110 protein-coding genes and 1 pseudogene (1 of these 111 only partly in view) are annotated in these 114,041 nt (G+C 58.8%); 66 read left to right on the top strand and 45 right to left on the bottom strand.

The window, feature by feature from the left end:
- Positions 1–593: the 5' portion of a sensor histidine kinase gene (locus BLR72_RS02670; protein WP_091944826.1), read on the bottom strand. It extends 1,258 nt beyond the left edge of the window; only the first 593 of its 1,851 coding nucleotides appear in the window; the start codon lies at positions 591–593; the stop codon falls past the left edge of the window.
- A 233-nt stretch (positions 594–826) separates the two neighbouring features.
- Between BLR72_RS02670 and BLR72_RS02665 the strand changes: the two genes are divergently transcribed.
- The gene (locus tag BLR72_RS02665) at positions 827–2,167 is read left to right on the top strand and encodes a dicarboxylate/amino acid:cation symporter (protein WP_348271818.1); all 1,341 of its coding nucleotides are present in this window, start codon (positions 827–829) and stop codon (positions 2,165–2,167) included.
- Positions 2,168–2,213: 46 nt separating this feature from the next.
- On the opposite strand, the gene BLR72_RS02660 is transcribed toward BLR72_RS02665, so the two are convergent.
- From BLR72_RS02660 to BLR72_RS02630, 7 genes are all read right to left on the bottom strand, one after another.
- A complete protein-coding gene (locus BLR72_RS02660) occupies positions 2,214–3,581 on the bottom strand; it encodes an FGGY-family carbohydrate kinase (protein WP_091944821.1) in 1,368 nt (455 codons plus the stop codon).
- Positions 3,578–3,901 (bottom strand): L-rhamnose mutarotase, encoded by a 324-nt coding sequence (gene rhaM / locus BLR72_RS02655; protein WP_027233151.1) that lies wholly within the window; start codon positions 3,899–3,901, stop codon positions 3,578–3,580. The genes BLR72_RS02660 and rhaM overlap by 4 nt, the downstream gene beginning before the upstream one ends.
- Positions 3,898–4,899 (bottom strand): ABC transporter permease, encoded by a 1,002-nt coding sequence (locus BLR72_RS02650; protein ID WP_091944818.1) that lies wholly within the window; start codon positions 4,897–4,899, stop codon positions 3,898–3,900. The genes rhaM and BLR72_RS02650 overlap by 4 nt, the downstream gene beginning before the upstream one ends.
- The gene (locus BLR72_RS02645; protein WP_091946511.1) at positions 4,896–5,894 is read right to left on the bottom strand and encodes an ABC transporter permease; all 999 of its coding nucleotides are present in this window, start codon (positions 5,892–5,894) and stop codon (positions 4,896–4,898) included. Before BLR72_RS02645 ends, BLR72_RS02650 begins: the two co-directional genes overlap by 4 nt.
- Before the next feature lie 4 nt (positions 5,895–5,898).
- Positions 5,899–7,419 (bottom strand): sugar ABC transporter ATP-binding protein, encoded by a 1,521-nt coding sequence (locus tag BLR72_RS02640; RefSeq protein WP_091944815.1) that lies wholly within the window; start codon positions 7,417–7,419, stop codon positions 5,899–5,901.
- A 65-nt stretch (positions 7,420–7,484) separates the two neighbouring features.
- A complete protein-coding gene (gene rhaS / locus BLR72_RS02635) occupies positions 7,485–8,483 on the bottom strand; it encodes a rhamnose ABC transporter substrate-binding protein (protein ID WP_027233147.1) in 999 nt (332 codons plus the stop codon).
- Between the two features lie 52 nt (positions 8,484–8,535).
- Complete coding sequence (locus BLR72_RS02630; RefSeq protein WP_091944812.1) at positions 8,536–9,345, bottom strand: DeoR/GlpR family DNA-binding transcription regulator; 810 nt, start codon at positions 9,343–9,345, stop codon at positions 8,536–8,538.
- A gap of 217 nt (positions 9,346–9,562) precedes the next feature.
- Between BLR72_RS02630 and BLR72_RS02625 the strand changes: the two genes are divergently transcribed.
- From BLR72_RS02625 to BLR72_RS02595, 7 genes are all read left to right on the top strand, one after another.
- Positions 9,563–11,659: a bifunctional rhamnulose-1-phosphate aldolase/short-chain dehydrogenase gene (locus tag BLR72_RS02625; protein ID WP_091944809.1), complete on the top strand. Its 2,097-nt coding sequence runs from the start codon at positions 9,563–9,565 to the stop codon at positions 11,657–11,659.
- Positions 11,660–11,679: 20 nt separating this feature from the next.
- Positions 11,680–12,972, top strand: coding sequence for an L-rhamnose catabolism isomerase (gene rhaI, locus BLR72_RS02620; protein ID WP_091944806.1), 1,293 nt, complete (start codon positions 11,680–11,682; stop codon positions 12,970–12,972).
- A gap of 140 nt (positions 12,973–13,112) precedes the next feature.
- The gene (locus BLR72_RS02615) at positions 13,113–14,642 is read left to right on the top strand and encodes an ABC transporter substrate-binding protein (protein ID WP_091944802.1); all 1,530 of its coding nucleotides are present in this window, start codon (positions 13,113–13,115) and stop codon (positions 14,640–14,642) included.
- Between the two features lie 81 nt (positions 14,643–14,723).
- A complete protein-coding gene (locus tag BLR72_RS02610; protein WP_027233142.1) occupies positions 14,724–15,665 on the top strand; it encodes an ABC transporter permease in 942 nt (313 codons plus the stop codon).
- Positions 15,665–16,534: an ABC transporter permease gene (locus BLR72_RS02605; protein ID WP_027233141.1), complete on the top strand. Its 870-nt coding sequence runs from the start codon at positions 15,665–15,667 to the stop codon at positions 16,532–16,534. The genes BLR72_RS02610 and BLR72_RS02605 overlap by 1 nt, the downstream gene beginning before the upstream one ends.
- Positions 16,535–16,536: 2 nt before the next feature.
- A complete protein-coding gene (locus tag BLR72_RS02600; RefSeq protein WP_091944799.1) occupies positions 16,537–17,748 on the top strand; it encodes an amidohydrolase/deacetylase family metallohydrolase in 1,212 nt (403 codons plus the stop codon).
- Between the two features lie 10 nt (positions 17,749–17,758).
- The gene (locus BLR72_RS02595) at positions 17,759–18,256 is read left to right on the top strand and encodes a RidA family protein (protein ID WP_091944797.1); all 498 of its coding nucleotides are present in this window, start codon (positions 17,759–17,761) and stop codon (positions 18,254–18,256) included.
- An 11-nt stretch (positions 18,257–18,267) separates the two neighbouring features.
- Here BLR72_RS02595 and BLR72_RS02590 read toward each other — a convergent pair whose 3' ends face one another.
- Entirely contained in the window at positions 18,268–19,074 is an 807-nt protein-coding gene (locus BLR72_RS02590; RefSeq protein WP_036815185.1) for an IclR family transcriptional regulator, read from the bottom strand.
- A gap of 126 nt (positions 19,075–19,200) precedes the next feature.
- Between BLR72_RS02590 and BLR72_RS02585 the strand changes: the two genes are divergently transcribed.
- Both BLR72_RS02585 and BLR72_RS02580 read left to right on the top strand, forming a co-directional pair.
- Positions 19,201–20,412 (top strand): aminotransferase class V-fold PLP-dependent enzyme, encoded by a 1,212-nt coding sequence (locus BLR72_RS02585; RefSeq protein ID WP_091944795.1) that lies wholly within the window; start codon positions 19,201–19,203, stop codon positions 20,410–20,412.
- A gap of 15 nt (positions 20,413–20,427) precedes the next feature.
- A complete protein-coding gene (locus BLR72_RS02580; RefSeq protein WP_091944791.1) occupies positions 20,428–22,242 on the top strand; it encodes an ABC transporter ATP-binding protein in 1,815 nt (604 codons plus the stop codon).
- A gap of 43 nt (positions 22,243–22,285) precedes the next feature.
- On the opposite strand, the gene BLR72_RS02575 is transcribed toward BLR72_RS02580, so the two are convergent.
- The 3 genes from BLR72_RS02575 to BLR72_RS02565 are packed head-to-tail and all read right to left on the bottom strand — an operon-like array spanning position 22,286 to position 25,281.
- Complete coding sequence (locus BLR72_RS02575; protein ID WP_091944788.1) at positions 22,286–23,485, bottom strand: extracellular solute-binding protein; 1,200 nt, start codon at positions 23,483–23,485, stop codon at positions 22,286–22,288.
- Between the two features lie 27 nt (positions 23,486–23,512).
- On the bottom strand, positions 23,513–24,532 hold the full coding sequence (locus tag BLR72_RS02570; RefSeq protein WP_091944785.1) for an amidohydrolase family protein: 1,020 nt from the start codon (positions 24,530–24,532) through the stop codon (positions 23,513–23,515).
- On the bottom strand, positions 24,529–25,281 hold the full coding sequence (locus BLR72_RS02565; RefSeq protein ID WP_244506604.1) for a glucosamine-6-phosphate deaminase: 753 nt from the start codon (positions 25,279–25,281) through the stop codon (positions 24,529–24,531). The genes BLR72_RS02570 and BLR72_RS02565 overlap by 4 nt, the downstream gene beginning before the upstream one ends.
- Before the next feature lie 106 nt (positions 25,282–25,387).
- Between BLR72_RS02565 and BLR72_RS02560 the strand changes: the two genes are divergently transcribed.
- The 11 genes from BLR72_RS02560 to BLR72_RS02510 all read left to right on the top strand — a co-directional run bounded on the left by BLR72_RS02560 (position 25,388) and on the right by BLR72_RS02510 (position 34,532).
- Entirely contained in the window at positions 25,388–26,566 is a 1,179-nt protein-coding gene (locus tag BLR72_RS02560) for an ROK family protein (protein WP_091944779.1), read from the top strand.
- A gap of 45 nt (positions 26,567–26,611) precedes the next feature.
- Positions 26,612–27,802 carry a glycine C-acetyltransferase gene (locus BLR72_RS02555; RefSeq protein WP_091944777.1) on the top strand — a complete coding sequence of 397 codons (1,191 nt, stop codon included), beginning with the start codon at positions 26,612–26,614 and terminating at the stop codon, positions 27,800–27,802.
- A gap of 9 nt (positions 27,803–27,811) precedes the next feature.
- Positions 27,812–28,849, top strand: a complete 1,038-nt coding sequence (gene tdh / locus BLR72_RS02550; protein ID WP_091944775.1) for an L-threonine 3-dehydrogenase — start codon at positions 27,812–27,814, stop codon at positions 28,847–28,849.
- A 240-nt stretch (positions 28,850–29,089) separates the two neighbouring features.
- Positions 29,090–30,664, top strand: a complete 1,575-nt coding sequence (locus tag BLR72_RS02545; protein WP_091944772.1) for an alpha/beta fold hydrolase — start codon at positions 29,090–29,092, stop codon at positions 30,662–30,664.
- Between the two features lie 83 nt (positions 30,665–30,747).
- Complete coding sequence (locus tag BLR72_RS02540) at positions 30,748–31,284, top strand: DedA family protein (protein ID WP_091944768.1); 537 nt, start codon at positions 30,748–30,750, stop codon at positions 31,282–31,284.
- A gap of 53 nt (positions 31,285–31,337) precedes the next feature.
- Entirely contained in the window at positions 31,338–31,592 is a 255-nt protein-coding gene (locus BLR72_RS02535) for a type II toxin-antitoxin system Phd/YefM family antitoxin (protein WP_228020220.1), read from the top strand.
- Positions 31,592–32,026, top strand: a complete 435-nt coding sequence (locus BLR72_RS02530) for a type II toxin-antitoxin system VapC family toxin (protein WP_091944763.1) — start codon at positions 31,592–31,594, stop codon at positions 32,024–32,026. Before BLR72_RS02535 ends, BLR72_RS02530 begins: the two co-directional genes overlap by 1 nt.
- Positions 32,027–32,120: 94 nt before the next feature.
- Entirely contained in the window at positions 32,121–32,387 is a 267-nt protein-coding gene (locus BLR72_RS02525) for a DUF2277 domain-containing protein (protein ID WP_027233125.1), read from the top strand.
- Between the two features lie 39 nt (positions 32,388–32,426).
- The gene (locus tag BLR72_RS02520) at positions 32,427–32,891 is read left to right on the top strand and encodes a hypothetical protein (protein ID WP_091944760.1); all 465 of its coding nucleotides are present in this window, start codon (positions 32,427–32,429) and stop codon (positions 32,889–32,891) included.
- Positions 32,892–32,930: 39 nt separating this feature from the next.
- Positions 32,931–33,599, top strand: a complete 669-nt coding sequence (locus BLR72_RS02515) for a class I SAM-dependent methyltransferase (protein ID WP_244506603.1) — start codon at positions 32,931–32,933, stop codon at positions 33,597–33,599.
- Positions 33,600–33,638: 39 nt separating this feature from the next.
- Complete coding sequence (locus tag BLR72_RS02510) at positions 33,639–34,532, top strand: alpha/beta hydrolase (RefSeq protein ID WP_091944757.1); 894 nt, start codon at positions 33,639–33,641, stop codon at positions 34,530–34,532.
- Between the two features lie 604 nt (positions 34,533–35,136).
- Here BLR72_RS02510 and BLR72_RS02505 read toward each other — a convergent pair.
- A complete protein-coding gene (locus BLR72_RS02505) occupies positions 35,137–36,048 on the bottom strand; it encodes a LysR substrate-binding domain-containing protein (RefSeq protein WP_091944755.1) in 912 nt (303 codons plus the stop codon).
- 585 nt (positions 36,049–36,633) lie between these two features.
- Here BLR72_RS02505 and wrbA point away from each other — a divergent pair.
- From wrbA to BLR72_RS02470, 6 genes are all read left to right on the top strand, one after another.
- Entirely contained in the window at positions 36,634–37,263 is a 630-nt protein-coding gene (gene wrbA, locus BLR72_RS02495) for an NAD(P)H:quinone oxidoreductase (protein WP_091944749.1), read from the top strand.
- Between the two features lie 282 nt (positions 37,264–37,545).
- A complete protein-coding gene (locus tag BLR72_RS02490) occupies positions 37,546–39,717 on the top strand; it encodes a TonB-dependent siderophore receptor (RefSeq protein ID WP_175492260.1) in 2,172 nt (723 codons plus the stop codon).
- Positions 39,717–40,505 (top strand): ATP-binding cassette domain-containing protein, encoded by a 789-nt coding sequence (locus BLR72_RS02485; RefSeq protein ID WP_091944744.1) that lies wholly within the window; start codon positions 39,717–39,719, stop codon positions 40,503–40,505. Before BLR72_RS02490 ends, BLR72_RS02485 begins: the two co-directional genes overlap by 1 nt.
- Positions 40,506–40,507: 2 nt before the next feature.
- Positions 40,508–41,368 carry an ABC transporter substrate-binding protein gene (locus tag BLR72_RS02480; RefSeq protein ID WP_091944742.1) on the top strand — a complete coding sequence of 287 codons (861 nt, stop codon included), beginning with the start codon at positions 40,508–40,510 and terminating at the stop codon, positions 41,366–41,368.
- A complete protein-coding gene (gene fhuB, locus BLR72_RS02475; RefSeq protein ID WP_091944739.1) occupies positions 41,365–43,359 on the top strand; it encodes a Fe(3+)-hydroxamate ABC transporter permease FhuB in 1,995 nt (664 codons plus the stop codon). The genes BLR72_RS02480 and fhuB overlap by 4 nt, the downstream gene beginning before the upstream one ends.
- 133 nt (positions 43,360–43,492) lie before the next feature.
- On the top strand, positions 43,493–43,975 hold the full coding sequence (locus BLR72_RS02470) for a class I SAM-dependent methyltransferase (RefSeq protein WP_091944737.1): 483 nt from the start codon (positions 43,493–43,495) through the stop codon (positions 43,973–43,975).
- Here the strand turns inward: BLR72_RS02470 and BLR72_RS02465 are convergent.
- Both BLR72_RS02465 and BLR72_RS02460 read right to left on the bottom strand, forming a co-directional pair.
- Complete coding sequence (locus tag BLR72_RS02465) at positions 43,928–44,764, bottom strand: FkbM family methyltransferase (protein ID WP_244506602.1); 837 nt, start codon at positions 44,762–44,764, stop codon at positions 43,928–43,930. The genes BLR72_RS02470 and BLR72_RS02465 overlap by 48 nt on opposite strands.
- Positions 44,765–44,841: 77 nt before the next feature.
- Positions 44,842–46,545 (bottom strand): adenylate/guanylate cyclase domain-containing protein, encoded by a 1,704-nt coding sequence (locus BLR72_RS02460; RefSeq protein WP_244506601.1) that lies wholly within the window; start codon positions 46,543–46,545, stop codon positions 44,842–44,844.
- A gap of 237 nt (positions 46,546–46,782) precedes the next feature.
- Between BLR72_RS02460 and BLR72_RS02455 the strand changes: the two genes are divergently transcribed.
- On the top strand, positions 46,783–47,877 hold the full coding sequence (locus tag BLR72_RS02455) for a glycosyltransferase family 4 protein (protein ID WP_091946500.1): 1,095 nt from the start codon (positions 46,783–46,785) through the stop codon (positions 47,875–47,877).
- Positions 47,867–48,628: a polysaccharide deacetylase family protein gene (locus BLR72_RS02450; protein ID WP_091944731.1), complete on the top strand. Its 762-nt coding sequence runs from the start codon at positions 47,867–47,869 to the stop codon at positions 48,626–48,628. Before BLR72_RS02455 ends, BLR72_RS02450 begins: the two co-directional genes overlap by 11 nt.
- A 1-nt stretch (position 48,629) precedes the next feature.
- Here the strand turns inward: BLR72_RS02450 and BLR72_RS02445 are convergent, their stop codons facing one another.
- Complete coding sequence (locus tag BLR72_RS02445) at positions 48,630–49,460, bottom strand: MBL fold metallo-hydrolase (protein ID WP_091946498.1); 831 nt, start codon at positions 49,458–49,460, stop codon at positions 48,630–48,632.
- Positions 49,461–49,674: 214 nt separating this feature from the next.
- Here BLR72_RS02445 and BLR72_RS02440 point away from each other — a divergent pair, with 214 nt between their 5' ends.
- Entirely contained in the window at positions 49,675–51,447 is a 1,773-nt protein-coding gene (locus tag BLR72_RS02440) for a metallophosphoesterase family protein (RefSeq protein ID WP_091944729.1), read from the top strand.
- Positions 51,448–51,462: 15 nt separating this feature from the next.
- Here the strand turns inward: BLR72_RS02440 and BLR72_RS02435 are convergent, their stop codons facing one another.
- The 9 genes from BLR72_RS02435 to BLR72_RS02395 all read right to left on the bottom strand — a co-directional run bounded on the left by BLR72_RS02435 (position 51,463) and on the right by BLR72_RS02395 (position 64,482).
- Positions 51,463–51,927 (bottom strand): cyclic nucleotide-binding domain-containing protein, encoded by a 465-nt coding sequence (locus BLR72_RS02435; protein ID WP_091925037.1) that lies wholly within the window; start codon positions 51,925–51,927, stop codon positions 51,463–51,465.
- Positions 51,928–51,984: 57 nt separating this feature from the next.
- Complete coding sequence (locus BLR72_RS02430; RefSeq protein ID WP_027233113.1) at positions 51,985–54,699, bottom strand: ABC transporter transmembrane domain-containing protein; 2,715 nt, start codon at positions 54,697–54,699, stop codon at positions 51,985–51,987.
- 144 nt (positions 54,700–54,843) lie between these two features.
- Positions 54,844–55,989 carry a glycosyltransferase family protein gene (locus BLR72_RS02425; RefSeq protein ID WP_091944726.1) on the bottom strand — a complete coding sequence of 382 codons (1,146 nt, stop codon included), beginning with the start codon at positions 55,987–55,989 and terminating at the stop codon, positions 54,844–54,846.
- Positions 55,986–57,239, bottom strand: a complete 1,254-nt coding sequence (locus tag BLR72_RS02420) for a glycosyltransferase family 4 protein (protein WP_091944723.1) — start codon at positions 57,237–57,239, stop codon at positions 55,986–55,988. The genes BLR72_RS02425 and BLR72_RS02420 overlap by 4 nt, the downstream gene beginning before the upstream one ends.
- Positions 57,240–57,245: 6 nt before the next feature.
- Entirely contained in the window at positions 57,246–58,451 is a 1,206-nt protein-coding gene (locus tag BLR72_RS02415; RefSeq protein ID WP_091944720.1) for a glycosyltransferase family protein, read from the bottom strand.
- 59 nt (positions 58,452–58,510) lie between these two features.
- Positions 58,511–59,686 (bottom strand): ABC transporter permease, encoded by a 1,176-nt coding sequence (locus BLR72_RS02410; protein ID WP_027233109.1) that lies wholly within the window; start codon positions 59,684–59,686, stop codon positions 58,511–58,513.
- Complete coding sequence (locus BLR72_RS02405; RefSeq protein ID WP_027233108.1) at positions 59,683–60,681, bottom strand: ABC transporter permease; 999 nt, start codon at positions 60,679–60,681, stop codon at positions 59,683–59,685. The genes BLR72_RS02410 and BLR72_RS02405 overlap by 4 nt, the downstream gene beginning before the upstream one ends.
- Position 60,682: 1 nt before the next feature.
- Positions 60,683–62,599 (bottom strand): ABC transporter substrate-binding protein, encoded by a 1,917-nt coding sequence (locus tag BLR72_RS02400; protein ID WP_091944717.1) that lies wholly within the window; start codon positions 62,597–62,599, stop codon positions 60,683–60,685.
- Entirely contained in the window at positions 62,593–64,482 is a 1,890-nt protein-coding gene (locus BLR72_RS02395; protein ID WP_091944714.1) for an ABC transporter ATP-binding protein, read from the bottom strand. The genes BLR72_RS02400 and BLR72_RS02395 overlap by 7 nt, the downstream gene beginning before the upstream one ends.
- Positions 64,483–64,670: 188 nt before the next feature.
- On the opposite strand from BLR72_RS02395, the gene BLR72_RS02390 reads away from it, so the two are divergent.
- The gene (locus BLR72_RS02390) at positions 64,671–64,952 is read left to right on the top strand and encodes an AbrB/MazE/SpoVT family DNA-binding domain-containing protein (protein WP_091944711.1); all 282 of its coding nucleotides are present in this window, start codon (positions 64,671–64,673) and stop codon (positions 64,950–64,952) included.
- Positions 64,953–65,119: 167 nt separating this feature from the next.
- Here BLR72_RS02390 and BLR72_RS02385 read toward each other — a convergent pair whose 3' ends face one another.
- Both BLR72_RS02385 and BLR72_RS02380 read right to left on the bottom strand, forming a co-directional pair.
- Complete coding sequence (locus BLR72_RS02385; RefSeq protein WP_244506600.1) at positions 65,120–66,076, bottom strand: polysaccharide lyase; 957 nt, start codon at positions 66,074–66,076, stop codon at positions 65,120–65,122.
- Positions 66,073–67,410: an adenylate/guanylate cyclase domain-containing protein gene (locus tag BLR72_RS02380; RefSeq protein WP_027233103.1), complete on the bottom strand. Its 1,338-nt coding sequence runs from the start codon at positions 67,408–67,410 to the stop codon at positions 66,073–66,075. The genes BLR72_RS02385 and BLR72_RS02380 overlap by 4 nt, the downstream gene beginning before the upstream one ends.
- Before the next feature lie 359 nt (positions 67,411–67,769).
- On the opposite strand from BLR72_RS02380, the gene BLR72_RS02375 reads away from it, so the two are divergent.
- On the top strand, positions 67,770–69,107 hold the full coding sequence (locus tag BLR72_RS02375; protein WP_091944708.1) for a nucleotide sugar dehydrogenase: 1,338 nt from the start codon (positions 67,770–67,772) through the stop codon (positions 69,105–69,107).
- Between the two features lie 5 nt (positions 69,108–69,112).
- On the opposite strand, the gene BLR72_RS02370 is transcribed toward BLR72_RS02375, so the two are convergent.
- Positions 69,113–70,267, bottom strand: coding sequence for a DUF3095 domain-containing protein (locus tag BLR72_RS02370; RefSeq protein WP_091944706.1), 1,155 nt, complete (start codon positions 70,265–70,267; stop codon positions 69,113–69,115).
- A gap of 331 nt (positions 70,268–70,598) precedes the next feature.
- Here BLR72_RS02370 and BLR72_RS02365 point away from each other — a divergent pair, with 331 nt between their 5' ends.
- Positions 70,599–71,390 carry a helix-turn-helix transcriptional regulator gene (locus BLR72_RS02365; protein ID WP_091944703.1) on the top strand — a complete coding sequence of 264 codons (792 nt, stop codon included), beginning with the start codon at positions 70,599–70,601 and terminating at the stop codon, positions 71,388–71,390.
- Here BLR72_RS02365 and BLR72_RS02360 read toward each other — a convergent pair.
- From BLR72_RS02360 to motA, 7 genes are read right to left on the bottom strand one after another with little or no spacing between them, the layout of a single operon-like run.
- Positions 71,387–71,827 (bottom strand): hypothetical protein, encoded by a 441-nt coding sequence (locus tag BLR72_RS02360; RefSeq protein ID WP_091944700.1) that lies wholly within the window; start codon positions 71,825–71,827, stop codon positions 71,387–71,389. The genes BLR72_RS02365 and BLR72_RS02360 overlap by 4 nt on opposite strands.
- Before the next feature lie 27 nt (positions 71,828–71,854).
- Positions 71,855–72,919, bottom strand: a complete 1,065-nt coding sequence (flhB, locus tag BLR72_RS02355) for a flagellar biosynthesis protein FlhB (protein ID WP_091944697.1) — start codon at positions 72,917–72,919, stop codon at positions 71,855–71,857.
- Positions 72,920–72,933: 14 nt separating this feature from the next.
- A complete protein-coding gene (locus BLR72_RS02350) occupies positions 72,934–73,962 on the bottom strand; it encodes a flagellar motor switch protein FliG (protein WP_091944694.1) in 1,029 nt (342 codons plus the stop codon).
- 5 nt (positions 73,963–73,967) lie between these two features.
- On the bottom strand, positions 73,968–74,318 hold the full coding sequence (gene fliN, locus BLR72_RS02345) for a flagellar motor switch protein FliN (RefSeq protein WP_036815168.1): 351 nt from the start codon (positions 74,316–74,318) through the stop codon (positions 73,968–73,970).
- Between the two features lie 22 nt (positions 74,319–74,340).
- A complete protein-coding gene (locus BLR72_RS02340) occupies positions 74,341–74,793 on the bottom strand; it encodes a BAB2_0123 family type IV secretion system effector (protein ID WP_091944691.1) in 453 nt (150 codons plus the stop codon).
- Entirely contained in the window at positions 74,774–75,712 is a 939-nt protein-coding gene (locus BLR72_RS02335) for a FliM/FliN family flagellar motor switch protein (RefSeq protein ID WP_175492259.1), read from the bottom strand. The genes BLR72_RS02340 and BLR72_RS02335 overlap by 20 nt, the downstream gene beginning before the upstream one ends.
- Before the next feature lie 7 nt (positions 75,713–75,719).
- Positions 75,720–76,592, bottom strand: a complete 873-nt coding sequence (motA, locus tag BLR72_RS02330; protein ID WP_027233093.1) for a flagellar motor stator protein MotA — start codon at positions 76,590–76,592, stop codon at positions 75,720–75,722.
- Between the two features lie 142 nt (positions 76,593–76,734).
- Here motA and BLR72_RS02325 point away from each other — a divergent pair, with 142 nt between their 5' ends.
- From BLR72_RS02325 to BLR72_RS02255, 15 genes are all read left to right on the top strand, one after another.
- Entirely contained in the window at positions 76,735–77,517 is a 783-nt protein-coding gene (locus BLR72_RS02325) for a DUF1217 domain-containing protein (RefSeq protein ID WP_091946492.1), read from the top strand.
- Positions 77,514–78,239 (top strand): flagellar basal-body rod protein FlgF, encoded by a 726-nt coding sequence (gene flgF / locus BLR72_RS02320; protein WP_091944685.1) that lies wholly within the window; start codon positions 77,514–77,516, stop codon positions 78,237–78,239. The genes BLR72_RS02325 and flgF overlap by 4 nt, the downstream gene beginning before the upstream one ends.
- 30 nt (positions 78,240–78,269) lie before the next feature.
- Positions 78,270–79,643 carry a flagellar protein export ATPase FliI gene (fliI, locus tag BLR72_RS02315; RefSeq protein ID WP_091944682.1) on the top strand — a complete coding sequence of 458 codons (1,374 nt, stop codon included), beginning with the start codon at positions 78,270–78,272 and terminating at the stop codon, positions 79,641–79,643.
- Positions 79,640–80,215, top strand: coding sequence for a hypothetical protein (locus BLR72_RS02310; RefSeq protein ID WP_091944679.1), 576 nt, complete (start codon positions 79,640–79,642; stop codon positions 80,213–80,215). The genes fliI and BLR72_RS02310 overlap by 4 nt, the downstream gene beginning before the upstream one ends.
- Before the next feature lie 108 nt (positions 80,216–80,323).
- Positions 80,324–80,704, top strand: coding sequence for a flagellar basal body rod protein FlgB (gene flgB, locus BLR72_RS02305; protein ID WP_091944676.1), 381 nt, complete (start codon positions 80,324–80,326; stop codon positions 80,702–80,704).
- 4 nt (positions 80,705–80,708) lie between these two features.
- Entirely contained in the window at positions 80,709–81,128 is a 420-nt protein-coding gene (gene flgC / locus BLR72_RS02300; protein WP_091944674.1) for a flagellar basal body rod protein FlgC, read from the top strand.
- Entirely contained in the window at positions 81,128–81,460 is a 333-nt protein-coding gene (locus tag BLR72_RS02295) for a flagellar hook-basal body complex protein FliE (protein ID WP_027233086.1), read from the top strand. Before flgC ends, BLR72_RS02295 begins: the two co-directional genes overlap by 1 nt.
- Before the next feature lie 50 nt (positions 81,461–81,510).
- Entirely contained in the window at positions 81,511–82,302 is a 792-nt protein-coding gene (gene flgG / locus BLR72_RS02290) for a flagellar basal-body rod protein FlgG (RefSeq protein ID WP_027233085.1), read from the top strand.
- A gap of 71 nt (positions 82,303–82,373) precedes the next feature.
- A complete protein-coding gene (gene flgA / locus BLR72_RS02285; protein ID WP_244506634.1) occupies positions 82,374–82,793 on the top strand; it encodes a flagellar basal body P-ring formation chaperone FlgA in 420 nt (139 codons plus the stop codon).
- On the top strand, positions 82,793–84,007 hold the full coding sequence (locus tag BLR72_RS02280) for a flagellar basal body P-ring protein FlgI (protein ID WP_091944669.1): 1,215 nt from the start codon (positions 82,793–82,795) through the stop codon (positions 84,005–84,007). Before flgA ends, BLR72_RS02280 begins: the two co-directional genes overlap by 1 nt.
- Positions 84,004–84,531: a MotE family protein gene (locus tag BLR72_RS02275; RefSeq protein WP_343051287.1), complete on the top strand. Its 528-nt coding sequence runs from the start codon at positions 84,004–84,006 to the stop codon at positions 84,529–84,531. The genes BLR72_RS02280 and BLR72_RS02275 overlap by 4 nt, the downstream gene beginning before the upstream one ends.
- A complete protein-coding gene (gene flgH, locus BLR72_RS02270) occupies positions 84,528–85,241 on the top strand; it encodes a flagellar basal body L-ring protein FlgH (protein WP_027233082.1) in 714 nt (237 codons plus the stop codon). Before BLR72_RS02275 ends, flgH begins: the two co-directional genes overlap by 4 nt.
- A gap of 12 nt (positions 85,242–85,253) precedes the next feature.
- The gene (locus BLR72_RS02265) at positions 85,254–85,742 is read left to right on the top strand and encodes a flagellar basal body-associated FliL family protein (RefSeq protein ID WP_091944666.1); all 489 of its coding nucleotides are present in this window, start codon (positions 85,254–85,256) and stop codon (positions 85,740–85,742) included.
- The gene (gene fliP / locus BLR72_RS02260) at positions 85,739–86,476 is read left to right on the top strand and encodes a flagellar type III secretion system pore protein FliP (protein ID WP_091925092.1); all 738 of its coding nucleotides are present in this window, start codon (positions 85,739–85,741) and stop codon (positions 86,474–86,476) included. The genes BLR72_RS02265 and fliP overlap by 4 nt, the downstream gene beginning before the upstream one ends.
- Positions 86,477–86,688: 212 nt before the next feature.
- Positions 86,689–87,471 (top strand): flagellin N-terminal helical domain-containing protein, encoded by a 783-nt coding sequence (locus BLR72_RS02255; protein ID WP_027233079.1) that lies wholly within the window; start codon positions 86,689–86,691, stop codon positions 87,469–87,471.
- 71 nt (positions 87,472–87,542) lie between these two features.
- Here BLR72_RS02255 and BLR72_RS02250 read toward each other — a convergent pair whose 3' ends face one another.
- Together BLR72_RS02250 and BLR72_RS02245 are read right to left on the bottom strand one after the other, a co-directional pair.
- Positions 87,543–87,893, bottom strand: a complete 351-nt coding sequence (locus tag BLR72_RS02250; RefSeq protein ID WP_027233078.1) for a ribbon-helix-helix domain-containing protein — start codon at positions 87,891–87,893, stop codon at positions 87,543–87,545.
- Between the two features lie 43 nt (positions 87,894–87,936).
- The gene (locus tag BLR72_RS02245; protein WP_027233077.1) at positions 87,937–88,506 is read right to left on the bottom strand and encodes a DJ-1/PfpI family protein; all 570 of its coding nucleotides are present in this window, start codon (positions 88,504–88,506) and stop codon (positions 87,937–87,939) included.
- A gap of 169 nt (positions 88,507–88,675) precedes the next feature.
- Here BLR72_RS02245 and fliF point away from each other — a divergent pair, with 169 nt between their 5' ends.
- The 14 genes from fliF (at position 88,676) to BLR72_RS02175 (ending at position 101,538) form a co-directional block, all read left to right on the top strand.
- A complete protein-coding gene (gene fliF, locus BLR72_RS02240; protein ID WP_027233076.1) occupies positions 88,676–90,322 on the top strand; it encodes a flagellar basal-body MS-ring/collar protein FliF in 1,647 nt (548 codons plus the stop codon).
- Between the two features lies 1 nt (position 90,323).
- A complete protein-coding gene (locus tag BLR72_RS02235; RefSeq protein ID WP_091944663.1) occupies positions 90,324–90,980 on the top strand; it encodes a hypothetical protein in 657 nt (218 codons plus the stop codon).
- Complete coding sequence (locus BLR72_RS02230; RefSeq protein ID WP_091944661.1) at positions 90,977–92,218, top strand: MotB family protein; 1,242 nt, start codon at positions 90,977–90,979, stop codon at positions 92,216–92,218. The genes BLR72_RS02235 and BLR72_RS02230 overlap by 4 nt, the downstream gene beginning before the upstream one ends.
- Positions 92,215–93,438: a chemotaxis protein MotC gene (locus BLR72_RS02225; RefSeq protein WP_244506599.1), complete on the top strand. Its 1,224-nt coding sequence runs from the start codon at positions 92,215–92,217 to the stop codon at positions 93,436–93,438. The genes BLR72_RS02230 and BLR72_RS02225 overlap by 4 nt, the downstream gene beginning before the upstream one ends.
- A complete protein-coding gene (locus BLR72_RS02220; RefSeq protein WP_091944658.1) occupies positions 93,435–94,658 on the top strand; it encodes a flagellar hook-length control protein FliK in 1,224 nt (407 codons plus the stop codon). Before BLR72_RS02225 ends, BLR72_RS02220 begins: the two co-directional genes overlap by 4 nt.
- A complete protein-coding gene (locus tag BLR72_RS02215) occupies positions 94,591–95,190 on the top strand; it encodes a transglycosylase SLT domain-containing protein (protein WP_091944655.1) in 600 nt (199 codons plus the stop codon). Before BLR72_RS02220 ends, BLR72_RS02215 begins: the two co-directional genes overlap by 68 nt.
- 231 nt (positions 95,191–95,421) lie before the next feature.
- On the top strand, positions 95,422–96,093 hold the full coding sequence (locus BLR72_RS02210) for a flagellar transcriptional regulator FtcR (RefSeq protein ID WP_027233072.1): 672 nt from the start codon (positions 95,422–95,424) through the stop codon (positions 96,091–96,093).
- Positions 96,094–96,218: 125 nt separating this feature from the next.
- Complete coding sequence (locus BLR72_RS02205; RefSeq protein WP_027233071.1) at positions 96,219–97,481, top strand: flagellar hook protein FlgE; 1,263 nt, start codon at positions 96,219–96,221, stop codon at positions 97,479–97,481.
- Positions 97,482–97,512: 31 nt separating this feature from the next.
- On the top strand, positions 97,513–98,985 hold the full coding sequence (gene flgK, locus BLR72_RS02200) for a flagellar hook-associated protein FlgK (RefSeq protein WP_091944652.1): 1,473 nt from the start codon (positions 97,513–97,515) through the stop codon (positions 98,983–98,985).
- A gap of 2 nt (positions 98,986–98,987) precedes the next feature.
- Positions 98,988–100,037: a flagellar hook-associated family protein gene (locus tag BLR72_RS02195; protein WP_091944649.1), complete on the top strand. Its 1,050-nt coding sequence runs from the start codon at positions 98,988–98,990 to the stop codon at positions 100,035–100,037.
- Positions 100,038–100,080: 43 nt separating this feature from the next.
- Positions 100,081–100,425: a flagellar biosynthesis regulator FlaF gene (flaF, locus tag BLR72_RS02190; RefSeq protein ID WP_027233068.1), complete on the top strand. Its 345-nt coding sequence runs from the start codon at positions 100,081–100,083 to the stop codon at positions 100,423–100,425.
- 2 nt (positions 100,426–100,427) lie between these two features.
- On the top strand, positions 100,428–100,868 hold the full coding sequence (gene flbT, locus BLR72_RS02185) for a flagellar biosynthesis repressor FlbT (protein ID WP_091944646.1): 441 nt from the start codon (positions 100,428–100,430) through the stop codon (positions 100,866–100,868).
- Complete coding sequence (gene flgD, locus BLR72_RS02180; RefSeq protein WP_091925119.1) at positions 100,865–101,266, top strand: flagellar hook assembly protein FlgD; 402 nt, start codon at positions 100,865–100,867, stop codon at positions 101,264–101,266. The genes flbT and flgD overlap by 4 nt, the downstream gene beginning before the upstream one ends.
- Positions 101,267–101,268: 2 nt before the next feature.
- A complete protein-coding gene (locus tag BLR72_RS02175; RefSeq protein WP_027233065.1) occupies positions 101,269–101,538 on the top strand; it encodes a flagellar biosynthetic protein FliQ in 270 nt (89 codons plus the stop codon).
- A 200-nt stretch (positions 101,539–101,738) separates the two neighbouring features.
- Here the strand turns inward: BLR72_RS02175 and BLR72_RS02170 are convergent, their stop codons facing one another.
- The 3 genes from BLR72_RS02170 to BLR72_RS02160 all read right to left on the bottom strand — a co-directional run bounded on the left by BLR72_RS02170 (position 101,739) and on the right by BLR72_RS02160 (position 105,551).
- A complete protein-coding gene (locus BLR72_RS02170; RefSeq protein ID WP_091944643.1) occupies positions 101,739–102,944 on the bottom strand; it encodes an NAD/NADP octopine/nopaline dehydrogenase family protein in 1,206 nt (401 codons plus the stop codon).
- 126 nt (positions 102,945–103,070) lie between these two features.
- Positions 103,071–104,183, bottom strand: coding sequence for a threonine aldolase family protein (locus BLR72_RS02165; protein WP_091944639.1), 1,113 nt, complete (start codon positions 104,181–104,183; stop codon positions 103,071–103,073).
- Positions 104,184–104,276: 93 nt separating this feature from the next.
- On the bottom strand, positions 104,277–105,551 hold the full coding sequence (locus BLR72_RS02160; protein WP_244506598.1) for an MFS transporter: 1,275 nt from the start codon (positions 105,549–105,551) through the stop codon (positions 104,277–104,279).
- Between the two features lie 195 nt (positions 105,552–105,746).
- Here BLR72_RS02160 and BLR72_RS02155 point away from each other — a divergent pair, with 195 nt between their 5' ends.
- The 3 genes from BLR72_RS02155 to BLR72_RS02145 are packed head-to-tail and all read left to right on the top strand — an operon-like array spanning position 105,747 to position 108,701.
- Positions 105,747–106,877, top strand: a complete 1,131-nt coding sequence (locus BLR72_RS02155; protein ID WP_091944636.1) for an ABC transporter substrate-binding protein — start codon at positions 105,747–105,749, stop codon at positions 106,875–106,877.
- Positions 106,878–106,884: 7 nt separating this feature from the next.
- Entirely contained in the window at positions 106,885–107,955 is a 1,071-nt protein-coding gene (locus BLR72_RS02150) for a FecCD family ABC transporter permease (RefSeq protein ID WP_091944633.1), read from the top strand.
- Entirely contained in the window at positions 107,949–108,701 is a 753-nt protein-coding gene (locus BLR72_RS02145) for an ABC transporter ATP-binding protein (RefSeq protein ID WP_091944630.1), read from the top strand. Before BLR72_RS02150 ends, BLR72_RS02145 begins: the two co-directional genes overlap by 7 nt.
- A gap of 168 nt (positions 108,702–108,869) precedes the next feature.
- Here BLR72_RS02145 and BLR72_RS02140 read toward each other — a convergent pair.
- Positions 108,870–109,271 (bottom strand): annotated as a pseudogene (locus tag BLR72_RS02140) (helix-turn-helix domain-containing protein); the annotation flags it as partial.
- A 572-nt stretch (positions 109,272–109,843) separates the two neighbouring features.
- On the opposite strand from BLR72_RS02140, the gene BLR72_RS22165 reads away from it, so the two are divergent.
- Positions 109,844–110,245: a hypothetical protein gene (locus tag BLR72_RS22165; RefSeq protein ID WP_139202486.1), complete on the top strand. Its 402-nt coding sequence runs from the start codon at positions 109,844–109,846 to the stop codon at positions 110,243–110,245.
- A 322-nt stretch (positions 110,246–110,567) separates the two neighbouring features.
- Here the strand turns inward: BLR72_RS22165 and BLR72_RS02135 are convergent, their stop codons facing one another.
- The 4 genes from BLR72_RS02135 to BLR72_RS02120 all read right to left on the bottom strand — a co-directional run bounded on the left by BLR72_RS02135 (position 110,568) and on the right by BLR72_RS02120 (position 114,021).
- On the bottom strand, positions 110,568–111,851 hold the full coding sequence (locus BLR72_RS02135) for an NAD(P)/FAD-dependent oxidoreductase (RefSeq protein WP_091944627.1): 1,284 nt from the start codon (positions 111,849–111,851) through the stop codon (positions 110,568–110,570).
- Positions 111,852–111,915: 64 nt separating this feature from the next.
- On the bottom strand, positions 111,916–112,644 hold the full coding sequence (locus tag BLR72_RS02130; RefSeq protein WP_091944624.1) for an amino acid ABC transporter ATP-binding protein: 729 nt from the start codon (positions 112,642–112,644) through the stop codon (positions 111,916–111,918).
- A 28-nt stretch (positions 112,645–112,672) separates the two neighbouring features.
- A complete protein-coding gene (locus tag BLR72_RS02125; protein WP_091944621.1) occupies positions 112,673–113,347 on the bottom strand; it encodes an amino acid ABC transporter permease in 675 nt (224 codons plus the stop codon).
- The gene (locus BLR72_RS02120) at positions 113,344–114,021 is read right to left on the bottom strand and encodes an amino acid ABC transporter permease (protein WP_027232810.1); all 678 of its coding nucleotides are present in this window, start codon (positions 114,019–114,021) and stop codon (positions 113,344–113,346) included. Before BLR72_RS02120 ends, BLR72_RS02125 begins: the two co-directional genes overlap by 4 nt.
- Between the last annotated feature and the right edge of the window lie 20 nt (positions 114,022–114,041).

Genomic DNA, 114,041 nt, shown 5'->3' with positions numbered 1-114,041 from the left:
TCCAGTTCATCGAACTCGACCTTCACAACAATCACCCCGAGGAGACCGGAAGGACCGTCGATCCGCTTGGAAATATAAAGGCCAGGACGCTTGCTTATGGTTCCAAGTGCGTAGTGCTCGGCGCTACCATTTTCCACCGCCCGCGTATAATAGGGACGGAAGCTGTAATCGATGCCGACGAAACTGGTGGGTTCACGCCAATTGCTCGCGGCAACCGCAAGGCCATTGGCATTGAGAAGGTAAATGACAGCCGCCCGGGTTCCGGGAACGAGGCTTTCGAGCCTGCCGTTAATCAGCTTGAACATGCTCTCACTGCCCGACGACAGGGCGCTGAGAACGTCACGGTCTTGCGAAAGCACCAGCGGCAGGGACCGCTGCTTTTCAAGCACCGTCCGCAAGAGGACGGCGTTAAGCTCGGCGCTGCTTTGTGCGCGAGCCCGCAGCGAGTCATAGGCGCGTTCGCGACCATAGCGCGCCGCGCCCAAAAGGCATGCGCCGATCAGGATTGCCGCAACGACGGCGAAAACATATTTCGCCACAGGCTTTGACTTGCCATAGGCGTCGACAGGACCGATTTCTGAAGCGTGCTCCATTAATCCACCTGTGCATAAATCCGCACAAATAACAATAATATCGTGCGAAACTTCGCACGGATACACAGCAACCCATTCTTATGTGCAAATAATATCATTTGTTTTCAATGGTTTATTAAGTTGCACGAAACTGGCACGACGCTTGCAAAACCAAATCTCAAGGCATGGACCATTCCAGCCCTAACCGAGCCTCGGGAGGCTGACAGGCGTTTCTGCCAGACGCGGCTCATACCATGGAGGAAGTCATGAGTCCTGTGACAATCAACACAGCGCCGCAGCCATCGCGCGGCAAGACACCAATTTACGCCCATCTCTATTTCCAGGTCATCGTTGCGATTACCATCGGCATTCTGCTCGGCCATTTCTATCCGGAAATCGGCACGAGCATGAAGCCGCTCGGCGATGCTTTCATCAAGCTCGTCAAGATGATCATCGCCCCCGTCATTTTCCTGACGGTCTCCACCGGCATTGCCGGGATGAGCGACCTGAAGAAAGTCGGCCGCGTCGCCGGCAAGGCAATGATCTATTTCCTTACCTTCTCGACCCTTGCGCTCATCGTCGGCCTTATCGTTGCCAATCTCGTTCAGCCCGGCGCGGGCATGAATATCGATCCGGCATCGCTCGATGCAAAGGCAGTGGCAACCTATACGCAGCAGGCGCATGAACAGAGCGTCGTCGGGTTCCTCACCAATATCATCCCGACAACGATCGTCGGTGCGTTTGCCTCCGGCGACATCCTGCAGGTCTTGTTCTTCTCGGTTCTCTTCGGCGTGTCGCTGGCAATGGTCGGCGAAAGGGCAGAGCCGATCACCAACTTCCTGCAGGCTCTTGCCGCCCCGATCTTCAAGCTGGTTGCGATCCTGATGAAAGCCGCCCCAATCGGCGCTTTCGGCGCGATGGCCTTTACAATCGGCAAATACGGTATCGGCTCGGTCGCCAATCTGATCATGCTGATCGGAACCTTCTATCTGACCTCGCTGCTCTTCGTGTTCTTCGTCCTTGGCGCCGTCGCCTGGTATAACGGCTTCTCCATTCTCGCGCTGATCCGCTATATCAAGGAAGAACTGCTTCTGGTCCTCGGTACGAGTTCGTCGGAAGCGGCATTGCCGACACTGATGGCCAAGATGGAGAAGGCGGGCTGCAAGAAATCCGTCGTCGGCCTGGTCATTCCCACCGGCTATTCCTTCAATCTTGACGGCACCAACATCTATATGACCCTGGCGGCCCTGTTCATCGCCCAGGCGACCAACACACCGCTGACGCTTACCGACCAGGTGCTCCTGCTGCTCGTTGCAATGTTGAGTTCGAAAGGCGCTGCCGGCATTACCGGGGCGGGCTTCATCACCCTTGCTGCCACCCTGTCGGTCGTTCCCGCGGTCCCCGTTGCCGGTATGGCACTCATCCTCGGCATCGATCGCTTCATGTCCGAATGCCGCGCCCTCACCAATCTCGTCGGCAATGCAGTTGCCACGATCGTAGTTGCCCGCTGGGAAGGCGAGTTCGACAAGAACCAGTTTGATCTCGCCCTCAACGGAGGCTTCAGCGAAGACGAGGCACTCGTCCCCGCGGAATAATACTCCAGCGTCTCGAAGCGAAGGCGGGCTCAAGAGCCCGCCTTATTCATTTGTCGGACAGTCGCTCATGCCATTTCGCGGCATAGGCCAGAAATTCTTCGTCAAGGGGCTCAACCATAACGCTCGACTGTTGAAGATCACATGTGGCGCCAGCGAGCAAAGCGGCTCCGAGGCTTGTACCCGTCGAGCCTGGCAACGCAATGATCTCGCGGCTGGTAAGAGAGCGCAGCGCCGAGAGGTAAACGCCGTTGCGCGAAAACGGACCCTCCACAACAGTCGGCCCCGAAGCGCCGATCAGTCCAAGGCAGGTGTGCGTCATCAAGGCGGCATAGAGCGAAGCTGCGGAATTTCGCTCCATTGCATCCGAAGGTTCCCCGTTCGGCCAAACGGCTTTACGCTGCGGGAAGGGGCCGGACCCATTGACGACGCCCGGCAAAATCATCAGCCGTCTGTCCACAACATCGCGCAGCGTACCGGCATCGGGTTCGCGCTTGTCGCCTGCGGTGAGAATGTCGAATTCACGCCCGCCCATGAACCGAGCCGAAGGCACGGCATGGCCGTTGGCATCGACATTCGCGAGCGTGTCCCGGTCAGGATCAAGGCGGTCGAGCTGCCCGCCGACGGCAAATGAAACGACCCAGGTTCCGGTCGATACGACCGCGAAGGGCGATTTTCGGGTCATAAGGTGGGGAAGCAGCGAAGCGTTGGAATCATGAAGGCCGCAATAGACCGGGATAGCCCTATCGCCGCCGATCTTACCTGCGACAGCGGGCGTCAAATTGCCGATCCGCTCAAAGGCGGAGCGAATTGGCGCCATCAGATCACGAATACCCAAGGTATCGACGAGGCTCGAATAGGCATTTGCCTGCGGATTCCACAGATCCGTGTGACAGCCGAGCGAGGTAACCTCGTTGGCGGCAATTCCCGTCAACCGCCACACCCAATATTGAGCATAGGTTAGGATCGTGCGCACCTTGGCGAAGGCTTCAGGAAACTCGGTCTTCTGAAAATGTATCTGCGCACCGACATTCAATCCTCCGGAAAGAAGCGGTGAACTTGTCTCCGCAAAGGGCGGGCGCAGCTTCCTGTAAGCGGAGCGCACGGTTTCCGGGTATTCATATTCGTAATCGATCACCTGCATTGCCAGCGCATCATCGCCGAGCAGCGCCGCCGCCGCCCCGTGTGCTGTAACGGAAATCGCATCGACACCCGGCGCTATGACGAAACTTGCCAGTGCGCCGACAACAAAATCCCAGAGCGCATCTACATCGTAATGCGGATAGGGGCCCTCGCGGATGACGGTGTTAGCAACGCTGCGCGCGGCAATCTCGGTTCCAGTCGCGGCATCGACGACCACCACTTTGGCATTGGTCTTGCCTATATCGAGGACGGCTATGTTGTGGCGCGACGTCATGGCATATGGAACAGGCAGACAAGTTCGCTCTGCACCGGCGAGTTGTCCTCATTGGTCGCCATGATGTCCGCCATATGCGCCCACCATTTCTTCATGACCGGATGATCGGGCAGACCTTGCATTCCGTGATCACTCGGGCGCGTCAAGACACCAAAGAGCGTGTTGGTTTCGCGGTCTAGATGAATCGAATAGTCGCTGACGCCCGCATCATGGAGAAGACTGACGAGTTCCGGCCAGATCGCATCGTGGCGGCGTCGATACTCGGCTTCCATGCCAGGATTGAGGTGCATCTTGAAAGCGTATTTTTCAAGCTCGCTCATGCTGGCTTCCTGCGTCCCAACCGGCGGATGACGATCGGCAGGGTAATCGTTGTGATCAGCAGCAACCCGATGAAGATCGACATTACAATGCCGGGCACATTGAGGAGCCCTAGTCCGAACGTCACGAGCCCCATGACGAAGGCTGCGATAACGACGCCGCCAATCGTTCCCGAGCCGCCGAGGATCGAGACGCCGCCAAGAACGACCATGGTGACGATCTCGAGTTCCCAGCCTTGCGCGATCGAGGGGCGTGTCGATCCAAGACGCGAGGTCAGGCAAACGGAAGCAATTCCCGCCATGAGACCCGTCAAAAGGAACAGGGTGAATTTGATGCGCTCGACATGGATGCCGGAGAAACGCGCCGCGAACTCGTTGTTGCCGATCGCATAGATGCGGCGACCGAAATTGGTCGCGTGCAGGACGACTGCGAAAATCACGGCAAGCACGCCAAAAAGAAAAAACTCGAAGGAAATGACCCAGAACACATAGCCCTGGCCGAAATAGGCGAACGAAGGTGGATAGCCGCCATAGGCCTGATCGCCAAGCACAATGTAGGCGATGCCGCGAAACAGGCTCATCGTGCCAATGGTCACGACAATGGACGGCAACCGCAGTCCTGCCACGAGAATACCATTGATGAGGCCGCAGCCGAGGCCAACGCCAATGCCGATGAGGACGAGTCCGGGGGTGCCGATGCCTGCCTGCGCCGCCGCGCCCATGGCGGTAGAGGCGAGGGCGATAATTGCGGCCACCGAAAGGTCGATCTCGCCGGAAATGATCAGCAGCGCCATGGCAAAGGCGACCATGGCCTTTTCGGTGAAGTTGAACGTCGCGTCCGATAGATTCCATGCGTTGAGGAAGTAGGGCGAGGCGAAGGCGTTGGCGATGAAGATCAGTACCGCCACCATGAATAGGAGCGCTTCCCAACTCGCGAACAGCCGCGTCGTGGATGTGCCGAGGCGATCGGGAATCTGTCGTCTTTCGGAAACCGCGCTCATGCTGCCACCCCTATCTCTTCTGATGCACCGCGATCGCGCAGGATGATGCGGCCCCGGCGGCGTTCCTGGCGCGCGTTGAATATGACGGCGGCAATAATCACCGAACCCGAAATCGCCATCTGGGCGAAGGGCGATATGTCGATGACCGGCAGCGCATTCTTGATGACACCGAGAAACAGAGCTCCGAGCACCGCGCCCGCTACGGTTCCGATTCCGCCAAGGGTCGAGATTCCGCCGATGACGCAAGCTGCGACGGTATCGAGTTCGAAACCGGCAGCGATATCGACATAGGCCACCGCATAGCGCGATACCCAAAGATAGGCGCAGAGCCCGGCAAGCGTGCCGGAGATCACGAAAGCATAGAACCGCGTCCGCCCGACATCGATGCCTGCATAGACTGCTGCCGTGGGGTTACCACCGGAAGCATAGATAGCGCGTCCGAGGAACGTGCGCGACATGATGAGATACATGATACCGACGATAACGATTGCCGTCCAACCGAGAAGCGGCAAGCCGAGAAAGAGCTGCCGCGGCGTCTGCAAGAAGGGCTCGGTCATCTGGTGAGCGTTAACCCAGGCGCCCCCGGAAAGAACGAACGCCATGCCGCGATAAATCGTCAGGGTTCCGAGCGTGACGACGATCGAGGGGATGCCCAGCTTCCAGACGAACAGACCGTTGATTGCACCAAGGACAGCGCCTATGCCGAGAGTCACAAGCACGATGGCGGCGAGCGGCAAATCGGGATGAGCCGCATTCAACATCCCCACCGCCATGCCGGTAAATGCCACGTTGGCGGCGACGGAAAGGTCGATAGACTTCGTCAGGATCACCGTCATCTGGCCGAGCGCGAGAATAATCAGGATCGACGTATCGTTAAAGATGTTCGCAAGATTGGCAGGGCGGGCAAAGCCGGGTGAGCGCGTGGAAAATGCTGCGACGAGAATGGCGATGACCACCACCAGCAGCATTTCGCGATATTTGAACAACTGTCTGATCATTTCACGCATTCCCGGTTGCGGCTCGAACCAGCGTCTCGGCATTGAGGTGGTTTCGCTCGTAAATGCCCGCTGAAAGCCCTTCGCGCATGACGAGCACACGGTCGGACATGCCGAGAATTTCCGGCAGCTCAGAGGAAACCATGATGATGCTAAGGCCTTCGCCGGCGAGCTCGCTGATGAATGCGTGAACGGCCGCCTTCGACCCGATGTCGATACCTTTGGTCGGCTCATCAAGGATGAGGATCTTCGGCTGTGTCGCCAGCCATTTGCCGATGACGACCTTCTGTTGGTTGCCGCCCGAGAGCGTTCCGACAGGAACAGAAAGCGCCGCGGCGCGAAGATCGAACCGTTCGGAGTATTTCCTGGCAAGCGCGAACTCCGCGGCCGCGCGCAAAAAGCCGGAGCGCGACGTGCGCGTCAGCGAAGGCAGCGATATGTTCTGGTAGATCGGCAGTTCCAAAACCGCGCCGTGACGGCCGCGCTCTTCCGGAACGTAGACGATACCAGCCTTGATCGCCTCGCCGGGAGAGCCGATCGTGATTTCTTCGCCATGAAGCCGCAGTTTGCCGCCAGACGGCCTGGTCACGCCAAACAGGGATTGGCAGATCTCCGAACGACCGGCACCCACCAGGCCATAGATGCCGAAAATCTCCCCTTTCCTCAGCGTGAAGGTGATATCGCGAAATTCCGTCGGATGCGTGTAGTTCTCGACGGACAGCACCGCTTCACCGAGCGGAATCTCGACCTTGGGGAAGGCATGCTCGATGGAACGGCCAACCATAAGCCGCACGATCTCGTCCTGCCCGGTGCCGGCGAGCACGCCGCTGCCGACAGCCTTGCCGTCGCGGAACACCGCATAGTTGTCGGCGATCTCATAAACTTCGTCGAACTTGTGGCTGATGAAAAGAACCGCCTTGCCCTGTCCCTTCAGCCGCCGAACGATCTGAAACAGATCATCGACCTCCTTGCGCGACAGTGCCGCTGTCGGCTCGTCCATGATGACGATGCGAGCGTCGACGGAGAGCGCCCGCGCAATCGCCACGAGGTGGCGCTGTGCGATCGAAAGATTTTTCAGGCGGGTGCGTGGATCGATATTGCTTTCAAGGGAATGCAACAGCGCAAGAGCCCGCGCATTGACGGCTTTCCAGTTGACGAAACCGAGCCTGGTCTTCGGCGCGTGGCCGAGAAAGATGTTTTCGGCCACCGACAATTCGTCGAAGAGCACCGTCTCCTGATGGATCGCCGTAACGCCGAAATCGATGGCGTCCTGCGCATTGGTAAAGCTGACGGCATCGCCATCGACGCGGATCTCGCCTTCATCAGAATGGTAAATCCCGGTCAGAATCTTCACCAGGGTCGACTTGCCCGCGCCATTCTCGCCGATCAGCGCCGTCACCTTCCCCGCATAGAGGGCAATGTTGACGTCGTTGAGTGCCTTGACGCCGGGAAACGACTTGGAGATTCCGCGCATTTCGAGAAGCGGCGTCCCCAGGCGTTGATCTGACATGGCAATCTGGTTCATCGAACATTCCGAGAGTGAAGGAATGCCCGGCAGACGTGCTGCCGGGCGGGGGGCAGTGTCGAAAATCAGAAGATTTTCGAGAACTGGTCGATGTTCGTTGCGTTGTAGACGAATGGATCGGCCATGGCGGCTTCGCCGTTCTCGCCCACTTTGATCTTGCCCATGCGGCCGGCATCGATCTCGCTGCCCGGCGCGCCGTCCGTCTCGCCCTTGACGAGGCGATAAGCGATTTCGGTGGCTGAGTAGCCAAGGTCGATCGGGTTCCAGATGGCGAATTCCTTGGTAACGCCCGACTTGATAGCGCCGGCCATCTCCGAAGGCAGGCCGAGGCCTGTGACATAGACATCGCCGATCTTCTTGGCATCAGCGACGGCCTGCGAGGCCGCAAGGACACCGACCGTCGTCGGCGCGACGATGACCTTCACGTTCGGCTGGGAGGTGAGGATGCCCTGTGCTTCGCGGTAACTCTTGTCGGAAAGGTCATCGCCATAGACGGTGGTAACGAGGTTGAGGCCCGGGAAGTTCGGCAACTGCTTTTTCATCTCGGCAATCCAGGTGTTCTGGTTGGTCGAGGTGGTGGTTGCCGAGAGAATGGCGAAATCACCCTTGCCGTCCTTCAGATGGTTGGCGGCGAGTTGCAGGCACATCTTGCCAATGAGTTCGTTGGATGACGGATTGAGGTGCATGATGCGGCCATCCTTGCCGACAGCCGAGTCCCAGGAAATAACCTTGATGCCGCGGGCCATGGCCTTCTTCAGTGCCGGCACAAGCGCATCGGGATCGTTAGCCGAGACAGCGATGGCGTTCACATTCTGCGCGATCAAAGCGTTGATCACCTCGATCTGGCCTTCCGCCGTGGTCGAGGTCGGACCGGTATAGATGACTTCGACGCCGCCGAGTTCCTTGGCAGCTTCCTGCGCGCCCTTGTTGGCAGCTTCGAAGAAGCCATTGCCCAGCGATTTGACGACCAGCCCGATCTTTACCGTATCAGCGGCCTGCGCCTGCGTTGCGAGCATGGCAACGGCGAATGCCGATCCCAGTATGAGTTTCTTCAATAGTTTCATTGTCTGTCCTCCCAGAGTTTGAACCATGCGTTGGATAGTGACCGCTACGCCCTCAAGCGACCGAAGCGGAATTTCGTGACTTGTCCTGATTGACCTTGGCGACGATCAGCTGAATGCCAGCATCCTCCACCATTTTCCGGTCAGCATCGGTAATGCCGTCATCGGTGATGATGGTCGCCACCCGTTGCAACGGACACAGGATCAGGCTGGAACGGCGCGAAAACTTCGTCGAATCGACCAACAGCACCAGATCGTCGGCCTGGTTGATCAGCTTCTGCTCGCCCTGGATGATAAGCGCATCGGATTCCATGACGCCGAACGGACCAACGCCCTGCGCGCCCATGAACATGCGTTTTCCGTAGAAGTTGCGGGTCACGTCATTGTCGAAAGGCGACAGGATGATGCTCTGCTCGCGGTAGATGGCGCCGCCCGGGACGATCACGGAACTTTTGGAGTTCTTCACCAGATGTTCGGCAATGGCAAAAGAATTGGTCATGACCTGCAGCCGTCGCGACGCGAGGAAATGCACCATCTGGAAAGTAGTGGTGCCACCATTGATTATGATGGCGTCCCCTTCCTCGCACAGTGCCACGGCCTCCCTGGCAATGGCGCGTTTCTTGTCCGCGTTTTCGGATTCTGAAACATGGAAGTGTCTGCCTGCGAGCGGCGTCAGTTGCGGCGGATGGACGGCTTCGGCGCCGCCACGCACACGGCGCAGCTTGCCCTTGACGTGAAGCGAAGCGATGTCACGGCGGATCGTTGCCTCTGACGCTTCCGTCAGATCGGCGATGTCCTGAATGGTGATGACCGGCTTTTCCTGAACAGCGCTCAAGATGATGCGGTGGCGCTCACGCTCGTGCATTCGTCGTCTCCTCCTGCCAAGATTTATTGCGCAAAGTTGTGATCAGTGTCAATCAACTTCAATCAAATAATTTCATATTGCACTGCACAATGATGCTAATATGATTGGATTTGATTGTTTATGATTGACAATAAAACCGGTTGTGCTCCATAGCTAAAGGAAATCGCGGCGCTGGCAAATCGAGCCAGACCGGCAATTGACCTATCGGGAGGCGAATATGGCAGACAGGGTCCAACTTCTGGAAAACCGCTGGGACGATGCAAAAGCAGCCGGGCTCGATGAGCCTGGCAAATTGCTCTATCGCTCCAATCTGCTCGGCGCCGACAAGCGCATTACCAATTACGGCGGTGGCAATACCTCGGCTAAAGTCAGCGAAACCGATCCGCTGACGGGCGCGACCGTTGAAGTCCTGTGGGTCAAAGGTTCGGGCGGGGATGTCGGCACCATCAAGCTCGATGGCTTCGCGACGCTGTATATGGACAAGCTGGAATCGCTGAAGTCGATCTACAGGGGCGTCGAGGATGAAGACCGCATGGTGGGGTTCCTACCACACTGCACATTCAACCTGAACAGCCGCGTCGCATCGATCGACACTCCCTTGCATGGTTTTGTGCCATTCAAGCACGTCGACCATATGCATCCCGATGCGATCATCGCCATTGCCGCCTCGAAGAATTCGCGCGAACTGACGCAGGAAGTGTTCGGCGACGAGATCGGCTGGCTGCCCTGGCGCCGTCCCGGCTTCCAGCTCGGTCTCGATCTTGGTGCCTATGTTGCCGCCCACCCCAATTCCAAGGGTGTCGTGCTCGAAAGCCACGGGCTTTTCACCTGGGCCGATGATGCAAGAGAATGCTACGAACTCACGCTCGATATCATCAATAAGGCAATCGTCTGGCTTGACGCAAAGTCGACCGGACGCGAGGCTTTCGGCGGGGAAGCCGTCGCGAGCCTCGATGAGCCAGTCCGACGCGCGATTGCCGCGCGCCTGATGCCGGAGATACGCGGTAAGATTGGTGCTTCGGAGCGCAAGCTCGGCCACTTCGACGACCAGCCTGCTGTTCTCGAATTCGTCAATTCGCACGATTTGCGCCCGCTTGCGGCGCTTGGAACAAGTTGCCCGGACCATTTTTTGCGCACGAAAATCCGTCCGCTGGTGCTCCAGTTCGATCCCGCCAATCCGGATGCGGATGCTGTCGTTGCCTCGCTTGACCAGGCGCTCGAAGACTACCGCACGAACTATGCGCGCTATTACAACGCCTGCAAGCATGCAAACTCGCCCGCCATGCGCGATCCCAATCCGGTGATATTTCTTATTCCCGGCGTCGGCATGCTGTCCTTTGCCAAGGACAAGGCGACAGCACGCATCGCGGGCGAATTCTATGTCAATGCGATCAACGTGATGCGGGGCGCATCTTCTGTGTCCGAGTACCAGGGGCTTTCCGAACAGGAGGCCTTCGACATCGAATACTGGCTGCTCGAGGAAGCAAAGTTGCAGCGGATGCCCAAGCCAAAATCACTCGCCGGTCGCGTCGCCTTCGTTACCGGAGGCGCCGGCGGCATCGGTCGTGCGACGGCTGAACGCCTGCTCGGGGAGGGCGCCTGCGTGGTGCTCGCGGATATCGATCAGGAGGCGTTGAAGCTCGCCCATGACGATTTTGCCAAGCGCTATTCATCTGATGCCGTGCGCAGCGTTCCCTTGAATGTGACTGACGAGGCCGGTGTCATCGCCAGCTATGCGGAAGCGGCCGTGGAATTCGGTGGTGTCGATATCCTGGTCTCGAATGCTGGCATCGCCTCCTCGGCTCCGATTGAGACGACCGAACTTTCGATGTGGAACCGCAACATCGACATTCTGGCGACGGGTTATTTCCTTGTCTCGCGCGAAGCTTTCAGGCTGTTCCGGCGGCAGAAGCTCGGCGGCAATGTCGTGTTCGTTGCCTCGAAGAACGGTCTTGCGGCTTCGCCGAACGCCAGTGCCTACTGCGCCGCGAAAGCCGCCGAGATACACCTTGCGCGCTGCCTGGCGCTTGAAGGCGCGGAGGCAGGAATCCGGGTCAATACCGTCAATCCCGATGCCGTGCTGCGTGGCTCGAAAATCTGGAACGGGGAATGGCGCGAGCAGCGGGCAGCTTCCTCGAACCTTCCGGTGGACGAACTCGAAGAGCACTATCGCAAGCGCTCGCTGTTGAAGCTCAACGTGCTGCCGGAGGATATTGCCGAGGCCGTATACTTCCTTGCCTCGGACGCGGCAGCCAAATCGACGGGCAATATCATCAACGTTGATGCCGGCAACGCTCAGAGCTTTACGCGTTAAGACTGTCTCGGGAGGACATGATGGCTGAACAGAAGATATCCGGCGACCTGATCGCATCCGAGAACGAGCGGCTGCGTGCCGACCACGAGAGCGACTACGAGGCGCTTGGCGCTCATCTGGCGCGGCGCAACATCGACATCGGCGCAGTCACGAAAGAGGTAGCGCAGTTCTTCGTTGCGGTGCCCTCATGGGGTGTCGGAACCGGCGGAACCCGCTTTGCGCGCTTTCCCGGCAAGGGTGAGCCTAGGGGCATTTTCGACAAGCTCGACGATTGCGCCGTCATTCAGCAACTTACGCGCGCGACCCCGACCGTGTCGCTGCATATTCCCTGGGACAAGGCTGATCCTGCGGAACTCAAGGCGCATGCCGACGCGCTCGGTCTCGGCTTCGACGCAATGAACTCGAACACGTTTTCGGATGCACCGGGACAGACGAATTCCTACAAATACGGCTCGCTCAGCCATGTCGACGCCGCCACCCGCGCGCAAGCCATCGACCACAACATCGAGTGCATCGAGATCGGCAAGGCAATCGGTTCCAAGGCGCTCACGGTTTGGATCGGAGACGGATCGAATTTCCCGGGCCAGACAAATTTCGCGCAGTCCTTCGAGCGCTATCTCGCTGCCATGCAGGAGGTCTACAAGGCGTTGCCCGATGACTGGCGCATCTTCTCCGAGCACAAAATGTACGAGCCCGCCTTCTATTCCACGGTCGTGCAGGATTGGGGCACCAACTACCTGATCGCACAGACGCTCGGACCGAAGGCGTTCTGCCTCGTCGATCTCGGCCATCATGCGCCCAACACCAATATCGAGATGATCGTTTCTCGTCTCATCCAGTTCAAGAAGCTCGGCGGCTTCCATTTCAACGATTCCAAATATGGCGATGACGATCTGGATGCCGGGTCCATCGATCCATACCGCCTCTTTCTCGTCTTCAACGAGTTGGTCGATGCCGATCATCGCGGCGTGACGGATTTCCATCCTGCGCACATGATCGACCAGTCGCACAATGTGACCGATCCGATCGAAAGCCTGATATCGAGCGCCAACGAGATCCGCCGTGCCTATGCCCAGGCCTTGCTCGTCGATCGGGAAGCTCTTGCCGGCTATCAGGACGACAACGATGCGCTCATGGCGTCCGATACGCTGAAGCGCGCCTATCGCACCGATGTGGAGCCAATTCTCGCGGAAGCGCGCCTGCGCGCGGGTGGGGCCATCGATCCGATCGCCGCCTATCGCCATAGCGGCTATCGGCAATTTGTAAGCGACAAGCGTCCCGCAAGCGTCGCGGGAAGCGGCGGCATCGTCTAGTCGATTTCCACTCTTGAGAATTACCGAGCAGCGCCCCGGCGCTGCTTTTTCTTTTTTGAATTGACAGCCTTCTACACATTTGGTCTTATTCTACTATAAAGCATTATAATCCATTATAGTGGAATATGAAGGGAACTGTCATGAAGTCACTGAAGCTTGCGCTCCTTCTAGGGTCGGCACTTGTTGCTCTAAGCCCGTCGGCTTTCGCCCAGTCCAAGGGCGGCGTTATCAATGTTGCCACCATCGGCGAACCACCAACGCTCGATGCTATGGCCTCGACGGCCGATCTTGTCGGCATCGTCTCGCAGCACATTTTTGAAACGCTCTATACATTCGACAAGGCCTGGAACGTCACGCCGCTTCTTGCCGCGAGCCTTCCGGAAGTTTCGGCTGACGGCAAGGTCTATACGATCAAGCTGCGCACGGGCGTTAAGTTCCACGATGGGACGGATATGGATTCGGCCGACGTCGTTGCATCGCTGCAGCGCTGGACGCAGATTGCGTCGCGCGGCAAGCAGACCGCCTCCATGATCACCTCGATCGAAGCTGTCGATCCCGCGACGGTCAAGATCACGCTGAATACGCCTTACGCGCCGCTGGTCTCGCTGCTCGCGTTCAACAATGCAGCTGCGATTATCCTTCCAAGCGAAAAGCAGCAGAACCCGATGACCGAACCGGTCGGCACCGGACCCTATATGCTGAAAGAGCGCAAGCCCGACCAGTATATCCAGCTGACCCGCTTTGACGGCTACAAGTCGCCCGAAGGCGACGAGAACGGCTATGGCGGTGCGCGTCATCAATATCTTGATGAAATTCGCTTCGTTCCCGTACCGGACGCGAACACGCGCGTGCAGGGCGCTCTCTCCGGTCAGTTTGACTATGTCGACAGCCTGCCGGTCGAATCCTACGAACAGTTGAAAGGCCAGAAAACGACCGAGGCGGTCCTCCTCAAGCCTTTTGGCTGGCCGGTCTTCGTGATGAACACAAGTCAGGGCATCACCAAGAATCAGGATCTGCGCCTCGCTGTCCGTGATGCGCTCAGCGAAGAAGACATGTTGGCTGCCGCCTTCGGCAGCACGGACTTCTATGCGCTCAATCCGTCCATGTATCCTGATGGCTACAACTGGAAGACTGAAGCCGGAACCGAAGGCGCCTATAATGTCGCCGATCCGGAGAAGGCTGCCGAGGAGTTGAAGAAGGCTGGCTACAATGGCGAGCCGCTGCGCATTCTCACCAGCCGCCAGTATGAATTCCACTACAAGATGGCGCAGGTTGCGGCGGAATATCTGAAGGCTGCCGGACTTACCGTCGATCTTCAGGTCGTCGATTGGGCGACGCTGACGCAGCGCCGTGCCGATCCCAAGCTCTGGGATATCTATATCAGCCACAGCCCGTTCCTGCCCGAACCGGCGCTGATCGGTGCCATGTCGACGAGCGCACCGGGCAATTGGGACACGCCGGCGCGCAAGGCCGCCGTCGATGCGTTCAACTCCGAGGTCGATCCGCAAAAGCGCATCGCCCTGTGGGCCGAGGTGCAGAAGGTGATCTATGCCGAAGTACCGATCATCAAGATCGGCGATTTCAATGCGCTTTCGGCGAAGTCACCGAAGCTCGAAGGTTTCACGCCTGCACCGTGGCCATATTTCTGGAACGTATCGCTCAAGCAGTAGTGCTTTGCCGGGTGCGGTAGGCGACGTGCCAACTGCGCCCGGCTGCCCAGTCCTCGTCAATTTGGGATCGATTGGCCACAGATGCTCCGTTACATTATTCAACGCTTTATCGGCATGATTGTCGTGATGTTTCTGGTGGTGACGATTGTCTTCGTCATCGTCCGCGTCACGCCGGGTGATCCCGCCGCTGTCATGCTCGGGCCTGAAGCGACCGCCGCCGATATTGCCGAGCTGCGCCAGCGCCTCGGTCTCGACCAGTCGATACCGGTGCAATATGTGTTTTTCATCGGCAACCTTCTCAAAGGCGATCTCGGCCAGTCGATCTTTCTCAACCAACCGGTATTGCAGGCGCTCGCCCAACGGGCCGAGCCCACTTTCTTCCTCACCATCTTCTCGCTGCTGATCGCCAGCGTGATTGCCATTCCGATCGGCGTCTACGCAGCCTATCGGCGAGGTTCGCTGTTCGACCAGGCGGCAACGGCCCTTGCCATGCTGGCTGCCAGTATTCCGAGTTTCTGGCTCGGCCTCATTCTTATGCAGGTTTTTGCCGTGCGCTTCGGACTGTTCCCGGTCTCCGGCTATGGCGGCCCGGGAACCTCACTTGGCGAACGCCTGTCTTATCTGGTCCTCCCGGCCTTCGCGCTCGGCATCGTATCTTCCGCGTTGATCATGCGCTTCACCCGCGCCTCGATGCTTGACGTGCTCGGCGACGATTACATTCGAACCGCTCGAGCCAAGGGCGTCGGCGAGGCCAGCGTCGTCCTGAAACACGCTTTCAAGAATGCCCTCATTCCGATCCTTACCGTTCTCGGCCTCACCGCCGCGGTGCTGATTTCGGGCGCGGTCGTGACCGAAACGGTGTTCGGACTTCCCGGCGTCGGCAGCCTCGTCGTTTCGGCAGTGCTACGCCGCGATTACCCGGTGATCCAGGGCGCATTGCTGATTATCGCCGCGCTCTACGTTCTCATCAATTTCGCCATCGACATGCTCTATCTCGTCGTTGATCCAAGGGTGCGCTACTGATGACCGAAATCGTGTCCACCGCGCCCGTCAGCGAGCGCTCCAAATTCTTCCGCGTTCTGATCCGGCGCAAGACTGTGCTGTTCGGCATGATCGTGCTGGCCATCTTCGTGCTGCTCGCCGTTTTTGCACCGCTTATCACGCCGTTCTCACCAAGCAAGCTTTCGATCGTCAACCGGTTGAAGCCGCCGGACATGAAGTTCCTCTTCGGAACCGACGAGTTTGGTCGCGACGTCTTCTCGCGCACGATCTACTCGGCGCGCCTCTCGCTTCTTGTCGGTTTCGCAGTGGTCGTCCTTGCTTCGCTTATCGGCGTCACGCTCGGCCTGCTCGCCGGCTTCTTCCAGAAGCTCGACGCGCCGATCACGCGTCTCATCGATGCGATGATGGCGTTCCCGGATATTCTCCTCGCCATCGCGCTCGTTGCTGCGCTTGGGCCATCGCTCACGACCGTGATCGTGGCGCTCAGTATCGTCTATGCGCCGCGCCTTGCCCGCATCGTGCGGGCCTCAACACTTGTCATTCGTGAACTCCCCTATGTGGAAGCGGCGACATCGCTCGGGATTTCCACACGCCACATCATGACCCGGCACGTATTGCGCAATCTTCTTTCTCCCATTCTCGTGCAGGGCACATTCCTCTTTGCCAGCGCCATGCTGGCCGAAGCCGGACTTTCATTCCTCGGCCTTGGTGTCAGCCCGGAAGTACCCACCTGGGGGACGATGATTGCATCAGGTCGCCAATATATCGGCAAGGCCGACTGGATGACCCTCTTCCCCGGTATCGCGATCGTGCTCGCCGTTCTGTCGCTGCAGATGGTCGGCGACGGCTTCCGCGATCTTCTTGACCCCCGCCTCAGAAAGGATCTCTGATCATGTCTGCCTCCCCCGCAACCGATGGTCGCCTGCTTGTGACCAACGTAAAGCCGGTTGCCTTCGGACCCGGTATGCCGTCGTCCCGCATTGACATTCTTGTCGATGCCGATGGCAAGATCGCTGCATTCGGCCCCTCGCTGAATGTTCAGGACGACATTCGCCGTATCGACGGCAACGGCGCCTGGATTTCCCCAGGCTGGGTGGATCTGCATACACATATCTGGCATGGCGGCACCGACATTTCTGTGCGTCCACAACTGTGCGGCGCCGAGCGCGGCGTTACGACGATCGTCGATGCGGGATCGGCCGGAGAGGCCAATTTTCACGGCTTTCGCGAATATATCATCGATCCGGCGCGCGAGCGCATCAAGGCCTTCCTGAACCTCGGCTCCATCGGCCTCGTTGCCTGCAACCGCGTCAGCGAGCTTAGCGATATCCGTTCGATCGACATCGACCGTACCGTCGCCTGCGTCAACGAAAACCGCGACCATATTGTCGGCCTCAAGGTCCGCGCCAGCCACGTAATCACCGGCTCATGGGGCGTTACGCCCGTCAAGGTCGGCAAGAAGATCGCCAAGATCCTCAAGATACCGATGATGGTGCATGTGGGCGAACCGCCCGCTCTCTATGATGAAGTACTCGAGATTCTTGGACCCGGCGATATCATCACCCATTGCTTCAACGGAAAGGTCGGCAGCAGCATCATCGAGGATGAAGACCTGTTCGAACTCGCGGCGCGTTGCGCCGGGGAGGGCATCCGCCTCGACATCGGCCATGGCGGCGCATCCTTCTCGTTCCGCGTCGCGGAAGTGGCGATCCAGCGCGGTCTTCTGCCCTTCTCGATCTCGACGGACATACACCTGCGCAGCCTCAACTTTGCCGTCTGGGATCTGGCGACGACCATGTCCAAGCTTTTGAACGTCGGCATGCCCTTCGACAAGGTCGTCGAGGCCGTGACCCTTTCGCCTGCCTCGGCCATTGGACTGCCTACCGAAAACCTGCTTTCCGTCGGCACCCGCGCCGATTTCACCATCTTCGAGCTCGACGACTCCGATCTCACTGTCATCGACTCCATGGGCTACGAAGCGAGGCTCGAAAAGCTCTTCGAACCGCGCTGGGCGGTGCTCGGCAACGAATTGGTCAAGGCAGGTCGTTACCAGCCGGCCCAACCTGAAACTTCGGGTGCGATAGCGCCCTATTCTTACCGCTGAGGAACACGTCTTGAGCACAACACCCAGCCCGGCGGTCAGCGCCGCCAAATCACCCTACGATCGTTTAAAGGCGCTCGGGCTGACCCTGCCGCCGGCGCCAAGCCCGATCGCCAATTTCGTCACCCATATCCAGGAGGGCAACATGCTCTACCTGTCCGGGCAGGGGCCGCGCGAGAACGATGGCTATCTTCACACCGGCAAGGTCGGCGGCAATGTTTCGGTCGAGGAGGCATACGAGCATGCCCGCCTCACCGGCATCAATCTCCTTGCGGTGATGCATTCGGCGCTGGGTGATCTTGGCAGGGTGAAGCGAGTCGTAAAGCTGCTGGGGATGGTCAATGCCGTTCCCGACTTCGCCGATCATCCCTCGGTCATCAACGGCTGCTCGGACCTTTTCATCAATGTCTTCGGTGAAGCGGGCAACCATGCGCGCTCGGCAGTGGGCTTCGGCTCGCTCCCGGGCAATATAACCGTCGAGATCGAGGCGATCGTCGCACTCAAAAACTGAACGCCAGGAACCTACGTATGACTGCGCCAGCCCATTACCGTTTCGATCCGCTCCGCCGAGGCCTTCACCTCGTTGGTATAGCGTTCGGGGTTGTCGCTGACCTTCTGTTCCGGCAGAACGATGGAAATCGTGGCGATGCATGCGCCCTTGTCGTCGCAGATCGGCGCGGCAACGCAGGCAACGGCATAATCGGACTCTCCGGCCTGAATGGAAAGCCGCGCATCAAGCGCCTGCCTGGCGGACGCCGAAAGTACGGCGGGGTCAATGACGGCGCGGCCCGTCGGCGACGACTTGGCGCAATGCTCGAAAAGGTCGAGGCGCTCGGCTTCCGGCAGATGCCCTACGAGCAGGCGTCCCGACGCCGTCCAGTTGAGTGGAACGCGCGTGCCGACGCGGGACGTCACCTGAAAATGGCCCGGCCCGTCCGCCATGGCAAGAACCAGCATATGGTCGCCATCGCGTCCGCACACCTGCACCGTCTCGCCGGATATGCGGCTGAGATTGTGCATTTCGTGGTTGGCGACGTTGAGAAAATCCAGCGAGCGAGCATAGGCAAGACCGTAGTGATAAAGCCGCGCGCCAAGCCATACCGAACTGTCGCTGTTGCGCGACAGCATGTTCTTTTCGACAAGGTCATCGACGATCACATAGACCGTGGAGAGCGGTGCTCCAATTGCCTTGGCGATCGCGTAGACACCCGCCGGGCTGCCGGTCTCGTAAAGATAATCGATGACTTGCAAGGCACGGTCGATGCCGCTCACACGCGAGCGGCGCGCCTTCGCGCTGTCTTCCTTCGCGATGCCGCCGGTGCTCTCCATGTCTGAAATCTTTGCGTCCACGCCACACTCCGCACCGTTCGAGTCATTCAACGAATTATTACATTATAAAGGCATAGCTGCCAAGCCGATGGAATACTTGCCGGCCGGCACCTCAAGGGGAAGACCATGACAGACCAACAAACACCGTCCGATATACGCGAATCCCTCGGGCTTCGCCGCGTCATCAACGTATCCGGCACGATGACCTCGCTTGGCGCTTCGATCGTCGTACCGCAAGCAATCGCGGCCATGAGTTCCATACTGCCGCAATTCGTCGAAATCAACGACCTGCACCGCATGGCAAGTCCCGTCATTGCCCGTCTGACAGGCGGCGAGGCCGGTTTCGTTACGGCGTCCTGTTCCGCCGGCATTACCCTGGCGATTGCCGCGACAATGACCGGACCTGATCTCGCCGCGATCGAGCGCCTGCCTGATGCAACCGGACTCAAGAATGAGGTCCTTATTCAGACCGGCCATGTGGTAAGTTACGGGGCTCCAGTCGATCAGGCGATCAAGCTTGCCGGCGCCAAGGCCGTACTGGTCGGCCAGGCTACGTCCTGCTACCCCTATCATCTGGAAGGGGCAATCAATGAGCGTACGGCTGCAGCCGTCTTTGTTGTCTCGCACCATACCGTTCAGTACGGCCTCGTTGCGCTGAAGAAATTCGCTGAAATATGCCACGCCCGCGGGGTGCCGGTGATTGTTGATGCGGCATCGGAATATGACCTCAGGATTTTCCTCGCCGAGGGCGCCGACATAGCGATCTATTCCTCGCACAAGTTTCTCGGCGGCCCCACGGGAGGCATTGTTTCCGGGCGCAAGGATCTCGTGCGCAGTGCGTTCCTCCAGAACATGGGCGTCGGACGGGGCATGAAGCTTGGCAAGGAGAGCATCCTCGGCACGATCGCAGCGCTCGAAGCCTGGGAGAAGCGTGACCATGCCGGCATTCGCGAGAAGGAAACCGGCTACCTCCACCTCTGGAAGCAGACCCTGACCGGAAAGCCGGGCGTTACCGCAGAGATCGAAGCTGATCCGACCCATAACCCTCTGGATCGGCTGCGGGTTACCATCGATCCGCGCGAGGCGCATATCACCGCCTGGGACTTCGCCGACGCATTGGCGAAAGGCGAGCGGCCGATCATCGTCCGCGATCACGAGGCCGAGCATGGGTACTTCTACATGGATCCGTGCAACCTCCATCCGGGCGAAGAAAGGATCGTCGCCGGCCGCCTCGAAGAGGAACTTCGCAAAGCGAGAGCGTCCAACGAGATCATCGCAACTCCGTTCGAAGAGCGCTACGCCCGTCGTATCGCCGGCCTCATGCGCTGGCCGGATTGATTGAGAGGACCGCTTATGGAAAAGCCCATCGCCCCCGTTCTTTCCGTCTCGAACCTCACCACGTCCTTCCTTGGTGATGGCCAGTGGCGACCGGTCGTGCGCAATGTCTCCTTCGACGTCGCGCCGGGGGAGACGGTGGCGATTGTCGGCGAATCCGGCTCCGGCAAGAGCGTTACGTCGCTCTCGATCATGCGGCTTCTGCAAAAAGACAAAAGCCGCATTGAAGGCAAGATCATGCTGGGTGGCAAGGACATTCTCGCCTTGCCGGAGAGGCAGATGCGGTCTGTGCGCGGCAATGACGTTGCCATGATCTTCCAGGAGCCGATGACCAGCCTCAACCCGCTTTTCACGGTAGGAGGCCAGATCAGCGAGGCCTTGCTGTGTCATCGCGATATCTCGCGGGCAGAGGCAAGGGCCGAAACGATCCGGCTTTTGGAAAAGGTTCGCATACCCGCGGCTGCTTCGCGCTTCGACGAATATCCGCATCGCTTTTCGGGCGGCATGAGACAGCGCGTGATGATCGCGATGGCACTCGCCAGCAAACCGAAACTGCTGATTGCCGATGAGCCGACGACGGCACTCGACGTGACGATCCAGGGACAGATCCTCGATCTCATCAAACTTCTGCAGGAGGAGGAGGGCACTTCCGTCCTCTTCATCACCCACGACATGGGTGTCGTGGCGGAAATCGCTGACCGCACGGTGGTCATGTATAATGGCGAGGCCGTCGAAACCGGCAACACCGACGAAATCTTCGCGAACCCGCAGCATCCCTATACGCGCTCACTGCTTTCCGCCGTGCCGGTTCTTGGCTCGATGAAAGGGCACGAGCGGCCGCTGCGCTTCCCGGTGGTCGATCGCGCGACTGGCACATCGGATACGCCAGTCGAGACCGCCGATACGGTGCAGGCCGACAAGCCCCCGCTGCTTGAGGTCCGCAACCTGACGACGCGCTTCAACATTCACTCCGGCATGTTCGGCCAACTGGAGGGGCGGGTCCACGCGGTTGAAAACCTCTCCTTTACCCTCCAGCCTGGAGAAACGCTCTCGCTTGTCGGCGAGTCTGGCTGCGGCAAATCAACGACCGGCCGCTCGATCATGCGCCTCGTTCAGCCGCAGAGCGGCGAGGTGCTGCTCAACGGTCAGGACGTCCTCGGCATGGATCCGAAGCAGATGCGAGACATGCGCCGCACCATGCAGATGATCTTCCAGGATCCCTTCGCCAGCCTTAATCCACGCATGACCGTCGGCGCCGCCATTGCCGAACCCTATCTCGAGCACAGGCTTGGAACCCGCACACAGGCCCGCGACCGCGTCGCCGATCTCCTCGAACGTGTCGGGCTCAAAACGGATATGGCCGGACGCTATCCGCATGAGTTCTCCGGCGGTCAACGCCAGCGCGTATGCATTGCCCGTGCGTTGGCACTCGATCCGAAGCTTATCGTTGCGGACGAATCCGTTTCGGCCCTCGACGTTTCCATCAAGGCGCAGGTCATCAACCTGCTCCTCGACCTGCAGGCCAGCCTCAACCTCGCCTATCTCTTTATTTCGCATGACATCGCGGTTGTCGAGCGCGTCAGCCATCGCATCGCTGTGATGTATCTCGGGGAAATCGTGGAGATCGGGCCGCGGGCCGCGATATTCGAGAATCCGCAACATCCCTATACGAAGAAGCTGATTTCGGCCGTTCCGGTGCCTGATCCCGCGCGTCGCGGCGTCAGGCGCCCGGTTTCCAACGACGAAATCAAAAGCCCGGTGCGCGCCCCGGACTTCGTCGTTCCGTCGCGCCAATATGCGGAAGTCTCAAGCGGACACCTAGTGCAGATGTAGGAGAGGCCGCGGCAGGTTCGCCGCGGCTACCCAACCTCTATGCTTATTGTGCTTTCTTCTGGGACCCGACGAGTTCGTCCCACTTGCGGAACGCCAAGACCATCTGGTCCGGCTTCAGCGGCAGTTCGATGGGGTTGTTGGCAATGAGGTCGGCATATTCAGGCCTGCCGAACTCCTTGATGACATCCTGGCTGTGCTGCGGCGCCATGCTGATCGGCACGTTCTTTACGGCCGGGCCCGGATAGAGATAGCCTTCATCATAGGCATAGGCCTGCGCCTTGGGGGTGAGCAGAAAGGCCATCAAATCAAGCACGACAGCGACCTTGTCGTTCGCGATACCGTTCGGCATGCACATGAAGAACGCATCCGACACCCAATGGAAGCCCTTCAGCGTACCGATCTTCGCCGTCTCGGGCACAATGCCGAGGGCACGGGGATTGATGTCCCATCCAGTCGTGCTGATGATGATGTCGCGCGAACCCTCGCCGAATTCCTTCATGGTCGCGCCGGTACCCGCCGGATAATAATCGATATACTGGCCGATCTCGGTAAGATAGGCCCAGGTCTTTTCCCAGCCATTGACCGGATCGTGCGGATCCTTGTCGCCGAGGAGATAGGGCAGGCCCATCATGAAGGTCCGGCCCGGTCCGGAATTGGTCGGACGCGCATACATGAAGCGGCCAGGGTTGGCCTTGGCATAGGCGAGGAGTTCCTCGGCGGTCGTCGGCACCTGCTTGACGCGCTCGGGATCGTATTCGATCAGTGGCCCCGACGGGTAGTAATTGACGACCACACCGAAACCCTGGCCTTGCGCCTTGTGCAGGGCGAGCGCCGCCGGTTCGTAGTTCTCTTCGAGGCCGGGGAGCTTGTCGGCGAAATCCGGCAGGATCTTCATCCAGGTTTCGTTGGCGAGGCCTGCCGCCAACCCATCGCTGCCAGTCAGCACAATGTCGATGTCAACGCTCTTTGCCGCCTGCTGCGCCTTCAGCTTGCCGGCAAGTTCCGTTACCGGCGCCTTGGTAAAGACGATGCGGGAGACCCGTTCGGGATAGGTCTTGGCATATTCCTCGAAGGCCGGCTGCATCAGGGCGAGTGCGCCGCCGACATCCATGACGGTGATCAGGACAGGAGCGGCGGGCAGTGCAGGCGCCGCCGCCCATGCGCCTGTGATGCCGCCTACTGCGGACACGGCGATACCGCCGAGTACCGTACGGCGGTTGATGCGAGTAAAATTATTTGTCATGTCAAATTCCCCTGTGTTTTATCGCGTTCACTTGAATGTCCGTTCTTCGCTGCCGATCCGGACGCGGCGTATGTTCATCGCGTCCGTCCATTCGATTTCCGCGGCAGGCAAGGTGATTCCCCGCGCGCTGAGAACAGGCGCCAGCGCATCGACAAGCCGGCGGGATGCCATTTCCACGGCCTGCTCGAAGGTGGTGATGTTCCAGTGAACAAGGTTGCGCACCGCATCGTCGAGGCGAAGCGCCGATCCGGCAAGCCCGGCGAGCCCGGCCAGTCCGACGCTGCCGTCGGCCGAGCGGCGGATGCGCATGCCGGCAAAGTCATAGTCGCCGGGTTCGGCAGCGGCAGCTGCCGTCGCGTCGGTCACCAACGCCGACCGCGCGAAACCCTTGGCGCGGATGAGCGCCTTCAGCGCCGGCGGCGGAACGTGAATGCCATCGGCGATGAATGTTGCGAGCAGCCGATCGTCGGCAAGCTGCGCGAAGAGCGGATTGGCAAGCTTTGGCAGTACCTGCGGCAGGCCGTTGCCGAGATGGGTGGAAAGGCCCGCGCCGGCAGCGACCGCTGCATCGACACCTTCAAAATCGAGCGCGGAATGGCCAATCGACACAAGCCTGTCCTGGCCAACCATGGCTTCGATAAATCCGATCCCATTGCTCACTTCCGGAGCGACAGTGACGAGCAAAATCGGCCGTTTCAACTTTTTCTCAAGGTCGAGGACGAGCGCCGGATCAGCTGCGGTCATGGCGCTCGCCGGATGGCACCCCGAAAATCCGTCAGCGGGGTTGAGAAAGGGCCCCTCCAGATGGTAGCCCGGACACATCAGCGGACCGAGCCAGCTTTCTGCAACGCTCCGGTCCAGGGCGGCGAAGCGGGCGTCGAGTTCCGCCGGGGTGGCTGTAATGATCGTCGGAAGGCAGGTCGTCACACCGCTCGCCAGCATCGCTTCGAGCGCTCGGTCCAAGGCTTCTGCGGTCAGGCCAGCGTCGTTGAAATCGACACCGGCAAAGCCATTGACCTGGATATCGACGAGGCCGGCCGTGATCATGCGAGCAGCGACGCCGAGGTGGGATCGAGCAAGAGCACGACATTGGTATGTTCCTGCACGATCGAGGCGGGATGGCGCGGATCCACCTCTCCTTCGATCGCATCCTTTACCGCCTGCGCCTTGCGCGCATCGGGCACCGAGAGGACTATGAACTTGCTCTTCATGATCTGCCGGATGCTCATTGAAACCGCCTGCTCGGGAACCGCAGCGAGATCGGGAAACCAGCCTTCGCCGAGCTGCTGCTTGCGGCAGGCTTCATCAAGGGTCACGACGATATAGGGCTCTTCGGTTTCGAAATCGGCCGGAGGATCGTTGAACGCGAGATGACAGTTTTCGCCGATCCCGGCAAAGCATACATCTATCTCGTGCCCGCTGATAAGCTTACTGATCCGCTCGGCTTCCGCGTGCGCATCACTCTCCGCGTCGATCGGATAAAACGTCACCTTGCCTGCAAGCGGTTCGACAAAGCGTTCGTTCAGATATTTGCGGAAACTTGCCGGATGGCCGATGTCCATGCCGACATATTCATCAAGGTGAAAAGCCGTCACTTTCGACCAGTCTATGTCCTTGGCCGCAACGAGATTGCGCAGGACCTCGAACTGGCTCGCGCCCGTAGCAACGATAATCGACGCCTTGCCTTTCTCCGCGATCGCCCGTCGAATGGCTTCAGCGCCAAGATCGGCAGCAGCAGCGCCCAGCGCCTCCTTGTCGTTCAAAATGCGTATATCCACCATCAATTTTCCGTTCATCTGCTTGTGCTTTATCGGGCTGCGGGCAATGTAACCACAGCTGCCCCTGGCATCGCAAGCATTTTCGAATAATATTATTCAAAAATAAGGATTAGGTTTTTCCGGCATGATTTTGACGATTGACGAGACCCGCTATGAGGATGCCCACCAACGCGATTGCGCGCGGGTTGCGGCCTTGCTTTCAGATGGAGAATCGCATTCACGTCCGAATGTGAGCGAAGCGTTGCAAATGACGTCGACGACGACATCGCGTGTCGTCGCGGATCTGCTGGAGCGCGGCCTCGTCATCGGGGAAGCAGGCGAAAAGAGCGGACGCGGCCGGCCTGCGATCCAGATCGCCCTGAACCATTCACGGCTGGGCGCGACGGTCGTTCTCATGAGCAGCCGTTCGCTGCTCGGCGTATTGGTCGATCTGAGTGGCCGCGTGATCGGACGCTGCACTGCCGACGTGCCCGAAAGCGCCGACAATGAGACCATGGCTGCGCGGATGCGCGGTCTTATAAACTCTCTACTGACGGATTTGCCGGCGGGCATGAGCCACATGGGAACCTCGGTGTCGGTCTCCGGTGTCGTGAACGAGCGTGACCGCAAATGGCTGATCACATCACGCTGGCCCCATGTCCGCGATCTTGACCTCGCTGCCGCTCTAGCGCCGGTTACGCCTGTCGTCTTCGTCTGCCGTCATCTCGATGCCGAATTGACGGCGCGGACCATGCAGGACGGTGCGCAGGGCCGGGACAGCACGCTCCTCTTGCACTGGGGCTGGGGTATAGGACTTGCGTACAGCGTCGAAGGCGAGCCTTTCATGTCGGCGAGCAATCCCTTTGGCGAAATCGGCCACTGGCGCTTCAATATGCTCGATCAGCGACAATGCGGCTGCGGCAACCATGGCTGCCTCGAAACGGCTGCGGCGCTCTGGGCCCTATTGCCTCAGCTGCGAGCAAGCTGGCCGGAGCTTTCGGAGGACGAGGAACGGGTTGCCGGGCAATTGACCAGCCTTGATATCGCTGAAAGACCGGAGATTGCGACGGCAATCCACCTCATGGCTCGATCGCTTGGCAATGTTTGCCGCCTGCTGTTCCCGAAGAGAGTTATTGTCACCGGTCCCTTTGTCGGCAATACCGCACTCTGGCAAGCGTTTTCAGATGCATTCCAGGCGGAAGGAATCATGAGCGGCCTGGCGCTTCCCGTTCTAGTTGCCGACCGGTCCAGCGAGGAATACGCTATCCTCGGTGCGGTTCGACCTTTGCTCAATCTTGGGCTTGAGACATTCATCCGATCGTGAGATGAGAACCGCCATAACGGATGTACGCATGAAGCGGGAATAATCATGACCAAGCCATTTATCGACCATTTGTCACACGAACTCGCCCAGCTGAAGGAGACCGGCCTCTACAAGAGCGAGCGCGTCATCGTCTCCAAGCAGGCAGGCGAAATCGAGATTTCGACGGGCGCAAAAGTCTTGAACTTCTGCGCCAATAACTATCTCGGCCTTGCCGACAATGAGGAACTCGCCTCTGCCGCAAAATCGGCACTCGACCGCTACGGCTACGGCATGGCGTCAGTGCGCTTCATCTGCGGCACACAGGAAGAGCACAAGCAGCTTGAAGCGCGCATCTCCTCTTTCCTCGGCCTTGAGGATACGATCCTCTATTCCAGCTGCTTCGATGCCAATGGCGGACTGTTCGAAACCCTGCTTGGCGAAGAAGACGCGATCATTTCCGATGCGCTCAATCATGCTTCGATCATCGATGGGGTGCGTCTTTCCAAGGCCAAGCGCTTCCGTTACGCCAATAACGACATGGCCGCGCTCGAAGAAGAATTGAGGAAGGCCGAAGGCAGCCGTTTCAAGCTCATTGCCACCGACGGCGTGTTTTCGATGGACGGCATCATTGCCAACCTGCAGGGTGTTTGCGATCTTGCAGAAAAACATGGCGCTATGGTCATGGTCGATGACAGCCATGCGGTCGGCTTTGTCGGCAAAAATGGCCGCGGTTCGGCCGAGCATTGCGGTGTAGAGGGACGCGTCGACATCATTACCGGCACGCTCGGCAAGGCGCTCGGCGGCGCGTCGGGCGGCTATACGTCCGCCAAGGCGGAAGTAGTCGACTGGCTGCGCCAACGCTCGCGTCCGTACCTTTTCTCCAACACGCTGGCGCCGGTCATCGCGGCTGCCTCGCTCAAGGTTTTCGACCTCATCGACAATGGCGCGGACCTTCGCGCCCGGCTGATAGCCAACGCGCAACATTTCCGCCGCGACATGTCGAAGCTCGGCTTCACCCTCGCCGGTGCCGATCACCCGATCATTCCGGTGATGCTGGGCGAAGCGACGCTCGCGCAGGAAATGGCGGCGCGGATGCTGGAGAAGGGCGTTTATGTCATCGGCTTCGCCTTCCCGGTGGTACCGCGCGGCCAGGCTCGCATCAGGACGCAGATGTCTGCCGCCCACACCACGCAAGACGTCGCCCGGGCGATCGAGGTTTTCGCCGAAGTCGGGCGTGATCTCGGCATCATCAAATAGGAAAACACTATGTCGAACATGATGAGGGCACTGGTCAAGGCGAAGGCGGAGCCTGGCATCTGGATGGAACGCGTGCCTGTTCCGGAACCCGGACCGAACGACGTGCTCATCAAGGTCAGGAAGTCGGCCATCTGCGGAACCGATGTGCATATCTACAATTGGGATAAGTGGGCGCAGGCGACGATCCCCGTTCCCATGGTCGTCGGACACGAATTCAGCGGCGAGATCGCCGAGATCGGCTCGGCCGTGACCAAATACACGGTTGGCCAGCGCGTTTCCGGCGAAGGTCATATCGTGTGCGGAACGTGCCGCAACTGCCGTGCGGGCAGGGGACACCTTTGCCGCAACACGCTCGGCGTCGGTGTTCACCGTCCGGGATCGTTCGGCGAGTATCTCTGCATTCCCGAGGCCAATGTCGTGCCGATACCGGACGACGTACCCGACGAAATTGCGGCGATCTTCGATCCGTTCGGCAATGCCGTTCACACCGCGCTATCCTTCGACCTCGTCGGTGAAGACGTGCTGGTGACGGGGGCCGGCCCGATCGGCATCATGGGCGCGCTGGTGGCAAAGCGATCCGGTGCCCGCAAGGTGGTGATCACCGATATCAATCCATCGCGCCTCGCACTGGCAAAGAAGCTCGGCATCGATTACGTTGTCGATGCCTCCAAGCAGAACCTGGCGGACGTCATGCGCGAAATCGGCATGACCGAAGGATTTGATGTCGGCCTCGAAATGTCGGGAGCGGCACCCGCCTTCCGCGACATGATCGACAAGATGAACAATGGCGGCAAGATCGCAATTCTCGGCATTGCTCCGACAGGGTTCGAGATCGATTGGAACAAGGTGATCTTCAAGATGCTCAATCTGAAGGGCATCTATGGCCGCGAAATGTTCGAGACCTGGTACAAGATGATAGCCTTTGTGCAGGGCGGCCTCGACCTTTCGCCCATCATCACGCATCGCCTGCCGATCGACGATTTCCAGGAAGGCTTCGACGCCATGCGATCCGGGAGCTCCGGCAAGGTTGTGCTGGACTGGCAATAACCAATTTGCATGCACTCTTTTCAACAATGATGGGACGCTGACGGGCGTCCCAACATTCATTCTCATGGCCAGAGGACAATCCCTCGATAAAATCATCGAGTTACTTTTCGTACATCAAAGCAGCGAACGGAATTAACCCGCCGGGGTGATGCCCTCGGAGGCCAAAAACAGGTATTTTGTTGGCAATGCTGTGGGGCACTTTCGCGAAAGCAGCCCACGCGGCAATGGGGACCAACGAACATGGCTGCGACCAAATACAGATTTCATCTGGATTCGCCAGCATTGTGCCTGATGCTGTTTGCAACCCTGCTATTGCTTGTCGCAATGCTTCCAGCAGCACCAGCCTTGGCTGCAGCGCCCGAGTTCCGGGAAACGCCGTGCTGGTTTGCCTTGCCCAAGGACCGGGACATGCGCTGCGGGCATCTGCTGGTCCCGGAAAACCGCAGCAAGGCCGATAGCGCCACCATAGAACTTGCAGTGGTGATCTTTGAACCGGACCGCGTTCGCCATGAGCCGGTCGTTTATCTCAATGGCGGGCCCGGACAGGCTGCACGCATCGAGACGCGCGAGGAGATCGACGATTGGTGGAGCTTCATCGACAACGGCGACTGGCTGCGCGGGCGGCGGCTTGTCGTAGTGGACCAACGCGGCGTCGGTCTTTCGAAGCCGTCGCTGAGTTGTGCAGAACATTACAGCCCGAAAGTCTGGGGCGGCATCATGTCCCGCCCGGAGGAGATTGTCGATTTCGACGGTGCGCAGAAGAACGAGGTCAAGGCCTGCCGCGACGCGCTGCAGGCCAGGCACATCGACCTTTCCGCCTATAACACCGCGGAGAACGCAGCCGATATCCATGACTTGCGCAGCGCTCTCAATATCGACAAATGGGTCGTCTTCGGCATTTCCTACGGTACAAAACTTGCTTTGCAGGTTCTGGAAGATCATCCGGAGAACCTCGTTGCAGTGGTCCTCGATTCCACGCTGCCGCTTGACGTCGACTATGTCGACCAGGACGCCGCCAACTTTGACGGGGTCCTGAAAAAGCTTGAGAAGGACTGCGCGGCGCGCCAGGAATGCGGTTCTGACGGCACAAGCCTTAGAACGATGATCACCGAAATCGTGCAGCAACTCGATGCCCAGCCCGTGCTTCTGCGCCTCAAGGCGGCGGGCGAACCCAGCGCATTCACGCGCGTATCGGGCAACGACTTCCTCGAGGTCCTGTTCAACCAGTTCTATGATCGCGACTCGATCGAACTCCTGCCGCAGTTGATCAAGGACACGGCCAACCAGAACTATGGTCCGCTGGCGGAAATGATAGGCCTGAGCGGTGACGACGGCGACGCCTTTGCTGACGGCATGCATCTTTCCATCGTTTGCAATGACGGTGTCTCGGCGGCGGCGTCCTTTGCGGCGTTTCCGCTTCTCGACCGCTGGGCGCAGAACAATTTCTACAGCTGGGCCTGCCCTCTATGGCCCACCGCCACGCCGAAGAGAGCTTATAAATCACTGGCCCAGAACAGGGTGCCGGTCTTGCTGCTCGCCGGCGATTACGATCCCGCGACCCCGACAAGCTGGGCAGAGCGCGTCATCAGGACGACCGGCCATAGTCAACTGGTGCTCTTCCGCGGTGTCGGCCATGATGTGCTTGATACGACCGAATGCGGCGGGGAGGTGGTTGCCGACTTCCTCGACAATCCCAATGCGAAAGTCAGTACACCCTGTATCGGCGATATGACCGAACCGCAATTCGGGCCGCCCGACGATAAGCCCTCGGTGCTGCTGACCGGATCGGCCCAGCCTGCGATGTTGCACAGATAACGGCATTGGCCAGCCATCTTTCCATTCGCATCCCGAATGTCTAGGCTGTTTTTTACAGACACGCTGGACAGGGACGCGGCCGCTTGCAATTTCTCACCGATGGAACAGCCTTCCTCGAACCCTACATCCGGCAATATGGCCTCTACGCCATCTTCGTCATCATTTATCTGGAATCGTTCGGCGCGCCACTTCCAGGCGAGAGTGCGCTGGTGGCTGCTGCGCTTCTCGCAACGCGCGGCGACTTTGCCATAATTGATCTCTTCCTGGCCGTGTGGGTCGCTGCCGTTATCGGCGACAGTACCGGATATGCCATTGGTCATTTTGGCGGTCGTCCCTTGCTCCGTCGCTATGGCTGGATCGTGCGTCTCACGCCAGAGCGGCAACGATCCCTGGAAGAGCTTTTTGAAAAGCGCGGTCCGATTATTGTTTTCGGCGCCCGCTTCGTCGTCATCCTGCGCCAGTTGAACGGGCTTGTGGCCGGTTCGGTCGGCATGCATTTCGGACGCTTTCTAATCGCCAATGCGCTTGGCGGCCTGCTTTGGGCGAGCGTGTGGACCTTCGGACCTTATTTTCTCGGCGATGCCTTCATGCAATGGCGCCATTGGGTCGGTTGGGCTTGAAGCGCCGGCAAAAGTAGTATATTTATAGAAAAATATACTAGATGGAGAATGCCGTGCGTGTTACCTATATGACAAGCGCTTCCTTCAATCAGAATCCAAGTCGGGCCAAGAAGGAAGCCAATGAGAGGCCCGTGGTCATAACAGACCATGGGGAGGCGAGCTATGTGCTCTTGCGCTACAGCGAATTCGAAGCAAACTGGAACAAGCCCAGGACCCTCTACGAGGCGCTTCGCGATCCTGATGCTCCTAAGACCAAGGAATTCGATCCGGAACGGATAGAATTCGATCGCAGGACGCCCAAGTTCTGATGGCACTGCTGCTCGATACCAATGTGATTTCTGCAGCAAGGCGGCCGGAGAAGCAAGACCGTGCTTTCCAGCAATTCCTGCAGGAATTCGACGTTGCAACTGCGTACCTTTCTGCGATCACGATCATGGAGATCAAATTCGGCATTGAACGGGAGAAGCGGAACGACCCGGCCTTTGCCGCCGATCTCGAGCGCTGGCTGGATGGGATCGTATTGCCAAGCTTCGCAGGCCGCATCCTGCCGTTCGACCTCGATGTCGCCATGCGCGCAGGCACGCTTGCAACCGCGGAAAAACGCCCGTCAGCGGATGCAATGATTGCTGCGACGGCCCTCGAACATGGACTGCGGATTGCCACCCGCAATATTGCGGACTTCACGCCATTCGAGGTCGCATGCTTCGATCCATGGAAGCACGAAGCATCCAAGGCACCCTGAGCGTCAATAGCGCCCTTGCTTTCCCTCTGACAGCCATTCGTGCTATTTCATTTGGTCAGGCCGACTATTTTGTTGTCAGAACAGGAAGCAAGCCATGTGCCGCAACATCAAGACACTTTTCAATTTCGATCCTCCGGCAACACAGGACGAAATCGATGCATCCGCACTGCAATTCGTGCGCAAGCTCTCCGGCTTCAACAAGCCGTCGCAGGCGAATGCCGAAGCATTTGACCGCGCAGTGGCGGAGGTATCCGCTTCCGCGCGCCGTTTGCTGGCGTCACTCCATACGCACGCGCCGGCACGTGACCGGGAGGTCGAGGCCGAAAAATTGCGCGAACGTTCGCGTGCTCGATTCGCCTAGGGAAAGCCGCCGACCGCACTCAAAATGGGAGGGACCGGTATGCACAAGTGGACTCTTGTTTCAGCGGTTCTCGCCCTTGGTGCGTTCAGTGCGGGGCCGGTGCTGGCACAAACCTGCGAGCGGGCGACGGCTACCTATGAGGCTGCAGTCGACGACTACCTGGGCGCAAAGTTCGCTCTCGACAGGGCGACCCAGCTTCTCGCTTCTGCGCGTTATGCAAGCATCGTCGGGAAAATGAAGATCAACATCGCATTGCAGGAGACCGATGTTGCGCGCGCACTGCCTGGCTACATTGCATCGCTCGGCCCGGCCTACGCGGCGATCGATTCCATCGATGCGGCATGTTCCACCGACGTGCTTGCCACACAGCATCGGCTGCCCGCGCAATTCAAGCAGAGGATCGATGACGACCTCGCTTCGTTACTGCAAGGCGGCGTCGACAAGCTCGCAAACGATCAGATGGCGGATACCAAGAGCATGTTCGATAGTACGAACAAGAAATAGGCTCTCGCTACCACCGCCCTCATTAAGGATTCGCAGCATTTGCGCAGGATAGCCTCAGACGTCCGGGTGGACGTCAAATCGTTCATCATCGCGAACATGGAGGTGCGTCGGGCGCCGCACGTTCCGGAACTTGACCTGTATAGGGCGCATCCTGGAAGCGGGCTCGGACGGCTGGTCGATTCCGAGAACGACCCGCCACCCTATTGGGCCTATCACTGGGCAGGCGGGACGGTCATTGCCCGCCATATTCTCGATCACCCGGAGGTAGTCTCGGGGTTGCGTGTCCTCGACCTCGGATCAGGCTCAGGCATTGTCGGCATCGCCGCAGCAATGGCTGGCGCCGGGAAGGTAATCGCCGCGGACACCGATCCGAACGCGCTTGTCGCGACACAGCTTAACGCACTCATTAATGGCGTAAATATTGAAGCGATCAATGGCGACGTCACGATTGGTGACCCGCCCGGTGTCGATCTGATCCTTGTAGGCGATCTTTTCTATGATGAAGCAACGGCACGCCGGGTTACCGGGTTTCTGCTTCGCTGCGCGGCTGCCGGCATTCAAATTCTCATTGGTGATCCTGGCCGCTCCTATCTGCCCCGCACGCACCTGCGCCTGATCGCTGAGTACCTCGTAAGCGACTTCGCCGACGCCGAAGGTCGTGCCGTGAAGCCAAGCTCGGTCTATGCCTTCCTAGCGGGCACAATTTAATATTGACTGTTCAACTCATGTTTACTAACCCGTCGGGGCATGACAACCCAAAATAACAACGCTGCCCTGATCGGCGGCACCACATTCCACGATGTCGTATCGGCAGAGAACGGGGCAACGTACCGCGTTTTCATCTATCGCCCGAAGGGCGATGCGCCCACGGAAGGCTGGCCGGTTATCTACATGACCGACGGCAATGCTGTGATCGGGACCGCGGTCGATGTGATACGTGCCCAGGCCGATTATCCGAGCGGCACAAATGTTGCGCCAGGGGTGATCGTGACGATCGGTTACCCGGTCGACGCCGCATATGATCCCTTGCGCCGCTCGTGGGATCTCGGTGTTCCGCCCGGCAAGACCTATCCACCCTTCTATGAGAATACGCCGCCTGTTAAGACCGGAGGCGCCGAGGAGTTCATCACGTTCATCGAGGATCAGATCAAGCCGATGGTCGAAGCGACCGTTCCGATCGATCGGAAGCGTCAGGCGTTGTTCGGCCATTCTTTCGGCGGCCTCTTTGTTCTGTACAGCCTCTTCACACGTCCCTCGGCATTCACCACCTGGATTGCGGCCAGCCCTTCGATCTATTGGGAAGACCGCGCCATCGAACAATTCTATCCGGCATTCGCGGCGGCACCCGACACCAACGCTGGTGCCGCGCTGTATCTTTCCTGCGGCGCGTACGAGACCGAGAACCTGGCGCCGTTCCAGATCGGCGCACCCGACGAGGCGGAGCGCCTTGCCCAAAAGAAGGTCACGCTCAACGATATGTTGGCGATTGAAATGCGGGATCGCCTGAACAATTTGCCGGGCCGTCCGATCAGCGCCTCGTTCGAACTTTACTCGGGTGAAACCCACATGTCGGTGCTGCCGGTGGCGGTCAATCGCGCCGTTCAGCACGCCTTTGCAATCCGCAAGGTCCAATCCGATTAGACCAATTCTCGGGAATCTCGCCGATGCCAACGGATTACTCCCTGAAGCCAGCCTTCCCGAACCTGCTACGGACGCTCGTCGGTCGCCTGGGTCGCGCGCGGTGTGATGGCCAATCAGGTCACCCTCGCGGCAGCTGTGCTTTCCTCCTAGCAGCTTATGGCGATCGAGACACTCGGTGCGATGGCCGTGGAGGGTCGCAGCGCCGCGATGCACTATGCTTCAAACCGGTTATCTCTCGACCCTTTGATCAGCCGAGCGCAGGTCGCGCTATTCGGTTGCTGCGGAAGCCATATGAACACGGCAGGTTCCATCTTCATTAATCATGCAAGGTTCAAAAGCGACCATGCTGACTTCTGAATCGCTTATATTATATCGCTCTATCAACGCGTTAACCGCAACACAACGATGGAAGGTGGGAGATACCATTAAGTATTGAGGAGAGCGCCAAGCGTCCTTTTGAATCGGTGGAAGCTCACCGCGTCAGCGTCATCCCTCGGGCACAAGCACGGCTTCACATTAACCACTCGGTGCTTCTGTTCGCGTTAGGCCAGTCAGGTGACAATATACCCGGACAAGCCCAACCACTATCGATATGGCGCGCGATTCATGTATGAACAACTTTCGGAAACTCGACAGTCAGGTGGTCCATAAATGCTCGAACCGAGGGCAGCAGACCTTGCCTGTAGGGAAGCAGCGCTGTGATCGTGGAATTGTCGGCTAGCCAATCCGGCAGGACATGCCGCAAGCGTCCGATTCGAACGTCCTCACGGCAGATGTAACCAGGCAGAGCCACAATCCCCTGTCCTTCGATTGCAGCTTGCTTAAGGCCGATCATATCATCGCTCAAGAGGCGTGGGGCGAGGGGAATTACCAATTCTTGCTTTTCCTCGGCGATTTTGCGCAATCGCCAAGCAGGGGTCACTCCGCTGCGCATCATAAAAAGCGAAGGGTGACGGGCGAGATCCTGAGGGGTTTCTAGTTCGCCCCTGATATCAAGATAGGCGGCACCCGCGAAGAGGAACCAAGGTGCCAAAGCCAATGTTCGCTGCACCAAGGTAGAGTCGGGCAAAGGTGAAGAATGAGCGCGGATAGCAATATCAAAATTTTCGCCAACGATATCGACTATCTCGTCGGTTGCATGCGCAACGAGGTTTACCTTAGGAAATTGGTTCAAGAAACTCGCCACCATGTAGCGCATTGCGAACTGCGCCGTCGCGAGGCTTGTCGTGAACTTGACTGTACCCGTCGGTTCGATGAGTCGATGCCGGATCGCCGCCTCAGCTTGCTCGGCCTGTTGAAGCATTTCGACGGCATGGCGATAGAAATCGTTGCCCGCCTCGGTCATAGCAAATCGCCGGGAGGTGCGGTTGAGCAATCTGACACCAAGTTCGGCCTCGAGTTGCCGGATTCGATGGCTAAGAGTTGACTTGGGTACACGAAGCGTCCGCCCGGCCGCAGTGAAACCACCTCTATCCACCACTTGAACGAAATAATAAAAATCGTTGAGATCGAGCACTGGTTACTCCATCGCCCAAGCTGCGGTACCTTCAGTTGGCACGATGCCGTCTTTTTGCGATAGAATCCAGCCCATCCCCATTCCAGCGCTAGAAGCGACCGCGAGGCCCTCCTCGATCACGACACATTGCATCCAGTGTTCCCGAGAGCCGAATGTTAGTCAATGCACGCTATTGTGCGACGCATCCTGCCGACCTCGTCCGAAACTCGGCCAGCTGCGCAAGAGAACATCGTGCTGACAGAACGTGGCAACGGGACACTGGGCATCGTTCGCGTTTTCGCGCACATCGCTGCCATGCATTTTGCCCTTCAGCGTTTGAACTCGCGATTTGTCATCGTCCAATCTATCGGAAGATAAATCCCAATTCCTCATCCTCTCTTAGCCGTTGCTTTTGAATAGATTGGGAATGGATTGAAGGTGAGGCCGTTGAAGCGACTAAATGGTCCCGATCTTTTTGAACTCATCATGTGCGCTTGCGCCTTTAAGCTGTAGCTCCGCCCTGAAGCGCAAGACGTCAAGTTTCAATCCAGCGACAATTCGCGAGCCCAAGCTCGATCGGGAACACCATGAGAAAGAAGGAAGACCATGTCCAGTCCAAAGGTTCTGATTGCGTTTTACTCCAGGAAAGGATCCACCGAGGCGCTTGCTAACGCGATTGCCGAGGGTGCCCGCACCGAAGGCGCCGAAGTTCGCATCCGTCGTGCGCGCGAATTTGTCGGTCATGATATCATGTCCAAAGCGAATGGCTGGGTGGACAGCGCTGCGGCTATGAATAGGCGATATGAAGAGCCGACGGAAGCAGACGCTGAATGGGCGGATGCGATCATTCTCGGATCGCCAACCCGTTTTGGTGCTGTCGCCGCTGAACTCAAAGCCTACATCGATACGCTCGGAGGCATCTGGTTCCAGGGGAAATTGAACGGTAAGGTGGGATCCGTATTCGGCTCATCGTCTTCACGTCATGGTGGCAACGAGTCGACGCTGCTTTCCCTATATAATCCGCTTGCACATCTTGGGCTGATCATCGTTCCACTCGGCTACGCCGACCCTGCTCTGTTTAAAGCCGGGACACCCTACGGTGCTACCCATGTATCCGCAGGTGATACGCTGAAGCCCGATGCCGATCATCTTGAAGTTGCACGGTTTCAGGGCAGGCGTGTCACCTCGGTGGCAAAGGCACTTTGGGGTGCTCACGTTATTGGCGCACCTTCCTGACAACGCCAGGAACATTGGCCCGCGTGATGACGCGCGGGCCTGTCCGACGAGCGACCCGTAGCGCGCCATCCGCTGCGATGCGGCAATTGCGAAATGTTAAGCGGGCCCGGCGCCCCGCCCGTAACATCAAAGTCACACCCTTGACTGCAACCACGGGATACGCAGCGAAAAATCCCTTGCTGGCTTGACTTACTTAACATGACAAATGTAGTCATGTTTGAACATGAGTACGGCACTCATGAAACTTCCAGCAATGTCAATGGATTATACATGGGGTGGGTTATGCGCGTTCACGAAACCGATAAACGGTCTTTCAATTCGGTAGCGCCAAAGCAATTGACGTTCCTGTTGATGTCGACAGCGGTCGCCAGTCTGATGATGGCCGGCGTCGCGCGCTCCCAGGACGCAGGCAACATCCAGCTCAATACGATTGTCATCGATGGCGACAGCAACCCAGTCGGTCCTGATAAAGGCTATATCGCAAAGAACACCCTGACGGGCTCGAAAACCGACGTGCCGATCCGCGAAATTCCACAGTCGATCTCCGTCGTTACGCGCGAGCAGATGGATGACCGCATCGTCGACCGCGTCGAAGACGCCATCGCCTATACGTCGGGCGTCACGGCATCGCCCTGGGGGGTCGACGAGCGCTTCGATCAGTTTCTGATCCGCGGCTTTGACGTTGGCACCTATGCCGTATTCCGCGATGGTCTGCCGCAAAAAGCCATCGACTTTTCCGGCTTCAAATCCGAACCCTATGGAATGGAACGAGTCGAAGTCCTCAAGGGACCGTCCTCGGTTCTCTACGGCGAAAATGATGTGGCCGGCCTCGTCAACCTGGTGACGAAGCGGCCGACAACCGACCCGTTCTACAGCGCCTATGCCGGCTATGGATCATTCAACACCTATGAACTCGGGATCGACGCCGGTGGACCGCTCGATAAGGAAGGCGTCTGGACCTATCGCTTGACAGGCCTGCTGCGCGACGGCGAACTGGAAACAGATTTTTCCCAGAACGATCGCGTTTACATCGCCCCGGCAATTACCTGGTCGCCCAGCGCCGACACGTCGCTGACAGTCCTTGCCAACTACCAGTGGGACAAGCTCACTCCCAATGCCTTCCTTCCGGTTGCCAACCCGGCATTTCCCGACCTGCCGAAATTCTCGCGCAGCTTCACCACGGCGCAGCCAGGCTTCAACGACTTCGACGCCAATCACGGCTCGATCGGTTATCTTTTCGAACACAGCTTCAACGACGCCTGGAAGGTGCAGCAGAACCTTCGCTATTCATCGCAGGATACCGACTATCGGCATCTCTACTATTCAAGCATGGCTGACGATACGACCATGAACCGGACGCTGTTCACGGTGGATGAGACAGCGACGATCTTCAGCGTCGACAACAACGTGCAGTACGATTACGAAAATGCCCGTATCAAGAACACATTGTTGATGGGTCTCGACTATACGCGCCAGACTGTCGACGGCCACAATGGCTACGGTGAGGGTCCGACTCTGGATATCACCGACCCCGATTATCATCTAGATATCGAAGCGCCCGCAATCTATGTCGACCGCAAGCAGACCGTCGATCAAATCGGACTTTATGGACAGACCCAGACCAAGTTCGACGATCATTGGCTTCTCACGCTGGGCGGGCGCCAGTCATGGGTGACGAACAAGAATTTCGACCGGTTGAGCGACACCTCCGATACCCAGGACGACAACGCCTTCACCGGTAAGGCCGGTCTCGGCTATCTCTTCGATAACGGCTTCACGCCCTATATCAGCTATACGGAATCGTTCAGCCCGGTCATTGGCCAGGGTTCCAGCGGCCAGACCTTTGCGCCTTCGGAAGGCAAGCAGTACGAAGCCGGCGTCAAATACGAGCCCGACTATTTCCCGGGCACGGTGACAGGCTCGGTATTCGAGATCACCAAGTCCAACGTGCTGACACCCGACCCGGTGGACCCGACGTTCCAGGTGCAAACCGGCGAGGTCCGACATCGCGGCTTTGAACTCGAATCCGTCGTCAACCTGTTCCATGGCGTCAGCCTGATCGCGAGCTACACCTATCTCGACGCCGAAATCACGTCGAGCAACATCGACGGGGAGGTTGGCAACCGTCCGGCGCTGGTGCCCGAACACCAGGCGGGTCTCTGGGCCAAGTATACATTCGAGACCGGCGCTCTCGAGGGTCTTAACGTCGGCTCGGGTGTACGCTATGTCGGAAGTACGTATGGCGACAACGCCAATCTGATCAAGGTAGACAACTACACGCTTGTCGACGCGCTTATCAGCTATGAGAAGAACGGCTGGAAGGGATCGCTGAAGGCGAGCAACATCTTCGACAAGGAGTATTACTCGACCTGTTCGAGCGACGACATCGGCAATCCCATGTGCATTTATGGCGAGGGCCGGGCCATCAAGGCCACGCTTTCGGCGAAGTTCTGATGGCTGCAATGACTGGAACCTCCTTCTCGCTCGATGGCATTGGCTTCGAGGTCGATGGCAAGGCACTGTTGCATCCATTGACGTTGAGCGTTCCAACCGGGGAGGTCGTCGGCATACTCGGGCATAATGGTTCGGGAAAGTCCACGCTCCTGAAGATACTGGCGCGGTTCCAATCCCCGACAGCGGGGCGGGCCGAATATGCCGGACAGGATCTGGTATCGTTTCGCACCAAGGACTATGCACGGCGCGTGGCTTACCTGCCGCAGCAGACGCCAGATACGGATGGCATGACGGTGCGCGAGGTCGTTGCCCTCGGACGTTTTCCCTGGCACGGCGCGCTTGGCCGCTTCTCTGCGGTCGACAAGCTGAAGGTAGCGGACGCGTTGAAGCTTACTTCAATGACGGCGCTCGCCGACCGCGTCGTCGATACGCTTTCGGGCGGCGAACGTCAGCGGGCCTTTGTCGCCATGCTGATCGCGCAAGATACTGAATGCCTGTTGCTGGATGAGCCGATATCGGCGCTCGATATCAGCCACCAGATCGAGGTCATGGAGCTCATTCGCATGCTGGCGCACGAGCACAAGAAAACTGTGCTGATCGTGCTCCACGATATCAACATGGCAGCGCGCTACTGCGACCGGCTCATCGCGCTTGCCGGTGGCCGTCTGGTGGCGCACGACGAAACCGCCGCCTTGATCACGGCGGAGCGTCTCGATGCGATCTACGGCGTTCGCATGGGCATTTTTCCGCATCCGCAGACGCAATCGCCAATCAGCTACGTTCTCTAGCCATGGCCGCCCTCTCACGACGCGCATTTCTTCTCGGCACCATGGCGCTCGCGCCCACGCTTTCCATCGTGAGAAGCGGCGCAGCGACACTCCGTGTGGTCAGTCTCGACTATGGCCTGGCGCAAACGCTGATCGAAATCGGCGTCACCCCCATCGGCCTGATCGATACCCCAAGCTGGCCCATCTGGGCTGTCGAGCCACCCCTCCCGCAAGGGATTGCCAACATGGGCTCGGCCCATGAGATCAACATGGAGCTTCTGCAGCTCCTGAAGCCTGACATTGTCCTATCGACACCCTATCTCGAATGGGTCAGACCGCAGCTCGAACTGATTGCGCCTGTGAGGTCCTTTCCTATTCATGCGACAGGTACTTCGCCCTACCCCAATATTGTAGCAGCGACGCGCGAGCTTGGGAGCCTCCTCGGCAGAACGGCGGAAGCGGAAGCCCTTATCGAGCGTACCGCAAGCGAACTTGAGGCCGCCAAGGCCAAAGCGCAACATCTTGGCAAGCTCGCCGTCATGACCTTCATGGATGCTCGCAACATCCGCTTCTATGGACCGGGTGGCAATTTTCAGGATGTTCTCGACCGCCTGGGTCTCGAAAATGCCTGGAAGCGCCCAACCAATGAATGGGGTTTCAGCGATGGCGGCATCGCCGACCTCATTGAAGTCGGCGATAACTGGCTCTTCTACATGGATCCGGTGCCACCGGATGTTCTCGCCACGCTTCCCGGAAGCCCGCTTTGGCAAAGCATGCCGTTCGTCCAGAAACACCGTGCGCGACGCATGGACAGTGTGCTCATGTTCGGCACCTTGCCCTCGATGACCCGCTTTGCGCGCCTGCTGGTGGAAGCCACCACATGAAACGTAAAGACGCCCAGCCATGGCTATGGATCGGCGCCCTCTGGGCCGCCGCGCTTGCCATTACCGCTTTGAACCTTTTGCCATCGCTGGAAGGGCTCAGCCTCGGCAGCCTGTTCTCGACCCCATCACCCGACGACAGCCGTGCGGTACTCGCGCATTACAGCCTCCTTCCCCGTCTCGCGATGGCAGCCATCTGCGGCTTCGCACTTGGACTTTCGGGCATGCTGTTCCAACATGTCCTTCGCAATCCTCTCGCATCGCCGTCAACGCTCGGCATCGAGGCCGGCGCGCAACTCAGCCTTGGCGTTGCCATGCTCTGGTTTCCGGCAATCCTCGGCTGGAGCCGGGATATTTCCACTGCCTTTGGCGGGTTCGCCGCTGTCGGCATCGTTTTTGCCGTAGGCTGGAAATATAGATTCAACCCCGTCGTCGTCATTCTGACGGGCATGGTCACGGGGCTCTACTGCACTGCAGTCGTCACGTTGCTCACCCTCATGAACGACCATTACCTTGCCGGCCTCTTCATCTGGGGAGGCGGTTCGCTAAACCAGAACGACTGGCGGCAGGTGGCGACCCTCACACCAAAAATCATCGGATGCTCTGTTCTCGCACTCCTGCTGGTCAAACAGCTCAGTGTTCTGACGCTCGGAGATGCCGCACAGGCCCTCGGGGTCAAGATACAAAGCATTCGCGCCGGCGCGCTCTTCGTTGCCGTTGCGTTGACTGCATTTACGGTCAGCGCGGTGGGGATCATTGGTTTCCTCGGTCTGGCGGCGCCGGCCATCGCGCGGGCCATCGGGGCAAGGCGCATCGCAACGCGGTTGATCGCGGCTTCGCTTGCAGGCGCTACACTTCTCATCATCGTCGATCAGCTTGTGCAGTTTTACGGGGCGGTATCCGGGGTTAGCCTTCCGACCGGCGCAGTCACTGCAGTCATCGGGGCACCTTTCTTGTTGTTTCTGATGTTGAGGCGCAACGTGCCTAACGCGATCGCGGTTCAGGGGAAAGCGCTTATCGTAGCCACTCCAAGGCCTCGCTTGCTGTTGTCATTGCTTTTGTTGCTTTTGGCGGCGGCTGCTCTGCTTGCTATCGTTGTTGGCCGCGACATCAATGCAGGATGGGCAAGCCAGGCGGGCGAAACCCTGCGGTCGTTGTTGCCATGGCGCGTGCCGCGTCTAGTTGCCGCCATTTCTGCGGGCGTTCTGCTCGCCTTGTCAGGAAGCCTTTTGCAGAGGCTGACGGGCAACGCCCTCGCCAGTCCCGAGGTGCTTGGCGTGAGCGCCGGCACGGCCCTGGGATTGCTGTGCATGCTTTTTCTTGTCGCGCAGCCGACCTATGCTCACAGGCTGATCGGCGGCTTTTCCGGTGCCGGCGTGGTGCTCGTGATCCTCTTTGCCGTCAACCGGCAATCGCATGCGGGAAACCAGTTTCTGATCTTTGGCGTATCGCTCGGAGCACTGCTTACGGCACTCGTTTCTGTCATCCTTGCTTCCGGCGATCCGCGCGCACTCTTTCTCCTTAGCTGGATGGCCGGTTCTACCTATGGCGTTACGCCCCTGCTGGCATGGACGTCCGCGGCATTTGCGATCGCCGGCCTCTTCGCCGTGATATTGCTCGCGCGGCCCCTGCAGCATTTCGCGCTGGGGGACATATCCGCCCATGCCCATGGCGTCGACATCAAGCGCTTCCGCGCCCTTATCCTGGGCCTTTCCGCGCTATTGACGGCCATCGCGACCCTGGTCGTCGGACCGTTGAGTTTCGTCGGATTGATGGCGCCTCATCTCGCGCAACGCGTCGGCTTGCCGCGCGGGACGACGCACATCCTGGGGTCGGCGCTCTTCGGGGCATTGCTGATGGCGGCAGCCGACTTTATCGGCCGAACCATTTATTTCCCGTGGCAACTACCCACGGGTCTCGTTGCAACATTGCTTGGCGGACCAATCTTTGCGGTGCTGATCATCCGCGGCAGCCGCCAGTCCGTGCAACATTAACATCCCCTTCTGGTTGCGAATAACGCCCCTTGAGGGAGACATGGATCATATCCGAAAGGCGATCCGTACAGGTCGACCCAATGGGGCGAACATGTTAAGCGGGTCGACGATATAATTGAGAACGGAGGCATTCATGAGCCGGCTTGACAGCTTCATTCACCGCTTGACCGCGCAACGCGATATTCTCAACGATATTCGCGAGACGGTGAACGAAATTGAGGGGCCGGTGCTTGAACTCGGACTCGGAAACGGCCGCACATTCGATCATCTCCGCGCATTGTTTCCAGACAAACGCATCATCGCGTTCGACCGGGCAGTCGGCTCGCACAAGACGTCGACGCCCGCACCCGAAAACATCGTCCTTGGCGAAATTCGCGAAACCGCCCAGACCTTCATCGGCGTCGGCGCCGCGCTGGTCCATGTTGATATAGGCACCGGCTATGACGACAAGGATGCGATCACGCTCACCTGGTTGCCGCAACTCGCCGCTGGCCTGCTTCGTCCGCACGGGCTGGTCGTGAGCGGTCTCGAACTGCTTCACCCGCAACTTGAAGCATTGCCCATTTGCTCAAGCGTCCCGGTAGGCCGTTACTTCCTTTATCGCCGCATCGAATAGCAGCAGGTCGAATTGCCGTTCATTGACAGGGATCGTGGCGACCTTCGAGGCCTCCATGCTTTCCTCACGGAAAATCAGGCAATCCTCGTAGAATTTGGCCAGATATTTGACAAAGTCAGCAGTTCGTCCCTGGCCGTAGAAGGCCGGCGAAAATTCAAGGTAGACGGGGACACGCCGCGCGAGAAGCACTTCCATTGATCTGCAAGCCTGCGGTTCGTAGCCCTCTATATCCATCCAGACCAGGCCAATTTCCTCGCACCTTACCTGTGCTTCCTGCAGGATCGCTTCGACAGGCTTGACGGCGACAACGATGCAATGATCCTTGCTGCTTTGCCGGATCATGCTGCTCTTCCCGTGATTGTCGCGGTGCTGGAAAAAATCGATCTGACCGTCCGTGTCGCCCGCAGCGCAATTGAGGAGCGTAACACTGTCCGTCAGCCTGTTCTGCTCGATGTTGAGCCGAAGGAGTTCGAAATTGCGCGGATCGGGCTCAACGCTGACGATATGACCGAATGCCTTGCTCAAGGCGAAATAGACAGTTTGGGTGCCGATATTGCCGCCAAGTTCCAACAGCGTGGTTTGGGGCCCGAGCAAGCGTTGGTCGCGGAGAATGCCAAGCAGGCGATCGACGTGGTCGCGGTCGAAATTGCCTTTGCGGAAGACTTTCCTGCCGATGTAGTCGGACGGGGAAAAGCTCATGATATGGTCGCCGCAATCCACTGTCATGGTAAGGACACGCGGTCCAATTCCGTGAATCAGGACTTCGCGGCCGAGCCGCGTATTGAACATTCGCCGTGCTACTCGATCCCGAAGCCTGCGCCAGTGCCTGCCAAATGGCTTGTTAGCGAACATGTATGCTGCCCCGATTATGCAAAACGCACGGTTAATTCCTGAGGGATGATGTAGACACGAAGCGGTTCGACGCGGCCCCGAATGGCAATCTCACGGCTTTCAAGCGTTTCGGTATCGGACCCGGCGAGACGGATGGTCGGCTCGGAGACGACAATGGTCGCATCGAGCTCCTTCGCGATCGTCTCAAGCCTGCTCGCGACATTGACGGTATCGCCGATCGCCGTAAGGTTCTTCACCGTTCCGTAGCCCATGGCACCGATAATTGCGGGCCCGGCGTGAACGCCGATGGCGACACGTATCGGCATCGACAGTTCTCCAGCAAGTTCCTCATTCAGCCGTTCCATCTCATGCGTGATCGTCGCCGCCGCCTTCAGCGCATTGCGGCAACCCTCCTCCGCCGAGCCGTTCAAGCCGAACAGCGCCATGGCACCGTCGCCGATAAACTTGTCCAGACGGCCACCCGACCGCTCGACAGCCTGCCCGACAATGGCGAAATAGCGATTGAGGAGGAAGACAATGTCGTATGGAAGGCGCGCTTCCGTCAGCATGGTAAAACTGCGGATATCACAGAAGAGAATTGCAATTTCCTGCTCGCGTCCCGGATTGGTTTGCTGGCTGCCGACTGGCACGATGGCCTCGTTTGACGGCTGCAGGAGAGGGACGACACTGATGTCGCCGGAGGGGCGCAGTTGACAGGCCAGCCGCACGCCGGGTTCTGCGCCGATACGCTTCAACGTCGCAAGTTCAGTGGATTCGGGCGGCGGAAGCATTGATACTCCCTCAATGACCTGGACCCGGCAGGTGGAACATCGCCCCTTGCCACCGCAGACCGCATAATGCGGTATTCCGCCAAGGCGGCTTGCTTCGAGAACGCTGAATCCACGTGGAACCTGCACCGTTTCACCGCCCGGATAGCGAACCTCGATCTGGTCGATGCGCTCCCGCCAGCTTCGGCGTGTGCGCAAGCCGATAACGCTGAGCAGCGTTGCGGCGAAAGCACCGTAGAGCGTGTATTTGACGGTCTGAACGTCTTCAAGCCTCGCTTCGCGAAGGTGCCTTGCAGGCGCCGGTTCCGCGGCCCGGCCATAACTTGACTGAATCGGCTCGCTTTCGAGAACGCGGCCCGTATCGGCAAATCCAAGCAGTGCAAGAACAGGAAGCAGGATGGCAACGGTCAGAAGGTACGGCGCAGCCTTGTTGTACCAGGAGCGATAACGCAGCCAGAAGTGGACGCCGATACAACCATGGGTCCAGACAATGAAGAGGGCAATGCTTTGCCGCAGGCCATTGGCTGGCGAGTCGATCCACAATCCACGAATGACGCTTTCGTAGGTCGGCTCAATCCCCGCAAGATCGAAGCGGATGCGCGTCGCCGCCACGTGTTCGATGATGAAAAGAGGGATGAGCAATCCAAGCACGATTTGCAGCGCTTCGCGCGCGGGCATTACCAGGGTCCGGTGCTGATAGAGCGAGCGCATGACCAGCGCCACGTGGACGACAACGGCACCATAGAGCAGCACCGTGCCAGGCGGGCTGCGCCAGATGGCAATGAACCACAGGCGACCCGCTTCCGCGGCACTGAGCGAAATGAGGTTGAGGGCGTGGTTTGCGAGATGGAGTGATACGAAGACAAGCATGACCAAGCCGGAGGCCAGCCTTGTCCGGCGCAAGGATCGTTCTGAAATGCCGGTCGGCTTGGTCGTGGCGGCTGCTGTCATAAACACCTGATTTTCCTCAACCAGTCTATGCGAAGCCCGGCCCTTTGGCGATACGGGCTGTATAACTCAAACGCAAGCTTGGTGGTCTACAACAATGGTTTTTTGAATATTTCAGAACGCACGAACCATCAAAATATCGTTAGCAACATCCGAAGCAATTGGCGCCGCGCTGGAAATCGTGCCATGCAGATTCCATCAGGATGGCAGTTGCTGCCGACAGAAAGTCAATCATTGCTCATGCGCATAGCGTTCTATGCACCATTGAAATCGCCCAACCATCCGGTCCCGTCGGGTGACCGTCAGATGGCGCGGCTATTGATCGCTGCTTTGGAGCTTGCCGGCCATAGCGTCGATCTGGCATCGGAGTTGCGGAGTTTTACCGCCACTCCCGAGGATAGCAGGCGCGGGGAGATAGCAGCCGCAGCGGCGCAGGAGGTAGAGCGGCTTGGCCGCTGGTGGGAGCCGAGGCCGGATGTCTGGCTCTCCTACCATCCATATTATAAGGCGCCGGACCTCATCGGCCCTCGAGTGGCTGCCGCGTTGAACATACCCTATGTCACGGCGGAGGCCTCCTTTTCGCATCGGCGCGACAAGAGCGGATGGGCAGCCCTGCAATCGCTCGTGGCCGACGCCGTGCGGCAGGCGGACGTCAATCTCTGCTTTACCGAGCGGGACCGGCAGGGTCTTGCGGCGGCGATCCCCGAGGCGCGGCTCGAACGGCTATTTCCATTCATCGATGTCGCGCCCTTCAAGATGTCAAAAGCGCAAAGAGAGCCGCGAAAGCTGGTGACAGTCGCCATGATGCGCAGCGGCGACAAGCTAGAGAGCTATAGAATATTGGCGGACGCCCTGATGGCGATCGAGGACGAGCACTGGACATTAACGATCATCGGTGACGGACCGGCGGCCTCCGAGACAAGGGCGCTTTTCTCGAAGTTCAAGCCTGAACGCATCGAATGGTTGGGAGAACAGCCTCCAGCCGTCATCCGGAGCGTCCTGCAACAGGCGTCCGTCTACGTTTGGCCGGGTGTCGGCGAAGCCTATGGGATCGCCTACATGGAAGCGCAGGCAGCAGGGGTGCCAGTCTTGGCGCAAGCCGTAGCAGGTGTTCCCGAAGTCGTAAAAGATGGTGAGACCGGCATCCTCACTCCGGCCGGTGACACCCAGGCATATGCCCGGGCCATCGCCACATTGCTTGACGATGAGGCAAGGCGCACACGTATGGGCTCGGAGGCACACCGCTTCATTGCGCAAGAGCGTTCCCTCGAGGGGGCGTCGGCGCGGCTTGATCAAATTTTGCGACAATATGTGGGGCAGCAGAATGGGAATTGATGCGACCTGGCAGCCTCTGCGCGCCGAATTGCAGCGCTGGTTCGACGCCGGGCGCCAGGCGCAATTCTGGCTGCGCGATGACGATGCGGTCAAACCCACATCCGCATTGGAGCGGCTGCTCGAGCTCAGCAACAAGAATGACGTGCCAATGACCTTGGCTGTGGTCCCTGCCCATGCCGAGGCAACGCTTGCCGAGCGATTGACCGATGAACAGCGCATTCTTGTCGCCGTCCATGGCTGGTCGCACCAGAATCACGCCCCGATCACCGAGAAGAAGCAGGAACTCGGATCGCATAGACCGCGCCAAATGGTCCTCGACGAAATCGGCGAAGGTATCGCGCGTATTCGCACACTGTTCCCGCAGCGTTTTGTGCCAGCGCTGGTGCCACCCTGGAATCGCATCGACCAAGAATTGATTGCCGAGTTGCCTCGACTTGGATTTGATGCGCTTTCCGTTTTCGGCCCGGCCAAGGCGAAGCAGACGGCATTCATTCCCGTCGTCAACACCCATGTCGATCTCATGGACTGGCATGGAACGCGCGGTGGCCGCAATCATGACGACCTTGTTGCCGCTATCGTCAAGGAACTTCAGAAGAGATTTGACGGCCTGGGCGAGCCCATCGGAATTCTGACCCACCACCTTGTCCATGACGAAGCGGCATGGCAGTTCCTGCATAAGCTGTTTGCTATCATCGCGGCAGCGCCGAATGCCCGCTGGGCCGGGCTTGGCGAGCTCATTCAGCGTCGATGATCTACAGATCGATCTCCTGAAAATCGCGCGCGGAAAACGCACCCGGAAAGTGCTCCCTTGCCAGATGTTCGAACTCATCGAGTTCGTCATCTGTGCGCGACGGCGCATGGTGAAACAATGCAAACCTCTTCACGTTTGCTGCCTTGGCAAGAAGGACGCCATGCTGCCAGGTTGAATGTCCATAGCCAAACCGGCGCGGCATTTCATCTTCCGTATAGGTGCAATCATAGACGACAAGATCGGCGCCCTTGATGAGCCGCATCACCTCGGGGTCAAACTTCCCGGCCTCGTGCTCGGTATCGTAGATCAATGCCAGCACTTTGCCTGCCCATTCGATGCGATAACCGACGCAGCCGCCCGGATGATTGAGACTGCCCGTCTCGATCCTTACACCCTCAAACGGCTCCAGCACGTCGCCGGAACGGAAATCGCGAAAGCCCAGACATGCCTTGCAGATTTCCGGCTCGACAGGAAACCAGGGCGGACGCATGAATTGCTTGACGATCTCGCGCGTCGACATGACGCCGGCAAGATGGCCCGACCAGATGCGCACATTCATCATTGGATTGTAGAGCGGCGCAAAATAGGGCAGGCCGATGATATGATCGTAGTGGCAGTGGGTGAAGATGATATCCAGCTCATCGGCGCCTTCCCGCGTCAGAGCTTCTCCCGCCTGCCGCACGCCCGATCCGGCGTCGAAAATCAGCCTGTGCTTGCCGCACTGAACTTCAATACACGCGGTGTTTCCACCGTACCGTTCGAACTCGGGTCCCGAAACGGCGACGCTGCCACGCGTCCCCCAGAATTTTACCCGAAACACTTCGTCGTTCATTCCGATCTTTACACCCAATCCCCCGCTCTTGTCGGGTATCGTAGCCAAACCGCTTTCCTAATGCGAGCGTTGGCTTTCGAATTAGTTGCCATGGGCGCAATAAACACCCAAAACACATCGTATATAAGCGATAGTCATACGCTTTTTAAGCTTCATGACAATTGTCGATACAAATGTATAAGTTTGCGTATCTTTCCACCGGAATGCTTCGTTCATGTCGTCTTCGCAATTCCCGCCCATTGCAATCATCGCGGATGCCCATTTTCACGATCTCTACGGCGATTATGATTTCAGCGGCATTGATGTTGCCGGGCGCAACATGACCGCGCGGCGGCTGACCGACACGGTAAGGTCGACCCGTGTCTTCAACGAAAGCTATCACGCCTTGCGCGCAGCCCTGGATGCGGTGGTCGAGCGCGGCATCAAGCATGTTGTGCTGCTCGGCGACTATTCGGACGACGGACAGGCGGCGACCATACGCGCCCTGCGCGAGCTCCTTGATGGATATACGCGCGATCACGCGCTCAACTTCATCGCGGCTCCTGGCAATCACGATATTTTCGGCCCCACCGGACGCCACCATGCCAAGCGCCTTCTCAATCCGGACGGTACCTATACGATTGTTGCCAGCGACGGTGACTTCGTCGACGATGATGCGGACGGCATGGTGACGACGGACAAAATGTATTGCTCCGGCTATCCGGCCGGGTTGAGCGCGCTGCCCGATCTCGGCTTCTTTCGAAAGGCATCCGACCTGCACTGGGAAACACCGTTCGGGACTGACGACCGACCCGAGCGGCGGCATTACACGGTGCGATCGAATGATGGCCGCAACGAATACCGCTTGATGGATGCTTCCTATCTGGTTGAGCCAGTCCCGGGCCTTTGGCTGCTGATGATCGACGCAAACGTGTTTGAGCCGCGCAGTGGCGAGTTCGTCGAGGGCCATGCAGGCGCGTTTGTCGATAGCACCAATGCCGGCTGGAATGCCATGCTCAAGCACAAGGCGTTCATCCTCGATTGGGCGAAAGACGTCGCTGCAAGGGCGAGGCTCAACGGCAAGACGTTGCTTACCTTCTCGCATTATCCGGCGCTCGACATGCTCGACGGTACGATGGATGACGAGCTTGCAGTGATCGGCAGAACGAGTTCGATTGAACGCATACCCTCCCGCGCCGTTGCGGATGCGCTCATGGATGCAGGCATCCACATCCACTTCAGCGGCCACCTGCATGTCAACGATACGGCACGCGCGGAGCGGGATGACACATTTCTTATCAACATCGGCGTACCATCGCTTGTCGCATTTCCCCCGGTCTTCAAGATCAGCACGTTTGGCGAGGACAGCCTCAAGGTCGAAACCGTGGCGCTCGATAAAGCGCCCATCGATCCGCTCCTGATCGAGCAATACCGTGTCGAGATCGGCGTAACGGGTAAAAAGGTCGGCCAAATACTCGATGCACCCGATTACGGTACCTTCATTGCGGAACATGTCGATCAACTCGTCGTTCACCGCTACCTGCGGAGGGAATGGCCGAAGGATCTAGCTAGGGTCCTTGCGCAGATTAATCTGGGGGACCTGGCCGTACTCGGCCATCACCATCAGGCGGTCGCACTTGCCGACGCCACCGTTCTGCTTCACGCCGAACGCGGCCGCGACGAGTCCATGGAGCGGATACGAAGCGCACTGCGAGCCGCGGGGCTTAACCTCGATGAACTCGACGCCATAACGTGCCTGAAACTACTCGGGGACTGGTATAAACTGCGGCTTGGCAGCGAATTGGGGCTGGATCGCATTCCAAGCGATAGGATGAGGATGTACCGCTACCTCATGGAGCTTTTTGCTGACCAAAGTTCGGTGAAATCGGGCGAGGCACAGGACACGTTTATGCGGCTGTTTCGCATGATGGGCCGATATCTATCTGGCCATCCATCACGCAATTTCACGATCGATCTCGCAACCGGAAAAATCTGCGAAATCGAATAAGCCTAAGGCCTTGGACTACTTTGCCGTTTGCTTTTGCCTGCTGCGTGCTTCGCTAAGCTCGGTCGTCGTATGGCTGAGACGGTCGGCAAGGACGCGCATGATTTCAATGGTCATTTCCGGATAGTCGCTCAGAAGCTTGAAAAAATGATCCTTGCTGATGCGCAGCGCTTCCAGCGCCGAGTTGGCGCGCACGGTCGCAGTTCGCGACACGTCACACAGAATGGCGATTTCACCGACGATCGAATCATGTTCGATCTCGGCGACCTTGATCTCGCCGCTCGGGGTCTCCGACAGAATATCGGCGCCGCCGGTCAGGATGACATAGGCGGCGTCGGCCGGATCCCCCTGGCGAAACAGGGTCTGCCCGGCCTTATAGCTCACGCGGTCGGAGGTGAAGGCCAGCAGCTTGAGTTTGGCAGGGGCAACACCCGAAAACAGCGGCACCCGCCGTAGCATTTCGACTTCGTCTTTCAGCAACATGAACGTACACTGCCCCCTTTTTAGGTCTTCCACTTCGCCCCTTGGTTCCGTGGTATTCTACGATACCAGCTCCTTGAATATACCGTTTTTCTCAAGAAGAGTCGCGTGCGTTCCCTCTTCGACCAGCGTGCCCTTGTCGAACACGATGACACGGTCAAAGAGGTTTGCAAGCGCCGAATTCGACAGCACCCAGACGATGGCTGGCGGGCGTCCCTCCTTGTGAAGGTCCTCCATGATCTTGTGGGTTATCTGATCCTGAACGCGCTGGTCGAGTGCCGGAAGCGGGCGATTGAAGATCACGTAGTCCGCGCGCTTCAACAGGGCACGGGCGACGTTGAGTTTCTGCCGCTGCACATTTGTGATGCGTTTGCCGCCCGAACCCACATCGAAATCCATACCGATGGAAAGCACGCTTTCAAAAAGGCTGAGCTTGTCGAACAGGTCACGGAGGATGGCGCGGATGCGGTCCGTACCATCTGCTTGCGTAACGCCAACCCTGCCAAACAGGACGTTGTCCATGAGTGTCGCCGAGGCGATGAACTTCTCCGGATCGTAGCGCTCGATGACGGCTTTAAGATCCTCCGGCATATCGCGATGGAACCGACCGCGCGCTTCGACGATCTTGGCCATCAATTCATCATTCAAGAGACCGAAACGGTGCCGCGGCTCGATATAGGAGAAGCTCAAGCGGATAATGCTGGTGCGTTCATCCGAGGAGGCGGCATCGATGTCGCGGCCCTTCAGTTTTTGCAGGAGCTGCTGATAGCCTGGAATATCGTCGGCGGTCATGAAAGTGAGCTGCTGGAAGAACGGATGGTCGGGGGGCAGATCCTGGAAGAGTTCGACTGCGTTCTCGGCAATCTCGAGACCCATTGCGTAAAGGTCATCGAGCAGGCCGGTCTCACGCATAACCGAACGGAAATAGGGATTCGCCGCAAGCTTTCGATTGGTCATCATCGGCCGCTTCATTGACCCGAACAGGAAGTTCTCGCCGACTGTTGCCTGTGGATTGTAGGCATCGAGCTTGAACGGAACGACCAGGTCGTCGAGATCTTCTTTTTTCAGGCGCTCGCGCAGCGCTTCGCGCAACTCGACGATGCGGCTCGTCAAATCGCCGTGGGCGGCGGTGTTGACGCGCGAATTCAGCGCCATGTCGAGGATGTCCTGCGAAATCAGCACGGCATCGAGCACCGGCCGCAAGACGTCAAAGAGATCTTGAGGCCCTGTTACCCCGGCCGAAGCATAATCGACCCAGTCGCTGTTTACGTCGAGCTCGGGATTGCCGGCCTTGCGGGCCTCGATGATGTTCCATTTGTACTGATCCGCAAGCTTGCCCTCATACTCCACCGGGACCATCGGCGCATGCTTCAGGCCATAGAGAAGATTGTCCCGCAAGCTGCCCTGGAAGAAATATGTGTCGGACGAAGCATAGGCGATGCGTCGCCCGGTAATCGCTTCGGGCAGCTCCAGAATATCGCGCCCGTCAATGGTGATGCGGCCCTGATCCGGCCAGACCTGACGGCTGAATGCCTCGGCAAGTGCCTCCGCGCCGCTGCTGCTGTTGCCGACGATGGCAACGGTCTCGCCAGGCATGATTTCCAGCGAGACATGCCGCAGGAGTGGCGCGCCTGCATCATCCGAAACGGTTAGATTTACTGCATGGAGTGAATGTTCGAGCGGACTGATGGGATCGGTCGACAGGGCCTGGATCTTGGGATCAACCAGGCGCTCGACGTTGAACTGTTCGACAACTTGCGCATACTTGACCTGAACGTCCTGCCGGGCCTGATCCCAGTCGATGAGTTCCTTAAGCGGCCCCGGCAGGTCCTTGTATGCGTTGATCACGGCGACGAGCTGACCGATGTCGAGCCGTCCCTGCAGCGCCAGAAAGCCGCCGATTGAATAAAACAGGAAGGGCGTTACCTGCGCCAGGAAGTTGTTGATGAACTTCACCAGGAACTTCCATTGGTAAAGGTCGTAGCGGATTGAGAAGATAAGGCCGAGACGGGCCGCAATGTCGGCACGCTCGAAATTAGACGTATCGTTGCCGTGAATCGTGCCGATGCCATCGACGATTTCGCCGACGCGCCCCGAAAGCTCGCGCGCGGTCAGCTGGCGTTGGCGGCCAAGTTCGAGCAAACGCTTACGCATGCGCGGAATGACGACGCCCTGCACGGCGACAATGCCCGCCGCAATCATTCCCAGCCAGAAATTCTGCATGATGATGAAGACCAGGGCCGTGATGGCCTGGCCGCCCAGAAGCGCGGGCTGAACGAAGGCATCGCCGGTAAAGCCGCCCATCGGCTCGACCTCGTCCTTGATCATCGTCGCGATCTCGGCCGACTTCACCCGCTTGAAAGTTGCCGGCGGGAAACGCAGCACCCGGTCGACCAGTTCGAAGCGTATGCGCCGCAACATTCGCTCCCCCAGCCGGCCCTTATAGGTGTTGATGTAAAGCTTGAAGAGACCGTTGATGACGACCAGGAAGAGAAATACCAGGCTGAGGGCCATCAGCATCTGGAAGCGCGTCAGTTGCAATCCCTCGAAGAACAGAATGTTGCCGATATAGGGAAAGTCATACTCAATGCGCATGAAGGTTTGCGTCGAACCTGGCGTGTCAAACCCGGTTCCCTGTATCGGACCGTTGACGATCTGTTTCGGCAGGTCGAACGACAAGAAGTACGGAATCATCGAAACCGCGACGACGAACAGAATCCACATCTGCTGGAGCCGGGTATGCGACCAGATATAACGGGTTAGGCTTTTTTCCATTGGTAACCGTACGCTGTGAATCCAGCAGGCATTTCAAGAACTGAAACGTTTGAAGTGCACATGGATGAACTCCATGGTTGAATCGTCCTAGCCTACAGCATCCGTTCCGCGAAGGCTATATGACAGGTCGCAAGCGCGATTTGTTTAAATCCTGCGCGCCTCGACGAGTTCCCGCAAGATCTCGGCGGTGCGTTGCGCGCCTTTCAGATCGAGCCCGCCCGCAAGCGGGCGCGGCTTTGCCAGAACCACGTCCAGCGCATTGCCGAGCGTCCCGGCATTCAGCCCCATTTCCGGCACGACGACCGCGCGATCCATGGCCGCGAGCCGCGTTGCACGCAAGCGTTGCTCCGTTTCGCCGCCGGCAGCGAAGGGAACCAGTATCGAGCGGCACCCCGCCTGAAGGATGTCGCAGACGGTGTTGTACCCGGCTTGCGAGATGGAAAGCTCTGCGCGCTTGAGCAAGGCGGGAAAATCCTTGCGAAAGCGAAAAAGGCGGACATGATCAGGCAAGTCCGCTGCAAGTCCGGCGAACTCGGTCTCTGACAGATTGGGGCCGGTGATAAGACACCAGGATCTGTTCGGGTTCGACCGTCGCGCTAAAGCAAGGGCGGCAAGAATAAGGTCAATTCCGACCGCGCCTCCACCGGCAGAAACAACGATGTCGAACACGTCATCCGGTTCCTCGGGGGCCGGTGCGGCGACGAGCCCCGTATAAATGATTTTCTCCTCGATCTCGCCCGCCAGCGGAAAGGTTTCCGGCAGGCTGGCGAAGGAGCGATCGCCGTGAACGAGCACGTGATCGAAATGCTCTTTAGCGAGTGCCACCGTCTCTTCATCCCGTCCAGGCTTCGCGCGTTCCTGCAAGATGTCGCGGATCGACGCCACGACAATCGGGCGCGGGGCCATGGCTTCAATCGCGCCGAGTAAAGGCAGGAGTTCGAAGCGCATCTGGCGGCGGCCGAACGGAAAAGCCTCTGTAATCACGATATCAGGCTGCATCTCGTGGAAAGCTTCCAGCAGAAGGGCGCGGCGGCGGGCGAGAAATTCCTCACCCACCGGGTCGCCATTGATGTCGGCAAGGCCCGAAAAACCGGCGCTGGCGGCGACAACGGCGGGAAGGGCGACAGATTTGATCCCTTCTGCGGGAAATCCTGGAACCTTTGTGCCTCCTGTGACGACCAGGACGTCAAAATGGGCGGCAGCGAGCGCCGAAGCTACTCGGCTCGCCCGCGCCAGATGACCGATACCCAGCAAATGCTGAACGTAAAAGAATATGCGTGGTGCAGTCATACCTTCTGCCATTCGCTTTCGAAGAGCCGCGTCAATTGCCGGATACTCGAATCGTGGTCGAAATGTTCGCGCACGCGGGCTTCGGCTGCTTCACCGAGCCGATGCCGCAGGTCTGGATCGCGGATGGCACGCTCGAGCGCGGCCGCCAGCGCTTGCGGATCTTCGGGCGCGACGACAAGACCATTCGCGTCATCCGTCAGCAATTCCGGAACGCCCGAAATATTCGTTGAAACACAGAGGAGATTTTGGCTGGACGCTTCTACCAGAACATTGGGCAGGCCGTCGCGATCGCCGTCTGCTGCTACCCGGCAGGCGAGAGCAAAAACATCAGCGCGGCGATAGTGGTCCAGCACATCCACCTGAGCGAGGGCGCCCTTCCAGTCGATTCGATCTGCGATGCCCAGCCTCGTGGCAAGCGGCTGCAGCCGCGATAGTTCATTGCCCCCACCGATATGCACGAACCGCCAATGAAGATCGCGCGGCAGAAGCGCCAAGGCCTCCAAAAGCACATCATAACCCTTCTTGGGCACAGCACGGCCAACGCTCAAGATCTGTACCGGATTGGACGCATCCGATCCGTCGCGTCTTGACCGCTCGGCATCGAAGCGTCCAAACCGCTCGAGATCGAGCCCATGGTAGCTCAGGTGCACCCGGTCCTTGGCTGGAGCAAGATCGCGCATGTGCTCGAACCCCGAGCGCGTGCACGTCACGCTCCACCGTGCGTCAGCGAGCTTTTCAGTCAGCTCCCAATCGGCCGACGTCCAGATATCCTTGGCATGCGCCGAACAGGACCAGGGGACGCCGGTCATGATGCTGGTATATGCCGTGACCGACGCCGGCGTATGGATGAAATGGGCATGGAGCCATTCGCCTGCGTCCGGCCATTCATGGGCAAGGACAAGCGCCTGGCCCAGCCGGCGGAAGCGGTTGCGCGAGACATCGCGGCGCAAATCTTTCCAGAATCTTTTTAGGAGTTCGCTGAAGTTCGGCTTGCGCCATCCGGCAACCAGCGCCCGCAATACGCGCAACGGTTCTTCGTGCAAATACTCAGGTAGATAGACGACACGCGCGCGTATTTCGTCATGAATGGGATGGCGCTTCGTGTCGGTCGGCCTTCGCATCGAGATGAGCGTGAGATCGAAGCCGGCGCGCTCCAGTCCAAGCAGCTCCTGAGCGATAAATGTCTCCGAAAGGCGCGGGTAGCCTTTAAGAACGACAAGCGTCTTTCGACGTATCAGAGGCGAATGCATGTAAAGCTATTCCGCGACGGCCGGAAGCGGCTGCTCGCGCTCGTCGAGCCAGTCGCCGACGATCTCGGAAATATGGACGAGCCCTTCGAGGCGCATGCCCTTGCCGGTCTGCGACGGCGGCGCACGATGCGGCAGGCGCTTCAGCACTTCTGCCAGAAGCTGCGGATTGTCCGCCTGTTCGGGCAGCAGCATCTCGACAAGGCCGAGTTCGGAGGCCCGCCGCGCACGGATGAGCTGCTCGGCGCGAGGTGCTACGCGCGGAACGATAAGCGCCGGCTTGTCGAAGGAGAGGATCTCGCAATAGGTGTTGTAGCCGCCCATGGCGACCACGGCCTTCGCGCCCGCGATCAGTTCTTCCATGCGGTTATCGAACTCGATGACCTGGATCTGCGGTATCTTGCTGCCCTTCTGGACGAGCTTGGACCTTTGCTTGGCAGGCATATAGGGTCCGAGCACGATGAACGCCTTGTGCTGCAGGGTCGGATCCTGCTGGTAGGCATGGATGACATTGTGCACGAGATCGGCGCCGTCACCGCCGCCGCCGGTCGTGACCAATATATAGTCGCCCTCCGGGACATGTGTGGGCGCACTGTCGTTCGAGAGGCTGCGCTGGAGGAAACCGACAAATTTCATCTTGTCGCGCACCGACGCCGGCACATCGAGTTCGACCAGCGGGTCATAAAAGTCCGGCGGACCATAGACCCACACCGTGTCGTAGAACTGGTCGATCTTGCGCATCACATTGTTGTTCTTCCACTCGGCCTCGAGCAGATGCGGTGCATCCATGACCTCGCGCAATCCGAGGACAAGGGTGGTCCCGCGCGATTTAAGGTAAGCGAGCGTTTCTTCGACTTCGCCCTTGAGCCCCATCGGCTCCTTGTCGACGATGAAGATATCCGGCTGGAACGTCTCCGCGGTGTGCCGGATGATCGATTGGCGCATCTTCAAGGTTTCATGCAGATCGATATGCCGCGCAAGCGAGGTATATTCACCGTTGCGCAACTTGATGACGCTCGGCACCTTCACAAAATCGACGCGGGCACGGTAATCGAACGCCCCCGCAATGGTCGCGCCCGAGATGATGAGGATGTTAAGACCGCGATAATCCTCGACAAGCGAATGCGCAATGGTCCTGCAACGGCGCAAATGGCCGAGTCCGAACGTGTCGTGACTGTACATCAGGATCCGAGCATCTTCGAAACGCCGCATCATGGTCAAAACCCTTTGTTTTGCGGGTTGACCCGCACAGTGCACCCGAACCTGTTGGGCCCTTATCTGTATGGATCGGCGGCATCGCGCAACCCATCTCCCAAGAAATTGAATGCGAGAATGACAAGAATAACCGGAATCATTGGAAACAGCAGCCAGGGATAGAATGCGATCACATTGACACTGCGCGCCTCAGTCAGCAGGACGCCCCAGCTCGTTATGGGCGGCCGCAAGCCAAGTCCGAGAAAACTCAGCGCGGTCTCGCCGAGGATCATCCCGGGAATGGAAATCGTAGCCGTTGCAATTAGATGCGACATGAAACCGGGCACCAGGTGACGCCCGATTATGCGGGCGCTGCTGGCGCCCATCAACTGTGCCGCGAGAACGTAATCCTCCTCGCGCAGCGAAAGCAGCTTGGAGCGTACGGATCGCGCCAGCCCCGTCCAGTCCAGCATGCCGAGAATGAGCGTGATACCGAAATAGATCAGGATCGGACTCCAGCTTACCGGCATGATAGCCGCCAATGCCATCCAAAGCGGCAAGCTAGGCAAAGATTGCAACACTTCGATGACGCGCTGCACCAGGAGATCGAAGACCCCGCCGTGATAGCCGGCAAGCCCGCCGATAACGATGCCGAGGACGAAGCTGATCGTAATGCCGATAAGGCCGATCGTGAGCGATATGCGGGCGCCGTAGATAATGCGCGACAGGACATCGCGGCCAAGACGGTCCGTGCCGAGAAGGAACATCTGCCCGCCCACCGCCGGGCAAACAAGATGGATGTTGCTCTCGATAGCTCCCCAGAACTTATAGCTGTCACCCCGACAAAAGAAGCGGATTGGTTGGACGTCATTGCGGTTATCGGAATAGTTGCGCTTCAGCGTATCCATGTCGAGCGACATCTGGCGGCCGTAAACGAAAGGCCCGACGAAATTGCCGTCGTGGAACAGGCGAACCCGCTGCGGCGGCGAATAGATGAAGTCGACATTACGCGTATGCAGGTTGTACGGCGCCAGGAACTCAGCAATGACGATCATGCCGTAGAGCAGGAGCAGGAATATACCCGAAGCAAGCGCGAGCCTGTGACGCTTGAACTTCCACCACATGAGCTTCCGCTGCGAAGCCAGATGAAGCTTCGCCTGCTCCTCCGTCATCACCTCGATCGACATGGGATCGAACGGCGCCGTCGAAACATAGTGCTGCAGCGGCGCACCGGGAGAGGGGAGCTGTGCCGTCATTTGGTGCTCCTGCCGGCAAGCCGAATTCGCGGGTCGAGAAAGGCAAGAGCGATATCCGATATCAGGACGCCGATGACCGTCAGGAAAGCGAGGAACATCAGGAAGGAGCCGGCAAGGTACATATCCTGGCTTTGCAACGCCTTGATGAGCATGGGACCGGTGGTCTCGAGCGAAAGCACGATGGCCGTGATCTCCGCACCCGAGATGATCGCCGGCAGAATGGATCCGATATCGGAAACAAAGAAGTTGAGCGCCATCCGCAACGGATATTTGACCAATGTCTTGAACGGGTGCAGCCCCTTGGCGCGCGCCGTCATGACATATTGCTTTTGCAACTCGTCGAGCAGGTTGGCGCGCAGCCGCCGGATCATGCCTGCGGTGCCGGCCGTTCCGACGATGATGACGGGGATCCAAAGATGCGAAAGTATCGACCTGGCTTTCTCCCAGCTCATCGGCTCGTTCAGAAATTTCTGGTCCATCAAATGCCCGATGGACGTGCCGAACCAGATATTGGCGAAATACATCAGGATCAAAGCCAGCATGAAATTCGGAATAGCAATGCCAAGGAGACCAAAAAGCGTCAGTCCGTAGTCGCCCCAACTATACTGGTGCGTCGCGGAATACATGCCGATCGGAAATGCAATCAGCCAGGTAAAAATGATCGTCACGAACGAAACGAGTATCGTCAGCCACATGCGCTCGCCGACGACTTCGCTGACCGGCAGCTGATACTCGAAAGAGTAGCCGAAATCGCCATGGAGCATGCCGCCGAGCCAGTGGAAATAGCGCAGTACAGGCGGCTGGTCGAAACCGTATTGATGGCGCAGTTCCTCGATATCCTGGAGGTTCACCGTTTCGCCCTGTGCCTGCATCTCCGCGATCTGACTATCGAGGAAGTTGCCGGGCGGCAATTCGATGATGGTGAACACGAGAGCGGATATGATGAGCAGGGTCGGGATCATCGCGGCGATGCGCCACAAGATGTACTTCAACATTCTAAACCTGCTCCTCGTTCAGCCAGAACGTATCGGGCATGTAGATTCCGAGATAGCAGGTGGGATCGAAGCCGTAGAGCGCCTGCTTCGGAACATTCTGCAAGCGCGCAGTGCGCAAGATGGGCTGCAGCGTGCCGTTCACGATACCGATCGAGAAAACCTGGCTCGTATAGATTGACAGCATCTTGTGCCAGATTTCCGTACGCTCGGCCATGCTGGAGGAGGTGCGCCAGCTGTTCTGCAGATTGACGAGTTCCACGGCCTCCGGCAGATCAGGGGCCTTCCCGTTTTGGCCGAGCGAGAGATAGTACATCCCCCAGAGCGGCCATTGCAGCTGATCGTCGGCAGTCGGGGCGAGCTGCTGCGGGTTCATATCGGCGGTTGCCACGCCATTTTCGATGCCATACCAGATCGACATCATGATGTGGCCGCCTTGCGCGCGGCTACGGAAGATGTCGCGTTGGGATGTTCGCGTGAACAAGGCCAGGCCCACCTTGCGCCAGTGATCGGTGATGAGTTCGAGAACGTCGGTGTCGAGCGTGCTTTCGCCCGGAGTCTCGACCGTAATCTCCGCAGGCCGGCCATCCGGCAGAAGCCGAATGCCATCGTCATTGCGATTTTGAAGACCGGCTTCATCGAGCAATGCGTTGGCCTGGTCAGGATCATGGTCTATCCACGCCTTGGCATATTCCGGCTTGAACAGCGGGCTTTCCGGCAAAACAGTGTCGGCGCTGGGCTTTCCGAGGCCGTAGAAAGCCGCCATGTTGATCTCGTGCCTGTCGATGGCAAGCGACAGCGCGCGCCGCACCCTCACATCGCGGAAAAGGTTTCGCCACACATCGTCACCGCAATTCAAATTCGGCAGGATGGCGAGGCGCGAACCCCGCGTCAGTTTCCACAGATCGACCTTCACCGGATAGCGATCTTCGGCGTCTTTCAGAAACGTGTAGTCGTTGAAATCGATACCTGTCGCCTGCAGGTCGCTTTCACCCGCCCCGGTCTTGGCCGGGATGATGGACGACGAGCTGACATTGAGGATGAACTTGTCGACGTAGGGCAATTGCTTGCCGTTCTCGTCGACGCGGTGGAAATAGGGGTTCCGCTCGAAGATGAACTGCTCCGCCGGGGGCGCTGTGGTATTCCTCCAAGGATAGAGCGTCGGCAGTTCAGGGTTCTCGGGGCGGTACTCGCGCGCCATCTTGATGTGAAGATCAGCCCATTTCTTGACGCGGTTTTCCTTCATCAGTGCGGAAAGCCGAAATTCGTCCTGATACTTCTTGTGGAACTGCTTCATATAGGCCGACGGGCCAACAATGATGAGTGGCTGCGGCCCGGCGAGGGCAGGGAGGAAATTCGGATTGGGCCGCTCCCAGGAATAGCGGACCGTCAGATCATCCACGACCTCGAAACGCGGCAGATTGCCGTCAACACGCAGCTCAAGCGCACCGCCACCTGGTGTCAGGTCCTTGTTCAAAAGGACGTCTTCCCACCAATAGCGGAAATCCGCGGTCGTGAATGGCGATCCGTCCGACCACTTGTGTCCTTCCCGCAACTTGAAGGTAAAGACCGTATCCTTGTCAGACTGGAATGCTTCGAGAACGTCCGGCTGGAAGACGAGACGCTCGTCGTACCCGACAAGCCGCGCATAGCCGTAGATCGTCATCAGCCGGATATCCTTGGCACTGCCGATGATGGTACGGATCGTCCCGCCATATTTGCCGGGCATCCGTCCCATGCTCTTCAGCGGTACGATGCGCGGTTGCTTGGGCAGCCGCTCGGAAATCGGAGGAAGACTGCGGGCAAGGAGCTGATCGGCAAGGAAATCCGGCTCGTGCTCCATCTCGCGGTCTGCTGCGCGCGCGACCCGGGGCAGGACGGCGCAGCCGAGTGCGCCGAGAACTGTGCGACGCGTTACCAAGGGCGAAGCTCCCGAACGTCAACGTTCTTTCGCGCAAGGACAAAATGGCCGTCGCCGAGATCGGCGGGTATCAGCGGGTCTCCCGCTTCATCGGGCCTGAACTGCGGCGCCCACTCCCCCTGTTCGGAGGCGCCGCTTGCCTGCAGCGTCGTAAAATCGAGCGGTCGATCAAGGTCGGGGAAGGGGACGGCGGCGAGAAGGCCGCGCGTATAGGGGTGGACCGGGTTGCGCAGGATGACCTCCCTCGGAGCGAGTTCGACAATGCGCCCGCCCCACATGACCGCGATACGGTCCGCCATGTAATCAACGACGGCGAGGTTGTGCGAAATGAAGAGATAGGTCAAGCCGAGCTGCTTCTGCAAGTCCTTGAGGAGGTTGAGGATTTGGGCTTGCACCGACACATCGAGCGCCGATACGGGCTCGTCGCAAATCAGAAGTTGCGGGCCAAGGGCAAGCGCCCGGGCGATACCGATACGCTGGCGCTGACCGCCGGAAAAGCTGTGCGGGTAGCGATTGAGGAAGCGCTGATCGAGACCTATGGCCTGCATCAGGCCGCGCACCTTCTCGAGCCTGTAGGCCCGGTCGCCACGTCCATGAATCTCAAGCGGCTCGCTCAGGATGTTCTGGACGGTCATGCGCGGCGAAAGCGACGACACCGGGTCCTGGAAAACCATCTGGATATGGGTGCGCAGATCCATGAGATCGTCGCCCTGCGCCGTGAGTACGTTAATCTTGCCAGAGCCGTCATCGAAAGTCACCGACCCGCTGTCTGGCGTGACGGCCCGCATGAGGATCTTGCTGACTGTGGTCTTGCCGGAGCCGCTTTCCCCAACGAGGCCAAGGCATTCGCCGCGCCTGATATCGAAACTGACACCGTCGACAGCGCGCACTTCCGTCGTATGCTTGCGACCAAAAAGACCGGATTTTCGGGTTTTGTACGATTTCGTCAGATCGCGGACCGAAAGCAGTATCTCGGGGGCGTTCGCAACTTCCTTTTTCTTGGCCCACAGCGTGTCCGTCTTCACCGGGACTTCGCGCAGAGCCTTCAGACGCTCGCCCGGCTTCATGTCGAAATGCGGGACCGCGGCCATGAGCCCTTTGAGATAGGCGTGCTGCGGATTGCGGAAAATCGCTTCGACGGGTCCGGCTTCCATGATCTCGCCGTGATAGATCACCACGACTTCATCGGCCATGTTGGCGACAACGCCGAGATCATGGGTGATCAGAAGCATCGCCATGTTCAGCTTGTTCTGAAGTTCGCGAAGCAACTCCAGGATCTGCGCCTGGATCGTCACATCGAGCGCCGTCGTCGGCTCGTCGGCAATCAGGAGCGCAGGACGGCAGATCAGCGCCATGGCGATCATTGCACGCTGGCGCATGCCGCCCGAAAGCTCGAAAGGGTACATGTCATAGGTGCGGCTTGGATTGGAAAATCCGACGTTGTCCAGCATCTCCTCGGTTCGCGCGCGACGCTCTTCCTTGGAAGACTCGGTGTGGATCGCCAAGACCTCGCTGATCTGATTGCCGACTGTATGCAGCGGCGACAGGGACGTCATCGGCTCTTGAAAAATCTTGGCCATGCGGCTGCCGCGCAGCGCCCTGATCTGCTCGCCGTCAGTCGGCAATTGCAGAATGTCGGTGGTCCTGCCATCGAGGGGATCGGTAAAGAGAATCTTGCCGGTCGCCTTTGCCGTATTCGGCAGGATACCCATGACGGACTGGCTTATGACGGATTTACCGGATCCGGACTCGCCGACGAGCGCCGTGACTTTGCCGGGAAGCACGCGCAGATTGGCGCCCTTGACGACGTGCAAGCGGCCCCCGAGCATCGAAAAGGAGATACCCAGGTTTTCGATACGCAGAAGATCAGACCCGGATTTCATGAGAGCCAACTGTTCCCCGCAGCACATCATTTATCGTTTATTGTGCCGAGACTATCGTACGGTCTTGGGGGAGTCTAGCGTGATAGGCTCAGGCTTGATCGTGCGCCTGCCAATTAGAGTGAAGGCCCTTGGCAATTGCGCTCCGAGCCACGAACTTACTATCGTCTTGCTAACGGGGTGGTTTTTCAATGACCAAGCATGAGAGGCTGACAACAGTCGTATCCACAAAGGGTCAGGACGTCCTTCCGGCGGCAGTGCGCAAGGAGCGGCACTGGCATGCCGGCACCCGCCTTCTTATCGAAGAAACGCCTGACGGCATCTTATTGAAGAACGCTCCCCTGTTTGCACCCACCAGGATCGAAGATGTGGCCGGCATGTTGAAGCATGACGGCCGACCGCGACCACTGCAGGACATGGACAACGCGGTAGCAGAGGCCGTCAGGGAAAAGCATGATCGCGGTCGATTCTGATATTATTGTCCGCTTTCTTGCCGGGAGGCGCTGACATTGGCGAGATAAGGCATGGGCTTTTTCACCTCGCCTCAAGCGCCAATTGCGAAGCGATGATGTCGTTCGATGCGGACTTCATCAAGATCGCCAAACGTGAAGCTACGCTGGAGGTGAGGCGGCCGGTCTAGCTACGGCGCCGGACAGGCATCCGCGCCAAGCACGTCCTCGCAGCGCGATGAGCGGCGAAAATTGTCATAATAGAGCGTCCAATTGGTATCGTCTGCTGCTCGGTAGGGACCGAACTTGAAGTACTGGTTCTTGCCGAGGCCCTCATCACCATGGCCGATGCGGCCCTTGACCGTGACAATCCACTTCTTGTTGGCGAAAATCTCGACGTGGCCTGAGCCATCCGGGCCGGGCTTGCTGTAAATGGCAAAGTCGATCCACCCTGAATCCGGTGTCGGCAGTTTATTGCCGCGATCGGTCACAACGATCTCGTTGGTGCAGGCGCTGAACTGGCTACCGTCCTCAGGCGTCCATGTCGGGTCAGTGGCAACCAGTGCACGCATTTGGTTGACGTCGGGCCGATACCAAATGGGTGTCTTGGCTTCGCCGCACGACTTCACGCTGTCGGTGGTCGGCGAGCCAGGTGCCACGTAATTCGTCTCGATCGTCGCAAAGAGCTTGCCTTGATTAAGGCGCAGCGCCAGGAAAGGACTGAAATCGCCCACGGCGTCCGGTCCGATTTCACGCTTCCATTGCGCAATCAGGTAGCGGTGGTCGCCCATTGGTATCGGATCGGCGAACTTGACCGCAAAGCCATACCAGACGCCCTGATCATAGGGGACCCGACGATCGGTCTTTTCCCAGATCTCAGCCCGCTCGCTGCAGTTCTTTCGCGACGCCGGGCAGAACGGCCGCACGCTCAATTTCAGGGCACCGGAACCAGTGAGCTTCACCTCCGACTGAAATTCGGCCGTTCCCGCACGCTGCTCAAAATTCTTGCGATAGTAGAGCCCGCCGCTTGGCGCGAAGTCGGCGCCGTCAAACCCGTCATGAAGAAAGTCACCTGCCGGGTCGGCTGCCACGGGGCTGAGGCTCAGAGTTCCGGCGAAGAAAGCCATAGCAAGCGTCTTTCCGATCATTGCATGAATTTTTCCAATAGAGGGCGACGGGTTTTGGCATCACGGTGCAGAAGCATGACTTGTTCGGCTTCCGAGAGGCCATCATAAGCAACATCGTCGTAGGCGTCATCAATCTTAATCGGATCGCCTGAAGCGTTCGGCAGCAGCACCGTCACCTTGTGGCCGACACCGCGCAATTGTTCTTCGCCGAGCGTGGTCCAGTCGCCCCCGCAATAGGAGGCAAAGGCCTGGCTGGCGATGACTTCATGCGAATATTTTTTGGTCAGCACCTGCAACCGCTGCACTTCATTGACGGCCGAGCCGAATGCCGAAAACGTCAGGCGATCCTTGAGCCCGACATTGCCGAACATCACATTGCCGACGTGGAGGCCGATGCCGTAGCGAACATCGCTGAGCCCGTTGCTGCGGCGATCCTTGTTGAGTTCGGCAACACGCGCCTGCGCCTTGAAAACGGCAGCAAGCGCTGCGTCGCAGGCAATCTTCGACGGATCCTTGTGGCGACCGCACGGATAGACCGCAAGGAAGCCGTCACCCATGAAACTCATGATCTCACCGCCGCTGCGGTTGAACGGGGCGGCAATCGCGTCGAAGAAATGATTGAGCGTGTCGATATAGGCTTGCCGGCCTTCCTTTTCAGCAAGCATGGTCGATTCCCGCATGTCGCCCATGACGAGGGCGGCGCGAATGGTCTCGCCGTCCCCGCGTCTAATCTGGCCGTCGAGGACACGCTTGCCGGCATTGCCGCCGAGATAAGTCGTCAGCATATTGTCCGCGAGCTTGCCGAGAACTGCCATCTTGGCCGCAACGGCGAGATGGTTTTGCAGCCGCAACAGCGCGGCAATCATCGCATCGCTGAACCCCCCGGTGCTGTCAGTCGACCACGAACCCATCATGCCTTGCGTGGATTGTCCGCCGAAAGGCTGCAGGAAGGCGAGGTAATCGGTCATTCCCTCCTGGCGCAGTTCTTCGAGGACCGGGAATTCCACCGGACCGTCCCTGTCGAGCCGGCGGCGCAAATGTTCGAGATTATTGTTGAGAAGATAAAAATACGGGCTTTGCAGGAAACGCTCCGGCTTGCCGGCCGGATCGTGGCGATATCCCTCGACGCTCATGCCCGTGGCGCGCATCCATGTAAAACCCAAAGCGTCGTAGAGCGGGTGCAGCATGGAAAAGGACAGGTTGACGCGCGCGATGGGGAGGCCAGCCGCGGCTATGCGTTCGCAAAAACCCCTGACGATGGTTTCAAGATTGTCGCCGGCAAGAGAGGCGTGCGTAAGCCAGTCGGCTACCTTGTCGAGGAGAATGGTGGAGACATCAGATTGGGTCGCGCTCATCGCTTGTCCTTACAAAAATACGAGCCACGTCCGTTCCCCACAATTCGGATCGGCACAACCAATCCGTGTAGATCGAAAATGAGTGAATCGGGCTTTGGAGTCAACGTCGCCCGTGGGGCACGTCAGCATTGGCAAGACCAGTCCGATGCAACCGGGGATACTTCGTCGGGCAGTCCTTTATCGATCATTGTTCTATTCCCTCACATGGGTGTCACAACCGGCCGAAGCAATAGGTCGCAACGTCCGGTCTTCAAAAAGCTGACATGCGCCGGAGGAGCTGCACTTGCTTGACACACCTGTTCATTGCCGCCATCTAAAGCACCCAGATTTGCGCACGCTTTGGCACGAAAGAGATCACCTTGTCCGCTTCACCCTATCTTGCTCTTTCCGGCAAAATCGAAACACGCCAGGCGCAAGCGGCGGTGATTGGTCTCGGCTACGTCGGCCTTCCATTGGCGATAACGCTGGCGCGGAGCGGGTTTGCCGTAACCGGTTTCGATATCGACCCGGACAAGATCATCGCGCTCGACGCCGGCCAGTCCTATATCGAAGCCGTTTCCAACGAAGCGCTCTCCGACGAGATGAAGACAAAGCGCTTCAAATCCACGACTGACTTTACCCTGCTCGCAACCTGCGACGTTATCGTCATTTGCGTGCCGACCCCACTAACCAAGCACCGCGATCCCGATCTATCCTATGTCGAGGCGACGAGCCGCTCGATCGCACGTACACTGCGTCGCGGGCAGTTGATTGTGCTGGAGTCCACAACATACCCCGGCACCACCGACGATATCGTCAAAACCATCCTCGAGGAGACCGGGCTTGAATCCGGAACCGACTTCTTTCTCGGCTTTTCGCCGGAACGTGAGGATCCGGGCAACCGCGATTTCGATACCGCCACCATTCCGAAGATCGTCGCCGGAGACGGGGACGAGGCACGCGCCCTGATGCTGGCTTTTTATGGCGCCGCCGTGAAGACCGTCGTCCCGGTTTCCTCGAACGCGACAGCCGAAGCAGTCAAGCTTACCGAGAACATCTTCAGGGCGGTCAACATTGCGCTCGTCAACGAGCTTAAGACACTCTATGCGGCAATGGGGATCGACATTTGGGAAGTCATCGAGGCCGCGAAGACAAAACCGTTCGGCTACATGCCTTTTTACCCCGGCCCCGGGCTAGGCGGCCACTGCATCCCAATCGATCCGTTCTATCTGACCTGGAAATCGCGCGAGTACGAACTGCCGACACGGTTCATCGAACTTGCCGGCGAGATCAACGCAGCGATGCCGCGCTATGTCGTCGCCAACCTCGCGGAAGCGCTCGACAGGCGCGCGGGCAAGGCGCTCAGCCGCTCGCGTATCCTCATCGTCGGTCTTGCCTACAAGAAGAATGTTCCGGACATCCGCGAAAGCCCCTCCCTGCGCCTGATCGAAATCATCGAGGAACGCGGCGGCACGACCGACTATCACGATCCTTTCGTTGCGACCGTGCCGACCACACGTGAACATATGAGTCTGAAAGGACGCAAATCCATCGCTCTGACCGAGGAGATCGTTCGCTCCTATGACGCCGTGCTCATTGCGACAGATCACGATGATGTCAATTATGCTGACCTCGCACGTTGGTCGCCCCTGATCATCGATACGCGCAACGTCTTTGCGAAGCTCGGACTTTCGGTCGAACACATCGTGAAGTCCTGAACGGACTAAGAAAGCTTGGCCTTCAGATTGCTCGCCGCCATCGCATAGCCGCCCGACGCGCCGTCGATGAAATGGATGTGATCGTGCGCCATCGGCGTCGGCACGAAACACGTGATCAGGGCGGAATCCTGCTTGTGCAGGCCATAGCGCGCGATACCGGCGGCAGAAGCTTGGTCGAGCAGCATTTCGATACGGCGCAGGCGTTCAGGCTCGATATCAATGGTCAGCTTCAGCCCGTCATCGAACTTGCGGAAGTCGGAATTCTGGGCCAGCTCGCGCTTGTATATTTTCGGGTCCCATCCCCCGGCCGTCAGTCCGAACTTGTCGAGCACGTATATCAGGATGATCTGTGCAATGATGGCGAGCTTGCGGGTAAATCGCTTGCCCGGCGGCGCTGCTGCGCGCGCTTCGGCGTCGACGCCCGCCGTCGTAAACTTGACGGTGGGACCTTCCGCGGGCAGCGGGTGCGCGCCGCGTCCCTGGCCAGCGGCAACAGCCAGGACATCCGAGACGAGTTTTCGGAACTGCACGTTGGCACCGGTGGTGCCAGGAACCGCAATGATCGAGACGATTGCGCCGTTGCGCGCTTCAATCGGATTCCACCGGCAGGACAGGCCGGTGAGGTCGGGCCGTGTCCCTGTGGGTGCGCGATCCACCGCATATTTGCCGGACTTCATTTGCGCTTCGGCCCAACTCGTGCCACCACCCGCAAACATGGCATAGGAAACGTCAGGGCTCACCGCAAAACGGGCAACACGGACGTCGAGCCCGATCGCCCGTATATCCGCTATGGGCACAAGGGCGGCGCGAAGATTGAGCCCAAGTTCCTCGGCGACCCAGGACTGAACGGCGGCGAGTGCTTCGCGTGCCTTTTCCGAGAGCGAAACAGGAAGCGCTACCAGTGCACCGTCACCGCCAAAAACAAAGGGATAGTCCTTCTTGCCGACGGCGTTGAGCAATGCGGAGATCACGCTTGCCCCGGCGGTATTGACCGCTTTGTATCTGCCTTCCGCAATGGCCTCGGTCGAACTGACAATATCTGCTGTCGCAAGCACCCAGTCATCGGGTAGCGGCTGGTAGTTCGCCGTATCGACAACGCCTTCGAATTCCACAAAGACGGGGATCCTATCAAAGAAATTTTCGCTCGATTGTGTGGACATTGTTTGCCATTAGCACAATCGCGGGTAGCAGGCGATCCGGTTTGGTCTTCAAGCTGCACGGCGGCAATACAACTGGGTCTTTATTTAATACACCATAAGAGACAGTGGCGGGATGTGAAATCTTCAACTACCAATTGCACAAAACATGAATTGTTCGATTGCTGCAAAAGTGTGTAGAACCAAAAATAGAGTTGTGCGCGTCTTGTGCACTGCGTCAAGCTAGTGCAACCATCCACACGTGATTGATTCTGAACGTCAAACTACCCTTGATTTTCTAGAGTTATTTGGTGATGCCAGCATATTATGCTGAAAATAATGGTTTGCGCTGTACATGCATTTTGATCTGGCCCATTTCCCGGATTTCCAGGAAGGCTTTTCCAGTGGCAGCCTAAAACTAGATACACTGGAAATGCTGAGGGATATTCGCCAGCAATTAGGCTGTCGCTATATCACTCATATCGGCTATTCAGATCTGACGAAACCGCAGCGCGGCAGCGATCCTGAAATCTCGGTGTTGACGACCTTGCCGGTCCATTGGGTCGTGCGCTATTCGGCTAAGAACTATTATCGCGTCGATCCGCTGGTGCAGGGCATCATGCAGGCGCGCCGGCATTTCGATGCGGTCGGCACGATTCGCAATCTTGCGGAAGACAAAAGCTTGCCGCTGGAATCAAGGAAGTTCCTGCGTGACAGCCAGTTGCGCGGCCTCGGCAACCTCTTTCTCGTCGTGCCTACATCGAACTCGCACGGTTTTCGCGGCGTTACCGAATTCACCTTCGACGTGCAATCAGCCGAACAGATGGCCTCGATCGGCGCCATCGGCAAGCGACTGGCCGGCGTGTCGGCAAAGCTTCACAACAGCCTCCACAGCAACCGCAATCCCGCGCTGGCGGCATCCGTCGCCAGTCTCCTGACCAAACGGGAAATCGACTGCCTCTACTGGGCGGCGAACGGCAAGACAGATGGGGAAATCGGCGAGATTCTCAATATTGCACGCTGGACGGTCGTCACCTATCTGACCAACGCCAAGAACAAGCTCGGCTGCTCCAACCGAACCTCTACCGTCGCGACGGCGCTGGCTCTCGGCGTGATCGAGATGCCTGCGATCAGCAACAAATTCTAGCCGAGGTTCTCGGACGCGGTCAGTTGTGGCAGGCGCGCATTCTCGAAGGCCGCGGCGAGAAGGGCGGTATTGTCGGCCGGGCTCCGGCCCGTCTCCGCGAACCTGACGTGGTGGAGATCAATTTCGGTTGAATCGGCGCCAAGTGTCAGCCGGAAATAGGCGTTAACACCCATGTTCTTGAACTCGAGATCGAGCATTACCTTCGGTGCCGTATTCCAGTCGAGCGTGTACTCGCCGCCTAGACCGAATGTGAGCGTTTCGGGATAGAAAGTCAGCTCCGTCGCTGAATTGACGATGTCGGCGATATTGCCAAAGAGCTCGCAGCGGATGAAGGCGATATAGTCCGCAACGTCCACGAGCCGAAGATCATCCACAACCTCCGTCAAATGTCCGGAGATAATGTCGACGCGGGTTGCGGAATATTGCGTTTTCTTCATGCATTGATCCGATGACGGTCTGGGCAATTATTTTCGACGTGCATTAACAAACTGAATGAGCTCGGCAACTGCTTTGTAAAATTCCGGAGCAATTACATTGTTGACCTGGACCTGTTTATACAACGCCCGTGCCAACTGGACATTCTCAAAGATCGGTACCCCATTTGCTTCAGCAATCTCCCGGATCTTCAGCGCAATAATGTCCTGACCCTTGGCCACGACCACCGGCGCTGAATCCTTTGCCGGAACATAGCGCAATGCAACTGAGAAGTGTGTCGGATTTGCGACGATCAGCGTTGCACCCGGGACCGAAGCGATCATACGCTGGCGTGCCCGGTCACGACCCAGCGAGCGGAGCCGGGACTTGACGAGGGGGTCACCCTCCGCCTGCTTGTGCTCGTCCTTCACTTCCTGTCGCGTCATCCGCAGTTCGCTGCGCCAATGGATACGGGTCCATGCCAGATCGAAGGCGGCCAGAACGGTTACAGCGATGGCGACAGACGAAAGCAGGCGAACAATGTGAGTCCGGATAAGTTCCGGCAGGGCATTCGGCTCGGTAATGATGGCATCGACAAAAAAATGGCTGTCTTCAAAGAAGATCATGAAGACGATCACACTGGCTGCTACGAACTTCACCGTCGATTTCAGAAACTCGACCTGTCCGGCAGTGCCAAAAACGCGCGACCAGCCCTTGGCGAGCGATATTCGCGACAATTGTGGCTCGATTCGATCGAAGACGATGCGCGGCGCGTTCTGCAGAACAGACGCAAGGATGCCGGCGCCGGGCACGATGATAAGGACCGGCAGCAGCGCCAACGCCACTGCAGCGCCGACAATTCCGAACAGCTGCCGCGCATCGTCGGCGCTCGTAAGCCGCCAGTCATCCGATTTGTCGAGCAGTTCGGATAGAACCGCGGTCAGTTTCATGCCACCTGGAACCGCGACAAAAACCGTGAGGATGAGAAAGGCAACGATCGATGCAAAGATCGGCACTTCGCGCGAAAAGGGAAGATTTCCTTTTTCGACGGCATCGCTGATCTTCTTTTCAGTCGCTTCCTCGGTTTTGCTGTCTTTATCGGCGCCGTCCGACATGGGCTATCCACGTCTCACGATGCCGGCTCTTCCACGTCGAGCTTGAGGTTGCCCCGCTCCGCGAGACTGATCGCGGTGCGGGCAATAACCCGGCGCGCTTCGGTGACGGCACTTGTGTTGACGTTCGATTGGTTCGAAAGCTCCGTCTCGACCATGCGGCGGCCGCGGATCGAGAGCGACTGCAGGATGAGTTCCTGCAGATGCGGGTCGCATCCGTGCAGCGCCGTGGTAACGACATCGGTCTGGATCTCGTCGAAGAGCACAAGCCGGGCCCGCTGCGACAGCCGCGCAATATCCTCGAAAGTGAAGAGCTTCGCCTTGATCTTGGCAAGGTCGTCCGCGCCAAGATCCGAAAGACCGGCAAGGATTTCCTCGACATCCGACTTGTCAAGCTGATTGATGATATTGGCAATGGCGCCGTGATGGCTTTTTTCAGAGCTCGTATTCTCCTTGCCGGTCACCTCCTGCTGCAGGACACCTTCGAGCATGGTCGAGATAGCAGGCGTGACCTTCCGAATGTGCAAGGTCCGCTGAATAATGGCGCTGCGTTCTGCCGCAGCAAACCGGATGAGCAACTTTGCCGCAACGTCCGAGGGCAGGCGTGAAATGACGTAGGCGGAGACCTGCGGATGCTGCGCCATAAGATAGCTTTGGAGCACATCCGCCGGAACGCGCGGAAGCTGGTCCCAGACCGATTCCTGCGTGAGGAGTTCCGGACGCCGATTTTCAATGACCGCGCTCGCATCCTCGGCGGATAGCGTATCGCGCAAGAGACCCTCGAAGCGCATGCCGGCTTCCGAAACCGGCGCGCCGTCAGCGAAAGCATTCTCGAATTCCTTTACGAGTTCCTCAAAGTCGCCGGGTGTGATCGGCTCCAGCTTGCGGGCATGGCCGGCGAGCGACCTGAGATCATCGGCAGTAAAGTGCTTCAAAAGCCGCGATGCGGACGGCCGTCCGATCGCCACCAGCAATGCAGCAACCTTCTCCGGACCGCTGAGGTCATGGATGGCGCTTGCCGCTTCGGATGATTCCTGATCGCTCATTCGGCTCAGGCACCGCTGCCGATGACTTCGGTGAGGCTGACGCCAAAGCGGGACGAATCGTCTTCAAGGACGATGACCTCACCCCGCGCGATGACGCGGCCATTGACGACGATGTCGACTGGATCGCCGATCTGCTTGTCGAGCGTCACCACGGCGCCGCGGCCGAGCTTCATAAGATTTGCGACTGGCATGGAGGTGCTGCCGAGCACGACCTGTACGTCGACAGGAATACCCATGATGAGATCGATATTGGGTTTTGCGCCCGCCTGTTTACGAGGCTGCGAGTCGTCGCGCTTCAATTCCTCGATCGCTTCGTTGAGCTCGTCTTCGATCGAATTCCTGTCGTGGGGGGCCATGATCTATTTATCCCGATGAAGGTTAGAGGACGACGCTTGCGACGTCTGCGCTGCGAACGATGCGGTTGACAAAGACCGGAAGGATTTTTGCCGGAGTTTCGGGCTGCGCCGGGGCCGAGGCCGCCTTTGCAGCAGTAAAGGAAGGCTGTACCGAGACCGCCGGAGTGCGGACGCCATCCTTCAGATCCGACTTGGCGCGCTCGACGAGATCGATGGCCCGGGTGATTTCGGAACGGACCCGATCGGAATCGCGCAGGCGCGCTTCGAGGCGCACGCTTTCGTCGCGGCAGGTCTCGCGTTCCGCCTGGAGGATCGCCAGGGCCTGTTGCAGGTTGGCGGCCGAACTGGCTACCTGGTGGGCCACGACCCGGCTCATCGCGTTGAGGCGATTCGCCTTGCGCAGCGCCGCCAGGAAAACCACAAGCGAGACGGTGGTCAGCACGATCGAGACGAGATTAACCAGCGGCAAGCTCATCAAGGAGATCCTCTTCTTCATTGATGGGGTCGGTGATCCGGACCGTGAATGCGCTGCCAGCCTTGCCGAGACGGCACTTATAGAGTGCCTGGTGGCCGCTGCGCAGCCGCACCTGGTCGATCGCGTCCTTGGGCAGTTGCAGTATCTGCCCCGGCTTCAGGAGCGCAAGTTGCTCGAGCGTCATCGACCCTTGCTGGAGATAGGCCTCCACATCGATGTGGGCGCGGCTGACCTCGAGCCGCAGCTTCTTCGCCCATGCCGGGTCGGAATGATGGGCCGGTTGGCGCAGCATGCGGGCTATGGCGTCCTGCATAGGCTTGAAGCTCGATCGCGGCAGGAGGATCAGTATTTGCCCGGAGCGTCCGGCCGACTTCAACGCGACAGCGCAGCAAATCATGCGGGTTTCGGAAATTGTGTTGGGCGCAAGATGAGCCGCCTCGACCAGATCGCCGACCTGGAACAACCCCTCGGCACCTGCGGCAAACATATGGTCGAGCGACGCCGTTACATCCGCAAAGACCTGTCGGGCGATGATGAGGTCCACCGATGTGAGCGGACGTGCGGCGCTGCCCGTTCCGGCACTCGTTCCCGAGCCGAAAAGCGCTTCGATCCCACAATCTACAAAGCTGCGGTCCGCAGCGAGGACGACGCGCGAGCCCCATTTCGATACCGGCACCATCCCGACAAGACCGGATTGCGCGAGCGTGTTCGTGATCGCGTCCTTTTCCAGGGTCCTGACGCCAGCGAGCTCAGCCTTAACCGGGACCTCCGTCTGTGCGGCAAACCGCGCGCCGAACGATGCCGCGAGTTCCCGAAAGACGGTCTCCAGCGATTTGAGGTCGTCGACTGACATCCCGGCGGCGCGAAGAATGCTCTCGGCGAGGACGTCAGGTCGTTTGGTTTCCGCTTCGGCTTCCATGATCACCCTATGCTGCCTGCTGCATCGGCGCCGGGGACAACGTCTCCTGCTCGACCACATCGATCGACGGACGGTCATAGGCCGAGATCGTCTTGCGTCCGTATTCGAGCGCGATCTGGGGCAGGGCGCCGTTCATGTAGGCAAGCAGCGTCTGCTTCACGATCATGTAGAGGCGGTTTTGCTTCTCGCGCGTCGTCTTGATCTTCGTCGCGATCGGACCGACGACACCGTAGGAAAGGAAAATGCCGGCAAAGGTGCCGACCAACGCGGCGCCGATCAGATGGCCGAGAATTTCCGGCGATTCATTGAGCGCGCCCATCGCCTTGATGACCCCGAGCACGGCGGCGACGATGCCGAGCGCCGGCAGGCCTTCCGATACGGCGACCATGGCGTTGTATGGCTTCAGCTTGTCGCGGGCGATCGTGTGGAGTTCTTCATCCATGAGCGCTTCGATCTCATGCGACCGGGCATTGCCGATGATGATGAGGCGGCAGTAGTCGCAGATGAAGTTCGTCAGGTCGTGATTCTTCAGCACGCTCGGAAACGCCTGAAAGATCGGCGATTCCGTTGGATTGTCGATGTGAACTTCGACTTCGTTGCGCGATTTCGCTCGCAGCTCGCGCATCAATGCGTAGAGCACGCCGAGGACGTCCAGATAATCGCGTTGTTTGGGGATCTTGTTGGTGAACGCTTCCATGCAGGCGCGGCCCGTATCCTTGACCGCCGAAAATGGGTTGGCGACGAGGAAGGTGCCGAAGGCGGAGCCGCCGATGATGACGAATTCCCATGGCTGCATAAGAACGGCGACATGTCCGCCCATGGCGATAAATCCGCCAAGCAGACACCCCATCGTCACAACCAGTCCAATAAGAATACCCAAGTCACTCTCCCGCAGGTTTGCCAGCGAAGCCAAGAGCTAGCAGTTGCGGCTTGTGTGAACCTTGCAGGATTGGAGGGACGGCGCGGACAGCTTCAGGCAAGCTTGGTCTGCGACACATGCGCAAACCCTTCGGGAAAGGCGCATCATGAACACTTTGACGAGCTACACCCTGATCGCTAAGGATTTGCCGCGGTCTCTTGCCCGTGTATCTGCAGAACCCGCGGTCAAGCGCGACAGCGAGTACTACCTGAAGAACATCCAGAACGTGAAATCCGTCGACGATTTCATGAAGGACACCCGGCTTTACAATTTTGCATTGAAGTCCTTCGGCCTTGGTGACATGGCCTATGCCAAGGCGTTCATCCGCAAGGTGCTGACCGAGGGCATCGACAGCAACGAGGCTTTCGCCAACAAGCTCAATGACGGGCGCTACAAGGAACTTGCGACCGCGTTCAACTTCGTGAAGTACGGCGACAAGGCCACGAGCCAGCCCGGAACGCTGCAGCCGATCGTCGACAAATATGTCCGCCAGACACTCGAAGTGGAGACTGGCCAACAGAATGAGGGGGTTCGCCTGGCGCTCTATTTCGCCCGCAAGGCGCCCACGATTACCAACGCCTACGAGATTCTTGGCGACAAAGCGCTGCTTGAGGTCTTTCAGACCACTTTCTCGATCCCTGCGCAGACATCCGGCATGGATATCGACCGCCAGGCCAAGATGGTCGAGGACAAGCTGAACCTGGCGGACCTCAAGGACCCCGCCAAGCTCGCCAAGCTGATCATGCGCTTCACCGCGATGTATGAGATGAAAAACCCTTCGACCTCGACCAGCATACCGTCGCTGCTCGTCGGCGGTTCCACGCAGATCGGCATCGCCGACAGCATCCTGACAACGCTGCAGTCGTTCAAGCTTGGTGGCCGCTGATGGAAAATTCGATCTATGTCGGCCTGTCTTCGCAAATCTCGCTTGAACGGCGCATGGACGCGCTGGCGCACAATGTCGCGAACATGTCGACGCCAGGCTTTCGCGCCACCGGCATGAAATTCGACGTCATGGTTTCGAAGGCGGCCGAGAATTCGAGCTTCGTCAGCGCCGGCGAGAGCTTCATCAAGACCGAGGCAGGGCCGATTACACAGACCGGCAATCCGCTCGACGTCGCTGCCAAAGGCAATGTCTGGTTTTCCCTGCAATCCCCCGCCGGACAGGTTTTCACCCGCGACGGGCGCATGCAGATGTCGACGACGGGCGAGCTGCTGTCGGTCAAGGGCTACCCAATTCTCGATGCCGGCGGCCAACCGCTGACCATTGATCCCAATGGTGGCCCGCCGCAGATTTCGCCTTCCGGGACAGTTACCCAAAACGGCCGCCAGCTTGGCGTGATCGGACTGTTCACGATCGATCCGAATGCGAAGCTCGCTTACTTCGACAATTCAGCTGTCATTCCAAGCGTTGCGGCGCAGCCTGCGATCGACAATCCGGATGCTGGTGTCATCCAGGGCGCCATCGAGGGGTCGAACGTCGACGCCATCAGCGAAATGACGCGCCTGATGAATGTCTCCCGCGCCTTTGAACGCGTCGATGCGCTGCTGCGTGGTAGCGAGAATACGTTCAAGGATGCTGTCAGGACCCTGGGGTCCAGCACATGAGCCATTTCCCTGGCGCCCGATAGCTAGCTCATGCACGCACTCGAAGACGCACTTCAGACCATAGCTGAGCGAAAGGGCAATCTCGAGGCGCTGGCCCGCCTGATTTCAAAGGCGACAGGCGAACGCGCGGTGGCGACCGGCGGTTACGTCGAGGATGTCTCCCGCTCGGCGATCGGCGTGCGCGGCATTTCCGACAGCACGCAGCTGGGCGACATGGTGATGATCCGGACCACCGAAGGTTTGCACCCGGCGGAAGTCGTCCGCCTCGAACAGAAGCGCGTGCTGATCAAGCCATTCGATGACCGCATCGTGCCTTCGCTCGGAACGCCGGTGTTTCCGGAGGGACAACTGCGCCTGTCGCCGGCGGCAAGCTGGAAGGGCAGGGTCATCAACGCACTTGGGGAACCGCTTGACGGCAAGGGGCTGCTCGCAGCGGGGATCGAACCCGTGCCTGTCGATCGCGCAGCGCCGATGGCCATGGAGCGCGGCCGCGTCGAAAAGGGCCTGCGCTGCGGCGTTAACGTCGTCGACGTCTTCGTCCCGATGTGCTTCGGGCAGCGCATGGGTATCTTCGCCGGCTCCGGCGTCGGCAAATCGACATTGCTCGCCATGATGACCCGGGCCGCCGACTTCGACACAGTCGTCCTCGCCCTTACCGGCGAACGTGGCCGCGAAGTGCGCGACATGCTCGAAGATACGATGGCGGGCAAGCTCGACAAGACGATTGCGGTTGTCTCGACGGGCGACGAAAGCCCGATGATGCGGCGGCTTGCGCCAAACACCGCGACGGCCATCGCCGAGTATTTCCGCGATCGCGGCGACAACGTTCTGCTTATCGTCGATTCGATCACCCGCTTCGCCCATGCCGCACGCGAGATCGCGATTGCGGCCGGCGAACCCCCGGTTTCGCGCGGTTATCCGCCGAGCGTGTTCAGCCAGTTGCCGCGCCTGCTCGAGCGGGCCGGACCGGGGCTCGATGGCGAGGGCACGATCACAGGCATTTATGCGGTCCTTGTGGACGGAGATGACCATAATGATCCTGTTGCCGATGCAATCCGCGGCACGCTTGACGGGCATATCGTGCTCGACCGCGCCATTGCCGCGCAGGGGCGGTTTCCCGCAGTCGATATCCTGAGTTCGATTTCGCGCCTCGCGCAGCACAACTGGACACCCGAACAGGCAAAGCTTGCGACCAGCCTGCGCGGTCTGATTGCGCGGTTCGAGGAAACGCGCGACCTGCGCATGATCGGTGCCTACCAGGCAGGCAACGATCCGCATATCGACCAGGCGGTCACACTGGTTCCGCTCATTTACAATGCCATGCAGCAAACGCCGGCATCGCCCCTGTCGAACGATCCCTATAGCGATCTCGCCGCCGCGCTGAGACCAAAGGAGCCATCATGAAGCCCAGCGACACGAAGCGTCAGGCGTCAGGCAAGGCAGACGCGATTGACCCGCCACCAGTGCGCGTCCGTGACAAGCGATTCGACGGCTATCTGAAGGGCGCCGGCATCGTGCTCGCCACAATCTGCGCCGTGCTCCCCTTCGTCATGTATTACGACATTCTCGATGCGCGGCCAAAGCCGCTTGCTTCCGGAATAACGGTGCGTGACCCCCTCAATCGGACCAATCAAAAGGTTGTAAGGGAAACGCACGGCAATCGCGGCTCGGCACAGGCGCAAACCGGAGAAGGCGTCGATGCGATGACCACGGCCACGACTGCGGAACTCACCGGTGACAGGCTCAAGCAGATCGAGGAGGCGAGTAAGCAGCCTTTCCCCGGCAAACCGGTATTCCTGCTGCGCGAGGTTGTAGGCGGCCTGGTGATGATCGAGGACGAAAGCGGCTACTGGTTCGTCGAAAAAGGCTCGCCTTTGCCGGATGGAAGCACGCTTGTCGCCATCGAGCGCGGCTCCGATCCGGGCAGTTTCTCGATCAAGACCTCCGATGGCGACGTCATCACCCGAACCAACTGACTCGAGCCAACGACAGAAGTTCCGAAGCTGGCTCGGGCCGCAAGTCTCACGCAAGTTTGGCAGCGTAGGTTAAGCAAAGATTAAGCGCTTCTGACGTGCGAGGAAGACATGCAGGGTATCCATCTGTTCGAACTGGCATCGCGTCAGGCCGAGTGGCTGTCGGTGCGGCAAGCCGCCGTTGCCGGCAACGTCGCCAACGCCAATACGCCCGGCTTCAAGGCGCGGGACGTCGAACCGTTCAAGGACGTGCTGCAGCAGACGCAGTTGACGATGGCTGCGACCAATCCGAAACACCTCGAAATCGACGCATCCGGAATTGCAGCAACCGCCATGCGCAAGGATGCGGTTGCCGAGCAGAACCACTCGAAAAACACCGTCAGCCTCGAAAGCGAGATGGTGAAATCCGGTGAGGTCAACCGACAGTTTGCGCTCAACACCAGCATCGTGAAGGCGTTTCACCGAATGATGCTGTCTTCGGTAAAGAGCTAAGCCGATGTCCGATCCGCTGCAGGCCGCCCTCAAAGTTGCCGCTTCCGGCCTCAACGCCCAATCGACGCGGCTGCGCGTCGTTTCGGAAAACCTTGCCAACGCCCAGTCGACGGCCAAGACGGCCGGCGGCGACCCTTACCGCCGCAAGACCGTATCGTTCGCCACCGAACTCGATCGCAGCACCGGCGTCGAAACCGTACGCATTGCCGAGGTCGGCAAGGATACCTCCGAGTTCGTTGAGGAGTACGATCCCAGCCACCCGGCCGCGGATTCGCGCGGCTATGTCAAATATCCGAACGTCAGCATGGTCGTCGAAATGGCGGACATGCGCGAGGCGAACCGTTCCTATGAAGCCAATCTCCAGGTGGTCAAGCAAGCACGCGAACTCATTGCCATGACCGTCGACCTCTTGAGGAATTCCTGATGATCGATCAACTTCTCAGTGTTTCCACCCGCAACGCTCTTTCGAAACTGACCGAGACGGTGAGCCAGGGAACCGGCGGGGCGTCTCAGGTCCAGCCCGCAGCCACCACCGGCGGGCCTTCCTTCGACAACGTTCTCTCGCAGCTCGCCGGATCGGTCAGCGGCAAGCTCGAAAATGCCGAGGCGATGTCAATGAAGAGCATGACCGGCGACGTGCCGACGCGTGATGTAGTCAACGCCGTCATGGATGCCGAGCAGTCGCTCCAGACGGCGATCGCCATCCGCGACAAGATCGTCCAGGCCTATCTCGAAATCAGCCGCATGCCGATCTAGGCACATCAACGGAACTTGGCCGACATGGCCGGAAGGGCATTAGAAATTCCATGAAAGCGCTCACGATCGCTGCGACCGGCATGAATGCCCAACAGCTGAACCTGGAAGTGATTGCCAACAACATCGCCAATATCAACACGACCGGTTACAAGCGCGCCAAGGCAGAGTTCTCGGACCTGCTCTATCAGGCCGAACGCAGCGCCGGCGTGCCCAATGCCTCGAACCAGAGCGTCGTTCCGGAAGGCGCCATGGTCGGCCTCGGCGTGCAGACATCTGCCGTCCGCAACCTGCATATCCAGGGCGCGCTGAATCAGACCGGCAATCCCTTCGACGTCGCCATGGTCGGGCGCGGCTGGTTTCAAATCCAGAACGCCGCCGGCGAAACGCTCTACAGCCGCGCCGGCGCCTTCAACACGAATGATACGGGACAGCTTGTGACACTCGACGGGAACCTCGTCGAACCGAATATCGTTGTCCCGACGGATGCGGTCGAGGTGAAGATCACGGATACCGGGCAGGTCTTTGCCAAGATGGCCGACCAGACACAGCTCGTGAACCTCGGCCAGCTGCAGATCGCCAATTTCGCCAACGAAGCCGGCCTCGAACCGCTCGGGGACAATCTCTTCCGCCAGACCGATGCTTCCGGCGACGCCGTGGTTGGCGTTCCGGGCGATCCCGGCTTCGGTACGCTCAAGCAGGGTTATCTCGAGAGCTCGAATGTCGATCCGGTCAAGGAGATCACGGATCTCATTACCGCACAGCGCGCCTACGAGATGAACTCCAAGGTCATCCAGGCCGCCGATGAAATGGCATCGGTTGTCTCGAAGAATCTTGGCGGCTGAGAATAATCATGACGGCAGCAGGACGCACACTCGCAAACATCGCAGGCGGCATCGCATTCGCGCTATGGGCCATGGTCCATGCGACCAGCGCGATGGCCGAGCGTATCGCGTTTATCGTGCCGTCGCAGATCATCTACCCCGGCCAGACCATCGGCAATGAGGGCCTGTCCGAAAAGATCTTCACCATCAAGGCCAGCGCTGCCGGCAATTACGTGCTCCACGTCAATCAGCTCGTCGGCAAGGTTGCGCGACGGACGCTGCTGCCGGGGCAGCCTATCCTGGTGACCGCCGTCAACGAGCCCGACCTTATCCAGCGCGGCGTTGCGGTCCCTCTGGTCTACAACACCGGCTCTCTCGTCATCAGCGCAAAGGGCGTGGCGATGGAGCCGGGCCATGCGGGCGATTTCGTCAAGGTACGCAACGTCGACAGCGGCATCATCGTGACCGGCACGGTACTAGCCGACGGCTCGATTCAGGTCGGGATGCAATAATGCGGCTTCTCGCCTTACTCCTTGCCTTCATTCTTACCGGGACGATTGCGGCCAATGCCGGCGAGTCCAACGAAAAAGGCTATAAAACACCTGCCGAAGCCAACGCTGCCTGGCGCCGCGCCGAGAACGAAGCCGAGCGCTGGGGCAGTGCCGCATCGCCGCTGGGCGAAGGCGGCGCGATCGCGCGCCTTAAGGACATCGCCAACATCCAGGGCGTCCGCGAGAACCAGCTCGTCGGCTATGGTCTTGTCATCGGCCTCAATGGTACTGGCGACAGCCTGCGCAATGCGCCGTTCACCGAACAGTCGATGCGCGCCATGCTCGACAATCTTGGCATCAGTCCGCCGCCGGGAGCCTCCCGCGTCAAGAATATTGCGGCCGTCATCGTCACCGCAAACCTCCCGCCCTTCGCCGGGCGCGGTTCGCGTATCGACGTCACGGTTTCGTCGCTCGGCGATGCCACTTCGCTGGCCGGGGGCACACTAGTCATGACGGCCCTTGCCGCCGCGGACGGGCAGAACTATGCCGTTGCGCAAGGCAATCTCGTCGTTTCCGGCTTTTCCGCATCGGGCGATGCGGCGAGCTTGACACAGGGCGTTCCGACCAGCAGCCGCATTCCAAACGGTGCCCTTGTCGAAAAGGAAGTCACCGGCAATTTCGGCCAGGACGAATTGGTGGTTGAACTGCGTGAGGCAGACTTTACGACCGCCGTCCGCATCACCGACACGATCAATGCCTTCGCCAAGCGCCGCTACAAACAGCCGGTCGCCAAGGAGCGGGATTCGAAATCGATCCGCCTGCGCAAGCCGAAAGACATCTCGGCCACCCGCTTCGTCGCCGAGATCGAAGGTCTCCCCGTACCGACGGACGAGGTTGCACGCGTAGTCGTCGACGAGCGCACCGGCACCGTCGTGATCGGCGAAAAGGTGCGCATCTCGCGTGTCGCCATCAGCCACGGCAGCCTTTCGGTGCGCGTTACGGAAACGCCGATGGTCGTCCAGCCGGAACCCTTCAGCGATGGCGTAACCGCGGTCGAGCCCAATACCGATATCCAGGCAACGCAAACGTCCAATATCGGCGTTCTCGGTGGAACTGATCTCGAAAGTCTCGTCAAGGGGTTGAACCAGATCGGCGTGAAGCCTCAGGGCATCATCGCCATCCTGCAGGGTATCAAGACGGCGGGCGCCCTGCATGCGGAACTGGTGGTGCAATGAGTTACGCCTGGACGGCTTCGGGTAGAGCCTATCGAGCCCTCTTCGGGATGATTCTAGGCGCGGCATTGAGCTTTGCCGGGGTGGCAGGCGCCCAGGATGCAGGGCACGAGGATGCCACGCAGGAGATCGACCGCTATTGCACCAACATCAACGACAAGGCCGCCGATGCGCGCTACGCCATGCAAACGCGCGAACTTCAGCAACTGCGCGCCGATGTCGATAGCCGCATCCAGGAACTCGAAGCCAAGCGTCAGGAATATGAAGTTTGGCTGAAGCGCCGCGATGAATTCGTCGACAAGGCCGAAGATTCGCTCGTCGGCATCATTTCAAAGATGCGCCCAGATGCCGCCGCTGCGCAAATGGCGCTGCTCGGCGATGAAGCGGCAGCGGCGCTGTTGCTCAAGCTCAATCCGCGCGTATCGAGCGTCATACTCAACGAGATGCCGCCCGATAAGGCCTCCAAGCTCGCGCGTGTCATTGTCGGATCGCGCGTCGTTTCACAAAAAGAAAGAACCGCCCAATGAAAAAAGCGGCCTCCTTCATCTTGGTCGCCAGCCTTATGGGCCTTGCCGGCTGCGCCAATAATTTCCGCGATCTCAACCGGGCGCCAGCCATGTCGCCGGTGGGAGCAGGCGTCGGCCAGACTTTCAGCGTCACCGATCCCGCCTATTATCCGACGCAGCCGAAGCCGCAGCAATATTCGCTCTGGCAAGACCGCCAGGCGGGATTCTTCCGCGATCCGCGCGCGGCCAATCCCGGCGACGTGCTCACGGTCATCATCAGGCTCGACGAGGAAGCGAAGTTCGACAACAAGTCGAATCGTTCGCGCGCCTCCTCGCAAGTCTACGGCGCAACGGCCGATATCAGTGGCAGCGGGATTTCGGGCGGCGACATCAGCGGCAATCTCGACCTGAACTCGGATACGAAATCGAAGGGCGAGGGCAAGATCGAGCGTTCTGAAAAGATCGACCTGCGCGTCGCCGCGATCGTCACCAACATCCTGCCGAACGGCAATATGGTGATCCAGGGATCGCAGGAAGTCCGCGTGAACTACGAGTTGCGTATCCTCAACGTCGCCGGCGTCGTGCGGCCGCGAGACATCTCGGGTTCCAATACGATCTCCTATGACAAGATTGCGGAGGCGCGCATCTCCTACGGAGGCCGCGGACGGCAAAGCGAAGTGCAGCAGCCGCCATGGGGACAGCAAGTCCTTGACACCGTTGCACCATTCTAAAGGTCGAAACCGATGAGCGCCGTCGCCGAAGAAACCACACCACCACCAAAGGGTCCATCATTGGTGGCCCTGATCGGCGTTGTCGTCATCCTGACCCTCATAGCTGCCGGCGGCGGATGGTTCCTTGGCGGCAAGCTTGGCCTCGCGAAAGACGAGGCGGCGGAGACGGCTACCGAAACCAGTCGCAGGCCTGCAGCTGAGGACATGCCGCTTGGAACGGTCGTGCCGCTGAAGCCTATCCTCACCAATGTGAAAATTCCGCAGAATGTCTGGTTGCGGCTTGAAGCCGGCATTGTGGCGCGGCCGGGCGAGAAAATTCCGGACGAGCTTGCCGCGACGATCACCGGCGATTTCATGGCATTTCTGCGCACGGTCAACCTTATGCAGCTTCGTGGCCCGGCCGGGCTCGAATATCTGCGAACGGACCTCGAAGAGCGAGCGAAAATGCGCTCCGAGGGCAAGATCGAAAAAGTCTATATCTGGGCGCTGGTGATGGAATGAAAATACGTCTGCTGACGCCTCTGCTGGTCCTCGCACTCGGCGGGACCGCCATGGCCCAAACGCCATCGATCCTCGAAGGGCTCCTGCCGCCCGGCAGCGCCTCGACAAGTGGCCAGATCATCCAGATGCTGGCGGTGCTCACGGTCTTGTCGATTGCGCCAGGCCTCCTGATCATGGTGACCAGCTTCACCCGCTTTGCCATTGCATTTTCCCTACTTCGTGCAGGCCTTGGTCTGCAGACCACACCGGCAAATCTGGTGATGATCAGCCTTGCGCTGTTCATGACCTTTTACGTCATGGCTCCCGTGTTCGATCGCGCGTGGCAGAACGGTGTCCAGCCGCTCGTTAACAACCAGATCACCCAGGATGTTGCGATGAATGAAATCACGACGCCCTTTCGTGAATTCATGCTCCGGCAGGTACGCGACAAGGATCTTCGCCTGTTCGAGGACCTCGCCGACGAATCATTTCGCACCAAGGCGGACGGCGTCGTCGATTTGCGCATTCTCATCCCGGCATTCATGATTTCCGAATTGCGTCGCGGGTTCGAAATCGGCTTTCTCATCGTTTTGCCATTCCTTGTCATCGACCTCATCGTCGCAACTTTGACCATGTCGATGGGCATGATGATGCTGCCGCCAACGGTACTTTCCCTGCCGTTCAAGATCCTGTTTTTCGTGCTGATAGACGGATGGAACATCCTCGTCGGGAGCCTGATCCGCTCCTATACGTAAGGCGTCAGTTAGCCGGCGAAAATTTCCTCCGCCGGCGGAATTTTCATATTAGATAAAATCCATAGGACCTTGTTATTAAAACGGTAATACATTAGACGTACTGATCACAATATGACGGGTTGCCTTCAGGGCAATAGGCATCAGGCCGCTCCGTCACACCGGTGAAAACCCGGTATGTCCCCTTCTTTGTATCTCATCAGGGACCTACTTCCATGACCAGCATTCTTACCAATGCGTCGGCAATGACCGCGCTGCAGACGCTTAACACAACGAACAAGAACCTTGCTACGACGCAGGACCGTATCGCTACGGGCCAGCGCGTTGCCCAGGCTTCCGACAATGCCGCCTATTGGTCGATCGCGACCGGCATGCGCACTCAGAACACGGCTTTGTCCGCAGTCAAGGACGGCCTCGGTCTCGGTGCTTCGATCGTCGACACGGCTTACACGTCCCTCAACAGCGCCATCGACCTCGCTCAGAAGATCCAGGCAAAATATGTTGCCAAGGAAACTCCGGGCACCGACGGCACCGTTATTGACGCCGACATTGCCCAGTTCAAGGCTCAGATCGTCGAAATGGCCAAGGGCGCAACCTTCCAGGGCGTCAATCTGCTTGCTACCGGTGGTACCGCACAGAGCATCGTGACGGGCTATACGTCCGGTACCGGCGTCACCACCATGTCAGTCGCCGCTTTCGACCTCGAAGCTGCCCTGACGTCTGCAACGACCTCGTCGGCCGTTGAAACTGCAATTGGCACCATGAAGGACGCGGCTGCCGCTTTGGGTTCCGCCAAGACCCGCATCGACACGCAGCAGGCTTTCACTGACAACCTGATGGACGCCATCGATCGCGGCGTCGGCCAGCTCGTCGATGCCGACATGAACAAGGAATCGGCTCGTCTGTCAGCTCTCCAGGTTCAGCAGCAGCTCGGCGTACAGGCTCTCTCGATTGCAAACTCGAGCAACCAGAGCATCCTGTCGCTCTTCCGCGGCTAATCGGATAAATAATATCGATACAAGAAATTTGCCCCGGACTTCAAATCCGGGGCTTTTTCGTTTTGCTAACCTCAGTGATATTTTTCGCGTTCGCGGCCAAGGATCGCCCGGGCATTAAGGCCCGCAATCGGCTGCGCCAGATCTCTCGGTATATCCCCCGAGAGCTGCAGATCGAGATAGCGCGCGCAGCAGACGCGAAGGAACGACGTGAAGTTGCCGAGATCATGACCGGCGTCAATCGACTCATGATGCAGCCGCGTAATGAGTTGCACGACGTTCATTCCGTCACGCCGTGCGATTTCCTCCAGTTTAGACCAGAAGAAATTCTCGAGCCGCACGCTGGTGACCATACCGTCGATTCGCAGCGAGCGCGTCGTGCTTTCCCATAGACGCGCATCCGCCTTGATGAACAATTCACACATGCTGCCTCCCAAACCCGCAAACACCCATTGAGCTTAGCAGCGCTTACGCGTTGAGCACAGCCATGAACTGCTGCAACCAGGCAGGGTGGGCCGGCCAAGCTGGGGCGGTTACGAGCTTGCCATCGGTAACGGCATCGTTGATGGCGATCTCCGCAAACTTTGCGCCGGCGAGTTCGACTTCGGGGCGGCATGCGGGATAGGCCGAGCATTTGCGCCCCTCGATTACCCCTGCTGCGGCAAGAAGCTGGGCGCCATGGCAGATCGCGGCAACCGGCTTGTCGGCGTCGAAGAAGTGGCGGACGGCCTTGATCACGTTCGGATCGAGCCGAAGATATTCCGGCGCCCGTCCGCCGGGAATGACAAGCGCATCGTAATCCTCGGGACGGATCTCGGCGAACGTTGCGTTGAGTGCGAAGTTGTGGCCGCGTTTTTCGGAGTAGGTCTGGTCGCCTTCGAAATCGTGAATGGCCGTTGCGACCGTGTCGCCGGCCTTTTTCCCCGGACAGACCGCATGCACCGTGTGGCCGCAGGCAAGCAGTGTCTGAAACGGCACCATCGTCTCGTAATCTTCTGTATAGTCACCGGTAATCATAAGGATCTTGGCGCTTGGCATGTTTTTCCTCCCAAGGTTTCAACGAAGGAAAGCCTAGCAAATGCAGATCGCCTATCGGTACTAGCCGGATACTACGGGAGAATTTTCATCGGTACATGGTCTCGCGCGGCTCTAACTTCGCGCAAGCTTCGACCTCTATGGTTCCGTTACGGGATCGTGGTGGGAATCGATGGAAAAGAATATCAGGCACACATTTGAGCAGCTGTTTGCAGCGCTGAAGAAGCTCGGGGCGCGGCGGCTCATTGCCCTTGGCATCGTTGGTGTGACGCTGTTCAGCGTAATTCTCGTGTCGAGTTTCTACCTCAATCGTCCCCAGTACGAGACGCTTTATGTCGGCCTCAGCCGCGATGATGTGAACCGAATGGGCATGGCGCTAGGCGAAGCCGGCATCCCCTTCGACGTGAAATCCGACGGCACCTCGATTCTCGTTCCCTTCGGCAAGGCCGACCAGGCCCGCATGTACCTGGCGGAAAAGGGTCTGCCCACCAGCAACAATGCCGGCTATGAGCTCTTCGACAATATGGGCTCGCTCGGTCTTACGTCCTTCATGCAGGAAATTACGCGCGTACGGGCGCTTGAAGGCGAGATTTCCCGCACGATCCAGGCTATCCGCGGCATCAAGGCGGCGCGCGTTCATATCGTTCTTCCCGAGAAAGGAAGTTTCCGCCGCGGTGACCAGGCGCCATCCGCCTCGGTCGTCATCCGTACCGAGGGCGACTTTGCGATCGAATCTGCCCAATCTATCCGCCAGCTAGTGGCCGCCGCGGTGCCGCAGCTGACCGCCGCCGAAGTGACCATTCTCGATACCAATGGCCGCCTCCTTGCTTCCAAGGACGATGGAACGAGCGCCGGTGCGGTCATGTCGGCGACCCTTGAACAGAATGTTTCCACCTCCGTCGATGAAAACATTCGCAAGGCGCTTGCCCCCTATCTCGGCGTCGGACACTTCCAGACGAGCGTTCAGGTCGCGCTTGATACCGACAAGCGACAGACCAATGAGACGGTATTCGATCCGGAGTCCCGGGTTGAGCGCTCGGTTCGGGTCGTCCGTGAGAGCGGCGATTCGCAGAACTCGACCAGCGATAATGCGACCGGTGTCGAACAGAACATCCCGCAAGAACAGATCGCCAGCAAGAACGGAGACAGTTCGTCGGAGAAGACCGACAAGCGCGAGGAATTGACGAATTACGAGCTGAACTCGAAAACCGTATCGACCACCAGCGACAGCTACCAGATCAAGCGGCTGTCGATCGCCGTCGTCATCGATCAGGCGCGCCTTTTGCAAACGGCTGGCGCGACGCCGCCGCCGGCCAATTTCGTCGATCAGCAGATCGCCAAGATCACCGAGCTTGTAGCGACAGCGGCGGGCCTTGATCAGAAGCGCGGCGACGTCATCAACGTCACCGCCGTCAATTTCATGGAAACGACCGACGAGCAACTGCAGCCGACCTCGACGCCTATATCGGAAATGGTCTTCCGCCAGGCCGGCAGCTTCGTCAACGCGGCTGCGCTCATCGCCGCCGTTGCCCTCATTCTATGGCTTGGCGTCCGGCCCTTGATGCGCGAAATGGGCAAGGCGGCGGAGGTCCCGCAAATTGCCGGCGTGTCAGAGCTTGCTGTCCCGAATGTTGCAATGGCAGCAAATCTTCCTGCCGTCGCGCCCGCTCGCTCCGAGCAAAGCATGCCCTACGACGATCTCAGCGAACTCAGGCGCCGGATGCGCGTTCCCGCCCAGAATCGTCTCGAACAGATGATCGACATGGACGAGGAACGGGTCGCGGCGATCCTGAAGCAATGGGTCCACGAGGCCGCCTGAGATGAGCGCACGATCCCTAGCCAGCGTTCTTACCGATTTTACCCCGAAACGGGTGCCGCCAGATCGCGTGACGGTTTTCACCAGCGTTCGCGAGCGAGCGGTTGCGCTTGAGGAGGTCATAGAGCCGGCCGAGGAAATCGTCGACATCATCGACTACGAACTTAAGGTGAAGGAAGCCTTCGCAGCCGGGCGGGAGTCAGGTCAGGCGGAAGCGGCGGTACTTTTCGAAGCCGAGAAAGTCCGGCTGGAGCGCGAGTTCCAGGAACAACTTGCCGCTGCGGATGCCGCCTTTCTTGCCGATACGGGCGCGCGCCTTGCCGCGCAACTTGCCGATGGCTTGTCAGGCATTGCTGCAGATCTTTCCGGTTCCCTTGCGGCTGCGCTCACTCCTCTCGTCGAGGCGAACCTGCGTGAACGGGCGATCGGTGGTTTTGTCGGTGAACTCGAGCGCCTTACAAAAGGGCTCGAAGGCGTTCTTATCGACGTGACCGGGCCTCGCTACCTGCTTGACGCACTGCGCACGCGACCGGAGATCGATCCGATCCGATTTACGTTCCGCGAGGCAAGCCAATCCGAGCTTACGATGAAACTCGATGATGTCGTGATCGAAACACGCCTCGGCCACCTGATCGACGCGTTGAAGGACCAATACCGATGAACATCGACCCTGAAACGCATCGCGAAATCGTCATCGTCCGGCGCGGTCGCGGCGATGGTGAGGAAGGCCACCATGGCGGCGTCTGGAAGATCGCCTATGCCGACTTCATGACGGCGATGATGGCGTTCTTCCTCGTCATGTGGCTGATCAATGCCGCCAATGAGGAGACGAAGGCCGCCGTTGCCAGCTACTTCAATCCTGTAAAGCTGATGGACCGGCAGGCGCAGCCGAAGGGCATAGAGGAGATAGACAACGAGGAGGGCAAGGTTCGCTTCGAGCGGCCCGAATCCGTCGATCCCATTACCAAGAGCGCCCGCAACGAAAAACAGGTCGAGCCCGTCCCCGAACGTGAGGAGCGGCAGATCTTCAAGGATCCCTATGCGGTTCTCGCCGAGATCGCCACCGACTCAGGTGTTCTCCAGAACCGCTCGGCCAAGGGCGAAGGCGGCTCCAGCCAGGCCGGCCCTTCGACGGGTGCCAAGGGTGGCGATGCCTACCGCGATCCGTTCAATCCGAATTATTGGTCGACCCATGTCGAGGACGACATTTTTCCGCTGACCGATAGCCCCGCCGTCCCGCCGCCTTCGCAGGAGCAAGCGATATCGGTGTCGAATGCCAAGGCTGAAGCCGATGCCCAGCAGGCGGCGCTCGAGAAACGCATCACCGCGGGCGAGGCAAAATCGGCGCCCGATCAGCCGGAGGCCAAGCCTCCCATCACCGCCGAAACACCGGCTGCTCCTTCAAAGGATGAAAAAGCACCGGATGCCGCACAGGTTGAATCGGCGCGGGAGCTTGCCAACGAAATCGCCAAGAAAACCGGTGCGGCCAGCGATGCCAAGGCGCCAGACATCACCGTGGTCGCCAGGAATGACGGCTTGCTGATCCAGCTGACCGACAAGGTCGATTACGGTATGTTCGCCATCGGATCGGCCAAGCCCGACAAACGCGTCATCCAGGTGATCGACGAAATCGCCAAGATCATCGGCAAACGCGACGGCGAGGTCGTCATCAGCGGACATACGGACAGCCGGCCATTCAAGAGCGATACCTACGACAACTGGCGGCTCTCATCCGCCCGGGCGCAGATGGCCTATTACATGCTGACCCGCAAGGGCCTCAACGCCAAGCGCGTTCTACGCGTCGAGGGTTACGCTGACCGCGATCCGAAGATCGCGTCCGACCCATATGCGGCTCAGAACAGGCGTATCGACATCTTCCTGAAGACGGGGTCCAGATGAGGGCAGGGCGCGCGATCCATTGGCTGGTGTTCGGCTTTTTCAGCCTGCCGCTTGCCGGCGCGGCCGCGCAGGTCAATCTGCCGACACCCGAACCCTATCTCCTGGTGCGCTCCATGCGGATGCTGCAGGATCAGGTCGCGTCCGGCAAGCCGGAAGCCTTGCCGATGCTCAATCGCGTGCTCGGCCATATCGCCGAACAGCTGCGGGCGGCAAAGCCCGAAGTCTGGCAGAAGCCGGCAAATGCCTATGCGATCTTCGTTTACCTCTTGAACGGCGGTAATCCGGAGGTGGTGCGTGCGATCCTGGCATCGGCGAAGCTTGACCAGGTTGACCCCAAGCTGGTCGCGGGCTCACTGGCCTATGCTGACGGCGATACGCTGCACTTCGTCGAGAACTTCCAGGAAATTCCGCCAAATGTTCCAAGCGAACTCGTCGCTTCGATCTATCTCGTGACCGCCACCCAGCTTGCCGCCATTGATGCAGGAACAGCGCTGAAGCGTCTGGATTACATCCGGCTCAATGCGCCCGGCACGCTCCTTGAGGAAGCGGCGCTGCGCCGCGGACTGACGATCGCCGCTCGCCTCGGCGACAAGGACAAGGTCAGGCTTCTCGCCCGCAACTACCTGCAGCGTTTTTCCTATTCGCCCTATTCGGAAGATTTCTTCCGCCAGCTCGTCGACGCGTTGATGGAGTTGAAAGATCGCGTCAGCAACGACGAAATCGAAGAAATCGCAGCACTGGCCTGGCCGCGCGCGCGGCTGCCCCTCTACCTGCGGATAGCGCGGGGAGCACTGGTCGCAGGCGATCTTGCACGCGCTCGTTTTGTTTCGGAGCGAGCCGATAAATTGGCGGCCGAACTCAAGACCGACGATACACAGGCCAAGCTCTATCTTGCAGTCAGCAATGTCGGCTCCGACAAGACCGGCGATGCGAAGTTCATGCTGTCGAAGCTGCCGCGCGACCGTCTGCACGAACGCGATGCCAAGCTTCTGGACGCAGCGCTTGCCATGTCGAGCCGGATCCTGGCGCAACCGATTCCCGAATTGGCAGCACCGCCAAAGCCGGCAGCCCGCAGCGCGCCCGTACAAGCCAGTGCGCAGTCCAGCGCGCCAGCGGCGGGCAGCGCAGCGCCGACCACGGATGAGCCAGATCCACTCTTCCTTGAGACACGAAAGAAGCTAGACGCTATCGACGCGCTCCTCGGGAGGACAGGCAAATGACGATTGGAGCCGATATGCCGTTGAAATCGCTGATCGGAGCCCGCATCAAGGACAGCGGCAAAGGCGAATCCCCTATCGATCTCTTGTTGCCGGCGGACGGCAAGGCGGCTCTCGACTTTGAGACCATGGTGAAGGCTACGGCGCCGAAACTTCATCGCGGGAAGAGCAGCGAGGTGAAGGAAGGCGTGCGCGATACGCCGGACAAAGACGCTGAATCCAAAAACGACGAAGCGACTGCCCCGGCCGCGGGGCAGGGGATGTTCGGCCAGACCATGCTGGCACTCGAGCAATTGCTCCAAACTCAGCAGCATGCACAGGAACAGTCCCTCGCTACAGCCGACCCGCGTTTTGCGGCCAGCATCGTCGACGAAGCAGCGGCTCTGATTGACGGCACGACTTCGGTGAAACCCGTCGGCAAGCCCGCTTCCGAAGCTGCATTGCCTGACAAAGCGGCTGAGACAAGCCCGGCAGCACCCCCGGTGAAGACCGAGGCCGCGCAGCCTCGCAACGGAGAGGCTACGCCAGCGGCCACACCGCCTTCCGCGCGTCCGCAAGCGAGCGAAGCGAACGCGCAGCCGCCTTCGACTGAACGTAGCGTTCCCCGCCTGGCGGAGCCTTCTCCTGCGCCATCGACAAACGCTGCGATGGCGAACGCGAGCGCTGGAGGCCAGTCTGATCTCAGGATCGCAACGCCGTTAACGCCGGCCGCCGCCGCGCCGGTTGCCGGGCGTCCCGGTATCAGCGATGTCCAGGTCATTTCCGATCGCAGCACCAGCGCCACGCGGACGCTCGTGATCCAGCTTCAACCCATAGAACTTGGCACAGTGACAGCACGGCTGCGGCTGACGTCCGAAGGCATGCACATTCAGCTGAACGCCGAGAACAACGTGGCGGCCGAACATCTCGCCCGTGATCATGAGGCCCTCGGCAAGGCTCTGAAACTGGCAGGTGTTGGCGACGACACCTCGTCGATTACGATCGCCGTAATCGACCGGTCGAGCCCGACTTCGAATGCTCAGGGTGGCCAGCTCAATTCCGGCGGGCAGGACGCACAAGCGGATGCGCGGGCCTATGGGCAGGGACAGGCGGCATCCGGAGGCGCCAAGCAGGGCGGATCGACTGGCCAGCAATATCCGGGAGACACGAGAGCAGATGAGCGCGAGGAAAAAGCCGGTAAGCCTGGTATTGAAAGCCACGTTTCACGCGGTCTGGTTGTCTAGCCTTCTTGCCATCGCGAACCCCGCTTCATCCGAAAACCTCTGCGAGCGCGAAATGCACCGGGCGTCGGGGAAGTATGGCATTCCGCTCGGCATTCTCTATGCCGTCGGCCTCACCGAGACCGGGCATAAGGAGTCGCTCCAGCCTTACGCCATGAATATCGACGGCACGTCATACTTCATGCCGTCTGCCGCCGCGGCAGCGGCCAAATTCGCCCAAGCACAGATGCAGGGCGCCAAACTCATCGACCTCGGCTGCATGCAGATCAACCAGCATTATCATGCGGACGCATTTCCCTCCGTCGCCGCAATGCTCGATCCCAAGGCCAATGTCGACTATGCAGCGCGGTTTCTAAAGGGGCTCCGTTCGCGCGAGGGAAGCTGGACCATGGCGGTCGCCCGCTATCACGCCGGGCCCAACAACGATCCCGCCCAGCAATATTATGTCTGCCGCGTAATCGAAAACATGGTGGCCAGTGGTTTCGGTAACTGGACCCCGAAAGCACGCCAGTTCTGCGGCAAGAATCAACCATGACCCGTAACACTTGGTAAGAAAACGTGAATTCCCTTCAAGGGATTCTTGGGAAGCTGGTTCCGACCCAAAAACGAATCAGAAAACAGGACACAGTCAAGGAAAAATCGTACGCTCGGAATGGCCAGCTCTTCCCTATAAATTGGGGTCTATTTCTTGGGAATTGTCCACGAGTCACCACCACCGCTAGTTGTGTATTGCTTGGGGCAACTTATTGATTCGAAAGGTGGGGTTGTGATCGTAGTCGTCGACGAACGAAGTTTGGTGACGAGTGGGTATTCTGCGTGGTTCGCCCGCGAGGGCATTACGACAACCGGCTTTGCTCCTGACGATTTTGGCGACTGGGTCGCCACTGTTCAGGAGAACGACATTATGGCCGTCGAAGCATTTCTGCTAGGGGAATGCGCCGATCGGAACAAGTTTCCACACAAAATTCGTGAACGCTGTGCGGCACCGGTTATCGCCGTCAACGAGACACAGTCTCTCGAGCATACGCTGGAGCTTTTTCAGGCAGGTGTCGACGACGTCGTCCGCAAGCCGATGCACGTACGGGAAATCCTGGCGCGCATCAACGCGATCCGCCGCCGTTATGGCAACGGTGATGCCGGCACGCAGATCGGTCCCATCCGTGTCTTTTCGGATGGGCGCGATCCGCAGGTCAACGGCATCGATTTCTCCTTGCCGCGACGCGAGCGCCGTATCCTTGAATACCTGATCGCCAATCGTGGCCGCCGGCTCAACAAGGCGCAGATATTCAGCGCCATCTACGGCATTTTCGACAGCGATGTCGAAGAGAGCGTGGTCGAGAGCCATATCAGCAAGTTGCGCAAGAAATTGCGCGAGCAACTCGGCTACGACCCGATCGATTCGAAACGTTTCCTCGGATACAGCATCAATCTCGACTAGGCGCTGTATCCGCCAGTGGCGGAAGCGCCGAACCCCTTAATCCCAAAGGACTACAAGGCGTCAGCTTCGCGCAAGAATCGCAGGATAACGATCTTGTACGCAAGGTGTGACGCAAGGAGACGGATATGAGCCTCTATGGAATGATGCGAACCGGCATTTCGGGCATGAACGGCCAGGCCAACCGCCTGTCGGCCGTCTCGGACAACATCGCCAATTCCAGTACGACCGGCTACAAGCGGGCAAGCACCGAGTTTTCCTCGCTCGTGCTGCCAAGCTCGGGCGGCGAGTATAATTCGGGTGGCATCGAAACCACGGTCCGCCACCACATTTCCGAAGATGGGTCCCTGCGTTACACGACGTCGTCGACCGACCTCGCCCTGCAGGGGAAGGGTTTTCTCATCGTCAGCAATTCGAGCGGCACGCCATATCTCACGCGTGCAGGGTCATTCGTCCCGGACCCGCAGGGCAACCTGGTGAATACGGCAGGCTATTACCTGATGGGCTATCCAATCACCAACGGCAATGTGAATCCTGTCGCCAACGGCTACCAGGGTCTCGAAAAAATCAGCATTGCCCAGAACGACCTCATCGCGGATCCAAGCCGTACCGGTATCTTCACCGCCAATCTTCCGGCAGGCGCGGACATCGTAGCAGCGGCTGACCGTCCGCCGGCGAACGCCACCGCCTCGGCCAAGTACACGGCGAAAACGTCGATCCAGACATTCGATAATCTCGGCAATGTCGTGGTCGTCGACCTCTATTTCACCAAGACCGCAGATAATGCGTGGGAAGTCGCGGCCTATGACCATGCCAATGCGGCGGCCTCGGGTGGCTTCCCCTATACGCCGGCAACGCCGCTGACCACCGAGAACTATACGTTCGACGCCGTGACCGGGAAGCTGAACTCCACCGACCAGTCCATCTCGATCAACGTTCCAAATGGCCAGGCGCTCGAGATCGATTTCTCCGCGACGAAGCAGCTCGCAGGCGATTATACGCCCATCCAGGTCAAGGTTGACGGCAACTCTCCGAGCCCGATTGACAATGTCGACATCGGTGCTGATGGCACGGTCATGGCGATCTACAAGAACGGCGCCAAGCGAGCGATCTACAAGATCGCGCTTGCCGATGTCCCAAGTCCCGACAATCTGCTCGTTATGTCCGGCAACGTGTTCTCGCCGAGTGCTGACTCCGGCGACATCCAGGTTGGATTCCCCGGCACGGGCAGCTTCGGCAACCTGAACTCGGGTGCTCTCGAACAGTCGACGGCCGATATCGCGCAGGATCTGACCGACATGATCGAGGCCCAGCGCAACTATACGGCGAATTCCAAGGTCTTCCAGACGGGCGCGGACCTGATGGACGTGCTGGTCAATCTAAAAAGGTAGTTGAACAACTCATGGCGATTGGACAAAGGGTATGTCACTAACTTCGGCGCTCAACACCGCTCAAGGTGCGATAACGACCGTTTCGAAGCAGACTGCTTTGGTGTCGCGCAATATTGCCGGCGCCAACGATCCCAATTTCACCCGACGCATCGGCTCGGTGGTCAGCGGTCCAGGCGGCTTGACATATCTCTCGGTCACCCGCTCCGCCGATGATGCGCTCCTGTCCAAGTATATCGAGAGCAACAGCCAGCTCGGCGCCTCGGACACGCTTCAGGGCGGTCTTGACCGCCTTTCCGGCATCTACTCCGCCAATGACGCATCGGGGTCGCCAAGTGCCCTGCTTGGCGATCTGCGGGATGCCCTGCAGCTCTATGCGAACAAGCCAAGCGATACGACGGTAGGACAGGCCGCGGTCACGAAAGCCGCCGACCTTGCCAATGCCCTGAACCGGGGCAACGACGAAATCCAGAAACTGCGGCAGGACGCCGATACCGACATCGCGGACTCCGTCAAGAACTTGAATACGCTGCTTGCCAAGTTCGAAACGGTAAACACCAAGGTGATCAACGGCACGCGTTCCGGCACTGACGTGTCGGACGCGCTCGACGAACGCGACGGCCTGCTCAAGCAGATTTCCGGCGAAATCGGCATCACGACGCTCGTTCGCGGCGACAACGATATGGTGATCTTTGCCCAGAACGGCGTCTCGTTGTTCGAAGGCAAGCCGCGCGCCGTCAGCTTCACGCCAACCAGCGCCTTCAGCGCCGGCACTTCGGGCAACCAGGTCTATATCGATGGCGTGCCGCTGACGCACGACACGTTCCAGCAGCCCTATGGCACGGGACGCCTTTCCGGATTGCTGCAGCTACGCGACCAGGTCGCGCCCGATTATCAGAAGCAGCTCGACGAGATTGCGCGCAGCCTCGTCAGCACGTTCGCCGAGTCCGATCAGAAGACGCCGCCGACGCTGCCGACAGTGCCGGGCCTATTCACTTATCCCGGCGCGCCGGCAATGCCAGCGGACGGCGCGATCCTTCCGGGTCTCGCCGGCACCATCAAGGTTTCATCGGCCTATGTCCTGAGCGAAGGCGGCAATCCCGCGCTTCTGCGCGACGGCGGCACAGTGCCGGCCAATCCGGACTACGTCCAGAATCCCGACGGCTCCGCCGGGTTTTCGGTACGTCTCCAGAATTTGATCGGTGCGATCACCTCACCGCGCATTTACGATCCAACTGCGAACGGCGGCAACAACAAGAGCCTGCTCGACTTCTCCTCTGCCTCCATAAGTTCGCTTGAGGCAAAGCGGCAGTCTGCAACGCAGACCAACGAATACAATGGCATTCTGGCTTCCAGGGCGAGCGATGCCATCTCCAATGCGACCGGCGTCAACATCGACACCGAAATGCAGTCGCTCCTGGATCTCGAGCATTCCTATAGTGCGTCGGCGCGGATCATCTCCACGATCGACTCCATGTTGAAAGAACTCCTTCAGGCGGCGTCATAGATATGAAAACCCAATCCGTTTCCTCCTATATGCTGGCAAATGCGACCCGCAACATTCTGGCAAAGGCCCAATCCGAGCTGATCAAGGCACAGCAGGAGGGAACGACCGGCTTCGTTTTCGACAAGGGGCTGACCCTTGGCAGCCGCACCGGCCAGTCCATCTCACTGCGCAAGGAATATGACCGCCTGTCCGTCCTGACCGACACGAATGGCGTCATCAAGGAGCGAATGACCACGTCGCAGAATGCGCTCACCAGCATCATCAAGGGAACGCAAGACCTTCTGAGCACGGTGACGGCAATGTCAGGTGGTGCAGCGGGCAGGGCAGTCGCTGTCGACAAGGCCAAAAACCTGATGCAATCGACGACGGAGCTGCTCAATTCGAGCTTCAATGGCGAGTATATTTTTGCGGGTGTCAACACCGACGTGAAGCCGCTTGCCGATTATGACGCTGCGGGAGGTCCGGCTCGAGCCGCTGTCCTGCAGTCGTTCCAGGACTATTTCGGCTTTCCGACCACGGATCCGCAGACAGCCAATATTGCGCCCGCCGCCATGAAGGACTATCTCGACACTGCCTTTGCCGGCGAATTCGACGCCGCCTCATGGTCGGCAAACTGGTCGTCGGCCTCCGATACACTCGTCAAGAGCCGCATTGCACCCACCGAAATCGCCGAAACCTCGGTCAGCGCCAACAGCGCCGGCTTCCGGCAGATGGCGATGGCAATGACAATGGTTGCGGAGCTGGGCAATATCGGGCTCAGCCAATCCGCCCTTGATGAAGTCGTCGGCAAGGCATCGAAGACGACGACCGACGCCATTACCGCACTCGCCGACACGCAGGCGTTCCTCGGCAATGCGCAGGCCCGCACCAAGGATGCGACTGACCGGCTGGCTGTGCAGCTCAATGTCCTCAACAGCTCCGTGCTCGACCTTGAAGCCGTCGATCCGAATGAGGCCGCCACCCGCGTGAATGCGCTTACAACACAGATCCAGGCGTCTTATGCACTGACCGTCAAGATTCAAAGCCTGAGCTTGCTCAACTATCTGAAATAGTGACCAGCGCAATCACTGCGCCGGCTGGTGAACGGAAACAAACATGTACCAGGCCCGATACGATGACATCATGAGCGACGGCGCCGACAACGCCAGGGAAACCGAGCGTTCGCTGTTTGATCAGTCGATCATGATGCTTGAGGAGGCGCGCGACGAGGGCGGGTATTCGTTCAAGGGCATCGAGGCCGTTCAGTTCACCTCGCGGCTGTGGATGCTCGTTCTCGAAGATCTCGGCAGCCCCGCCAACGGATTGCCGCCAGAGCTGCGTGCCTCGCTTATCTCGATCGGCATCTTCATCCTCAAGGAACTCGAGGCGATCCGCCAGGAAACGTCGACCGATTACGACAGCATCATCGAAATCACCCGAACGATACGGGACGGACTCTGATCATGAAGATCTCGCTTCGTGCCGGTGAAAAGATCTATGTCAACGGCGCCGTGCTGCGCGCCGACCGCAAGGTCTCGCTCGAATTCATGAACGACGTGAGTTTCCTGCTTGAAACCCACGTCATGCAGGCCGATGAGACCACGACGCCGCTGCGCCAGCTCTATTTTGCGGCACAGATCATGCTGATCAACCCGGCAATCAAGGACGAGGCTCATCGCACATTCAAGCGCATGCTGACTTCCTTGCTGACGACCTTCGAAAATCAGCGGATGCTCAAGGAGCTCAAGCTGATCGACGAGCTAGTCTTCAACGACCGTGTCTTCGAGGCGCTGAAATCGATCCGGCTGCTTTACACCCTGGAAGCCCAGATACTCGCAGGCGAAGCCCCGCCCATCATTCCATCTCAAACGGACAAGGCCGTGAGGCCGGAGGCACACGCATGACCACTGTTCCGCCCGTCGGCACACAACAGACGAATACGAACAACGACACCAGCAAGACAAACGGTCCGGGTGTCGACTACCAGACTTTCCTGAAGCTGCTGGTCGCGCAGATGAAGAACCAGGATCCGACCCAGCCGATGGATGCAACCCAGCAGGTCACGCAGCTTGCCCAGTTCTCCAGTGTCGAACAGGCGGTGCAGACCAACACGAAACTCGACCAGCTTCTGGCCAGTTCCTCGCTGCAGCAGGCCGACGGCATTATCGGCCGGACTGTCACCAGCGCCGACGGAAAGATCAGCGGTGTCGTCGAATCCGTGCGCATCTACAATGACGGCATGATCGCAACGCTGAAGGGCGGCGCGACGCTGCCGATCACCGCCGGCATCGTGGTCAGCTGACGATGAACGAAGCCGACGCCCTCGATATCGTCAATCAGGCCATCTGGACCGTGATTGTCGCCTCCGGTCCGGCCGTCGGCGCCGCGATGTTTGCTGGCGTGTGCATCGCGCTGTTTCAGGCGCTGACGCAGATCCAGGAGATCACGCTGACTTTCGTGCCGAAGATCCTTGCGATTCTCGCCGTGCTCGCGCTGACGGCGCCCTTCGTCGGCTCGCAGATCAACACGCTCACTCTGCTCGTATACTCACGCATCGAGCACGGATTCTCCTAAAGGGCGATATGGCTTTACACCTAAGCAGCCTCCGAATCCCCGGCCTGTCGGCGCAACAAGAAGGACGCCGCCATCGCAATTATCGTCCCGACGGTTCAAATGATTTCCTGGGGCGGGCAGGGCATTCGGCCGTTTCCATCCAGATTTTAGCCGCGTAGCATTGCTCTTGATTCACCTATGTAGCAGGCCATCTGCACACCTCACGTCGCGGCTGCCGTCCTGTGCGGCGCATTGAGAAGATTAACGATCGCCTGAGGCCCTCCCTGGATTTCAGCCAGCAAGGGTCGGTGAACCGTTAAGGCAGTCTGGTCAATATCGAGACTTGAAAGAGCCTTGTTGACCTCTGCGACATAGGCGGCCGTCGCCGGCATCGCGATGCCGGCACGTTGCATCAACCATTCGATGGTATAGAGCGCGGGGACATCTTCAAGAATGTGACGCGATCGCTGCAATAATTCAACGGATTTCGGCGACGCCATTGACTTGTAGACCTCGCGGCACGATTGCATCATGTCGTAGAAGTTCGGCAGGATCGGCAATCCATACTGCCTGTTCAGAACTTCCGGAAAGCGCTCGAGCTCGACGCCGTAGACGCGGCCCAGCGCCACCCGTTCCCGGTCTATCGCGTCGAGTTTTTGAGCCAGTGATCGGTCGATGCCGTCAAGATAATGATTGTACTGAACGCCGGCTTGTGTAAGGGCGAAGTTCCTCGGATGCAGCACGATAGCGACATGCAGAAAATAGGCCGTCGCGCTGAACACCAGATCGACGCCGCTCAAGACCGTGAAATCCGGCCAGGACGGTTTGCCGATCCGGTCTCCCAGCGGAAAGCACCCGCGCAACTTGTCGAGGGCGCGTGCAGGGTCGCGGGAAAGGATCGAGATATTTATCGACAGTTTACGGTTGCCTACGATGCTTTCTTGCTCGGCGCGGGTTCCGTAAAAGCTTTCCGCGAAAATGACGTCGGCGTCGGCAAGAGGATGACCACGCCGGATCATTTCCGCGACCACTGGCTGGGTTGCCTGTCCGGCCTTGACCAGAACAATGGTTTTGTCCCTCAGATCGAAATCCGCTCCAAGCTTCCGAAAGATTTCGAGACGCAGCGCAGGAATGTCCGGCACTGTTATGAAGATCACGGAGGCAGTCGAAATCGCCTCCGCAGCCCTGGGGTCGTCGAACGAACTAAACAGGCTGGGGTCGACCTCAACATGCATGGTTGAGGCCGACAGCACCTTCTCGAACTTAACCGTTCCCGAGGCCTCGGCGATACGATTTTTTACATCCACTTCATTCGACCGAAAGAAAAGCAGTCTCGGATCTTTGCCATGAATTTCCTGACTTGAAATCAGGTCCACCAAAAGGGTGCGTCCGACATGCCCGCCCCCAACGATCAAGATATCGGTCATTCCTTTATCTCCATTTATTCAGAAACTATATTGTCCTATAGGGCGAAGGCGTGCCGCCAGCTCCTTTGGCTGGTTGCTGTGTAGGCCTCGCCATCCGGCGCCGTTCAGAAGACTGGACAAACTGAGCTAAATCGCCCAATCGGAACCCAAGCTCTCCCCATTTCGCAGGATCGGAGGCGTATCTGCCACCGGGATCTCGCGTGCCAGCGACTGAATGATTTTAGCGAGACGATCGGTCGCCGCCACTATGTCGGCAGACGACACGTTCATGGAGGTTACGGCCCTGACGAGTTGAGGGGTCCAGGCAATGAGCCCGACCGCAGCCGATTGGGCTCGCGTAACGAAGTCCGACGCGGTGATCCCTAGTTCCGCAACATCGATCAGGACGATGTTGGTCTCGGGCGCGCTAATCCTGATATGTGGCAGCCCCTCCAGCCTCGCGGCAAGAAGTTGCGCGCTGGCGTGATCCTCCGCAAGGCGCTCGACATTGTTCTTTATCGCAAACAGCGCAGCCGCTGCCATGTACCCCGACTGATGCAGAGCTCCGCCGAACCACTTCCTGTAACGCTTGGCGTGGGCGATCAGGTCGCGCGAGCCAAGCAGCACAGAACCGAACGGCGCTCCCAGGCCTTTGGCAAAGCACACTGAAACAGCATCAAATTGCTTGCAATATTCGCGTGGTGAAGCACCGGTCGCCACGCAGGCATTGAGCAGCCTTGCCCCATCGAGCATAGTCAGCATCCCATGCTGCCGGGCAGTCGAGGTCAGTTTGGCGACTTGCTGGAGAGTATAAACTCTACCCCCACGCCCATTGACGGAATTTTCAAGGATCAGGAGACGGGGACGAGCATAGGTGTCGCTCCACCGGGCCTTCGTGGCGACGGCGTCAATGATTTCGGCAGGTATCAGGAGGCCGTATTTTGCGTGGATCACATTGAGATTCACATGGGAGAAGTCGGAAGTCTGCGCTGCCTCGAAGAAGTTGATATGCGAGGCAGCTTCCAGAATCAGTTCGTCGCCAGGGCTAGTCAGCGCCCGAATCGCGACCTGGTTGCTCATGGTACCAGTCGGCATGAACATTGCTGCTTCCGTGCCAAAATAATCGGCGCAGAAATGTTCCAGCTCTTGAACTGTCGGGTCCTCTCCGTAGCAGTCGTCGCCGACGCTCGCCAAGCGCATTGCCTCGAGCATGGCGATATTGGGTTGTGTCAGTGTATCACTGCGAAGATCAACGAACATCTTTTCGGCTCCAATGGGCTTGAAATATTTTGTGAAAGTTATCGCTTGTTATTGCGAGCACGCAGGGGCTATGCCGGTGCTCGATTGACAGATTCAGGTCCCTGAGGCGGGATTGTCGAAGTCGATGCGGATCCGCCGGGCCACGTAGGATACCCGCAGACCCCGATGCCGAACGAGAAAGAGGCCGGCGGCCGCCGCAGCGGCGGCACCTGCCAAGGCACCAACGGCGAGCCCCCAGCGGGGACCTGCGACATCCGCGACAAACCCGACAATCAACGCTCCGAGCGGCACGCTGCCGTCGAGGATCGCAATGCGAATTGCTATAACACGGCCGCGCAGCGCCGGGTCGGTCGCAAGCTGCATCGTCGTGTTCGTCGAGGTGGTAAAGGTCAGGACGGCTACCCCAACCACAGCGAGCGCAGCGCCGAAATACCAGGGGTTGGGCGCCATGGCGGCCGCGCCGAGCGCGAGCCCGATTGCTGCGCTGGAAATGAATAGAATGCCGACGTGCGGACGTTCGCGTGTGGCCGCAAGCAGCGCGCCGATGACCGTTCCCACCGCGATCGTCGAACTCAGGAGCCCAAATTGTTCCGCGCTGGCGTGGAACACGGTAACTGACATGGTGGAGATAAAGATCGGGAAGTTCATGCAGAACGCGCCGACGAGAAAGAGCATGATGCACACCGCTCGCAAGTCGGCGCGGCCGGTAACATAGCGAAAACCCTCTCCCAGGCCGCCCGGCTTTCGCGCAGCCCTCACGTAGTGCCGAAGATCGTCAAGGCGCAGCAGTGCCAAAGATCCCAGGACGGCTGCGAACGACGCAGCGTTAAGAAGGAAAGCCCAGCCGGTGCCGACGCTGCCGATGAGGAAGCCGGCAACTGTTGGCCCTATCAGGCGGGCGGCATTGAAGGATGTGGAATCCAGTGCCACGGCATTTGACAGGTCGCTCTCAGAAACCAGCTCTGGAACGAAGGTCTGGCGGGCTGGAACGTCGAACGCCGTAGTGCAACCAAGCGCAAAGGCCAGAACATAGACGTGCCAGAGTTCGACGCGACCGGTCACTGTGAGAAGCCCAAGCACGAGGGCCAACAGTCCCAGGATCGTTTGCGTGGTCATCACAAGTTTGCGGCGATCGAAGTGGTCGGCCGCAAATCCGCTCCAGGGTAGCAGCAGGAGTTGCGGACCGAATTGAAGCGCCATCACAATGCCGACAGCTGCCGCGCTGTGATCGGTAAGTTGTGTGAGTACCAACCAGTCTTGCGCCGTGCGCTGGATCCACGTCCCGATATTTGAGACGAATGCGCCGATGGCCCAAACCCGATAATTATAGCTCCGAAGCGAGCGGAAAGTGCCACTTACAATTGCCACGAAATGCTAACCTTCTTCCATGCAAGGGATTTTCCGCGCTAAAGTCGCCCGAAGGCGCGCGAAAAGTATAACGAAAGTATAATTGTATAACTAAAGTATAATGCCGTTTACGCCAGAATCGAACATAGAAAACTTGATTATTATAGTCAACTTCAATATGGCTGAAAATGTTTTTTGACGTACGGGAGTTTCAGGATGAATTTTTTGAGAATGGCCGCAGCGGCGGCGGCCTTGCTGGCAAGTTTTCTGCCGCTTTCGGCCCAAGCCTTCACAGTCATCGACGTTGCGGGCCGCGAAGTCAGTTTCGACAGGCCGGTTGAGCGCGTCGTCCTCGGGCAGGGCCTGATGATCCATGCCATCGCACCGATCGCCAAGGAAGATCCTTTCGCCAAGATCGTGGCCTGGCGTAACGATTTGTGGAAGACGGATAAGAACAGCTTCAATGCCTATGCGCAGAAATTCCCGAAGATGAGGGAGCTGCCTTTCGTCGGCAATGTGGACAATGGAACGTTGCAAACCGAAACCATCGTCAAATTGAACCCCGACGTCGTGCTGCTTCCGATCGAATCGAAGCCTCCGGCGGAAGAAGCCAAACTTGAGCAGACGCTCGCCGGGGTCGGGGCGAAGATCGTCTATCTGGACTTCCGCGCCGACATGATCAAGAATACGGAGCCGAGCCTGAAGATCATTGGAAAGCTCTATGGCCATGAGGATCGCGCCGAAGCCGTCGCCGCTTATTGGAAGCAACAGATGGCGCGCGTTACCGACAGGCTGAAGGCGGCGAGCCCGGCGAGGCAGAATGTGCTGGTGTATCGCATCGCCGGCCTTACCGGGTGTTGCGCTACCTTCGGCCCGCATAATTTCGGTCTGATGGTGGAACAGGCAGGCGGGCACAATATCGGCTCAGACTTCGTGCCGGGCCTTTATGGCGAACTCAACCCTGAACAAGTCATCGCCTCCAATCCCGACATCGTGGTGGTGACCGGCACGAACTGGAGCGAGACGGAAGGGGCCAAGGGTTACGTTAATGTCGGTCCTAACGCTGCGCCGACGCTCGATGAGAGCCGTAAGGCGCTCAATGCACTGATGACCGATCCGGCCTTCACCGGCTCCAAGGCTGTCGCCAACGGCAACGTCCACGCGATCTGGCACATGTTCTATACGAGCCCCTACCAGTTCGTCGCCGTGCAGCAGCTGGCCAAGTGGTTCCACCCCGACCTCTTCGCAGATCTCGATCCGGACACCACTTTCAAGGAGTTCCACGACAAGTTCCTGCCCATCCCTTATCAGCCGGGCTATTGGGTGGATGCCAGGGCGGCAAACTAACCCGCATATGGCCGGGATCGCTGCAACCTCGATCGATGCCGAAGTCGGAAGGGCCCGCTATCGCGCCCTCGTCCGGCGAAAGCTCGTAATCCTTTTTGCCATGACGGCAGTGCTGTGCCTGTCATTCGCCGTCGATCTCGCCTGGGGGCCGGCGCGCTACAGTCTGTGCGATATTATTTCGACACTTTTCGATCCCGATTCCATTTCCCCCCAGCTGCGTGCTGTCGTATGGAACATCCGCATGCCTGTCGCCGCAATGGCGATCATCGCAGGCGCAGCGCTTTCCGTTGCCGGCGCGCAGATGCAGACCATTCTGGCAAATCCGCTTGCCGACCCCTTCACACTCGGCATTTCCGCCGCAGCAAGCTTCGGCGCGGCACTTGCCATTGTCACCGGCGCTGCCATCCTGCCGATCGCAGCCGGCGTTCTGGTGCCGGTCAATGCCTTCATCATGGCGTTGATCGCCACGCTCTTCATCCATTTCATCTCGCAGATGCGCGGCGTGACCGTGCAGACCGTGGTGCTGGTCGGCATCGCGCTCGTCTTCACCTTCAACGCCTTGCTCGCCTTCCTGCAATATCTCGCCTCGGAACAGGCGCTGTCCGCCGTCGTCTTCTGGACCATGGGCAGCCTCACCAAGGCGACTTGGCCTAAGATCTGGACCACCCTTGCCGTGCTCATGATCGCCCTGCCGCTATTCGCGCGCAACGCCTGGGCGCTGACTGCGATAAGGCTCGGCGAGGACAAGGCGGCGAGCTTCGGCGTCAACGTCCGCGGTGTCCGGCTGGAGACAATGCTGGTCGTCTCGCTGCTTGCCTCGGTTCCCGTCAGTTTCGTCGGCACGATTGGCTTTGTCGGTCTTGTGGGACCCCACATAGCCCGGATCATTCTCGGCGAGGACCAGCGGTTCTTCCTGCCGGGCTCGATTCTTTCCGGTGCGCTGCTCCTGTCGCTGTCCTCGATCGTTTCGAAGTCGATCGCACCGGGTGTCGTTTTCCCGATCGGTATCATCACAGCGCTGGTCGGCGTGCCGTTCTTCTTCGCGCTTATCCTGTCGAGCAGGGGCCGTTCATGGTAGCGCTTCGATTGCAAGCGGTCGGCGCCTACCACGGCCGCAAGCTCTATGTCCGGGACATTACCACCCCGACGTTGAACTCAGGGGAGGTGATAGCGGTGATCGGGCCGAACGCCGCCGGCAAGTCGACGCTTCTCAAGCGGATTGCCGGAATATTGAAGGGGCCAGGAAACGTTATCATCGAGGGCGCGAAGAACGCTAACGCCATCAGCTACATGCCGCAGGATACGTCGGCCAATGCGGTGCTGACCGTCTACGAATCCATCTTGCTCGCCCGCAAGCAGGGTCAGTCATGGGCTGTGGCGGACGAGGACTTGCGCCTCATCGACGAGATCATGGAGGCGCTGAACATTGCACCGATTGCCTTCGCTGACCTCGGCGCACTTTCCGGAGGGCAACGCCAACTGGTTTCGATCGCGCAGGCACTCGTTCGCGAACCGGAAATCATGCTTATGGACGAGCCCACCAGCGCGCTCGACCTTCACCGCCAGATCGAAGTGCTCGATTTGATGCGGCGCCAGGCGCGTAGCAAGCGCATGATCGTTCTGATTGCCATCCATGACCTCAACCAGGCCCTGCGCTTCGCGGACAGGGTTATCGTGATCGAGAATGGTCGGATGCGTGCCTGTGGCAAACCGGACGAGGTGGTTTCGGTCGCCATGCTGCGCGAGGTCTACAAGGTCCATGCCCGGATCGAGAAGTGTTCGATGAACCACGATCACGTCATCGTGGATGGGGCGGCGCACTAGGTCAAGTATCCGCTGGAGCTGCGCGCAATCAGCGACGACATCACCGTCGGGCTATCGTGCAATTTGGTTGAAGGACATTCTGACTTTGCGGTGTGAATTCATGCCGAAGCGCGACTTGCGAGAACACCAGATTATTCGGTGCGGCGCATCTGTGCCAGTAGCTTCTGACAGCTTGATCGCCTGGCCGTCCGGCGAATAGGCGAATTTGTAGATCGTCTCGGGGCTGACCGCGACGGCGTGACGCTCAAGCCGCATCCGCCCGGCGATCTGCTACGGCGACCGGCCGTGCATGATCCGCTCGATCACTGACTGACGCACATGGGCGAAGCGGCTAAGCTTACGCAACTTGGCGCGTCGCTGGCGCGCCAAGTCATTGGCCCTAACACAGTAGTAGCCATTGAGATCCGGCATCTGCCCATCACCGAAAGTATTGCGCTTGACCTCGCGGAAAATCGTCGAGCGATGCCGACCGACTTTCGCGGCAATGAGACCAATACTGACGCCGGCCGGCCGCCAGCGTGCGATCTTGCGGGGCTCATCCATATCGCTCTGGGAGTAGGTGCATTTCATGTGCCCTTCCCTGGGAGAGATAAGCCCTTGTTATCTCTCGCAAGTCGCACTTCAAATTAGAACCCACTCGGCAACACACCTTTGCGGCATAAGACCAATTATGGAACTAAGGTATTGAAATAACAACATTTTTCAAAACATGGGGCAAAACCATGAAATCTCTTTTCACATGCTTGCTATTCGCGTCGCTTGCTCTTTTTAACGCCCCCGCGGACGCAGCGGTGGCAAGCTCTTCCTTAAAGATTGTTCTCGAAATCGTCTCACTGAAACGCGCTGTTGTCGGCCGCGCGAAGGACTACACGTCGCCTCGTTGGAAAACCGCAAAGTGATAGCTCTTCTCTATGATGGTCAACGTCTTTCGTTGGGCGATCAAATACTGCGACTTACCACGATAGTCGTCGCTAGCGCCTCCTAGGCAAAGACATTTTTGCATTCTTCTTCACTACTAAAGCTCAATTGCCATGTGTTGGGAAACAATGTTCCATACTCTGGCTCTGACGGATAAATGAACAATTGAAATCCAAATTTTAGCGAAAAGGAACCGCGGTGGTGCGCTTCGCAAGGAGACCGCTATGGTAAGCAAATTGATTTGTCCACTGCCGTTATACATATGCATCGCTTCCGCATCGGCCCACGCACAGGTGCCGGTCGAGCCGTGTAAAATAGCAAAACAGGCAGGACTGCCAGCCAATGAGTTTGCACTTGACACCTTGGGACCAACCCCATTGGAACTTGCTGGTCCAGAAGCATTTCGCGCAGCCGCGAATATTACCCTTAAACATGGCTATACGTCTTTTCGGCTAACAGAAGTAGTCAGCATTGCTCCAAACTGTATCGTAGTGGAGACATATAGGCCCGATACCTTGCCAAAGGACTGTAATGGCAAGCCCGAAATCGACCCTGATTCTTTGTACAACGCACGGGACGTATTGGATAGACCTGACGAGTTGGCGCGGCGCAATGGTTGGAAATAGCGACATTTGGTTCGTTGCCGCTAGGCGAATTCCGAAAAGGCATCCATGCCATTAGCACGGCGGCATTTTGAACTATTGAAGGCAGTCGGCTACACACTGCTTTTCGCCATTTTGGTGGCGGTCGGTCTATTCGGCATATACTTTTTTATTGCTAATCCTCATTATTTCACGGCGCCATCCCATGGCGGCTAGGTTCGAAAAGGCATCGGCTCGCGTAGCCGTTTACTGGTAGTCAACATCGCATCGGAGATAACGATGCCGCAATTTTCACTTGAACAGTCGTGGTGGCTGAGAAAAAGGGGGCGCGCTGAGCACGGGGTGGTCATGCTGACGATCGCTCCCGCCACCAATCCTGTGCTTGGAGTTTCCAGTAAGTAATTTGTGCTACGGACAAGCCCCCCAGACCTCCGGCCCACACGAGGCCGAACGGTTTAAACAACTGATAGCGATCCGACTGGCGCAGAATGGCCTCAGCGATTACTTTGCCGGCAATCGCGGTGGTGTTCAGTCCATGACCTCCAAATGCTGTGCAGAACCACACGTCCGGGTATAGTTGGCCGATTTGGGGCATGAAGTGTCGTGCATATGACATTAGCCCGGACCAGGAAGTCTCAATCTTCAAATCAGCAAGCTGTGGGTAAGTGCTCACCATTTCCCGTCTTAGTTCAAGGGCGAGCGCCCGAGGCGACGCGGCTCTAGTTGTGATGCGCCCGCCCCAGAGCAGACGCTTGCCGCCGTCGACGATGCGATAGTAATCGCCGGCTCGCCGATTGTCACCAACTGCGTCGGTCGTGGTGACAGCCTGGCGGATGAGGTCCGGCGCTTCTTCGGTCAGCATGACATAGGTGGCAATAGGCAGAAAGCTGCGTTTTATTTTCGGAAACAATCCTGTTGTGTACCCTCCGCTTGCAACGATGACACGTCGCGTTCTTATCTCGCCTCGATTTGTCCGCACGATCTTCTCGGATCGACTTAAATCGCAGGATAAGGCCGGGCTGCCTTCAAATATTCTTCCGCCAAGCCGCTGGATTTCCCGCGCCAAAGAACGAAGGTAATTCAGCGGATGCACGTGAAACGCGTGTGGATCACGCAGTGCCTGGAAATAGCGTTTCGAGTGAAGCACCTCCTGTACCTGGTCCCGACTCATATACTCGACTGAATAATCAAATTCGCGCTGGAGATAGCCGGCATGCGCGAGAAGAGCTTGGCTGTTTTCATAGCGCACCACTCTCATTATTCCGTGCGTGGGAGCTGCGCTGGCAATCTCAAGTTCATCAATTGTATCGCGCACGAACTTCATGCCTTCGATAGACAGGGCGTGGAGTTTGCGAGCGTGGTCAGGGCCCACGACACGCTCGATCGCATCACCGTCATTGGCATAACCCGGACTTACAAAACCGCCATTGCGTCCTGAAGCACCCCAGCCGATGCGTTCGGCTTCCACCAGAACCACTGTCTGCCCGGCCTTTAGCAACTGCAGAGCCGTCGTTACACCGGCGAGGCCGGCGCCGATAACGCAGGTCTCGCATTCCGCGACGCCAGACAGTGCCGGATAGGTGTAGTTGTCATCTATCGTTCGCCGGTAGAAAGTATCGATATAACTCATTGCTCTGGCTTCCAGGTCACAAAGTAACACACGGCTTTGAGTCTCCCTGTTAGAGGGTCGACAATCAATGACGTAGAATCTTACTCAGAAAGGTGCGACTGCGATCCGTCTTCGGGTCTGAGAAAAACTCTTCCGGTGTACCGGTTTCTACGATAGCGCCCTCATCCATGAATACGACCCGATGCGCAACTTTACGGGCAAAACCCATCTCATGGGTCACCACCATCATGGTCATGCCCTCTTCGGCGACGCTCACCATCACGTCCAGGACCTCACTGATCATCTCTGGATCGAGAGCTGACGTAGGCTCATCGAAGAGCATGATTTTCGGGCGCATACAAAGGCAGCGCGCGATAGCGACACGTTGCTGCTGGCCGCCGGAAAGCTCAGACGGATAGGCGTTAAACTTATCGCCGAGCCCGACTTTCGCCAGCATCTCGCGGCCCGAAGCCTCGGCCTCACTGCGAGCGATTTTTCGTACATGGATCGGAGCGAGCGTTACGTTTTCGAGCGCCGTCTTATGTGGATAAAGATTGAAAGCCTGGAAAACGAAGCCAATTTCGGTACGCAGTTCGATCATGTTGGTGGCGCGGTCGCCGATACGCTGTCCATCGACGATAAGGTCGCCTTCCTTGATCGTCTCGAGTCCATTAATGCAGCGGATCAGCGTGCTCTTGCCCGAACCGCTTGGGCCGCACACGACCACGACTTCGCGCTGCTCAACACTAAGCGTGATATTCTTGAGAACATGAAGCGCGCCGAACCATTTGTTCACGCCGTGAAACTCGATCATAACTTGCTGCTTTCGTTGATAGAACACGTCACAATTGCACCTCGCCATGGGCGGCGCCCATGCGTCTCTCCAGACGGCGGGCGAGCACGATGAGCGGATAGCACACGACAAAATAACCGATGCCGACAATTGCGAACACGAGCAATCCATTGGGTACTCGCTGAACCACAAGCCAGCCGACCCGGGTGAGATCCGTCAGGCCGATAGCGGAAACAACAGACGAATCCTTGATGAGAAGCACATATTGGCCAACAAGCGGCGGCAGGGAAACACGCATCGCTTGCGGCAGTACCACCTGTCGCATTCGCTGCCACTGCGACAGGCCCGACGCGAGCGCAGCCTCAACTTGTCCGGTCGGCACCGAACGGATACCTGCGGCAACGATCTCGCAAATGAAGCAAGCCGCGAGGTTAGTCAGGGCTATAATGCCGGCAGTGAAGGCATCGAGCTCAACACCAAGTTCCGGCAGGATGAAGAAGATCAGGAAGATTTGCACGAGGAATGGGGTTCCCCGGATCAGGTCGACCCACAATCCGATAGCAGAATCCAACAAGCGGCTGCCGCTCGTGCGCAGGACACCGAGCGCAAAGCCAAGGATGGTACCGAGCAGCAGACTTATCCCAGAAAGGGCAATCGTCATGCCGAGCCCCCGCAACGCCAACGGATAGCTGCCAATCAGGCTCTGGAGCTGGAACCAGATCATGTGCGACTCCCGGTCGGTCGGGCGCCTAGCCAGCGCGCCGAGAATGCTGCCACGGATTTCAATCCGTAATAAAGGACGAGATAGCACGCAGCTGTCGTGATGAAGCCCTCTGCGGGCATGAACCTGTCGGACGCCAGCAACTGGCCTGCCCTCGTCAGTTCGGCTACAGAAATCAAGGACAGCAACGCCGAGTCTTTCACTAAAACGATGGCTTGTCCGAGCAGCGGCGGAATGGTTACCCGGAAGGCCTGTGGCAGGATCACCAAGCGCATGCGCTGGGAATAGGTCATCCCGGACGCAATGCCTGCCTCCACCTGTCCACGCGAAATCGACAGGATGCCAGCGCGGATGATCTCGGCAATGTAGGCACCGCTGTTTAAAGCCAATGCGAGGATGCCGACGAAAAGCTCCGGCAACACGAAACCAAGCCGTGGCAGGCCGAAATAAAGAAAATAAAGCTGTGCCAGCAGCGGTGTCGCACGGATCGCGTCGATATAGATTTTTGCCGGAAGTTGCAAAAGCTGCGAACGCTGCAAGTTCATCGCACAAAGGGTGATGCCGATAGCGAGGGCGCCGCCGAACGAAACAATCGACAGCCACAGCGTTGCAGCAAATCCCTGCCCGAACAGGGGCAGATATTCGACGATGGTGCGGAAGCTGAAGTTTTCTAGCATGCCGGAAGATTCCTCAGGCG

Source organism: Phyllobacterium sp. YR620 (assembly GCF_900104165.1).
In the GTDB taxonomy this organism is placed as follows: Bacteria; Pseudomonadota; Alphaproteobacteria; order Rhizobiales; family Rhizobiaceae; genus Phyllobacterium; species Phyllobacterium pellucidum.
Note: the sequence above shows the minus strand (reverse complement) of the source record. Positions and strands in the feature narration are given on the sequence as shown.

What these genes read in the sequence shown, in the direction of transcription:
- BLR72_RS02150 (WP_091944633.1), top strand. Translation starts at nt 106,885, where the DNA reads ATGGCCGGGATCGCTGCAACCTCGATCGATGCCGAAGTCGGAAGGGCC.
- flgC (WP_091944674.1), top strand. Translation starts at nt 80,709, where the DNA reads ATGTCCGATCCGCTGCAGGCCGCCCTCAAAGTTGCCGCTTCCGGCCTC.
- BLR72_RS02615 (WP_091944802.1), top strand. Translation starts at nt 13,113, where the DNA reads ATGAAGTCACTGAAGCTTGCGCTCCTTCTAGGGTCGGCACTTGTTGCT.
- BLR72_RS02640 (WP_091944815.1), bottom strand. Translation starts at nt 7,419, where the DNA reads ATGAACCAGATTGCCATGTCAGATCAACGCCTGGGGACGCCGCTTCTC.
- BLR72_RS02580 (WP_091944791.1), top strand. Translation starts at nt 20,428, where the DNA reads ATGGAAAAGCCCATCGCCCCCGTTCTTTCCGTCTCGAACCTCACCACG.
- BLR72_RS02525 (WP_027233125.1), top strand. Translation starts at nt 32,121, where the DNA reads ATGTGCCGCAACATCAAGACACTTTTCAATTTCGATCCTCCGGCAACA.
- BLR72_RS02155 (WP_091944636.1), top strand. Translation starts at nt 105,747, where the DNA reads ATGAATTTTTTGAGAATGGCCGCAGCGGCGGCGGCCTTGCTGGCAAGT.
- BLR72_RS02415 (WP_091944720.1), bottom strand. Translation starts at nt 58,451, where the DNA reads ATGATGCGGCGTTTCGAAGATGCTCGGATCCTGATGTACAGTCACGAC.
- BLR72_RS02435 (WP_091925037.1), bottom strand. Translation starts at nt 51,927, where the DNA reads ATGTTGCTGAAAGACGAAGTCGAAATGCTACGGCGGGTGCCGCTGTTT.
- BLR72_RS02545 (WP_091944772.1), top strand. Translation starts at nt 29,090, where the DNA reads ATGGCTGCGACCAAATACAGATTTCATCTGGATTCGCCAGCATTGTGC.
- flgD (WP_091925119.1), top strand. Translation starts at nt 100,865, where the DNA reads ATGACCACTGTTCCGCCCGTCGGCACACAACAGACGAATACGAACAAC.
- BLR72_RS02660 (WP_091944821.1), bottom strand. Translation starts at nt 3,581, where the DNA reads ATGACGTCGCGCCACAACATAGCCGTCCTCGATATAGGCAAGACCAAT.
- BLR72_RS02480 (WP_091944742.1), top strand. Translation starts at nt 40,508, where the DNA reads ATGGCCGCCCTCTCACGACGCGCATTTCTTCTCGGCACCATGGCGCTC.
- flgA (WP_244506634.1), top strand. Translation starts at nt 82,374, where the DNA reads ATGGTCCATGCGACCAGCGCGATGGCCGAGCGTATCGCGTTTATCGTG.
- BLR72_RS02395 (WP_091944714.1), bottom strand. Translation starts at nt 64,482, where the DNA reads ATGAAATCCGGGTCTGATCTTCTGCGTATCGAAAACCTGGGTATCTCC.
- BLR72_RS02560 (WP_091944779.1), top strand. Translation starts at nt 25,388, where the DNA reads ATGATTTTGACGATTGACGAGACCCGCTATGAGGATGCCCACCAACGC.
- BLR72_RS02385 (WP_244506600.1), bottom strand. Translation starts at nt 66,076, where the DNA reads ATGATCGGAAAGACGCTTGCTATGGCTTTCTTCGCCGGAACTCTGAGC.
- BLR72_RS02520 (WP_091944760.1), top strand. Translation starts at nt 32,427, where the DNA reads ATGCACAAGTGGACTCTTGTTTCAGCGGTTCTCGCCCTTGGTGCGTTC.
- BLR72_RS02350 (WP_091944694.1), bottom strand. Translation starts at nt 73,962, where the DNA reads ATGAGCGATCAGGAATCATCCGAAGCGGCAAGCGCCATCCATGACCTC.
- fliI (WP_091944682.1), top strand. Translation starts at nt 78,270, where the DNA reads ATGCACGCACTCGAAGACGCACTTCAGACCATAGCTGAGCGAAAGGGC.
- flgK (WP_091944652.1), top strand. Translation starts at nt 97,513, where the DNA reads ATGTCACTAACTTCGGCGCTCAACACCGCTCAAGGTGCGATAACGACC.
- BLR72_RS02360 (WP_091944700.1), bottom strand. Translation starts at nt 71,827, where the DNA reads ATGAAGAAAACGCAATATTCCGCAACCCGCGTCGACATTATCTCCGGA.
- BLR72_RS02565 (WP_244506604.1), bottom strand. Translation starts at nt 25,281, where the DNA reads ATGAACGGAAAATTGATGGTGGATATACGCATTTTGAACGACAAGGAG.
- fliN (WP_036815168.1), bottom strand. Translation starts at nt 74,318, where the DNA reads ATGGCCCCCCACGACAGGAATTCGATCGAAGACGAGCTCAACGAAGCG.
- BLR72_RS02340 (WP_091944691.1), bottom strand. Translation starts at nt 74,793, where the DNA reads ATGAGCTTGCCGCTGGTTAATCTCGTCTCGATCGTGCTGACCACCGTC.
- BLR72_RS02265 (WP_091944666.1), top strand. Translation starts at nt 85,254, where the DNA reads ATGAGCGCCGTCGCCGAAGAAACCACACCACCACCAAAGGGTCCATCA.
- BLR72_RS02310 (WP_091944679.1), top strand. Translation starts at nt 79,640, where the DNA reads ATGAAGCCCAGCGACACGAAGCGTCAGGCGTCAGGCAAGGCAGACGCG.
- flaF (WP_027233068.1), top strand. Translation starts at nt 100,081, where the DNA reads ATGTACCAGGCCCGATACGATGACATCATGAGCGACGGCGCCGACAAC.
- flgH (WP_027233082.1), top strand. Translation starts at nt 84,528, where the DNA reads ATGAAAAAAGCGGCCTCCTTCATCTTGGTCGCCAGCCTTATGGGCCTT.
- BLR72_RS02275 (WP_343051287.1), top strand. Translation starts at nt 84,004, where the DNA reads ATGAGTTACGCCTGGACGGCTTCGGGTAGAGCCTATCGAGCCCTCTTC.
- BLR72_RS02570 (WP_091944785.1), bottom strand. Translation starts at nt 24,532, where the DNA reads ATGATCACGGCCGGCCTCGTCGATATCCAGGTCAATGGCTTTGCCGGT.
- BLR72_RS02630 (WP_091944812.1), bottom strand. Translation starts at nt 9,345, where the DNA reads ATGCACGAGCGTGAGCGCCACCGCATCATCTTGAGCGCTGTTCAGGAA.
- BLR72_RS02420 (WP_091944723.1), bottom strand. Translation starts at nt 57,239, where the DNA reads ATGCATTCGCCTCTGATACGTCGAAAGACGCTTGTCGTTCTTAAAGGC.
- BLR72_RS02450 (WP_091944731.1), top strand. Translation starts at nt 47,867, where the DNA reads ATGGGAATTGATGCGACCTGGCAGCCTCTGCGCGCCGAATTGCAGCGC.
- BLR72_RS02175 (WP_027233065.1), top strand. Translation starts at nt 101,269, where the DNA reads ATGAACGAAGCCGACGCCCTCGATATCGTCAATCAGGCCATCTGGACC.
- fliF (WP_027233076.1), top strand. Translation starts at nt 88,676, where the DNA reads ATGGAAAAGAATATCAGGCACACATTTGAGCAGCTGTTTGCAGCGCTG.
- BLR72_RS02440 (WP_091944729.1), top strand. Translation starts at nt 49,675, where the DNA reads ATGTCGTCTTCGCAATTCCCGCCCATTGCAATCATCGCGGATGCCCAT.
- tdh (WP_091944775.1), top strand. Translation starts at nt 27,812, where the DNA reads ATGTCGAACATGATGAGGGCACTGGTCAAGGCGAAGGCGGAGCCTGGC.
- BLR72_RS02195 (WP_091944649.1), top strand. Translation starts at nt 98,988, where the DNA reads ATGAAAACCCAATCCGTTTCCTCCTATATGCTGGCAAATGCGACCCGC.
- BLR72_RS02120 (WP_027232810.1), bottom strand. Translation starts at nt 114,021, where the DNA reads ATGCTAGAAAACTTCAGCTTCCGCACCATCGTCGAATATCTGCCCCTG.
- rhaI (WP_091944806.1), top strand. Translation starts at nt 11,680, where the DNA reads ATGGCTGAACAGAAGATATCCGGCGACCTGATCGCATCCGAGAACGAG.
- BLR72_RS02650 (WP_091944818.1), bottom strand. Translation starts at nt 4,899, where the DNA reads ATGAGCGCGGTTTCCGAAAGACGACAGATTCCCGATCGCCTCGGCACA.
- BLR72_RS02585 (WP_091944795.1), top strand. Translation starts at nt 19,201, where the DNA reads ATGACAGACCAACAAACACCGTCCGATATACGCGAATCCCTCGGGCTT.
- BLR72_RS02165 (WP_091944639.1), bottom strand. Translation starts at nt 104,183, where the DNA reads ATGTTCGTTGATCTTCGCAGTGATACACTGACACAACCCAATATCGCC.
- BLR72_RS02445 (WP_091946498.1), bottom strand. Translation starts at nt 49,460, where the DNA reads ATGAACGACGAAGTGTTTCGGGTAAAATTCTGGGGGACGCGTGGCAGC.
- BLR72_RS02205 (WP_027233071.1), top strand. Translation starts at nt 96,219, where the DNA reads ATGAGCCTCTATGGAATGATGCGAACCGGCATTTCGGGCATGAACGGC.
- flbT (WP_091944646.1), top strand. Translation starts at nt 100,428, where the DNA reads ATGAAGATCTCGCTTCGTGCCGGTGAAAAGATCTATGTCAACGGCGCC.
- BLR72_RS02145 (WP_091944630.1), top strand. Translation starts at nt 107,949, where the DNA reads ATGGTAGCGCTTCGATTGCAAGCGGTCGGCGCCTACCACGGCCGCAAG.
- BLR72_RS02245 (WP_027233077.1), bottom strand. Translation starts at nt 88,506, where the DNA reads ATGCCAAGCGCCAAGATCCTTATGATTACCGGTGACTATACAGAAGAT.
- BLR72_RS02215 (WP_091944655.1), top strand. Translation starts at nt 94,591, where the DNA reads ATGAGCGCGAGGAAAAAGCCGGTAAGCCTGGTATTGAAAGCCACGTTT.
- BLR72_RS02600 (WP_091944799.1), top strand. Translation starts at nt 16,537, where the DNA reads ATGTCTGCCTCCCCCGCAACCGATGGTCGCCTGCTTGTGACCAACGTA.
- BLR72_RS02250 (WP_027233078.1), bottom strand. Translation starts at nt 87,893, where the DNA reads ATGTGTGAATTGTTCATCAAGGCGGATGCGCGTCTATGGGAAAGCACG.
- BLR72_RS02625 (WP_091944809.1), top strand. Translation starts at nt 9,563, where the DNA reads ATGGCAGACAGGGTCCAACTTCTGGAAAACCGCTGGGACGATGCAAAA.
- BLR72_RS02470 (WP_091944737.1), top strand. Translation starts at nt 43,493, where the DNA reads ATGAGCCGGCTTGACAGCTTCATTCACCGCTTGACCGCGCAACGCGAT.
- BLR72_RS02465 (WP_244506602.1), bottom strand. Translation starts at nt 44,764, where the DNA reads ATGTTCAATACGCGGCTCGGCCGCGAAGTCCTGATTCACGGAATTGGA.
- wrbA (WP_091944749.1), top strand. Translation starts at nt 36,634, where the DNA reads ATGTCCAGTCCAAAGGTTCTGATTGCGTTTTACTCCAGGAAAGGATCC.
- BLR72_RS02460 (WP_244506601.1), bottom strand. Translation starts at nt 46,545, where the DNA reads ATGACAGCAGCCGCCACGACCAAGCCGACCGGCATTTCAGAACGATCC.
- BLR72_RS02610 (WP_027233142.1), top strand. Translation starts at nt 14,724, where the DNA reads ATGCTCCGTTACATTATTCAACGCTTTATCGGCATGATTGTCGTGATG.
- BLR72_RS02235 (WP_091944663.1), top strand. Translation starts at nt 90,324, where the DNA reads ATGAGCGCACGATCCCTAGCCAGCGTTCTTACCGATTTTACCCCGAAA.
- BLR72_RS02380 (WP_027233103.1), bottom strand. Translation starts at nt 67,410, where the DNA reads ATGAGCGCGACCCAATCTGATGTCTCCACCATTCTCCTCGACAAGGTA.
- BLR72_RS02220 (WP_091944658.1), top strand. Translation starts at nt 93,435, where the DNA reads ATGACGATTGGAGCCGATATGCCGTTGAAATCGCTGATCGGAGCCCGC.
- flhB (WP_091944697.1), bottom strand. Translation starts at nt 72,919, where the DNA reads ATGTCGGACGGCGCCGATAAAGACAGCAAAACCGAGGAAGCGACTGAA.
- BLR72_RS02490 (WP_175492260.1), top strand. Translation starts at nt 37,546, where the DNA reads ATGCGCGTTCACGAAACCGATAAACGGTCTTTCAATTCGGTAGCGCCA.
- BLR72_RS02665 (WP_348271818.1), top strand. Translation starts at nt 827, where the DNA reads ATGGAGGAAGTCATGAGTCCTGTGACAATCAACACAGCGCCGCAGCCA.
- fliP (WP_091925092.1), top strand. Translation starts at nt 85,739, where the DNA reads ATGAAAATACGTCTGCTGACGCCTCTGCTGGTCCTCGCACTCGGCGGG.
- BLR72_RS02125 (WP_091944621.1), bottom strand. Translation starts at nt 113,347, where the DNA reads ATGATCTGGTTCCAGCTCCAGAGCCTGATTGGCAGCTATCCGTTGGCG.
- BLR72_RS02485 (WP_091944744.1), top strand. Translation starts at nt 39,717, where the DNA reads ATGGCTGCAATGACTGGAACCTCCTTCTCGCTCGATGGCATTGGCTTC.
- BLR72_RS02590 (WP_036815185.1), bottom strand. Translation starts at nt 19,074, where the DNA reads ATGGAGAGCACCGGCGGCATCGCGAAGGAAGACAGCGCGAAGGCGCGC.
- BLR72_RS02280 (WP_091944669.1), top strand. Translation starts at nt 82,793, where the DNA reads ATGCGGCTTCTCGCCTTACTCCTTGCCTTCATTCTTACCGGGACGATT.
- BLR72_RS02530 (WP_091944763.1), top strand. Translation starts at nt 31,592, where the DNA reads ATGGCACTGCTGCTCGATACCAATGTGATTTCTGCAGCAAGGCGGCCG.
- rhaS (WP_027233147.1), bottom strand. Translation starts at nt 8,483, where the DNA reads ATGAAACTATTGAAGAAACTCATACTGGGATCGGCATTCGCCGTTGCC.
- BLR72_RS02130 (WP_091944624.1), bottom strand. Translation starts at nt 112,644, where the DNA reads ATGATCGAGTTTCACGGCGTGAACAAATGGTTCGGCGCGCTTCATGTT.
- BLR72_RS02405 (WP_027233108.1), bottom strand. Translation starts at nt 60,681, where the DNA reads ATGTTGAAGTACATCTTGTGGCGCATCGCCGCGATGATCCCGACCCTG.
- BLR72_RS02295 (WP_027233086.1), top strand. Translation starts at nt 81,128, where the DNA reads ATGATCGATCAACTTCTCAGTGTTTCCACCCGCAACGCTCTTTCGAAA.
- BLR72_RS02575 (WP_091944788.1), bottom strand. Translation starts at nt 23,485, where the DNA reads ATGACAAATAATTTTACTCGCATCAACCGCCGTACGGTACTCGGCGGT.
- BLR72_RS02455 (WP_091946500.1), top strand. Translation starts at nt 46,783, where the DNA reads ATGCGCATAGCGTTCTATGCACCATTGAAATCGCCCAACCATCCGGTC.
- BLR72_RS02425 (WP_091944726.1), bottom strand. Translation starts at nt 55,989, where the DNA reads ATGACTGCACCACGCATATTCTTTTACGTTCAGCATTTGCTGGGTATC.
- flgG (WP_027233085.1), top strand. Translation starts at nt 81,511, where the DNA reads ATGAAAGCGCTCACGATCGCTGCGACCGGCATGAATGCCCAACAGCTG.
- BLR72_RS02555 (WP_091944777.1), top strand. Translation starts at nt 26,612, where the DNA reads ATGACCAAGCCATTTATCGACCATTTGTCACACGAACTCGCCCAGCTG.
- rhaM (WP_027233151.1), bottom strand. Translation starts at nt 3,901, where the DNA reads ATGAGCGAGCTTGAAAAATACGCTTTCAAGATGCACCTCAATCCTGGC.
- BLR72_RS02255 (WP_027233079.1), top strand. Translation starts at nt 86,689, where the DNA reads ATGACCAGCATTCTTACCAATGCGTCGGCAATGACCGCGCTGCAGACG.
- BLR72_RS02605 (WP_027233141.1), top strand. Translation starts at nt 15,665, where the DNA reads ATGACCGAAATCGTGTCCACCGCGCCCGTCAGCGAGCGCTCCAAATTC.
- BLR72_RS02370 (WP_091944706.1), bottom strand. Translation starts at nt 70,267, where the DNA reads ATGTCCACACAATCGAGCGAAAATTTCTTTGATAGGATCCCCGTCTTT.
- BLR72_RS02135 (WP_091944627.1), bottom strand. Translation starts at nt 111,851, where the DNA reads ATGAGTTATATCGATACTTTCTACCGGCGAACGATAGATGACAACTAC.
- BLR72_RS02170 (WP_091944643.1), bottom strand. Translation starts at nt 102,944, where the DNA reads ATGACCGATATCTTGATCGTTGGGGGCGGGCATGTCGGACGCACCCTT.
- BLR72_RS02410 (WP_027233109.1), bottom strand. Translation starts at nt 59,686, where the DNA reads ATGACGGCACAGCTCCCCTCTCCCGGTGCGCCGCTGCAGCACTATGTT.
- BLR72_RS02230 (WP_091944661.1), top strand. Translation starts at nt 90,977, where the DNA reads ATGAACATCGACCCTGAAACGCATCGCGAAATCGTCATCGTCCGGCGC.
- BLR72_RS02510 (WP_091944757.1), top strand. Translation starts at nt 33,639, where the DNA reads ATGACAACCCAAAATAACAACGCTGCCCTGATCGGCGGCACCACATTC.
- BLR72_RS22165 (WP_139202486.1), top strand. Translation starts at nt 109,844, where the DNA reads ATGGTAAGCAAATTGATTTGTCCACTGCCGTTATACATATGCATCGCT.
- BLR72_RS02390 (WP_091944711.1), top strand. Translation starts at nt 64,671, where the DNA reads ATGACCAAGCATGAGAGGCTGACAACAGTCGTATCCACAAAGGGTCAG.
- BLR72_RS02430 (WP_027233113.1), bottom strand. Translation starts at nt 54,699, where the DNA reads ATGGAAAAAAGCCTAACCCGTTATATCTGGTCGCATACCCGGCTCCAG.
- BLR72_RS02225 (WP_244506599.1), top strand. Translation starts at nt 92,215, where the DNA reads ATGAGGGCAGGGCGCGCGATCCATTGGCTGGTGTTCGGCTTTTTCAGC.
- BLR72_RS02335 (WP_175492259.1), bottom strand. Translation starts at nt 75,712, where the DNA reads ATGGAAGCCGAAGCGGAAACCAAACGACCTGACGTCCTCGCCGAGAGC.
- flgB (WP_091944676.1), top strand. Translation starts at nt 80,324, where the DNA reads ATGCAGGGTATCCATCTGTTCGAACTGGCATCGCGTCAGGCCGAGTGG.
- fhuB (WP_091944739.1), top strand. Translation starts at nt 41,365, where the DNA reads ATGAAACGTAAAGACGCCCAGCCATGGCTATGGATCGGCGCCCTCTGG.
- BLR72_RS02365 (WP_091944703.1), top strand. Translation starts at nt 70,599, where the DNA reads ATGCATTTTGATCTGGCCCATTTCCCGGATTTCCAGGAAGGCTTTTCC.